The organism is Paraburkholderia phosphatilytica (genome assembly GCF_003443895.1).
Taxonomy (GTDB): domain Bacteria; phylum Pseudomonadota; class Gammaproteobacteria; order Burkholderiales; family Burkholderiaceae; genus Paraburkholderia; species Paraburkholderia phosphatilytica.
Window position 1 is genome coordinate 56,033 of the sequence record NZ_QQOA01000003.1, and the last position, 115,343, is coordinate 171,375.

Sequence of the window (115,343 nt, forward strand, 5' to 3'; positions counted from 1 at the left end):
ATTGTCGAACGGCGGTCAACCGCGGTCGAACCGCGCGCCGCCTTGCGCGATACGCGGGCACGCGGGTCGGGGAAGAGGCGGTTTCGTCGCAAGCGAAAGTCGCAGATCCTTTTAAAATTAATGGGTTAGAAGGTATATGGCTATTACGCTCAGAAACGAGGACGAGATTGCGCAGATGCGCGTCGCCTGCCGGCTCGGCAGCGAAGTGCTCGACTTCATCACGCCGCACGTCGTCGCCGGCATCACGACGGGCGAGCTGGACCGCCTGTGCCACGAGTACATGCTGAACGTGCAGGGCACGGTCCCGGCGCCGCTGAACTACCAGCCGCCCGGCTACCCGCCGTACCCGAAGGCCACCTGCATTTCGGTCAACGACGTGATCTGCCACGGCATCCCCGGCGACAAGACGCTCAAGAACGGCGATGCGCTCAACATCGACATCACCGTCATCAAGAACGGCTTTTTCGGCGACACGAGCCGCATGTTCATCGTCGGCGAAGGCTCGATTCTCGCGAAGCGCCTCGTGCAGACCACCTACGAATGCATGTGGCTCGGCATCGACCAGGTGCGCCCCGGCGCGCATCTCGGCGACATCGGCCATGCGATCCAGCGGCATGCCGAAGCGCAGGGCTACAGCGTCGTGCGCGAGTACTGCGGCCACGGCATCGGCACGGTGTTCCACGACGAGCCGCAGATCCTGCACTATGGCCGTCCGGGCACCGGCATCGAACTGCAGACCGGCATGATCTTCACGGTCGAACCGATGATCAACGCCGGCCGCCGCGACATCCGCACGATGCCCGACCAGTGGACCGTGAAAACGCGCGACCGCAGCCTGTCGGCGCAGTGGGAACACACCGTGCTCGTCTCGGAAACCGGCTACGAAGTGCTGACCGTGTCCGCGGGCACGCCGGCCAAACCAGCGATCGTCGCCGCGGTCGCGTAAGCGGCCCTGCGAGCGTCAACCGCCGGGAAGACTCGCTGCCGCGTCGCGGACGCGAGTCGCGTCGACGCCCGACGGAGGTGCGCGGCAGCAGCAAAGCAGGCAAAGAGAACACGCGCGATCACGCGAGAGCGTCCCGCGCCTGGTTCGGCCCGCACCGCGCCGCCGCACCGGATCGAACCCGAAATCAGCACACCGTGATCGACCAGCACGCTTCGACCAACACGCTTCACCGCTCGCCGTTCGTAGCCCGAACCTTCACCGTCACCCTTTAGCCGCGTGCCCATGAGCGCTCCCGCCGTTGCCCCGACCGAACCGCTGTCCCTGAAGGCGGACTACAAGCAGGCCAAAGCGCAGCTGCTCGAGCGCTTCCGCACCGCGACCAACGTCGATACCTTGATGCGCGCGCTCGCGCGTCTGACCGACCGCACGCTCGCGCAGGCCTGGGCCAGCTGCGAGCTGTCGGGCTCGCTCGCGCTGGTCGCCGTCGGCGGCTTCGGGCGCGGCGAGCTCGCGCCGCATTCGGACGTCGACATCCTCGTGCTGATGCCCGCGGAGCCCGACGCGGAGCTCGAAGCGCGCATCGAGCGCTTCATCGGCCTCGCGTGGGACCTCGGCCTCGACATCGGCAGCAGCGTGCGGACCGTGACCCAGTGTCTCGAAGAAGCCGCCAACGACGTGACCGTGCGCACGTCGCTGCTCGAAGCGCGCCGCATCACCGGCAGCGCGCCCCTGTTCGCCGGCTTCGCGGAGCGCTATCGCGCCGCACTCGATCCGCGCGCGTTCTTCACCGCGAAGGTGCTCGAGATGCGCCAGCGGCACGCGCGCTTCCAGGACACGCCGTACAGCCTCGAGCCGAACGTGAAGGAAAGCCCCGGCGGGCTGCGCGATCTGCAGCTGATCCTGTGGATCACGCAGGCGGCTGAACTGGGCGGCAGCTGGCGCGAGCTCGAGGCAGGCGGCCTGATCACGAACCGCGAGGCGCGCGAACTGCGCCGCAACGAGGCGTTCCTGAAGACGCTGCGTGCGCGGCTGCACGTGATCTCCGGCCGCCGCCAGGACATCCTCGTGTTCGACCTGCAGAATCCGGTCGCGGAAAGCTTCGGCTACACCGCCACCACGGCGAAGCGCGCGAGCGAGCAGCTGATGCGCCGCTACTACTGGGCGGCCAAAGCCGTCACGCAGCTCGCGACGATCCTGATCCAGAACATCGAAGCGCAGCTCTTCCCGAACACGAGCGGCATCACGCGCGTGCTGTCCGATCGCTTCGTCGAGAAGCAGGGCATGCTCGAAATCGCGAGCGACGACGTGTTCGAACGCGAGCCGAACGCGATCCTCGAAGCGTTCCTGCTGTACGAAGAGACGCCCGGCATCAAGGGGCTGTCGGCGCGCACGCTGCGCGCGCTCTACAACGCGCGCGAACGGATGGACACCAGCTGGCGGCGCGACCCTGAAAACCGCCGGCTTTTCATGGCGATCCTGAAGCAGCCCGCGGGCATCACGCATGCGATGCGCCTGATGAACCAGACGAGCGTGCTGGGCCGCTATCTGCTCAACTTCCGCCGTATCGTCGGGCAGATGCAGCACGACCTGTATCACGTGTACACGGTCGACCAGCACATCCTGATGGTGCTGCGCAACCTGCGGCGTTTCGCGCTCGCCGAACACGCGCACGAATACCCGTTCTGCAGCCAGCTGATGGCGAACTTCGAGCGGCCGTGGGTGCTGTACGTGGCGGCGCTCTTCCACGACATCGCGAAGGGCCGCGGCGGCGATCACTCGCAGCTCGGCATGGCCGACGCACGCCGCTTCTGCCGCGAACACGGCATTGCGGCGGACGACAGCGCGCTCGTCGTGTGGCTGGTGCAGCAGCATCTGACGATGAGTCAGGTCGCGCAGAAGCAGGACACGAGCGACCCTGAAGTGATCAAGCGCTTCGCGGAGCTGGTCGGCAACGAGCGGCGGCTGACGGCGCTCTATCTGCTGACCGTCGCCGATATCCGCGGCACCAGCCCGAAGGTGTGGAACAACTGGAAGGGCAAGCTGCTCGAGGACCTCTACCGCGCGACGCTCGCCGTGCTCGGCGGCGCGCGGCCGGACGCGCATTCGGAACTCAAGACGCGGCGCGAGGAAGCACTCGCGCTGCTGCGGCTCGAAACGGTACCCGACGACGCGCATCGCGCGCTGTGGGACCAGCTCGACGTCGGCTACTTCCTGCGCCACGACGCCGCCGATATCGCGTGGCAGACACGCGTGCTGCATCGTTTCGTGCACACCGAAACGCCGATCGTGCGCGCGCGGCCGTCGCCGATTGGCGAGGCGCTGCAGGTGCTCGTCTACGTGAAGGACCGCCCCGACCTGTTCGCGGCGATCTGCGCGTACTTCGACCGCAGCGGGCTGTCGGTGCTCGATGCGCGGGTCAGCACGACGAAGCACGGCTACGCGCTCGACAACTTTCTCGTCGCGCATACCGAGGAAGACGTACATTATCGCGACATCGTGAATCTCGTCGAGCAGGACCTCGGGCAACGGCTGCGCGATCCGGGCAAGTATCTGCCGGAGCCGTCGAAGGGGCGTCTGTCGCGGCTGTCGCGCACGTTTCCGATCACGCCGCGCGTCGACCTGCGGGCCGACGAACGTGGTCAGTACTACATCCTGTCCGTGTCGGCGAACGACCGGCCGGGCCTTCTTTATTCGATCGCGCGCGTGCTGGCCGAGCACCGGGTCGGCGTCCATGCGGCGCGGATCAATACGCTCGGCGAACGTGTCGAAGACGTGTTCCTGCTGGACGGTTACGGCCTGTCCGACAACCGTCTGCAGATTCAGGTCGAGACCGAACTGCTGCGCGCGATCGCAGTGTGAGCATTCATGCGAGTCAAACTGACAGCCAAACATCCGCGGCCGGCCACGCCGACGCGCGACCCCGTCCGCACCGGCAGCGCTACCGGACGCAAGCCCGTACGGGCGCCGAAACCGCCGGCGGCGGCTGACGCACCGCGCGGATCCGGATCCGGATCGTCGGACGCCCGCAAGGGTGGATTCCGGTCAGGCGGCGAAGGGAGCGCGAGGCCCGCGCCGCGCGGTGAACGCACCGGCGCGAGCGGCGGCTTTACGCGCGAATCGCGCGGCGGCGAAGGCGGCAAGCGCTTCACGCCGCGCGACCCGGGCAGCCGTGGTGCGGACGAACGAGGCCCACGGCGCGGCGACAGCGATGCGCCGCGTTCCCGCGGTCCGCGTACCGAAGGGGATGCACCGCGCTTCCGTGGCCCGCGTACCGAAGGCGATGCACCGCGCTTCCGTAGCCCGCGTACCGAAGGCGATGCGCCGCGTTCCCGTGGCCCGCGAACCGAAGGCGATGCGCGGCGTTCCCGCGGTCCGCGAACCGAAGGCGACGCGTCGCGTTTCCGCGGAGCGGGAGCCGAAGGGGATGCGCCGCGCGGTCGTCCGGCACGATCCGACGACGGCGCGCCACGTGAGCGCTTTGCGCGCGCGGGCGCTGGCGACGATGCACGCCGCAGCCGCCCGGCGCGATCCGATGATGGCGCGCCGCGCGGCCGCTTCACACGTTCCGACGACTCCGCCCCGCGTGGCCGCTTCTCACGCTCCGACGACAGCGCGCCGCGAGGCCGTTTCTCACGCTCCGATGATTCCGCACCGCGCAGCCGCCCTCCGCGCTCATCTGACGACGCACCGCGCGGCACCTTCGCCCGCTCGCCGGATCGTGCGCCGCGCGGTCGTGCCGAAAGCGCCGCGCCACGCGATCGCAGAAGCGTCGCCGTCGCCGGCGAACGTCCGGCGCGAACCGGCAACGCCCGTTTCCACCGCGAAGACTTCACGCTCGACCCACGCGGCGACGGCAGCGAGCGCCGACGCGCCGAGCGCCCGCCGATGGGCCGCGACGCCGACAGCCGCCCGCCCCGCTATGGCCGTTCGCAGGACGGCGACAGCACCGCGCCGCGCCGCTTCAGCCGCGACGGCGGCGCGGGTGATTCGCGTGGTGCACGCGGATCGTACCGAGGCGATGACAAGCCCGCGTACGCACGCCGCGGCGACGATCGCGAACGCACGCCACGCGGCGGCTCTGAAACGCGCAGCGACCGGGGCGATCGCAGCTTTGCCCGCCCCGACCAAGGCGGCGCAGGTGAATCGCGCGGTGCACGCGGCACGTACGAATCCCGAGGCACACGTGACGACCGTCCGCCCCGCACCGCCTCCGGCGACGCGCCGCTGAAGCGCGCGACGCCGGTCAAGCGGCAAGCCGCAGCAGAACCGTCACGCCCGCCGAAGCGCGAGCAGGATCGCGAACCTCGCGCGCCGCGTGCACACGATCACGACCACGAAGACCGCCCCGGCATGCTGCGTCTGTCGAAGCGGATGTCCGAGCTCGGCCTGTGCTCGCGCCGCGAAGCGGACGAATGGATCGAGAAAGGCTGGGTGATCGTCGACGGCGTGCGGATCGACACACTCGGCTTCAAGGTGCATCCGGACCAGCACATCGAGATCGATCCGGCCGCGCAGGCCGCGCAGGCGAAACAGGTGACGATCCTGCTGCACAAGCCGGTGGGCTACGTGTCGGGACAAGCCGAGGACGGTTACGAGCCGGCCGTGACCCTCGTCACGCCGGCCAACCAGTGGAGCGGCGACCGCTCCGGGCTGCGCTTCGCGCCTGTGCATCTGCGCGCGCTCGCGCCCGCCGGCCGGCTCGACATCGACTCGACCGGGATGCTGGTGCTGACCCAGGACGGCCGCGTCGCGAAGCAGCTGATCGGCGAATCGTCGGACGTCGACAAGGAGTACCTGGTGCGCGTCGCGTTCGGCGACATCACGACGGACATCGACCAGCACTTCCCGCCCGAGCGTCTTGCGCAGCTGCGCCACGGCCTCGCGCTCGACGACGTGCCGCTGAAGCCCGCGCAGGTCAGCTGGCAAAACGGCGAGCAGTTGCGTTTCGTGCTGCGCGAAGGCCGCAAGCGCCAGATCCGCCGCATGTGCGAGCTGGTCGGGCTGGAAGTGATCGGCCTGAAGCGCGTGCGGATGGGCCGCGTGATGCTGGGCGCGCTGCCGCAGGGCGAGTGGCGCTACCTGACACCCGACGAAGCGTTCTAGGCACGCAGCGGCAATTCGACAAAAAATGGGGCGCCGAAGAAAATCGGCGCCCCATTTTTCATCTCGCGGCATTTCAATCGCAACACGCCCTCTACGCGGAGGGCACCGCAAACCTCAATCGTCACTCGTCGGATCGAGATCCGGAAACAGCACTTCGGTGAAGCCGAATTTCGAGAAATCGGTGATCCGCATCGGGTACAGCTTGCCGATCAGGTGATCGCATTCGTGCTGCACGACGCGCGCGTGAAAGCCCTCCGCGACGCGATCGATCGGATGCCCGTACTGGTCGAAGCCGTGGTAGCGGATCATCGAGAAGCGATTCACGACGCCGCGTAGCCCCGGCACTGACAGACACCCTTCCCAGCCCTCTTCCATATCCTGCGACACCGGCGTGATGGTCGGGTTGATCAGCACGGTTTCGGGCACCGGCGGCGCGTCCGGATAACGTTCGTTGTGGCCGAAACCGAAAATCACCAGTTGCAGGTCGACGCCGATCTGCGGCGCGGCAAGCCCCGCGCCGTTCACCGCGTGCATCGTCTCGAACATGTCCTTGATCAGCTCGTGCAGATCGGGCGTGTCGAAATGATCGACCGGGGCGGCGATCTGCAGCAGGCGCGGATCGCCCATCTTCAGAATTTCTCGGATCATGTTGTGTGCCCCTCCAGGAGCGTGCGCATACCGTCTTCGTCGAGTACGGGAATGCCGAGTTCCTCGGCTTTCGCAAGTTTGCTGCCGGCGTCGGCGCCCGCCACCACGTAATCGGTCTTCTTCGAGACCGACCCCGCTACTTTCGCCCCCGCTGCCTCCAGCATTTCCTTCGCTTCCTCGCGCGCGAGGTTCGGCAGCGTGCCGGTCAGCACGATCGTCTTGCCGGCCAGCACGCCCACCGGCGCCCTCGGCGCGGGCGGTCCTTCCGGCCAGCTGACGTTCACACGCAGCTGCTCGATCACCGTGCGGTTGTGTTCCTCGGCGAAGAACTGGTGGATCGCCTCCGCCACTATCGGACCGACGTCGTTCACTTCCAGCAGTTCCTCGACCGACGCATCCATGATCGGATTCAGCGAACCGAAATGCTTCGCGAGGTCTTTCGCCGTCGACTCACCAACGTGGCGGATCCCGAGCGCATAGATGAAGCGCGGCAACGTGGTGGTCTTCGCCTTCTGCAATGCGTCGAGCAGGTTCTGCGCCGACTTGTCGGCAAAGCGGTCGAGCGCGGCAAGCGTCGAGAATCCGACGTTGAAGAGATCCGCCGGCGTGCGGACCAGATTCTGCTCGACCAGCTGATCGATGATCTTTTCGCCAAGCCCGTCGATGTCGAGCGCGCGGCGCTGCGCGAAGTGCCACAGCGCCTGCTTGCGCTGCGCGGGGCACACGAGACCGCCGCTGCAACGCGCGATCGTTTCGTCCGGGAGCCGCTCGATCGCCGAGCCGCAGACCGGGCACTGGGTCGGCATCACGAATTCGCGCGCGTCGTCCGGACGCCGGTCGAGCACCGCGCCCACCACCTCCGGAATCACGTCGCCCGCGCGGCGCACGATCACCGTGTCGCCGATGCGGATGTCCTTGCGGCGCACTTCGTCCTCGTTGTGCAGCGTCGCATTCGTGACCGTCGCGCCGCCGACGAACACCGGCTCGAGGCGCGCGACCGGCGTGATCGCGCCGGTGCGGCCCACCTGCACGTCGATCGCGACGAGCTTCGTTAGCGCTTCCTGCGCGGGGAATTTGTGCGCGAGTGCAAACCGCGGCGCGCGCGACACGAAACCGAGCTTGTCCTGCTCGTCGCGCTGGTCGACCTTGTAGACCACGCCGTCGATGTCATACGGCAGCGCGTCGCGCTTTTCGCCGACCTTGCGGAAAAAGCCCAGCAGCCCGTCGACGCCCTGCACCACCGCGCGCTCGCCGTTCACCGGCAGGCCGAGTTCCGCGTACCAGTCGAGCAGCCCGCTATGCGTGGCCGGCATCTCGAAGCCGTCGAGCACGCCGATCCCGTACGCGAAGAACGACAACGGCCGCTTCGCCGTGATCTTCGGGTCGAGCTGACGCAGGCTGCCGGCCGCCGCGTTGCGCGGATTCGCGAACTCGCGCTGCTCGGCCTCGCGTTGACGCTGATTCAGGCGCTCGAAATCGCGCTTGAACATCAGTACTTCGCCGCGCACGTCGAGCACCTTCGGGATGCGCTTGCCTTTCAGCTTCAGCGGAATCGAGCGGATCGTGCGGACGTTTTCGGTGACGTCTTCGCCCGTCGTGCCGTCGCCGCGTGTGGAGGCCTGCACGAACTGGCCGTCCACATAGCGCAGCGAAATCGCGAGGCCGTCGAATTTCAGTTCGCACGCGTAGTCGACGGGCGTGCGGCCCAGCGCATCGGACACGCGCTTGTCGAACGCGGCGATGTCTTCGTCGGCGAAACCGTTGTTGAGCGACAGCATCGGCGCGTCGTGCACGACCGGCTGAAAACCGCTCGCCACTTCACCGCCGACGCGCTGTGTGGGCGAATCCGGCGTGATCAGATCGGGGTGTTCGGCCTCGATGCTTTCCAGCTCCTTGAAGAGCCGGTCGTACTCGGCGTCCGGCAGGTCCGGCTGGTCGAGCACGTAGTACGCGTGGTTCGCGCGTTCGAGCTCCGCGCGCAATGAGGCGGCGCGCTCGGCCGGCGACTGCGCGGCGGATGTCTTGGCGGTGGATCGGGCCATGCTGTCTCGGTTTGGCGGGTTCGGTCAGTCACCCAATTATCGCAGGAAGCCGGCGCGGATGGGTCCGTAGCACAGCAGCGGGTGTGCGTACGCGGACGCTCAACGGCGGCGAGAAAAACACAAGGGCCGGGCTGTGTCGAACACAGAACCCAGCCCTTTGTCAGCGCGCCTTACGGCGTCGCGCGTCGATGCTTCCCGGAAGCCTTACTGGCTGAACAAGCGCCGCGTGGCCGGCGAGCCCGCCGGAATGCCGGCCTGCTCGAGCTTCGCGTACAGCGTCATGAGCTGCTTCTCGATGGAGAGCAGCGCCGCTTCCGGCAACTGGCGGCGCTGATCGTCGACCACCCGGCCGCCGATGCGCTCCGCGAGCGACTTCGCGTAGTCGCACATCAGGCGGAACGGCAGGATGTCTTCGTCCGCGACCGGCACGTCGAGCACCAGCGTGATCATCTGGCCGCCCTTGTACGTCAGGTCGTCGCGCAGGAAGTTGGTGTCGCCGAACTGCAGCATGAAGACCGGGCTCTGCTTGCCGTCGAGCTTCACGAAGCGCGTGCCGTCGCGCGACAGCAGCAGGCCGTCCTGCGACGCGACCGCCTGCACGTAGTTCGCGGACCACGGCGCGCCGTCGGACAGCACGTTGATCGACAGCTGCGCGTCGCACTGCGCGGCGAAGCCGTCGAGTTCGCGCGCCATCGACACCGTCTCCATCATGTCGGGGAATTCGGGCAGCGCGTCGAGCGCATCAGCGAACTGCTGCACGCCCGTCACGAACTCCGAGAATTCGAGCTCGTTGAGCGGCCCGTTGCGGTTGGCAAGCTGCGCCGCCGCGCGCAGCTCTTCATAGCGCTCGCCGCCTTGCAGCAGCTCCCACGCACCGCCGCCTTCGGGCCGGCCTTCGATATACACCGGCTTGCTGCCGGCGCGGCGCAGCTTCTGCGCAAGCGGAATCGCCTTCTCGGCCGGTACGACCGACGCCGGCCGGATCGGCACGATGCAGTCGATGCGGCGATCCACCACCGTGGGCGGCGCCGCGGAGATCGTGGTCGCGGCGGGCAGGATCGGCTCCGCGCGGTCGTCCGCCGCACCGTCCTCACCGCGGCTTTCCGCGTCGGCGCCGGCGGGCAGCTCGTCGCTCATGCCCGGCGCGCCGTTCGGAATCGTGGTTTCGGCCTGGATGTCGGCCGGCGTATCGAGCGGGGCGACGCCGCCGAAGGTCGGCTCGACCCGCGCGCCCGCATCGCCGCCACCCGCTTCGCCGATCGACGGCTCGCGGCGCGTCACCGGACGGGCCGGTTCGATGAACGGGCTCTGTTCCTCATGGTCGTGCGCGAAAGTCTCAGCGGCGTCGGCGGGCATCGGCCGCGGCATCCTGCGGCGCACCTTCGCGCCCTGCCACGCGTTGTACACCACCACTCCCCCGACCACCACGGCACCCGCGCCGATCAAACCGAGCGTCAACTCGTCCATGCATGCTCCATCAGCAATTCTTCTTTCTGGGCCACGGCGCAGCAGCCCGTTCCGGCGGCACGCATGGCCGCCTCACGGACGCGCAGATTCACGTGGCGCGAATCAAACGATATTCTGCGCGAATCCCGCGGCCGTTTCCATGTCGACCGCGACGATGCGCGACACGCCCTGCTCCTGCATCGTCACGCCGATCAGCTGCTGGGCCATCTCCATCGCGATCTTGTTGTGCGAGATGAAGAGGAACTGCGTCTTCGACGACATCGCGCGCACGAGGTTCGCGAAGCGCTCCGTGTTCGCGTCGTCGAGCGGCGCGTCCACTTCGTCGAGCAGACAGAACGGCGCCGGATTCAGCTGGAACATCGCGAACACCAGTGCCGTCGCGGTGAGCGCCTTCTCGCCGCCCGACAGCAGGTGAATCGTCGAGTTCTTCTTGCCCGGCGGCTGCGCCATCACCTGCACGCCGGCATCGAGAATCTCGTCGCCCGTCATGATGAGCTTCGCCTGGCCACCGCCGAAGAGGCGCGGGAACAGCTCGCCGAAGTGACGGTTGACCTCGTCGAACGTGCCTTGCAGCAGCGTGCGGGTTTCCTGGTCGATCTTGCGGATCGCGTCTTCGAGCGTTTCGATCGCGCTCGTCAGGTCGGCCGACTGCGCGTCGAGGAAGGTCTTGCGCTCCGTCGCCGCCTTCAGCTCGTCGAGCGCGGCCATGTTGACCGGCCCGAGCGCGGTGACTGCGTTGTTGATGCGCGTCACTTCGCCCTGCAGGTACGACGGCTTCATGTCCGACGTCAGCTTCGCCTGCAGTTCGGCTTCGTCGACGCCCGCGGCCGTCAGCTGCTCGATGAACTGCTCGGCGTTCAGGCGCGCGGCCTGCTCTTTCAGCTGCAGCTCGGTGATGCGGTCGCGCAGCGGCTGCAGCGAGCGTTCGGCCGTGAGCCGCGTTTCGTCGGCGGCGCGCAGCTTCGCGGTCAGATCGTCGAGTTCGAGGCGCGCGGCGTGCAGCGCCTCTTCCTTCACCGCACGGATTTCGAGCGCATCGTGCAGGCCGGTGTGCGCGGTCTGCTGGTTGATGGTCTCGAGTTCCGCGCGGGCGTCTTCCAGCGAGCCGTCCACCCGCTCGCTCTGCTCGTGCGCGACCTGGATGCTGCGCTTCAGTTCGTCGATGCGGTTCGCCATGTTGCGCGCGGCGAAGCGCGCGTCGGTGGCGGCGCGGTCGAGATCGCGCGCCTGGCCACGCGCGGCGGTCAGTTCTTCGTCCAGCGCTTCGAACGCGAGCTGGTGATCTTCGAAACGCGCCTGCAACTCCGCGAGCTCGCCGTCGTGGCGCTCGAAATTCGCTTCCGACTCCGCCCGCAAAGCGCGCTGCTCGTCGATCTGCGCGGTGATCTCTTCGAGTTCCTCACGAATCTGCGTATTGCGCGCGGTGTAGCGCTCGTGCGCCTGGGTCAGCTTCAGCACGTCCATCTGCAGCGCGTGCACGCGCTGCGTCGCGCGCTCGGCCTGCGCACGCACGTCGGCGAGCGTCTGGGACGCCTGCGTATGCGCAGCTTCCGCACGCACCGCGGCGGCCTTCGCCTCTTCGGCGAGCAGCGCCTGCGCGCGCACCTGGCGCGTCAAATTCTCGATTTCCTGCTGGCGGGCGAGCATGCCGGCCTGTTCCGAATCGGCCGCGTACAGCTGCACGCCGACCCGCGTTACCACATGCCCCGCCTTCACGACGAACACGCCGCCGGCTGGCAGCTGCGAACGCATCGACAGCGCCTGCGCGAGGTCGTCGGCGACGAACGCGTTGCCGAGCCAGTCGTTCAGCACCGCGCGCAAGCCGGCATCGTCGATCCGCACCAGCGACAGCAACGGGCGCAGCGCGCCCGGCGCTTCAGCCGGCTGGGCCGCCGCGGGCGGCGCGTAGAAAGCGAGCTTCGCGGGCGGCGCGTCGGTCGCGAACGCCTTCACCCAGTCGAGGTTCGATACTTCGAGCGCGGCGAGGCGTTCACGCAGCACCGATTCCAGCGCCGTTTCCCAGCCGGCCTCGACATGCAGCTTCTTCCACAGACGCGGCAATGCACCCAGTTCGTGACGGTCGAGCCACGGCTGGATCTTGCCTTCCGTCTGCACGTTTTCCTGCAGCTGCTTCAGCGCGGCGAGGCGCGCCTCGAGCTGATGGATCTGCGCGCTTTCGGCCTGCACGCGCTCCTGCGCGCTGCGCCGTTCGCCATCCAGGCGCGGCACGGTTTCCTGCGCATCCGCGAGGCGATCCTGCGCTTCGCGCAGCACTTCCTCGTGCTCGGCGAGCTGCACGCGCAGTTCTTCGAGCTGCGCCTCGTCCGGCGCATCGAGCCCGCCCGCTTCGGTCTTCAGACGTTCGTGACGCTGCTGCAATTGCTGCAGCTGCTGGTCCGCGTTGCGCTGATGCGCGGCTTCGAGCTTCAGCGCCTGCTCGGTCTGCGCGATGCCGCCGCGCTCGTCGTTGAGCTGCGTCTGCGCGTCGCGCCAGCGCGCTTCGAGCGCGGGCATCGCGTCGTGCTTCGCGGCGGCTGCGTCTTCGGCCTGCGCGGCCTTTTCATCGGCCATCGCGAGCTGCTCTTCCGCGTCTTCGATATCGCTCTGCGCCTTCTGCGCCTGCGCCTGCCACTGCTCGCGCTGCGCGACGAGCGCCGCGATCTGCGCCTGCACGCGGTTGCGCGATTCGACGATGAACTTGATCTCGGCTTCGAGCCGGCTCACTTCGGCGTTCGCTTCGTAGAGCGCGCCCTGCGCGCCCTGCATCGCGTCGCTTGCCGAGTAGTGCGCGACGCGCAGCGTTTCGAGTTGCGCTTCCACTTCGCGCAGCTTCGCGGTCTGCGCTTCGAGGTCGATCTGCGCCTGTTCGATCGCGCGTTGCTGACGCTGCTGCTCGGTGCCCGCCTCGTTCTTGCGCAGCAGCCACAGCAGGCGCTGCTTCTCTTCGCCCTCGGCCTGCAGTTCGCGGAATTTCGTCGCGACGACCGCCTGCCCTTCGAGCTTCTCGAGATTCGTGCCGAGCTCGCGGACGATGTCTTCCACGCGCGTCAGGTTCTCGCGCGTGTCGTGCAGCCGGTTCTCGGTCTCGCGGCGGCGTTCCTTGTACTTCGACACGCCCGCGGCTTCTTCGAGGAACACGCGCAGCTCTTCCGGCTTCGCCTCGATGATCCGCGCGATCATGCCCTGCCCGATGATCGCGTACGCGCGCGGCCCGAGGCCGGTGCCGAGGAAGATGTCCTGGATGTCGCGGCGGCGCGCCGGCAGGTTGTTGATGTAGTAGCTCGACGTGCCGTCGCGCGTCAGCACGCGCTTGACGGCGATCTCCGCATACTGGCCCCACTGGCCGGCGGCGCGGCCGTCCGCGTTATCGAACACGAGTTCGACGCTCGCGCGGCTGCCGGGCTTGCGCGCGGTCGAGCCGTTGAAGATCACGTCCTGCATCGATTCGCCGCGCAGTTCGGACGCGCGCGATTCGCCGAGCACCCAGCGCACGGCATCGATGATGTTGGATTTGCCACAGCCGTTCGGACCGACCACGCCGACGAGCTGGCCCGGAACCTGGAAGTGTGTGGGATCGACGAAAGACTTGAAGCCAGCGAGTTTGATCGAGGTCAGACGCACGGCGATATCGCTGATTGAAAAGGGAAAATCGGATCGGACCGTGCCGCCTTGTCACGCCACCCTGACGATGCGCAGGATGGCGGGACAGCGACGCGGCCCGCTGGAATCACGGACGCCACATACAGCAATGCCGCAAACGAACGACCGGCTGATGCGTGTTGCGCGAGCACGATGCGGACACTCGCTACCACGGACAGCCGGCGCGCCTGCGGCGGGCAGTGGCAATCATACCATCGCGGGCGGCGGGTCCCGCCGCGCCGGCGCTTCGTTTCGCGCGCGATGCACCCACCTCGACAGCAGCGACGCCGCGACGATGCACGCGCCGCCCGCCCACTCGCGCGGCCCCGGCGTTTCGCCCGCGAGCAGCCACGCGGACAGCGCCGTGATCACGATCTCGAACAGCATCACGATCGACGCCCGGTTGGCCGGCACCCGCGCGAGCCCGTACTGCACCAGCATGTTGTTCGACGCGAGCACGAAGCCGAGCCCGAGCACCAGCAGCAAGGCCATCGCGAGCGGCTCGCCCACCGGATGCCGCGGCATCGCTTCGAACAGCGACGCGCACGAACTGAACAGCGCCGCGCCGCCGAAGATCGTCGCGGTGCGCATTTCCGGCTTCATGTCCGGCAGCACGCGGCTCATCTTCACGATCAGCACGTTGCTCATCGAAAAGCCGATGCCGGCCGCGAGGCCGCCCCATTCGGCGAGGCTCGCCGGCATCGGCAAGCCCAGCTGCGGCGACCACAGCATCAGCATCGCGCCCGCCAGCGACAGCGCCGCGAGCGCCGAGCCCGCCCACGTCAGGCGTTCGCGCAGGATAAAGTGCGCAAAAAGCGCGGTCCAGGCCGGCGTCAGATAGAAGAGCAGTAGCACGCGCATCACCTCGCCGTGGATGCAGCCCCACACGAAGCCGAGATTCGTCACGCCGGACGCGAGCGCGAGCAGCGGCAGCAGCCAGTGCCAGCGCACCGTCGCGATCGTGCTGCGGCGGACCACCAGCACGAAGATGCACGCGGCCGCGCTCGTCAGCGCGCTGGCTGCGGTGCCGGTCACGCCGAGCGCCGCGAGATAGCGCAGCGGATACCAGACGAGGCCCCATACGGACGCGCCCAGCATGATCGCAAGCGTCGGCCAGCTGTTGCGAAGCCACGGGTTCATCGCGTCGCGCTCCTGACTGCTGCTACTGCCGCGGTGCCGCCGTTGCGCAACCCATGCATGCGGGCTGGATCGACGTGGCGAACGCCCCTCGGTGACTGCATGAATGCTCCCAAGCTTGTTTGAACTGTCTTTTCCACTTCCGCTTCGCTATCTGAACAAAACCCGCGAAGCCCTCGAACGCGCTGCCCACGCGGGCTGGCGGCCTGTAGCCGCGTTATAATCGAACGCTTTACGCGGGCGGCCGCTGGCCTTTAAGCGGCGCGGTGCCTGCACCGCGATCCCGCGCCCGTCCTGCCTTTTCGTTCCGCCCGAGCCAAAGTGAATCCGTTACTCGACTCTCTCCAGACCTACCCGTTCGAAAAGCTGCGCGAGCTGTTCCGGGGCGTCACGCCGAACGCGGACCTGCGTCACATCAGCTTCGGCATCGGCGAACCGAAACACCCTACGCCGCCGTTCATCCGCCAGGCGGTGATCGATGCGCTGGGCGGCCTGGCCTCGTACCCCGCGACGCTCGGCTCCGAGCCGCTGCGCGAAGCGATCGCGCGCTGGGCCACGCAGCGCTACCATCTGCCGCCGCTCGACCCGAAAACCCAGGTGCTGCCGGTGGCGGGCTCGCGCGAGGCGCTCTTCGCGCTCGCGCAGACGGTGCTGGATCCGACCCTCGGCGGCACGAACGCGACGCGCGATCCGGCGCAACGCGCCATCGTAATCTGCCCGAACCCGTTCTACCAGATCTACGAAGGCGCGGCGCTGCTCGGCGACGCGGAGCCGTACTTCGTGAACAGCGATCCGGCGCGCAACTTCGCGTGCGACTACTCGGTCGTGCCCGACGACGTCTGGGCCCGCACGCAGCTCGTCTACGTGTGTTCGCCGGGCAATCCGACCGGCGCGGTGATGACGCTCGACGACTGGCGCGAACTTTTCGCGCTGTCGGACCGCCACGGCTTCGTGATCGCATCGGACGAATGCTATTCGGAGATCTACTTCGACGAAGCGACGCCGCCGCTCGGCGGGCTGCAGGCTGCGCATCAGCTCGGCCGCGGCTACGAGCGTCTCGTGATGCTGTCGAGCCTGTCGAAGCGCTCGAACGTGCCGGGCATGCGCTCGGGTTTCGTCGCGGGCGACGCGGCGATCCTCAAGCAGTTCCTGCTGTACCGCACCTATCACGGCGCCGCGCTGTCCACCGTCTACCAGACCGCGAGCATCGCCGCGTGGAACGACGAAGCGCACGTGCGCGAAAACCGCGCGAAATACGTGCAGAAGTTTTCCGCGGTGACGCCGATGCTCGCCGACGTGCTCGACGTGCGCCTGCCCGATGCCGCGTTCTACCTGTGGGCGAACGTCGCGCGCACCGGTCTCACGGATACCGCGTTCGCCCAGCGCCTGTACGCCGACTATAATGTGACGGTTCTGCCCGGCTCGTATCTCGCGCGCACCGCGCACGGCACGAATCCGGGCCGCGACTTCGTGCGGATCGCGCTCGTCGCCGAGCCCGCCGAATGCATCGAAGGCGCGCGGCGCATCGTCGAGTTCTGCCGCGCGCTGGGCCGTTAGGTTTTTTCGCACGGCTCTTCGCATCGCGCTGCCCTCTTCCTCAGACATCAACTTCCAGAAGCCACCAACATGTCGCAACAACTTCAGCAGATCATCGATACCGCCTGGGACAACCGCGCCGAGCTGTCGCCGAAGTCGGCGCCCGCCGACGTCCGCGACGCGGTCGCGCACGCGCTCGAGCAGCTCGACAAAGGCGCGCTGCGCGTCGCCGAGAAGAAGGACGGCGAATGGGTCGTGAACCAGTGGCTGAAGAAGGCGGTGCTGCTGTCGTTCCGTCTCGAAGACAACGCGCCGATGCCGGCCGGCGGATACTCCCAGTTCTACGACAAGGTGCCGTCGAAGTTCGCGAACTACACCGCTGAAGACTTCGCGGCCGGCGGCTTCCGCGTGGTGCCGCCCGCGATCGCGCGCCGCGGTTCGTTCATCGCGAAGAACGTCGTGCTGATGCCGTCGTACACGAACATCGGCGCGTATGTGGACGAAGGCACGATGGTCGATACGTGGGCCACCGTCGGCTCGTGCGCGCAGATCGGCAAGAACGTGCACCTGTCGGGCGGCGTGGGCATCGGCGGCGTGCTGGAACCGCTGCAGGCGAACCCCGTCATCATCGAAGATAACTGCTTCATCGGCGCGCGCTCGGAAGTGGTGGAAGGCGTGATCGTCGAGGAAAACTCGGTGATCTCGATGGGCGTGTACCTCGGCCAGAGCACGAAGATCTACGATCGCGAAACCGGCGAAGTGAGCTACGGCCGCATTCCGGCCGGCTCGGTCGTCGTCGCGGGCAACCTGCCGGCGAAGGACGGCACGCACAGCCTCTACTGCGCGGTGATCGTGAAGAAGGTCGACGCGAAGACGCGCGCGAAGGTCGGCCTCAACGAACTGCTGCGAGGCGACTGATGGCGCGCGGAGGCAAGCGCACCGTCGTCGTGTACGGCATTCCGAACTGCGACACCGTGAAGAAAGCGCGCGTGTGGCTCGAGGAACACGGCGTCGAGTTCGAGTTTCACGACTTCAAGAAAGCCGGCGTGTCCGAACCGCTCGTGCGCGACTGGCTGAAGGACGTGTCGCTCGAATCGCTCGTCAACCGCCGCGGCACGACATGGCGCGCGCTGTCGGACGACATGAAGGCCGAGGCCGATAGCGAAACCGGCGCGATCGCGCTGATGATCCACAAGCCGTCCGTGATCAAGCGGCCGGTGGTCGTGGTCGACGGCCGCGTGAAGACGCTCGGCTTCGCGGCGGAGCAGTACGAGACGCTGTTCGGCTCGTAGTTCGAGCTGATCGCGGGCTCGCTGTTCGGCTGCTTGCGTCCGCGCTTCGAATACACGCTGTTGCCGGCCCGGCCCACCGCCAGGCCGGCATTTTTTCATCTGAAAGTGGTACTGAATCCATGTCCGGCACGCTTGCCCTTACCGAACAGCTGATCGCCCGCGCGTCCGTCACGCCAGACGACCAGCACTGCCAGCAACTGCTGATCGAACGCCTGTCGGCGCTCGGCTTTCACTGCGAGACGATCGAATCGCACGGCGTCACCAACCTGTGGGCGGTCAGGCGCGGCACCGACGGCGCGGCCGGCAAGCTGCTCGCGTTCGCGGGCCACACCGACGTCGTGCCGACCGGCCCGCTCGAACAGTGGAGTTCGCCGCCGTTCGAACCGACCCATCGCGACGGCAAGCTGTACGGCCGCGGCGCGGCGGACATGAAGGCGTCGATCGCCGGCTTCGTGGTGGCGAGCGAGGAGTTCGTCGCGAAGCATCCGCAGCATCGCGGCTCGTTCGCGTTCCTGATCACGAGCGACGAGGAAGGCCCCGCCACCGACGGCACCGTCAAGGTTATCGAAGCGCTGCAGGCGCGCGGCGAGCGGCTCGACTACTGCATCGTCGGCGAACCGACGTCGTCCGCCACCCTGGGCGACATGGTCAAGAACGGCCGGCGCGGCTCGATGTCCGGCACGCTGATCGTGAAGGGCGTGCAGGGTCACATCGCCTATCCGCATCTCGCGAAAAATCCGGTGCATCTGCTTGCGCCCGCGCTCGCCGAACTCGTCGCCGAGCGCTGGGACGAAGGCAACGAATACTTCCCGCCCACCACCTGGCAGGTGTCGAACCTGCACAGCGGCACCGGCGCGACCAACGTGATCCCGGGTCACGCGGACGTGATGTTCAATTTCCGCTTCTCGACCGCGAGCACGGTGGAAGGCTTGCAGCAACGCGTGCACGCGATCCTCGACCGCCATGGCCTCGACTACGAACTGACGTGGACCGTGAGCGGCCTGCCGTTCCTCACACCGCGCGGCGAGCTGTCGGGCGCGCTCGAACAGGCGATCCGCGCGGAAACCGGCGTGACGACCGAACTGTCGACGACCGGCGGCACGTCCGACGGCCGTTTCATCGCGCGCATCTGCGATCAGGTGATCGAGTTCGGGCCGCCGAACGGCAGCATCCACAAGATCGACGAGCACGTCGAAGTCGCGTTCATCGAGCCGCTGAAGAACGTATACCGGCGCGTGCTCGAACTGCTGATCGCGTAATGGCCGCACCGCTGGCCGCACCGCTATCGAACATCATCCGGGAGACCTTGCGATGACGACCACCCCCTTCGTGACCATCCGCGACCTGCTGCGCTTCGCGGTGACCCGCTTCGGCTCCGCCGGCCTCGCGTTCGGCCACGGCTCGACCAATGCGTACGACGAAGCCGTGTACCTGATCCTGCACACGCTGCATCTGCCGCTCGACATGCTCGATCCGTTTCTCGACGCGCGCCTGACCGAGGCCGAGATCCAGACCGTGCTGGCCGTGATCGAACGACGCGCGGCCGAACGCGTGCCGGCCGCGTACATCACGCGCGAAGCGTGGATGCACGGCGTGCGTTTCTATGTCGACGAACGCGTGATCGTGCCGCGCTCGTTCATCGGCGAACTGCTGCAGGACGGACTGCAGCCATACGTCGAAGACCCTGAACAGGTGGAAGCGGTGCTCGAGCTGTGCACCGGTTCGGGCAGCCTCGCGGTGCTCGCCGCCGACGCGTTTCCGTACGCCGACGTCGATGCCGTCGACCTGTCCGCGCCCGCGCTCGAAGTGGCGCAGCGCAACGTGCACGAGCACGGGCTCGACGAGCGGATCGCGCTGTTCGAAGGCGATCTGTTCACGCCGCTGCCCGAGCGCCGCTACGACGTGATCATCACGAATCCGCCGTACGTGAACGCGGAATCGATGAAGGCGCTGCCGCCCGAATACCGTCACGAGCCGGAAATGGCCCTTGCGGGCGGCGCCGACGGCATGGACATCGTGCGCCGGATCATCCGGCAGGCGCGCAACTGGCTGACCGAAGACGGCATTCTCGTCGTCGAGATCGGCAACGAACGCGAGCATGTCGAAGCGGCGTTCGGCGGCCTCGAGATCGTGTGGCTGTCCACCAGCGCCGGCGACGACAACGTGTTCCTGATTCAGGCGGTCGATCTGCCGGTGTAAAGCACCGGATGGGGGCGGACGCGTCAGTTTGCTGCGGCGCGGCGCTGCCCACCGCGCAGGCGGGCCTGGTAAGATGAGCGCATCGGCGATCCGCTTCACGCCAGCCGCCCGCTTCGGCCGCGCGCCTTCGTCCGGCGTGCTCCGAACGACACGGCATAACGCGAAGATCGCACCGCAGTATTTCGGACACTTATGCATCTCGACTGGCTACATCTCGGCAGTGTCGTCGTCGTCGCGCACATCCTCGGTCTGATCGCGGCGTGCCACGCGGTCATGAACACGCGCACGTCGCAGGGTGCCGTCGCGTGGGCCGTGTCGCTCGTCGCGATGCCGTACTTCACGCTCGTGCCGTATCTGTTCCTTGGCCGCAGCAAGTTCGCGGGCTACGCGGACGCGCGGCGCATCGAGAACGAGCTGATGCGCCGCCGCGCGCACCCGCCGGAGTGGGACCGGCAGTCGTCGTCGGGCCTGCCGACCGATGCGCTCGGCCAGCAGCTCGTGCGCTCGCTGACACAGCTGGGCGGCATGCCGTTTCTCGCCGGCAACACGGTCCGCACGCTCGTGAACGGCGAAGCGACGTTCGCCGCGATCCTCGACGCAATCGAGCACGCGCGCCGCTACATCATCGTGCAGTTCTTCATCGTGCGCGCCGATCCGCTCGGCGAGATGCTGAAGGACGCGCTGATCGCGAAAGCCGCCAGGGGCGTGCGCGTGTACTTCCTGTACGACAGCATCGGCAGCTTCGACCTGCCGCACCGCTATATCGCGGCGCTGCGCGCGGGCGGCGTCGAAACGCATCCGTTCGCGACCAACCGGCGCTTCGTGAACCGCTTCCAGCTCAACTTCCGCAACCATCGCAAGATCGTGTCCGTGGACGGCGAGCGCGCGTTCGTCGGCGGGCACAACGTCGGCGTCGAGTACCTGGGCGCCAGGCCGCCGCTGTCGCCGTGGCGCGACACGCACATCGAGGTGCACGGGCCCGCGGTGGCGAGCATCCAGTTCGTGTTCACCGAAGACTGGCACTGGGCAACCCAGCAGTTGCCGGCGTTTCCGATGCAGGGCGCTGAGGATGCCGATGGTGCCGAGAGTGCCGAGGCCGCGGAAACTGACGATGGCAGCGCCGCTCGCGGCCCAGCAGCAAAGTCAGCACAGGCGACCGCAGCGCAGGCGATCCGCGCGCACGAAGCGACGACCTCCGCGGCATCTGCCCGCATCGAAGCGGACCTCGCGCACGAGCGCGCCGCGATGCAGGAAACCGTCACCGCTTCACCGACCCAGCAACAGACGCAGCGGCAGACGCAAACCATCGCCGTGACGATGGCGAACGCCGGCATCGTGCTGCCGCCCTCCCCGGCCGCGATCACGACCGGCGCGGCGGCCATCATGCATCAGACGCTCGCGACAGCCGCCGCAACACCAGCCGCCACACCGACCGCACCGAACGGCGGCGACGAACGTTCCGCGACCGGCTCCGCGAAAGGTCCGCAAACGGACATGCACTGCCTCGTCGTGCCGACGGGCCCCGCGGACCGCTTCGAGACCTGCTCGCTCTTTTTCGTCGAATCGATCAACGCGGCACGCGAGCGGGTCTGGATCACGACGCCCTACCTCGTTCCCGACGAAGCCGTGCTCGGCGCGCTGCGCCTCGCGGTGCTGCGTGGCGTGGACGTGCGGATCCTGATTCCGTCGCGGCGCGATCACTACGTGGTGTTCGAGGCGTCCAAGCTGTACGCATTCGACGCGGTGCGCTCCGGCATCCGCATCTTCCGCTACCGCCCGGGCTTCCTGCATCAGAAGGTCGTGCTGATCGACGACGTTGCCGCGGCAATCGGCAGCGCCAATCTCGACAACCGCTCGTTCCGCCTGAACTTCGAGGTGATGGTGCTGACCGTCGACCGCGGCTTTGCCGCCGAAGTCGAGGCGATGCTGCTGCGCGACTTCGCGGACGCATACGAGATCGATCGCACCGAGTACCGTCGCGCGCCAGCGTGGCGCCGCGTGACGATGCACCTCGCGCGGCTCTTCTCGCCGATCCTCTAGCGCCTCCGTTCCAGCGCATGCCGCACAGCGGCTTTTACAGCAGCTTCTCGATATCGGCCGTGAGCGCGTCGGGCTTCGTGGTGGGCGCGTAGCGTTCCACGACGTTGCCGTCCCGGTCCACCAGAAACTTCGTGAAGTTCCACTTGATGCCCTCGAGCCCGAGGATGCCCGGCGCCTCGCTCGTCAGATGGCGGTACAGCGGATGCGCGCTGGCGCCGTTCACTTCGATCTTGTCGAACATCTGGAACGTGACGCCGTAGTTCTGCTCGCAGAAGCTGCCGATCTGCCCGGCGTCGCCCGGTTCCTGCTTGCCGAACTGGTTGCACGGAAAGCCGAGCACCTCGAGACCGCGCGCCGCATACTCCTCGTGCAGTTTCTGCAGGCCCGCGTACTGCGGCGTGAAGCCGCATTCGCTCGCCGTGTTGACGATCAGCAGAACCTTGCCCCGATAGCGGTCCAGCGAGATCGTCTCGCCGTTGAGCGCCTGCGCGGTGAACGTGTAAATCGTGCTCATGGGTGGTGTCCTCGGAAACTGGGAACCCGCAGTCTAGGCGAATTGCGCGCATCAGTGCACCTGGCCGGATGGCTAGCCGGACGGACGATGCCGCGCATGGCCATCCGGTCGATCCCGTGGCCGGCGGCAGCAGTCTAGAATACGGGTTTTCTCCTTCGTGGCACGCTGTGATCCGCTTCAACCAGTTCAGTCTCGCGCGCGGCACCAAGCCGCTCTTCGACAGCACCTCGTTCACGCTCAATCCCGGCGAAAAGGCCGGGCTGGTCGGCGCGAACGGCGCCGGCAAATCCACGCTCTTCTCCGTGCTGCGCGGCGAACTGCACGCGGATGGCGGCGATGTGGCGCTGCCGCCGTCGTGGCAGATCGCGCACGTCGCGCAGGAAACCCCGGCGGTCGATAGAACCGCGCTCGCGTACACCCTCGACGGCGACGCCGCACTGCGCGCGATCGAAACGCGTATCGCCGCCGCTTCCGCCGCGCACGACGGCGCCGCGGAAGCCGAAGCGCACACCGCGTTCGCCGACGCCGACGGCTACACCGCACCGGCACGCGCCGAGGCGTTGCTGCTCGGTCTCGGCTTCACGCTGGAGCAGACGCGCGAGCCGGTCGCGAGCTTTTCGGGCGGCTGGCGCATGCGCCTGAACCTCGCGCAGGCGCTGATGTGCCGCTCCGATCTGCTGCTGCTCGACGAACCGACCAACCACCTCGACCTCGACGCGATCGTCTGGCTCGAAGACTGGCTGAAGCGCTACGCTGGAACGCTGGTGGTGATCTCGCACGACCGCGAGTTCCTCGATTCGATCTGCAACGTCACGCTGCATCTGGAGCAGCAGCAGGTGAAGCGCTACGGCGGCAACTATTCGCAATTCGAAGTGCTGCGCGCGCAGCAGCTCGCGTTGCAGCAGAGCACCTACGAGAAGCAGCAGAAAACGGTCGCGCACCTGCAGAGCTTCATCGACCGCTTCAAGGCGAAAGCCACCAAGGCGCGCCAGGCGCAGAGCCGCATGAAAGCGCTCGAAAAGATGGAGCTGATCGCGCCGGCACACGCGGCCTCGCCGTTCACGTTCGAATTCCGCACGCCGGACGCCGCGCCGAACCCGATGCTCGTGATGGAAGACGTGCGCTGCGGCTACCGCCCGCCCGACGATCCGGCGGGCGAGATCGTAATCGTGAATGGCGTCACGCTGTCGATCCAGAGCGGCCAGCGTATTGGACTGCTCGGCGCGAACGGTCAGGGCAAGTCGACGCTGATCAAGACGCTCGCGGGCACGCTCGAAGCGCTCAGCGGCCACGTGCGCGAAGGCCGCGGGCTGCGCGTCGGCTACTTCGCGCAGCACCAGCTCGAAACGCTGCGCACGGACGATACCCCGCTGCAGCACATCGCGCGCCTCGCGCCGGATACGCGCGAGCAGGAGCTGCGCGACTTCCTCGGCGGCTTCAATTTCCCCGGCGAGATGGCCACCTCGCCGATCGGTCCGTTCTCCGGCGGCGAGAAGGCGCGGCTCGCGCTCGCGCTGATCATCTGGCAGAAGCCAAACCTGCTGCTGCTCGACGAACCGACCAATCACCTCGACCTCGAAACGCGTCACGCGCTGACGATGGCGCTCGCGCAGTTCGAAGGCACGCTGATCCTCGTGTCGCACGACCGGCACCTGCTGCGCGCGACGACGGACCAGTTCATGCTGGTTGCGAAGCATCGCCTTCAGCCGTTCGACGGCGACCTCGACGACTACCGCGACTGGCTGCTGCAGCACGCCGCCGAACAGCGCGCGGCGCTGAAGGCGGCAGCGAACGGAGCGACGGGCGATGGCACCGGCTCTGGCTCTGGTGACGATCTGAACGCCGGTTCGAACCGCAAGGAGCAACGCCGGCTCGAAGCGGAAACGCGCCAGCGTCTCGCGCATCTGAAGAAGCCGCTGCAGACGCGGATCGCGAAGATCGAGAAGGAAATGGATACACTGAATGCGGAGAAGGCGACGCTCGATGCATTCGTCGCCGACCCGGCAAGCTACGAGCCGGAGAAGAAGGCAAAGCTGACCGAGGCGATCAGGCGGCAGGCGGATGTTGCCGGACGTCTCGAAACGCTCGAAGCCGAATGGCTCGAAGCGCACGAAGAACTGGAACAGATCGGCTGACGCGAACTGCATTCGCAGGCACTAACGCAGGCACATGCGCATGCGTGCGTGCAACGCGCCAGCAAGACTCGACGTGAGGTGAACGTGTCGTCGTCCGAAGTACCTGTCAACGCTCCACTGCAAGGCCTGCGCGTGCTGGATCTGACGCGCCTCCTGCCCGGTCCCGTCGCCACGCTGCGGCTCGCCGAGCTGGGCGCCGACGTGCTAAAGATCGAGGCCCCCGCGGGCGCCGGCGACGAATCCCGCAAGATGATGCAGAGCAGCGCCGACCGCATCGCCGGCAAGCCGGGCGCGTTCTATCGCATCGTCAACCGCGGCAAACGCGAGACGCGGCTCGACCTGAAATCCGAAAACGGCCGCAAGGTGCTGGAAGCGCTCGCGCGCGAGGCGGACGTGCTGATCGAGAGCTTCCGGCCAGGCGTGATGGCGCGTCTCGGCGTCGGCTACGACACGCTGCACGCAATCAACCCGAAGCTCGTGTACTGCTCGATCAGCGGGTACGGTTCGCAGGGGCCGTTGTCCGCGCGGCCCGGTCACGATCTGAACTACATCGCGTATGCAGGCGTGCTCGACCAGCTGTCGTCGCGCGACGGCGTGCCGGTGCTGCCGAACTTCCAGATCGCGGATCTGCTGGGCGGCGCGCTGACAGCAGTCACGCAGATTCTCGCTGCGCTATGGCAGGTCGCGCGCGGCGGCAAAGGACGCTTCATCGACGTATCGATGACGCACTCCAGCTACTCGAACAACATCGTCGCGCACATCGCACTCGCCAACGCGCGGGCGCAGCAGGAAGCCGCGCCCGGCAGCAGGCCCGCGCCGGAACCGCACGACGCCACCCGCGCCGGCAAAGGCCTGCTGAACGGCGGCGTGCCCTGCTACAACCTGTACCGCACGCAGGACGACCGCTGGCTCGCAGTCGGCGCGCTCGAGTTCAAATTCTGGGAGACGTTCTGCAATGCGATCGGGCAGCCCGCGTGGGCAAGCCGCCACTGGAGCCAGGGTCAGGCGATCGGCGGCGCCGATGCGGCCGCGCTCGTCCATGACGTCGAAACGCTGATTGCAAAGCGGCCGCTCGATGAATGGGTTGCGTTGCTGGAGCCGCTCGACTGCTGCGTGTCGCCGGTGCTGACGCCGGACGAGGCGAGCCGCCACCGGCTGTTCGATCCGAATGCACCCGATGACGACGACGAGTTCGCGGATCTCGATCTGGAAGAGGATGATGACGCGGCAGTGCAGGAAGCGCGGCGACCTGCGCAACAGGACGACACGTCAGCTACGCCTCACACGCCATCCGACAAGGACACCGAAGCGAAGCCGCAACCCCAACCGCACAACCCGTGGCATACGACGCTGCAGCGGTTCAAGTAGCCCGGATGACAAGCGGCGCAAACACTCAGCGCCGCGGCAAGGTCTGACGCGGCGAGCCCTCGTCGTCGAGCAGCGTGTGCTTGCGGCCTTGAACGTGTTGCTGGATCGTCGCACGCACCTGCGCGACGGTCACGTCTTCGGCCACGACGCGACGCGAAATCTGCCCCGTCGCGTCGATCCATTCGACGATGCGGCACGAGCCGCCCCACGGCCGGTTGATCGGCTCGGACACACGGCACCCGCGCAGCCTCATCAGACGTTCGCTGGCGCTGGCTTGAGAAGACGGTTTCAAGAGTCGATCCTTTCCCGCTGGCACGGACTGATTCATGCGTCCAGCTTAGGGGAAATCACGAAGCCCAGGGGTTACAACGGCTAACGGCAACTTTACCGTCTATTACGTCTGAAATACGGTCACGTTCCCGTGCGAAACCTCCGGAATATCAGGGTGCGACACGCTGCTACTCGAGCGTGCGGATACGATCGATCGCCTGTTCGATACGCTCCACCGCGATCACGTTCAGCCCTTCCACCGGCTGCTTCGGCGCGTTCGCCTTCGGAATCAGCGCGACTGAAAAGCCGAGCTTCGCGGCTTCCTTCAAACGCTCCTGACCGCGCGGCGACGGACGGATCTCGCCCGCCAGCCCCACTTCGCCGAATACGATCAGCCCCTTCGGCAGCGGCTTGTTGCGCATCGACGAATGGATCGCGAGTAGCACCGCGAGGTCGGCAGCCGGCTCGGTGATCTTCACGCCGCCCACCGCGTTCAGGAACACGTCCTGATCGAAGCACGCGATGCCCGCGTGCCGGTGCAGCACCGCGAGCAGCAGCGCGAGACGGTTCTGTTCGAGGCCCACCGCGAGCCGCCGCGGATTCGGCACGTTCGCCGTATCGACGAGCGCCTGGATTTCGACGAGCAACGGCCGCGTGCCTTCCTGCGTGACCAGCACGCACGAACCGGGCACCGTCTGCTCGTGCTGCGACAGAAACAGCGCGGAAGGATTCGCGACGCCGCGCAGACCACGCTCGGTCATCGCGAACACGCCAAGCTCGTTGACCGCGCCGAAGCGGTTCTTGAACGCACGCACCAGCCGGAACGACGAGTGCGTGTCGCCTTCGAAGTACAGCACGGTGTCGACGATGTGCTCGAGCACGCGCGGCCCCGCGAGATTGCCCTCTTTCGTCACGTGACCGACCATGATGATCGCGGTGCCCGACTGCTTCGCGACGCGCGTGAGCTGCGCCGCGCACTCGCGCACCTGCGCGACCGAGCCCGGCGCGGACGTCAGCGCTTCGGAATAGATGGTCTGGATCGAATCGATCACCGCGACGTCGGGCCGTTCGGCATCGATGGTTGCGAGGATCTTTTCGAGCTGGATCTCGGCGAGCAGCTGCAGCTCGCTCGCCTTCGACTGCGGATCGAGCAGCGCCAGCCGCTGCGCGCGCAGCGCGATCTGCGCGCCCGATTCTTCGCCGCTCACGTAAAGCGCGCGCCGCTCCGCCGCGATCTCCGCGAGCGACTGCAGCAGCAACGTGGATTTGCCGATGCCCGGATCGCCGCCGATCAGCACCACGCCGCCCGCGACGAGACCGCCGCCCAGCACGCGGTCGAATTCGCCGACGCCCGTCGTGAAGCGCGGCACATCGGATGCCTCGATGTCCGCGAGGCGCTGCACCACGGCGGTTTTTGCGAGCCCCTGGAAGCGATGCGCGGACGGCGACTCGGCCACGCCCTCGACGAGCGTGTTCCATGCGCCGCACGCGGGGCACTGGCCCTGCCACTTCGGCGCCTGGCCGCCGCATTCGGTGCAGGTGTAAAGCGTCTTCTGTTTTGCCACGCGAAAGGTCCTGTCAGAGGCCGTTATTCAGCCCGGACCGGGACGCGTTGCGCGATCGCGCACATGAGTTCGTAGCCGATCGTGCCGCACGCATGCGCGACGTCGTCGATCGGCAGCGTGGTGCCCCACAGCTCGACGCGCGTGCCGACGTTCGCGGTCGGACACGGGCTCAGGTCGACGGTCAGCATGTCCATCGACACGCGTCCGACGATCTGCGTGCGGATGCCGTCGACGATCACCGGCGTGCCTTCCGGCGCGATGCGCGGATAGCCGTCCGCGTAGCCGCACGCAACCACGCCGATGCGCATCGTGCCGCGCGCGCGGAACGTGGAGCCGTAGCCGACCGATTGCCCTTCCGCGAGCGTCTGCACGCCGATCAGTTCGGACGCGAAGGTCATGGCCGGCTGCAGGCCGGTGCCTTCGATCGCGCTCGAGATGCCCGACGGCGACGCGCCGTACAGGATGATGCCGGGCCGCACCCAGTCGAAGTGCGACGGCCGGTGCCACAGCGTGGCCGCCGAGTTCGCGAGCGAACGCGCGCCCGCGATGCCCTGCGCGCCGCGCTCGAACGCTGCCATCTGCTCGGCGATGCCGCGTTCGCTGTCGGCATCGGAGAAGTGCGTCATCAGCGTGATCTGCCCAACGCCCTGGCACGCGCGCGCGCGTTCCCACGCGGCGCGAAAACGCTCCGGCGTGTAGCCGAGGCGGTTCATGCCGCTGTTCATCTTCAGCTGGATGTTGACGGGCTTCGACAGACGCGCCATTTCGAGCATGCGCAACTGTTCGTCCGAATGCACGACGGTCGTCAGGCTGTAACGATCGATCACGTCGATGTCGGTTGGGCGGAAGAAGCCTTCCAGCAGCAGGATCGGACCGGCCCAGCCGAGCTCGCGCAGCTTCACCGCTTCTTCGAGATCCAGCAGTCCGAAACCGTCGGTTGCGCGCAGCCCGGGGAACGCTCGCGCGAGACCGTGGCCATACGCATTGGCCTTCACTACCGCCCAGATTCGTGAGTTCGGCGCGTATTTGCGCGCGACTGCGAGATTATTGGCAAGGGCGGAGGTATGAATCGTGGCGGAGAGGGGGCGCGGCATGGGATTTTTACGTAAAGACGCTTGCGAATCATGAGCTTACAGGGGGTTTTCAAGCCCCGGAGAGCCCGCTGGGCGGTGCGATCAAGGATTCTGCTAGTCCGAATCCAGCTATTTTCGTGATATAAAGCCCTGCGCACAACCCATTTCGAACGGAATAAGCCTGGTTGCCGACCATGCACCAGGGCGGACGGACCGCAGCGAGGAACGCATCGCATCAGATGAAAAAAGGTTTTTACACGATCATGGCCGCGCAGTTTTTTTCCTCGCTGGCCGACAATGCGCTCCTGATCGCTGCAATTGCGTTGCTGAAAGATCTCCACGCCCCGAACTGGATGACGCCGCTGCTCAAGCTGTTCTTCGTCCTCTCCTACGTCGTTCTTGCCGCCTTCGTCGGCGCATTCGCAGACTCCCGCCCGAAGGGCCGCGTGATGTTCGTGACGAACACCATCAAGGTGGTGGGCTGCGTCATCATGCTGGTCGGCGCGCATCCGCTGATCGCATACGGCATCGTCGGTTTCGGCGCCGCCGCGTACTCGCCCGCGAAGTACGGCATCCTTACCGAACTGCTGCCGCCTGAGCGCCTCGTCGCCGCGAACGGCTGGATCGAAGGCACCACGGTCGGCTCGATCATTCTCGGCACGGTGATGGGCGGCGCGCTGATCAGCCCGCATATCGCGACGCATGTGCTGAGGCACACGCCGCCCTACATCCACACGCCCGCCGAAGCCGCGATGCTCGTGATCATGGCGATCTACGTGGTCGCCGCGCTGTTCAACCTGCGCATTCCGGACACCGGCGCACGCTATCCGCGGCAGGAACGCGGCCCGATCAAGCTCATCACCGACTTCGCGGAATGCTTCACCGTGCTGTGGCACGACAAGCTCGGCCAGATCTCGCTCGCGGTGACGACGCTCTTCTGGGGCGCCGGCGCGACACTGCAGTTCATCGTGCTGAAATGGGCGGAAGTGTCGCTCGGCATGACGCTGTCCGAAGGCGCGCTGCTGCAGGCGGTGGTCGCGGTCGGCGTCGCGGCGGGCGCGGTGATCGCGGCCGCGCGCGTGCCGCTGAAGAAATCGTTGTCGGTGCTGCCGGTCGGTATCGTGATGGGCGTCGCGGTGATGCTGATGGCGTTCTACACGAGGCAGCTGTTCCCGTCGCACTGGGGCTTCTACTTCGGCCGCATGCACGTGCCGGGTTATCTCGTGATCGCGTATCTGTTCCTGATGTTCGTCGGCGCGCTGTCGGGCTTCTTCGTCGTGCCGATGAATGCGCTGCTGCAGCATCGCGGGCACGTGCTGCTGTCGGCGGGGCACTCCATTGCGGTGCAGAATTTCAACGAGAACCTGTCGGTGCTCGTGATGCTGTGCCTGTACGCGGCGCTCGTGTGGCTCGACGTGCCGGTGTCCACCGTGATCGTGCTGTTCGGCACCTTCGTCTGCCTGATGATGTTCGTCGTGATGCGCCGCCACCAGGCGAACCAGCGTGCGTTCGATTCGGTCGCGCTGATCGGCGAAGTGAAGCACTGATTCGCCGCGCGGCGCGACGCCTTCGTGGCGGTGCGCGGTGCGCGTTGCGCGCCCTTCCGCTTCATTTCGTTTCGTTGCGCGCCTGTCCGGCCCTTGGTCCGCTCTTTCCCGCCTTCTCCTATGACTCACGCGATTCCCAACGTCCTCACGATCGCCGGTTCCGATTCCGGCGGCGGCGCCGGCATCCAGGCGGACCTCAAGGCGTTCTCCGCGCTCGGCGCATACGGCGCGAGCGTGATCACCGCGCTGACCGCGCAGAACACGCGCGGCGTGACCGCGATCCATGCGCCCGACGCGGCGTTCGTCACCGCGCAGCTGGATGCGGTGTTCGACGACATCCGCATCGACGCCGTGAAGATCGGCATGCTCGCGAACGCGGCCATCGCGCATGCGGTGGCGGACGCATTGAAGCGCTACGGGCCGCGCTTCGTCGTGCTCGATACGGTGATGATCTCGAAGAGCAACCATGCGCTCCTCGCACCGGAAGCGGTGGACGCGGTGCGCGATGCGCTGGTGCCGCTCGCGGACGTGCTGACGCCGAATCTGCCCGAAGCGGCGGCGCTGCTGGGCGAAGCGGTGGCTGCCGACGAAGCCGCGATGATCCGCCAGGGCGAAGCGCTGCGCGCGCTCGGCGCGAAGGCGGTGATGATGAAGGGCGGTCACCTCGCGTCCACCGACAGCCCGGACTGGCTAATCGAGGCGAGCGGCACGCTGCGGCTAGGCGGTCCGCGCGTGCCGGTGAAGAACACGCATGGCACGGGCTGCACGCTGTCGTCGGCGATTGCGGCGCTGCTGCCGCAGCGTTCCGATGTCGCGAGCGCCGCTGCCGATGCGAAGGCGTATCTGACCGCCGCGCTCGAACATAGCGACCGGCTCGACGTCGGTTCCGGCGTCGGACCGGTGCATCATTTTCATCGCTGGTGGTGATCCGGCAGCGCTTTACTGATCGGCAAACGCCCGCGCCAGCGCGGGCCATCCGTCGGGCACGATGAAGCCGCGCGATCGTTCGCGCCAGCCGCCTTCTCCATCGGCGACGAAACCCGCGACCATCAGCGGCTCGTTGCGCTCCGCACTGCGCGCGGTGAGCGCGTCGACCTCCGCGAACGTTTGAGCGCTGCCGTCGCGCCGCGGCGCGAGCCATTCGAGACGCGGCAGCACCCGCCAGCGCTCCGCATGCGCCGCCGCGAACGCCGCCCAGCCCGCAAGCGTCACCCACCACCCTTGTCCGTGCGCCGGATCGATCTGCGCGGCTTCGACGGACACCGCGCCGGGCATCGCGTCCGGTCCGTAAAACAGCCAGCCGCGCACCAGCATCTGCGGCGTCCACGGTCCCGCATGACCGATCGACGCGAACTCCTCGCGCGCACTCAGCGGCAGCTGATGGTCGAGCAGATGCATGAGTTTCAGATCGAAGCGATCCTGCAAGTTCGGGCCGACATAGTCCGCGAGACGCGCGGACGGTCGATGAGGCTCGTGGCCCGCGTGCAGATAGCACTTCACCGCGAGTTCCCAGTGCAGACGCGCGCCCTGCCGCGTCTCGACCAGAAAATCGCATTCGCCGAGCGTGATGCCGGCACGACGCAGCGGCACGTTCGCCGCGACCAGACGTGGGCCGGGACCGGTCCGCAGATACCACGCGAGCAGCGTCTCCGCGAGGCGCCCCACGCGGGTGATGCGGCTCTGCGCGAGTTCGCGATGCAACGGTTCGGGATTGGCGTCCTGGGCGCGCAGCCAGTCGACGGTGGCGGAGAGGTCTGCGGGATCGGCTGGATCGCCGAAGAGCGCGGCGAGTTCGCCCGCCGGTTGCGCGCGCACCAGCGGTGGGCCGAACAGCAGCCACGCGAGATCGCGCACCGCGGGATCTCGCAGATCGTCGAGGAGCGATGCGGCGTCGTGCGCTGCGGGTTGACCTGCATGATGACCCGCCGCGGTGACCGACGCCGCGTCCATCACTCGCCCTGCCCGCGTTCCGCCCGCTGCCAGGTCGCGCGCGCGAGGCACAGGTCGGCCCACGCCTTTGCCTTGTCCTGCAGACTGCGCAGCAGATAGGCCGGGTGGTACGTGACGATCACGGGCACGCCTTCGTATTCGTGCACGCGGCCGCGCAGCGACGAAATGCTCGCGTCGGTGCGCAGCAGGCTTTGCGCAGCGAAGCGCCCGAGCGCGACGATCAGCTTCGGCTTCACGAGCGCGACCTGCCGCTGCAGATACGGCTCGCAGCGCATCACCTCGTCCGGCTCCGGATTGCGGTTGCCCGGCGGCCGGCACTTGATCACGTTCGCGATGTAGACGTTCTCGCCGCGCGCGAGCGCCAGCGACTTCAGCATGTTGTCGAGCAGCTTGCCCGCCTGGCCGACGAACGGCTCGCCCTGGCGGTCTTCGTTTTCGCCGGGCGCCTCGCCGATCAGCATCCATTCGGCTTCGCGATCGCCGACGCCGAACACCGTGTTCGTGCGCTTCTCGCACAGACGACACGCCTGGCAACCGGCGACGCGGTCCGCGAGCGCGTCCCAGTCGAGCGTCGCGATCGATGCGACACCCGACGACGTTGCGCGCGCATCGGCAAAGGGTTGCGCTGGTTCGTCGACGGCAGGGGCGGCCTGATCGTCGAACCAGCTCAGATCGTCGATCTGGGTGTCGGTGCGGGAGTCGGCGCGGGTGTCAGGTTCGGCAGCGTGCGTCGGCTCAGGTGGCGCGACGCGCGTTTCGGCATTGCCGCGGGCGGTCGCCGTCACAGGCGCGTCGACAGCCCCTGCGGCTTCGCGTCTCGCATCCGGTACGGCATGCGCCACAACCTCGACTGGCCGACCCGGCTCGTCCGCCACCGAAGCTTCGCCGCCAGCATCCGTAGTCGACGTCGACCCGCGGCGCACCCAGCGCGGCGCGAGACCCAGTTCCTCCAGAACGGTTTCATGCAGCGCCATTCGCGCCCTCCTTGGCACACGTGAAGCGCATCACGATCGCATCCTCGCGACCGCGATGCCGCGCGGGATAGTAGTTCTTGCGGCGCCCGATCGACGCGAAGCCGAAGCGCTCGTACAGCCGGATCGCGCGATGGTTCGACGGCCGCACTTCGAGCAGCAGGCCGTCGAGCTTCCCGGTTCGCGTGATCCGCACGGCCTCGCGCAACAGCGTCAGGCCCGCGCCGGCGCCCTGCGCCGCGGGCGCGACGCACAGGTTCAGCAGATGCATCTCGTCGACGACGGGCATCAGCACGCAATAGCCGATCAGCGTGCCCGTCACGTGCCGCAGGCACACGCCGAGATAGCCATTGCGCAGCGAATCTTCGAAATTGCCGCGGGTCCACGGAAATTCGTACGCGACGCGTTCGATCGCGGCGACTTCGTCCAGGTCGCTCTCCGTCATCTGCGACACATAGCGGTCCGCGAGCAGCACGCCACTCATCGGGCCTGTCCGGCGGCCGCTTTCGCGGCCTCCCGCTCCGCCACCGTCTGCGCGACCTTGTTGCGGATGTACTCAGGCGCGGCCTGGTCGGCGGGTACGGTGCGGCCCGCGCGCCATGCGCGCAGCGCGACGAACGCTACCGGCACCGCGTGCGGCAGCGCTTCGTGATCGATGCGCGCGGCCCGCGCCGTCGCTTCGAGCCGCGCGCCAAACGCGGCGGCGGCGTTGCCCGCGAGCGTGAACGGCGCATCCGGCAGCGCGAGACGATCCGGCGCATCGAGCGACGCTGGCTGCACCGTGCGCCATTCGCCAGTGGCGTCATCCCACGCGTAGTCGGCCCAGTAGACCTCGTCCATTCGCGCATCGAGCGCCGCGAGCACGCGGGTCGCCGACGGATCGCGCCGGCGCGCGCTCTCGGCGCATGCGAGCAGCGTGCCAACCGGTACGACCGGCAGGTTCAGGCCGAACGCCAGCCCTTGCGCGACGCCCGTCGCGGTGCGCAGCCCCGTGAACGAGCCCGGGCCCGCGCCGAACGCGATCGCCGCGCAGGCGTCGAGCGCGAGGCCGGCTTCGTCGAAGAGTTCGCGGATGGCGGGCAGAAGCCGCGTGCTGGAGACGGCGCCGGTCGCTTCGTGCCGCGACCAGACGCGCGGCGAGGCAGCAGCGGCGTCCGCAGCGGCCATGCGCGCGGATTCGGCAGTGGCCGCGGCCGAAGACAGCGAGGTGCCGGTTGCGCCTGCAGAGGCGGTGGACGCCCCGGCGTCCGGCGCCGCCGGCGCGTCGGACGCCGGGGCTGAAAGCAGCGCGACCGAGCAGAATTCGGTCGACGTATCGAGGGCAAGCAGCACAGTGTCAGTCATGCCGCTATTGTAATGCGGCACCCGATATCGCCGGAATGGTGACCGTTCGATGACCCCTTGTACCCCCTTTCGCAAAGGATTCCGGGCCACATGACGCGCGAATCGCCGCAGCGGCCGCCGCGGGCGTTTGGAGGCATCGCTCCAGCCCGCCCAGGAACGCGCTTGCTATGATCGCCCGACTATCTCAAAAAGCACGGAGAAGCTCATGAGCGATGTCGACGCGCTGTTCGCGCAAGCCCAGGAAGACGTGAAACAACTGCCGGAGCGTCCCGGCAATCTGACGCTGCTGCGCCTCTATGCGCTGTTCAAGCAGGCCACCGACGGCGACGTACACGGCGACAAGCCTGGTTTCACCGACATCGTCGGCAAGTACAAGTACGACGCGTGGGCCGCGCTGAAAGGCACCGGGCAGGACACCGCGAAGCAGCAGTACACGGAACTGGTCGAATCGCTGAAGGCCGGCGCGACGAGCTAGACCGCGCCGCAGCATCCGGGGCGGTGCGCGCCGCGCGTACCGCCCTCACCCCTCTCCCGCCTTTCAGTGTGTTTCGCGTCGATGGTTTCTGTGGCGCGGCGCAGCAATTTCCTGTATAGTCTTGGACTGCGCTCTGCTTCCCACGCAATTTCCGGTAATTCAGCAGGATTGATCTGAATCGTCGGCAGCCTCTAAAAGGGCACGTGCGGTACAGCGCAACGTAGCGTTAGGCTCCAATCCAGTTTAGAACCTGTCCCCTCCTGCCAAGGGCCCTTTCGGGCCGTCAATAAAGGCTGGCGGTGTAGCCATCCCGGCAAGCCGCATCCGATACAGCTTCTAACGAAAAAGCTCGCCGCATGGTGCGAGCTGCCCCTGTTTTTCGATTTGCTCGCTGCTTCATTGCTCGCTGAATCCGACAACCTGGGTCTGCCGATTGGCGTTGACGTTTTATTTCCCGTGTTTCAAGGATTCTCATGACTTCGAGCAATACCGCCAGCCCGCTGGACGCCATCGCCAATCAAGCCCTCGGTCTCGCGCCCGAAGCAATCGACCTCGCAGCCGACGCAGCGACTGATGTCGCCGTCGCGGCCAACGCCGAAACCGAAGAGCCCAGCGGTCCGTCGTTCGCGTCGCTCGGCCTGTCGCCGGAGATCGTCTCCGCGCTGACGGCCGCCGGCTACAAGGCGCCGACGCCGGTGCAGCAGCGCGCGATCCCCGCCGGCATCGCCGGCCGCGACCTGCTGGTGTCGAGCCCGACCGGTTCGGGCAAGACCGCCGCGTTCATGCTGCCCGCCATCGAGCGTTTCGCACAGCTGCAGAAGGCGCAGGCCGCGCAGCCGCGCGAGCCGCGTCCGGCCCAGGGCCAGGCACCGGCCGATCGCCGCCAGCGCCGTCCGCAGCCGGTCGCCCGTCCGGGCCTCCTCGTGCTGACGCCGACCCGCGAACTCGCGATGCAGGTCACCACGGCCGCGTCCACGTACGGCAAGCATCTGAAGCGTCTGCGCACGGTCAGCATTCTCGGCGGCGTGGCGTACGGCCAGCAACTGATGCTGCTCGCGAAGAACCCCGAAATTCTCGTCGCGACGCCGGGCCGTCTGCTCGACCACCTCGAGCGCGGCCGCATCGACCTGTCGGAACTGCAGATGCTCGTGCTCGACGAAGCCGACCGCATGCTCGACATGGGCTTCATCGACGACATCGAAACGATCGTCGCCGCAACGCCGGCCACGCGCCAGACGATGCTGTTCTCGGCCACGCTCGACGGCAAGATCGGCTCGCTCACCGGCCGCCTGCTGAAGGATCCGGAGCGTATCGAGATCTCGCAGCGTATCGAGTCAAGCGCGAACATCGCGCAGACCGTGCATTACGTCGACGACCGCGATCACAAGGATCGTCTGCTCGACCACCTGCTGCGCGACTCGGGCCTCGACCAGGCCATCGTGTTCACGGCCACCAAGATGGACGCGGACCAGCTGGCCGGCCGTCTGGCCGACGCGGGCTTCGAAACCGCCGCGCTGCACGGCGACCTGCCGCAAGGCGCGCGTAACCGCACGATCCGTGCGCTGCGCGAGCGCCGCGTGCGCGTGCTGGTCGCCACCGACGTGGCCGCGCGCGGTATCGACATCCCGGGCATCACGCACGTGTTCAACTACGATCTGCCGAAGTTCGCCGAAGACTACGTGCACCGCATCGGCCGTACGGGCCGTGCCGGCCGCTCGGGCATCGCGGTGAGCCTCGTGCATCACGCCGAGCAGGGCGCGCTGAAGCGCATCGAGCGCTTCGTGCGTTCGCCGCTGCCGGTCAACGTGATCGAAGGCTTCGAGCCGCGCAAGGCGCCGCCGGCGGGTAACCGCGGCTTCGGCGGCCGTGGCCGTCCGGGCAATGGCAACGGCGGCGGTCGTCGCTTCGGCGGCGGCAACGGTGGCGGTCGTCCGGGCAACGGCGGCAGCAGTAGCGGCGCACCGCGTCAAGGCGGCTGGGCCGGCAAGCCCGCCGACGGCAATCGCGGCAGCAGCTACGCCGGTTCGCGTGAAGGCGGCTATGGTTCCCGCGAAGGCGGCGCCGGTGGCAATTCGCGCGGCGACGGCTACGGCCGTTCGCGCGACAGCTACGGCTCGCGTGACGGCGGCTATGGCTCGCGTGAAGGTTACGCCGGCCGTCGTGACGGTTCGCGCACGCCGCGCCGCGGCAGCTGATCGACGCAGCTCCGAACGCTTTGCCTCCACGAGGGTCCCGCGCATTGACGCGGGACGCTTCGAACGAAAAAACCGACGCCTCGCGCGTCGGTTTTTTTTCGCCTGTACCCGCCTTTTCGCTCACCCGTCAAATTTCACGATACGAAAAAATTTTTTGCGTCGTAAAAAATCGTGCTGCGCGGCACAACATGCGGTGTTGCAGCATGGAAAATTTCGTTTCTTATCGTGAAATGAACTACATAAATAGCTGATTTAATTGCGTTTAAAATATTCGATAAAGCGCGCCTGACCTCTGTTGCCCTTCCCTCGACTTGCCTAGACTCTTCTATAAGACTTCGCGACCAGACAGCAGTCTCCACCGACCGCCGAACCCGCCGAAGTCATCGAACCAGTCGATCCACCCAACATTCGCAACTCAAGGAGCTCAACATGTCGCGCCAGGAACAAGTGCAGCAACTGAAGCAGCAATGGGAAACCAGCCCGCGCTGGAAGAACACGAAGCGCGGCTACACCGCCGAAGACGTGGTGCGTCTGCGCGGCTCGCAGCAGGTCGAATACACACTCGCGAAGCGCGGCGCCGAAAAGCTGTGGCAGTCGGTGAACACCGAGCCGTTCGTCAACTCGCTCGGCGCGCTGACCGGCAACCAGGCGATGCAGCAGGTGAAGGCCGGCCTCAAGGCCATCTACCTGTCGGGCTGGCAGGTGGCGGGCGACGCGAATCTCGCCGGCGAGATGTACCCTGACCAGTCGCTGTACCCGGCCAACTCGGTGCCGATGGTCGTGAAGCGCATCAACAACACGCTGACGCGCGCGGACCAGATCCAGTGGTCGGAAGGCAAGAACCCGGGCGACGAAGGCTACGTGGACTTCTTCCAGCCGATCGTGGCCGATGCCGAAGCGGGCTTCGGCGGCGTGCTGAACGCGTTCGAGCTGATGAAGTCGATGATCGAAGCCGGCGCCTCGGGCGTGCACTTCGAAGACCAGCTCGCGTCCGTTAAGAAGTGCGGCCACATGGGCGGCAAGGTGCTCGTGCCGACGCGCGAAAACATCGCGAAGCTGACGGCGGCGCGTCTCGCGTCGGACGTCTGCGGTGTGCCGACCGTGCTGCTCGCACGTACCGATGCGGAAGCCGCCGACCTGATCACGTCGGACGTCGATGAAAACGACCGGCCGTTCCTGACCGGCGAGCGTACCGTCGAAGGCTTCTACCGCACGAAGCCCGGCATCGAGCAGGCGATCTCGCGCGGCCTCGCGTACGCGCCGTACGCCGACATGATCTGGTGCGAGACGGGCAAGCCGGATCTCGAGTTCGCGAAGAAGTTCGCCGACGCGATCCACAAGGAGTACCCGGACCAGCTACTCTCGTACAACTGCTCGCCGTCGTTCAACTGGAAGAAGAACCTTGACGACGCGACGATCGCGAAGTTCCAGCGCGAGCTGGGTGCGATGGGCTACAAGTTCCAGTTCATCACGCTGGCAGGTTTCCACGCGCTGAACTACTCGATGTTCAACCTCGCGCACGGTTATGCGCGCCAGCAGATGAGCGCGTTCGTCGAACTGCAGCAGGCCGAGTTCGCCGCCGCCGAGAAGGGCTTCACCGCGGTGAAGCACCAGCGCGAAGTGGGCACGGGCTACTTCGACGCGGTCACGCAGACGGTGGAACGCGAAGCGTCGACGACCGCGCTGCACGGCTCGACCGAAGACGAGCAGTTCTTCGACAAGAAGGTGGCCTGAGCGGTCGCCTGAGCACAAAAAACGAAGCCTGACCGGACACGGCGGAGGGGCTGGGCAAGCCATCAGGGAGGCGGCGCGTGACGCGCGCCGACACGCAGATGCCGGCCATGAACCGGCATCGCGATCGAACCGGTATCGAGAGTCTGGGAGAAGCGCTGGCGGTCCGGCACGAGCGGACCGCCACGAAACAGGGAAACGCGCCGCGCGGATCGCCGGCGCGTTTTTCTTCGCACGCCGCCTTCTGCCTCGCACGCTCGAACCGTTCGGAATCCTGTTCGATGTCGCGGCGCGTTCGGGAACACGGCTATCGATACACGATCACCGGGATCTTCGTATGCGTGAGCACGCGCTGCGTTTCGCTGCCGATCAGGATGCTGCCGAGCCCGCGGCGCCCGTGCGACGCCATGAAGATCACGTCGCAGCCGCCCTGCTCCGCCGCTTCGATGATGCCGAGATACGGCGACGGATGCGTGCTCGTCTCGCTCGTGCACTCGACGCCCGAGCTGCGCGCGAGATCTTCGACCTCCTTCAGATGCTCGCGCGCTTCGCGTTCGCCGCGTTCCTGGAAATCGGCGGGCGGTTCGATCACCACCTCGGAAAACGGCGAATACGGATATTGCGGCAGACACGCATACGCGGTCACGCGTGCGCCGACCGCGCGCGCCAGATCGATCGCACCGAGGATCGCTTTCCTCGACAGGTCGGAGCCATCGGTCGGAACGAGGATGTGCCTGAACATCGCGACCTCCATCGTCGGCTGCGGATAAGCGGACGCTCATTGCACAGGAGACAACCCGAATGCAGGCCCGCGATTTCATTGTAGTGCGCGGATCAGGGCCCGAATGTGCGCTGCGGGAGAGTCCGCATATCGCAAACCCGCCCGCCGGTTCGGCTCGAGCCGCGCCCGCGCTAGCTCCAGTGACCTGGGTCTTCGTACGTATGCTTGAGGAAGTCGAGAAAGAGCCGCACCCGCAACGGCAGATGACGGCGCTGCGGAAACACCGCGTGAATGCCGATCGGCGGCGCGGCGAACTCGTCGAGCACGCTGACGAGTCTTCCCGCTGCGATGTCGCTGCCGACTTCCCACCACGAGCGCCACGCGAGCCCGTAGGCGTCGAGACACCAGTCGTGCAGCACCGCGCCGTCCGAACATTCCATCGTGCCCGACACCTTGATCGACACGACCTTGCCGTCCTGCTGGAACATCCAGCCGCGCTGCTGGTTCGCGCTCGCGCCGAGCGCGAGGCAGTTGTGATGGGCAAGATCCGCGAGCGTGTGCGGCGCGCCGCGTCGCGCGAGATAACCGGGCGCCGCGACGCACACGCGCCGGTTCTCGCCGAGCCGCAACGACACCAGCGACGAATCCGGCAGCTCGCCCAGCCGCACCGCGCAGTCGAAGCCTTCGTTGACGAGGTCGACCATCCGGTCCGACAGATCGAGCGTGATCGACACGTCCGGATGCGCGTCGACGAAGAGCGGCACGAGCGGCGCCACGTGACGCCGGCCGAAGCCCGCGGGCGCGGACACGCGCAGATGGCCGCTCGCCTTCACGCCGCCCGCCGACACGCTCGCCTCGGCGTTCTGCATGTCGTGAATCACGCGCTGGCAGTCTTCGAGAAACGCGGAGCCCTCGAAGGTCAGCGTGATACGGCGCGTGGTGCGGACCAGCAGCTTGACGCCGAGCCGCTCCTCGAGCGCATCGATGCGGCGGCCGATGATCGCCGGCGCGACGCCTTCCGCCTGCGCCGCCGCGGACAGACTGCCGCGCGCCGCGACGGTAACGAAGGTTTCGATCTGCTTGAAGCGGTCCATGGGAACGAGGCCTGCGGGCCTCACGGCAATCCGGGTTGCGCCACAGATTAGGTGGATGAAAGTAAAAGATCAAGTGATCTGACGGCACTTTTTAGTCATCCAACGCATGAATACAATGACAATCGACCTCTGATGGAGCGCACGGCAATGTCGGCCACAACGGCACCTACCAACGGCACTTTCCCCCGGGCAGTGATTTTCGACGCGTACGGCACGCTGTTCGACGTGCATTCCGTCGTCGCCGCGGCGGAACAGATGTTCCCGGGCCAGGGCGATGCGTTGTCCCAGCTGTGGCGCCAGAAGCAGATCGAATACACGCAGTTGCGCTCGCTCGCCGATCCGTCCGGCGCGCACTACCAGCCGTTCTGGTCCATCACGCTCGACGCGCTGCGCTTCGCCGCGCGCAAGCTCGGCCTGCGCATGACGTCCACCGCCGAAAAGCGCCTGATGGACGAATACGCGTGCCTGTCCGCGTTCCGCGACGCCGTGCCCACGCTGAAGGCGCTGCGCGCGCGGCGTAGCGACGACCCGATCGGCCTCGCGATCCTGTCCAACGGCAATCCGCAGATGCTCGACATCGCGGTGAAGAGCGCCGGCATGACGGGGCTCTTCGATCACGTGCTGTCGGTGGATGCGGTGCGCGCGTTCAAGCCCGCGCCCGCCGCGTACGCGCTCGGCACGACGGTGTTCGACGCACCCGCCCGCGACATCGTGTTCGTGTCGTCGAACGGCTGGGACGCGAGCGGCGCGAACTGGTTCGGCTACACCGTGTTCTGGGTGAACCGGCAACGCGCGCCCGCCGAAGAGCTCGGCGTGACGCCGCACGGCACCGGCAGCGGCCTCGCCGACCTGCCCGCTTTCCTCGATACCTTCACGCCGTCCGAACGGCAGGCCGGCCGTCCGCGCCACAGCCCTGGCGCATGACGACCGTTTGCCGATGACGGCGCAACTCACCGCGTCTACCTACACACTGACCGACCAAGGAGAAACCATGGCGAACCCGTTGCAGCTGCCGCAAGGCATGCAGATCACCGCCGAGATCCAGCCCGGCTTCGAGACGATCCTGACCGCCGACGCGCTCGCGCTCGTCGCGGCCCTGCATCGCACGTTCGAGCCGCGCCGCCAGCAACTGCTGAAAGCGCGCGTCGCGCGCACCGAGCGGCTCGACGCGGGCGAGAAGCCCGACTTCCTCCCGGAGACGGCGGCGATCCGCTCGGGCGACTGGACCATCGCACCGCTGCCGGCGGATCTGCAGTGCCGCCGCGTCGAGATCACCGGGCCGGTCGAGCGCAAGATGATCATCAACGCGTTGAATTCGGGCGCGGATTCGTACATGACGGACTTCGAGGATTCGAACGCGCCCAGCTGGGACAACCAGATCACCGGCCAGCTGAATCTGATCGACGCCGTGCGCCGCACGATCTCGCTCGAGCAGAACGGCAAGCGCTACCAGCTGAACAACAAGGTCGCGACGCTGATCGTGCGTCCGCGCGGCTGGCACCTCGACGAGAAGCACGTGACGGTGGACGGACAGCGCGTGTCGGGCGGCATCTTCGATTTCGCGCTGTTCCTGTTCCACAACGCGAAGGAGCTGATCGCGCGCGGCAGCGGCCCGTACTTCTATCTGCCGAAGATGGAAAGCCATCTCGAAGCGCGCCTGTGGAACGACATCTTCGTCGCGGCGCAGGAAGCCGTGGGCATTCCGCGCGGCACGATCCGCGCGACGGTGCTGGTCGAAACCATTCTCGCGACCTTCGAGATGGACGAGATCCTGTACGAACTGCGCGAGCACAGCTCGGGGCTGAATGCGGGCCGTTGGGACTACATCTTTTCGGCGATCAAGAAGTTCCGGAACGACAAGGACTTCTGCCTCGCCGATCGCTCGCAGATCACGATGAACGTGCCGTTCATGCGCGCGTATGCGCTCGAACTGCTGAAGACGTGCCATCGCCGCAACGCGCCGGCGATCGGCGGCATGAGCGCGCTGATTCCGATCAAGAGCGATCCGGTCGCGAACGAGAAGGCGATGGCCGGCGTGCGCGCCGACAAGGCCCGCGATGCCACCGACGGCTACGACGGCGGCTGGGTCGCGCACCCGGGTCTCGTGCCGGTCGCGATGGAAGAATTCGTGAAGGTGCTCGGCGACAACGCGAACCAGATCGGCAAGCAGCGCGACGATGTGATGGTCACCGCGCACGATCTGCTCGACTTCCGTCCGGAAGCACCGATCACCGAAACGGGCCTGCGCAACAACATCAACGTGGGCATCCACTACCTCGGTTCGTGGCTCGACGGCAATGGCTGCGTGCCGATCCACAACCTGATGGAAGATGCCGCCACCGCCGAGATTTCGCGCTCGCAGGTGTGGCAGTGGATCCGCTCGCCGAAGGGCAAGCTCGACGACGGCCGCAAGGTCGACACCGCGCTCGTGAAGACGCTCACGCAGGAAGAGCTCGCGAAGGTGAAGGCCGCGGTGGGCGGCAACACGAAACCGTACGAACGGGCCGCTGAACTCTTCGAGCAGATGTCGACGTCGGAGACGTTCACGGACTTCCTGACGCTGCCGCTTTACGAGGAAATCTGAGCGGGCTGTCTGAACTGCGCAATCTCTGAAAGGCCTGGCGCGAGTTTGGCGCCGGGCCTTTTTTGTCGTTGCGCGTGTGCGGTTCCGTCGAAGCGCTTCGCGCTGCGCTCAGCGCCGCTTCATCGCCCGCCGGTGCGCGACCCAGTCGCCGCCGCCGATCTCCGGCAGGCCTCTCACCGCGTCCTTGCCGACCGGATAGAAGCGGCACGTTACCGCGTCGCCGTCCACGTCGACCGTGACTTCGTGCGCGCGGAACAGTCCCTCGACGCCGGGGTAGATCTCCTCGATCTCGTCGAGCACTGCGACGAGCGCATCGTCGATTTCGTACACGTCGCCGCGCACTTCGATCCCCGTCTCGTCGTCGACGACGAGCCCCGGGTACGCGCCGAAATCGAACAGCCTGCCCCGCACCGCCGTGCTGCCGATCAGCGTCGGCTCCTCGATGTCATGCCGCGCCGCGGCCTCGCGGATATCGTTGATCTCGCCGGCGCGCAGCGTGCCGTACACAAACACGTTTTGCATCGTTGCTGGTTCCTCCTTTTGCTTGCGGGTGCTCGCGCACCTTCGCATACCGCGCCGCGGATCGCAGCGCGCATTGTCGCCCGTCAATATAAGCCATCTCGACTGCGGCGAAGCGGTTCTGCACATGCATCCGTCACGGTGTGACCCGGTGTGACCAGCGGCCGTTGCCAACGTCTGTGGCCCGCTACGGGAAGGCCCGCTCACGAAGCGTGAGCGACGCCTCTACAATGGGAGCTTCCGGCATTGCCGGGCCCGACACGACCACGCGCGGCCACGTCGACCGCGCACACCACGCCACCATGACCCAGCCTGCCGAAATGTTGCCGTCGACGCGCGTCATGTTCGCCGACATCCCGCCCGAGTTCGCGCCGACGCCCACCCATCCGATCCGCGTGCGCTCGCGGCCGATGCAGGCCGGCGCGCGCACCGTGCGGCACACGCACGCGTGGGCGCAGGTCGCGTATGCATCGCGCGGCGTGCTGCGCGTCGCGACGGCGAACACGACGTGGATGGTCCCGCCTTCGCGCGCGATCTGGCTGCCGCCGTGCATCCTGCACGAAGTCGCGATCGTCGAGGACGCGTTCATGCGCACGCTGTACGTCAACGAGATCGCGGTGCCGGCGGGACTCGACGCGCCGCGCGTCGTCGAGGTGTCGGCGCTGCTGCGCGAGCTGATCGCGGCGCTCGACCGGCCCGACCTGCCGCCCGAACGCGAGCGTCTGCTCGGTGCGCTCGCGCTCGACGAGATCGTGCGCTCGCAGCCGCTGCCGCTCTCGGTGCCGATGCCGTCCGAGAAGCGCCTGCGCGCGCTCTGCGAAGCGGTGATCGCGGACCCGGCCAATACGGCTTCGCTCGAACACTGGGCCGGGACCGTCGGTGCGAGCACGCGCACCATCGCGCGTCTGTTCCGCCAGGAGCTGGGCGTGAGCTTTTCGCAGTGGCGGCAGCAGGCGGTGCTCGCGCGCGCGATTCCGCTACTGAGCCAGGGCAAGCCGCTGTCGCACGTCGCGCAGGAACTCGGCTACCAGAGTCAGAGCGCGTTCTCCGCGATGTTTCGTCGCGCGTTCGGGCAGAGTCCGCGCGCGTTCATCGTGCGAGACAACGCTCATCAAACTGGCGAGCTCGACAGCATCGACATGGACGACGAGTTGAGCACGCTCAACTGGCGCCCGGAAACTCTGCCGCGCTAGTTGCGCGCTGAAGTGTGTGCGTGAAGTGCGGATGTGAAGTGCGGACGTGAAGCGCGGACAGACGAAGCATTCCGGATGCGCAACGGAACGCGCGAAGGGATGTAACGCGGGGATGCAACGAAGCGATGCTCGAGTCGATGCAGTGCGAACCGCCACGGCCTCAAACCGGCCGCGCCATGTGCCGGATCGAGCCGAACTGCGCGAGACGCGGGCCGGCGAGCCGGTAGCCCTTGCGGCGGTAAAGACGGGCCGCGGGGTTATCCGAGAACACGCGCAACTGCAGCTCGCGCAAGCCGCGTTCCTTCGCCCAGCGATGGCAGATGTCGAGCAGGTAGCTGCCCGCGCCGCGGCCCCGATAACCCGGCGCGATCTGCACGTCGCGGATATGCAGCGAGTCGTTTTCCTCGGTCACGCGCAGCACGCCGATCGGCCGGCCGTCTTCCTCGAGGATGAAATTCTCCGACTCGCGCCAGCTTGCCAGAAAGAGGTCGCCACGCCACACCAGATGATGCCGCTGGTAGTAGCCGCCCATATTGTTGCGGGTGAGCGATTCGGCGAAGTCGAAGTCGTCGATGGTCGCGCTGCGCAGCTGGAACGGCAAGGGAACTTCGGTCGGATCGAACATGGCGCGCCACGCACGGATGAAGTCCGGACAACGTTATGACACCACGCCCACGCTGGCAATGGCTGTTTGTCCTGGACGGACGGCCAGCGATGGTATGGAGAAACGCCGGAGCCTGCCTGCGGTATGCGGCAGTGCGTAAGAACGCAGCTTCAACAAGAAGACGCACGAAGGCGCAAAAGAAAAAACCCGCTGGGCATGACCCAGCGGGTTTCTTTGTCTGGCGGAGCGGACGGGACTCGAACCCGCGACCCCCGGCGTGACAGGCCGGTATTCTAACCGACTGAACTACCGCTCCTGATTCGGACATGCGCGCCTGCGGGCGTCGGTTGTTTCCTCGCAGACGGGCACCGCGATGTTGCGCGATGCCGATGTTCCTGGCGTCCCCTAGGGGATTCGAACCCCTGTACTCACCGTGAAAGGGTGATGTCCTAGGCCTCTAGACGAAGGGGACATGCAAACGGCTTGGTACTGCTTACACCTTTAATGAAAAAGCCCGTTCAAGCTCACCTGAACGGGCTTTGTCTGGCGGAGCGGACGGGACTCGAACCCGCGACCCCCGGCGTGACAGGCCGGTATTCTAACCGACTGAACTACCGCTCCAGTTTCAACATCAACTTGCGAGCGTCGGTTTATTCTCTGCAAGCCGCGCCGCCGATCTTCGATCAACGACGCCGATGTCTGGCGTCCCCTAGGGGATTCGAACCCCTGTACTCACCGTGAAAGGGTGATGTCCTAGGCCTCTAGACGAAGGGGACATAATCTTTTCAGATATGTCGTGCTGTTAATTTTCACCAACAGCAAAGAACGCTATCTTAACTGCTAAACACTACTTTGTGAAGTCTTTTTTCTGCGAACAGCGTGCAAAACAAAGGCTTCATTCTGCTCTGATGGTGGAGGTAAGCGGGATCGAACCGCTGACCTCTTGCATGCCATGCAAGCGCTCTCCCAGCTGAGCTATACCCCCTTGCAGAACAGAAGCGAGATTGTAGATAGCCGATCAGTTTTTGTAAATACCCTTTGAGTCAGTGCCCACGACTTTTTTGGTTTCTGTCGATGGGCACTCATCCCTCAAACGCGTTCATCCGCGCGTCCAACTACGCGTTCAACCGCGCGCCTGCTCGAGCCGGTTCACCACCGTCTCGCGGCCGAACAGCATCAGCACGCTGTCGATCGACGGCGTATGCGTGGTGCCCGCCACCAGCAGACGCACGGGCATCGCGAGTTGCGGCATCTTCAGCTTGTGCGCGGCGAGCGTCGCCTTCAGCGCGGCGGCGATGCCCTCCTTCGTCCACTCGACCGTCTTCATCGCGTCCGCAAATTCGACGAGCGCGGGACGCACGGCGTCGGTCACGTGCTGCGCGATCGAGGCCGCATCGGGTTGCGGCACCGTGTAGAACATCGTCGCGTTCTGCGCGATCTCCTTCACCGTCGACGCGCGATCCTTCAGCAGACCGACGACCGAAGCGAGATCCGCGCCCTTCGCGAGCGTATCGTCGCTCACGCCGAGTTCGGCGAAGAACGGCCGCGCGAGTTCAGCCAGACGCGCGTTGTCCGCTTCCTTGATGTAGTGGTTGTTGAGCCACTTCAGCTTGTCGTGGTCGTACTGCGCCGGCGACTTGCCGAGATGCTCGAGATCGAACCATTCGACGAACTGCTCGCGCGTGAAGATCTCCGCGTCGCCATGCGACCAGCCGAGCCGCGCGAGGTAGTTCAGCACGGCCTCGGGCAGGAAGCCTTCGTCGCGATAGCCGACCACGCTCATCGCGCCATGCCGCTTGCTCATCTTCTCGCCCTGCTCGTTCAGCACGGTGGGCAGATGCGCGTATACGGGCGGCTCGGCGCCGAGTGCGCGCAGGATGTTGATCTGCCGCGGCGTGTTGTTCACGTGATCGTCGCCGCGAATCACGTGCGTGATCTTCATGTCGAGATCGTCGACGACGACGCAAAAGTTGTAGGTCGGCGTGCCGTCCGGACGCGCGATCACGAGGTCGTCGAGTTCCTCGTTCGAAATCTCGATACGGCCTTTCACCGCGTCGTCCCACGCAACGACGCCCGAGAGCGGGTTCCTGAAGCGCGTCACCGGTTCGACGCCCGCGGGCGGCGTGGGCAGCACCTTGCCCGGCTCCGGACGCCACGTGCCGTCGTAGCGCGGCTTCTCGCCGGCTTCGCGCTGGCGCTCGCGCAACGCGTCGAGTTCTTCCGTCGACATGTAGCACGGGTACACGAGGCCCTTCGCCTGCATCTCCTTCAGCACTTCGCGATACCGGTCCATGCGCTGCATCTGGTAGAACGGGCCTTCGTCGTAGTCGAGCTCGAGCCACGCCATGCCTTCGAGGATCGCATCGACGGACTGCGTGGTGGAGCGCTCCACGTCCGTGTCTTCGATCCGCAGCACGAAGGCGCCCTTCATCCGGCGCGCGAACGCCCACGGATAGAGCGCGGAGCGGATGTTGCCGAGATGGATGAAACCGGTGGGGCTCGGAGCGAAGCGGGTACGAACGGAGGTGGTCATAAGCGGTTACTCGAAGGCAGGCGCGTCGTGGCAAGGTGCTGCGCGCGGCTTGAAACGGCATTGAAGCGGATGTGGAGCGAGCCGCGCCGGGTCGCACGTTGAACCGCATCCGCACACGACGAAAGAAGAAAAATGCGAGACGCGATTATACCTGCCGATGCCTGTTGAGCCGACCTGGCCGAACGGCCAGCGCGGGTTTTACAGGTGCCTGGTACGTGCCCACAGCCTTCGCGACAGAGGCTTCGAAGACATGTTCCAGCGTTGCGCGAACACTTTGTTTTATGATGTGCGCGCGCTGCCCTGTCGTCACCGCGCGTAACCCGCACATGGCCGCGCGCGACGCTCGCCGCCGGCATCAGCGTCCCATCCGCCCCGCATCGTACGCGGCGCCGTCATCCGCACCACGCGGGCGCGCCGTAGCTGGAGAAACTGTTGAATCCGTCCTCGCCGAAACTGAGCCGCCGCAGCTTTTCGCTGGCGGCCGCTTCCGCTGTCCTCACCGCCTGCACGACCACGGGCGGCAAACCCGATAACGTCACGCCGGCGCCGAATACCGCGTCCACCGCACCCGTCGTGCCGCCGCCCGTGCCGAAGGCGACGCGGCCGATCCGGGTCGGACTCGCGCTCGGCGGCGGCGCCGCGCGCGGCTTCGCGCACATCGGCGTGATCAAGGCGCTGGAGGCGCGCAACATCCAGGTCGACCTCGTCTGCGGTACGAGCGCGGGATCGGTCGTCGGTGCGCTGTACGCGTCGGGCATGAACGGCTTCGCGATCAACAAGCTCGCGCTGACGATGGACGAAGCATCGATCAGCGACTGGGCGATGCCGTTTCGCGCGCGCGGTTTCCTGCAGGGCGTCGCGCTGCAGAACTTCGTCGACTCGACGTTGAAGCACCGCCCGATCGAAAAGATGGCGAAGCCGCTCGGCATCGTGTCGACCGATCTGCGCACCGGCCAGCCGATCCTGTTCCAGCGCGGCGACACCGGCATCGCGGTGCGCGCGTCGTGCAGCGTGCCGTCGATCTTCGAGCCGGTGACGATCGGCGGCCACGAGTATGTGGACGGCGGCCTGGTGAGCCCGGTGCCGGCCGCGTTCGCGCGCAAGATGGGCGCCGATTTCGTGATCGCGGTGGACATCTCCGCGCGCCCCGAAAGCGCGCAGACGACGAGCTCGTTCGACATCCTGCTGCAGACCTTCACGATCATGGGTCAGACGATCAAGACCTACGAACTCGAAAAATATGCCGACATCGTGATCACGCCGAACCTGGCCGCGATGAGCGGCAGCGACTTCGGGCAGCGCAACGCGGCCATTCTGGCGGGCGAGGAGGCGGTCGCGAAGATTGCGCCCGAGTTGCAGCGGCGGCTGGCCGCGAGCCGCGTAGCGGCGTGATTTGACGTACTGACGGGCGCCCGCGGATTCGCGGGCACTCGTCAGGCAACTTCCTGCGCGCGGCAAGCCGGTCAATCGCCGCCGCACAAAGACAAACGCCCGTTCCATCCGGAACGGGCGTTTTGCATCGTGGAAACCGGTCAAGCCTAGTTGTTGCCGCCGATCGTCGCGCTCACGCGCTGCTTCAGATCCTGCACATCGGGAATTTCCGCGTCGATGCGGCGCGCGCCGGTGAAGCGCTTTTCCCAGTAGCCGTCGTCCAGATCGTCGACGCGGATCGTGCTGCCGGTGGACGGCGAATGCACGAACTTGTTGTCGCCGATATAGATGCCTACGTGCGACACCGCGCGGCGCATCGTGTTGAAGAACACGAGGTCGCCCGGTTTCAGGTCGGCGAGGCGAACCTTTTCGCCCACGTGGCTCATTTCCTCGGCGCGGCGCGGCAGCGACAGGCCCAGGGTGTCCTGGAACACGTAGCGCACGAAGCCGCTGCAATCGAGCCCGGAGTCCGGCGTGTTGCCGCCCCAACGGTAGCGCACGCCGATCATGTTCAGCGCGCCGACGACCACGTCGCCGGCCTTGCCCGCAACGCCCGACAGAAACGAACGGGCACCGCCTTCGGCGGATGCCGAATCGGTGCCTTGCGTGGAAGCCTGCTGGAGGGCTTGCGAAGTCGACGAACCGGAGCTCGTCGATGAGGCATTCTGGTTGAAACTGCTTACTTCGTCAGCGAAAACGCTGGGAGCTGCTGCAATCAGTACGCCAATGAACATCCCGGCGACGACGCGCGTACAAGCCTGGGTTAGGAATCGGTGCTGCATTGGTCGGTATTTTTTGCTTAAGAAACAAGGGTCTGCGGAAAAAAGTTTCGTCGATACTAGCCAGTAAGTATTTGCCTGTCAAAACAAATAGAAAAAATCAATCGGTAGACGCACCCAATTGGTGAATGTCAAGCAACCTTTGAAGCTTTCAGCAATCGTCGGGTGTAAGGGTGCGACGGCTCGGCAAAAATCTGCTCCACGTCTCCAGCTTCGACGATCGAACCGTTCTGCATCACCGCGACCCGGTGCGCCATCGCGCCGATCACGGCAAGGTCGTGGCTGATGAACACGAAGCCGAGGTTGTGACGGTGCTGCAACGACGACAGAAGTTTCAGCACCTGCTGCTGGATGGATACATCGAGCGCGCTCGTCGGTTCGTCGAGAATCAGGATGCGAGGCTCCAGTACAAGCGCCCTCGCGATCGCGATGCGCTGCCGCTGGCCGCCGGAAAATTCGTGCGGATAGCGTTGCAGCACCGTGCGGTCGAGGCCGACCTCGCGCAGCACCGAGATCACCTTGTCGCGGCGCGCGGCGGCGTCAAGCTGCGGCCGATGCACACCGAGCCCTTCGCCGACGATCCGCTCGATGGTCTGGCGCGGTGAAAGCGAACTGAACGGATCCTGAAAGACCACCTGCATGTCGGAGCGCAGCGCCGTGCGCTCGCGGCCCTGAAAGGTGTCCAGCGCACGGCCCTGGAACTCGATCGTCCCCTCGCTCGTGCGCTGCAGGCCGAGCAGCGCCATCGCGAGTGTCGATTTACCCGATCCCGACTCGCCGACGATGCCGAGCGTCTCGCCCTGGCGCACCGCCAGCGTCGCGCTGTCCACCGCGCGAAAGTGGCCCGCGCGGAACCAGCCCGCGAAACCGGGCAGCTTCGTGCGAAAGTCGACGGAGACGTCACGCGCTTCGAGCAGCACCGGCGAGATCGGCAGCACCGGCACCACCGTGCGCTCCGGCCGGCTGTTCAGAAGCCGCTGCGTGTACGGATGCTGCGGCGACGTGAAGATCGTCTCGACCGGCCCGCTCTCGACGAGCACGCCCCTCTCCATCACCGCGACGCGGTGCGCGAAATGGCGCACGAGGTTGAGGTCGTGCGTGATCAGCAGCACGGCCATGCCGCGCCGTTCGGCCTCGTCGCGTTGCAGCTCGAGCAGCAGCTCGACGATCTGCTCGCGGATCGTCACGTCGAGCGCGGTAGTGGGTTCGTCCGCGAGCAGCAGGCGCGGCCGGCACGCAAGCGCCATCGCGATCATCGCGCGCTGCCGCTGTCCGCCCGACAGCTGATGCGGGTAGCTGTTCACGCGCTTGCCCGGCTCGGCGATACCCGTGCGGTCGAGCAGCGCGACGGTTCGCCTGCGCGCTTCGGCGGCGCTCACGCCGTCGTGCAGCACGATGGTCTCCGAGATCTGCTCGCCGATCGTGTAGAGCGGGTTGAGCGCCGTCATCGGCTCCTGGAAGATCATCGCGATTTCGCTGCCGCGCAGGCCGCGCATGTCGCGCTCGCTCTTCGCGAGCAGGTCCTCGCCGTTGAAGCGGATCGCGCCGCTCACCTGCGCGTCGGCGAGCAGCCGCAGGATGGACAGCGCGGTGACGCTCTTGCCCGAACCGGATTCGCCGACGAGCGCGACGCGTTCGCCGCGGCCGATCGCGAGCGTGACGTCGTGCACCGCTTGCGACTCGCCGAACGCAACCGAGAGCCGCTCAAGCGACAGCAGCGGCCCCGCGGCGTCGCCTTGCGGCGCAGTGGATGTCGGAGCCGTGCTCACTGGTTGCCTCCGGCGCGCATCGCATCGCCAATCCGCGTATCGAGCGCATTGCGCAGCGCGTCGCCCATGAAGGTCAGCAGCAGCAGCATGAGCACCAGCACGCCGAACGTGGACAGCGAGATCCACCATGCGTCGAGATTCGCCTTGCCCTGCGCGAGCAGTTCGCCGAGGCTCGGCGTGGGCGGCGGCACACCGAGGCCAAGAAAATCGAGGCTCGTGAGCGCGAGAATCGCGCCGCTCATCCGGAACGGCAGGAACGTGATCACCGGCGTGAGGCTGTTCGGCAGCACGTGCCGCCAGATGATCTGCCAGTTCGGCAGGCCAAGCGCACGCGCGGCGCGCACGTAGTCCTGCGTGCGGTTGCGCAGGAACTCCGCGCGCACGTAGTCCGACAGGCCGATCCAGCCGAACAGCGACAGCAGCACGATCAGCAGGATGAAGCCGGGCTCGAAGATCGACGAGAAGATGATCAGCAGATAGAGCTCGGGCATTGCGCTCCAGATCTCGATCAGACGCTGGCCGATGATGTCGGTCTTGCCGCCGAAATAGCCCTGCACCGCGCCCGCGAGCACGCCGAGCACGGTGCCGATCAGCGTCAGCACGAGCGCGAACTCGACCGATACGCCGAAGCCGTACAGCAGCCGCGCGAACACGTCGCGGCCGCGGTCGTCGGTGCCGAGCCAGTTTTCGCGCGACGGCGGCGCCGGGTTCGGCGCCTTCGAGAAGTAGTTGAGCGTGTCGTAGTAGTAGTGATTCGGCGGATAGATCGCGAAGTTGCCCGGCGCGTCGAGCCGCTTCTTCACGTACGGGTCGAGATAGTCGGCGGGCGTCGGGAAGTCGCCGCCGAACGCCGTCTCCGGATACGTCTTCACGATCGGGAAGTACAGATGCCCGTCGTAGCGCGCGACGATCGGCTTGTCGTTGCACCACAGCGGCCCCGCCACGCTCGCAACGAACGCGACGATGAACACGACAAGGCTCCAGTAGCCGAGACGCTGCTGGCGAAACCGTTGCCACACGCGGCGCATCGGCGAAGGCGACACGAACGCCCGCACAGTGCGGTCGCGCGACGACGAATCGGGTTGAACGCGGGCCCGGCTCAAGTCAGCCCTCCAGTTGTTCGAATTGAATGCGCGGGTCGACCCACACATAGCAGAGGTCGGAAATCAGCTTGGTCGCGAGGCCGATCAGCGTGAATACGTAGAGCGTGCCGAGCACCACCGGATAGTCGCGCTGCTGCACCGACTGGTACGACAGCAGGCCGAGCCCGTCGAGCGAGAACAGCGTCTCGATCAGCAGGCTGCCGGTAAAGAACGCGCCGATGAACGCCGCCGGAAAGCCGACGATGAGCGGCAGCGACGCATTGCGGAAGATGTGCTTCCACAGCACGCGCCGCTCCGAGAGCCCCTTCGCGCGCGCGGTGAGCACGTACTGCTTGCGGACTTCGTCGAGGAACGCGTTCTTCGTCAGCATCGTGACGACCGCGAAACTGCCCACCACCGATGCGATCACGGGCAGCGTGATGTGCCACAGGTAGTCCGTGATCTTGCCGAGGATGCTGAGGTCGGCCCAGTTGTCGGACACGAGATTGCGCAGCGGAAAGATCTGCAGGAACGAGCCGCCGCCGAACAGCACGAGCAGCAGCACGCCCAGCACAAAACCGGGAATCGCGTAACCGGTCAGCACGATGACGCTCGTCACCAGATCGAAGCGCGAGCCGTTGCGGATCGCCTTCGCGATGCCGAGCGGCACCGATATCAGATAGGTGAGGAAGAACGTCCACAGGCCGATGCTGATCGACACCGGCAGCTTCGACACGATCAGCGACCACACGCTCTGATGCCGGAAGTAGCTCTGTCCGAGATCGAAGCGTGCGAAGCGCGACAGCATCAGCCAGTAGCGCGTGAGCGGCGGCTTGTCGAACCCGTAGAGCGCCTTCAGCTGCGCGATCTGCTGCGCGTCGACGCCGGTGTGCGCGCGCAGCCCGAACGGCGCGCCCTTCTCCGTGCTCTGCCGCAGCTGATGCACGTACTGTTCGACGGGACCGCCCGGCACGAACTGGATCACGGCGAAGGTCACGGTCAGCACGCCGAGCAGCGTCGGGATCATCAGCAGCAGGCGTTTGAGGATGTAGCTCCACATAGGCGGCGATCCGGTGACGGTTCAGGATGCGTGTTCAGCAAGGACAACCGGACGCCGCTCAATGCGGCGCCCACCACCACATCGATACGACCCAGTCTTCGGCGGAATAGTACAGCGGCAGGGTCGTCGGCCAGTGCAGATCGCGCCTGAAGGCAATGCGGTGCGTCGCGTTGTACCACTGCGGGACCACATAATAGCCATGCATCAGCACCCGGTCGAGCGCGTGGACCGCGTCGGTCAGTTGCTGCAGCGTCTGCGCGCGCACGAGCGCATTCAGGATCGCATCGACCGCGGGCGATTTCAGCCCGATGAAATTGCTCGACCCCGGCGTATCGGCCGCCTTGCTGCCGAAGCGGTCGATCTGGTCGGTGCCTGGCACCTGCACGCCCGGCATGTTGAGAATGGTCGCGTCGAAGTCGAATGCATCGAGCCGCTTCTGGTACACCGCGAAATCGGCCAGCCGATAGTTGGCCGTAATGCCAAGCTTCGCGAGATTGCGCTGATACGGCGCGATGACCTGCTGCATCACGTCGCTGCCGCCCGAGTCGTCGAGAATCTCGAACGTAAGCGGCTCGCCCTTCGCGTTGCGCAGCGCGCCGTCGCGATAGTGCCAGCCCGCCTCCTCCAGCAGCGCGCGCGCCGCTAGCAGATTCGCGCGAAGCGAGCCCGGCGGGTCCGTATCCGGCTGCGTGGGTGGCGGCCCGAACACGGCTGGATCGAGCTGCGCGCGCCAGGGGTTCAGCAGCGCGAGTTCCCCCGGCGAAGGCAAGCCCTTCGCCTGCAGATCGGTGCCGGCGAAATAGCTGTCGGTGCGCGTGTACTGGCTGTAGAACAGCTGCCGGTTGAGCCACTGGAAATCCAGCGCGAGATCGAGCGCCTTGCGCACCCGCTTGTCCTGGAAGAGCGGCCGGCGCAGGTTCAGATAGATGCCCTGCATGCCCGAGCCGTTGTGCTGCGGGAACTGGCACTTCAGCAGTTCGCCGTCGTCAAATTTCTTGCCGACGTCGCGACGCACCCAGTTGCGCGACACGTATTCGACGAGCGCGTCGTACTCGCCCGCCTTGAATGCCTCGAGCTTCGCGACCGTGTCCGAATAGAGCTTGTAGACGACGTGATCGAAGTTGTTCGTGCCGACGCGCACCGGCAGATTCACGCCCCAGTAGTGCGGATCGCGCCTGTAAGTGATCGTGCGGCCGTTCCGGTAGCTCTCGATCAGATACGGGCCGCTCGCGATCGGCGTTTCGAACGTCAGCTGGTCGAACGGCGTGCGGGTGCCGTCGGGCTTCACGCCCCACTTGTGCGAGAACACCGGCATGCCGCCCGCGAGGAACGGCAGCTCGCGGCTGCGGTCCCGAAACACGAAGCGCACCGTGTGCGGATCGATCACGTCCACGCGCGTGATCTCCGCGAAATACGCGGCGAATTGCGGCGCGGCCTGCGGGCTCTTCAGCGTGTCGAACGAATAGCGGACGTCTTCCGCGAGCACCGGGTCGCCATTGGAGAAGCGCGCGCGCGGATTGATGTGGAAGGTGGTGGACAGACCATCGGGGGCGATGCTCACGTCGTCCGCGAGCAGACCGTAGGCTGACGCAAGCTCGTCCGAGCTGCCGGTTAGCAGACTCTCGAACAGCATGCCGATACCCGGCGCGGGATTGCCGCGCAACGTGAACGGATTGAACTTGTCGAAGCTCGTCTGCCGGTCGGGATTCGCGAGCACGAGCGTGCCGCCCTTCGGCGCATCCGGGTTCACATAGTCGAAGTGCGTGAAATTCGCCGGATATTTCGGTTCGCCGTACTGCGCGATCGCATAGACCGCGTACGCCGGCGATGCGATAAAACCGGCCGCGAAGATGCATGCGGCGGCAACGAAAACCATCACGCCGCGTTCACGCGACGAGCGCGCCGCAGGTACACGCGTCGCACGCAGCAGCCCCGAAGGACCCTCCGCGCGTGAAGGTCCACAGACGACAGCACGCGATACCGCGCGTAACGCTTCGATCCATCGCGAGCCAGTGGTCATGGGTGAGGGTTGGGCCTGTGCGGGAAGGTGGACAGTTGCAATGTGAGACAATTCTATCCAAAATCCTGCGCGCTCCCGTACAACCGAACGGCTAACGTTCCGCTTTGCGCAGTGGAATTGGCCCGGGACGCGCGTTGACTTCACCAGGAGATTTCATGGGCTTTCTCGCTGACAAACGAATCCTGATCACGGGCCTGCTGTCGAGCCGTTCCATCGCGTACGGCATCGCTCAGGCCTGCAAGCGCGAAGGCGCGGAACTCGCGTTCACCTACGTCGGCGACCGGTTCAAGGACCGCATCACCGAATTCGCGACGGAATTCGGCAGCAACCTCGTGTTCCCGTGCGACGTCGGCGACGACGCGCAGATCGAAGCGCTCTTCGCTTCGCTGAAGGAGCACTGGCCGACGCTCGACGGCCTCGTGCATTCGATCGGCTTTGCGCCGCGCGAAGCGATCGCCGGCGACTTCCTCGAGGGCATGTCGCGTGAAAACTTCCGCATCGCGCACGACATCTCCGCGTACAGCTTCCCGGCGCTCGCGAAGGCCGCGCTGCCGATGCTGTCCGACGACGCGTCGCTGCTCACGCTCACCTATCTGGGCGCCGAACGCGCGATCCCGAACTACAACACGATGGGCCTCGCGAAGGCATCGCTCGAAGCGAGCGTGCGTTATCTCGCGGTATCGCTCGGCGGCAAGGGCATCCGCGTGAACGGCATTTCGGCCGGCCCGATCAAGACGCTCGCGGCGAGCGGCATCAAGGGCTTCGGCAAGATCCTCGATTTCGTGACGGACAACGCGCCGCTTAAGCGCAACGTGACGATCGAGCAGGTCGGCAACACGGCCGCGTTCCTGCTGTCCGATCTGTCGGCCGGCGTGACCGCGGAGATCGTACACGTCGACAGCGGATTCAGCTCGGTGGTCGGCGGGATGGCCGGACTCGAGTGACGATGCGCGTACGCTAACGCGCAGGCACAAAAAAACCGCCTTCTTCGGGCGGTTTTTTCATGGTGCTTCCATCAGTGCCAGCGGCCGTGATCGTCGTGGCCATAGTGACCGTAGCCGCCGTGATCGTAGCCATGATGGTGATACCACTCGTCGCGGCCCCAGTAACGACGGCCGTCCCAGTAACGATCGCCGTGCCAGCCGATCACGATGGCCGGCGCAGCGTACACGGGCGCCGGCTGATACACGACCGGCGGCGGGGGCGGTGCATACACAGGTGCCGGTGCAACGTACACGGGCGCCGGAATACCGATGTTGACCCCGATGTCCACGTGAGCCATGGCCGCGCTCGACGCGCCGATGGCCAGCGCGCCGATTACGAGCGAAACAAGACGAGTGGGCTTCATTTGTGTTCACCTTTTTGAGATGTGTTTTGCTGCGTGAAATATAGCGCAAGGTGCCCACCCGCGTATTTCAACTTTGTAATAACTGATGCATAAGATCGCGCGATCGTCGTGGGAGTTACGGTTGGTTACATCGATCGCAACCGATGTCGCGCCGACGCGACTCAGCGTGCGATCGCGGCCTCCAGCCGGAACGACGACACCGCATCTTCCAGTTGCCGTGCCTGCGCTTCGAGCGACCCCGCGGCGGCGGCGGCCTGCTCGACGAGCGCGGCGTTCTGCTGCGTCACCTGCTCCATCTGCGCAACCGCCTGGCCGACCTGCACGATACCGGTAGCCTGTTCGCTCGACTCCGCCGAGATCTCCTGCACGATGCCCGCGACACGCCGCACCGCTTCGACCGTTTCGTCGATCGCGGCGCCCGCCTGCGCGACCTGCGCATTGCCTGACTGCACGCGCGCGCGCGAGTCGTCGATCAGTGTCCGGATCTCGCGCGCGGCGCTCGCGCTACGCTGCGCGAGCGCGCGCACCTCGCCCGCGACCACGGCGAAACCACGTCCCTGTTCCCCCGCGCGCGCGGCTTCCACCGCTGCGTTCAGCGCAAGGATGTTGGTCTGGAACGCGATGCCGTCGATCGTGCCGATGATGTCCGCCATCCGCGTCGAGCCTTCTTTGATGTCGTTCATCGTCGTCACCACACTGCGCACGACGTCGCCGCTGCGCATCGCGAGTTGCGCCGCGTCGCTCGCCAGCGTGCTCGCCGCGCGCGCATTCTCCGCATTGCTGGCGACTGTCGAAGTCAGCTGCTTCATGCTCGCGGCCGTCTCTTCCAGTGCCGCGGACTGCTGCTCGGTGCGCGACGACAGATCCAGGTTCCCCGCGGCAATCTCCTGAGCGCCGACGTTCACCGAGTCCGAGCTGCTGAGCACCTGCCGCACGGTGCGCGCGAGCCCCTCTTTCATCCGCGTGATCGCAACGAGCAGACGTCCCACCTCGTTGTTGCCCGCCGCCGCGATCGCGATCGTCAGGTCGCCGTCGGCCACCTTGTCGAGCAGGCGGGCCGCCTCGGTCAACGGCCTGACGACGAGCGCGCGCAGCGCGAAATGCACGGCGACGATGAGGCCGAGCGCCACGATCACACCGCACACGACGAGCTTGACGATCAGTTGGTAGCGCGCATCGCCGAGATCGGTCTCCGTCTGGGCGAGTTCGTTCGCCTGCTTCTGGAATTTTTCGACGACCACCGAGTAAGCGGCGCCCGACGCCGTGATGTCCTTCGCGTTGATCGCCGCGTACTTCGCGGGGTCGTTCGCGCGCAATGCATCGAGGGCGCGCTGCACCGTGTCGGTGTGCGCACGCGCCAGCTGCACGATGCTTTGCTGAAGCGCGTCGTCCTGCCCATCGAAGCTCGGCGCACTGGCGAACGACCGCAGTTGCGCCATCGACTTGTCGATACTCGCCTGCGCGCTGTCGATCGCTTTCGTGTTCGGGCTCGCGCCCGGTTCTTCGCGCGCGGTGCTGTATGCGCGGACCAGCGCGCTGCGCGCGCGGGTCATGTCCTTGTACGCGTCGTTGAGCAGAATGCAGCGCGCCGAAATAGTGTGCACGCGGTCGGTCGACCGGTTCGCCGCGTGCAACGAAGCGATGCCCGCCATCCCGCCGCCCACGATCATCGCGCCGAAAATCGCGAGTATCGCGAGCAACCCCGTGCGTATGCTGATGTTCTTCATGTCGTGTTCCCCAGTGACTCCGCGTCCCTCGTTCGGGCGCGATGCCGGACCATGCGGCCGCGACGCGGCGACCGGTGCGATCGCGGCCGCCGGCCCGGTCCGCTGCCCGCTATTTGACGTCGACGATCTCGACCCACGAAGGATTCTTGCCCACGAGGAACGAGCCCTGCAGCTTGAGCTCGCCCGTCGCGGGATCGATGCGATGCACGCTGACCGCGTTCGACAGCTGCCCGGCCGACAGCAGCCAGTGTCCTGACGGATCGATCGCGAATGCGCGCGGCTGCTTTTCGGTCGGATACTCGCCGATCTTCGTCAGGTTGCCGTCCTGCGCGTCGATCCGGTATGCGATCAACGTGCTGGACGTGCGCTCCGATGCGTACAGGTAATGGCCATCGGGTGTCGTGTGAACGTCCGCGGCCCACGGCGTGCCAGTGAAGCCGGCGGGCACCGCGGAGACGGTCTGGCGGATCGCGAGCGTGCCCCGGTCAGGATCGAACGCGGCGCGCTCCAGCTTGCCGTCGAGTTCGTCGACGATGTAGACGACGCGGCCGTTCGGATGGAACGTGAAATGTCGCGGGCCCGCCTGATTCGCGAAATTCAGCGTGGGCGGATCGTTGGGCGTGATCGCGCCCGTTTTCGCGTCGAAGCGGCACTGCATGATGATGTCGCCGCCGAGATTCGTCGCGAAGAGCCAGCGGTTCGATGGGTCGGTCTTGATCGCATGCGCCTTCGGCTTCGTCGGAATCACGATGCTCGCGGGCGCCACCACACCTTCCTCGCCGATGCGGCTCTCGCTGATCAGATTGCCGCCGTACGATGCCGCAAAGAGAAAGCGTCCCGTCCGGTCGGTCGACAGATTGGCCATGCTCTCCGGTAACGGCGATGTCGCGACTGGCGTCAGCATGCCGTCGCCCGCGCCGACGCGAAAGCTCGCGACGGAGTACGGCTTCGAGCGCAGCGACGCGAACAGATAGCGGCGATCCGGGCTCACCGCGAGCGGCATCACCATGCCAGATACCGGCACGTCCTGAACCGACGACAGCTTGCCGGTCGCTTCATTCAGACGCAGCACCGAAATCGACTGGCTGTCCGCGTTCGATACGTAGACCGCGGTCGACGCGTACGCCGTACCAGTCAGCCCGCCCAGAGTCGCCGCAAGCGCGGCCGTCCATTTCGTCATCGCATGCACGAACGTTCTCCATTCCGTTCGGCGCGGAGGTCGCAGCCCCTCGCCGTTGTTTGTCTGATGCGTTGCAGACCCTCCTGCGAACGAGGGTGAAGATGCATCGGCAATTACGGCATGCGGCCAGACAACTTTAACGAGGGGTAAGGATTGTCTGACATGTACGAAGCCTCATGCGCTTCGTGGACCTCAATGACGCAGTTCGACCCGCCTGATATCCCGCACGATCACGAGATAGCTGAACACGGTGAGCAACGCGTTGGCGCCGACGAAGACGAGCGCTCCGCTGAAGGAACCGGTGCTGCCGACCAGATAGCCGATGACGATCGGCGTGACGATGCCCGCGGTATTGCCGAACAGGTTGAAGATCGCGCCGGACAGGCCGACCGCCTCCGGCGGCGCCGTATCGGCAACGACGGCCCAGCCGAGCGCGCCGAGACCCTTGCCGAAGAACGCGAGCGCCATCAGGCTGACGACGAGCCAGTTCTCGTGGACGTAGTTGCAGCCGATCATGGTCACCGACAGCAGCATCCCGCCGACGATCGGCACCTTGCGCGCCACCGTCAGCGAATGGCCGCGCCGCAGCAGCCCATCCGACAGCACGCCGCCCAGCATGCCGCCCGCAAAGCCGCAGATCGCGGGCGCCGACGCGGCGAAGCCTGCCTGCAGGATCGTCATCCCGCGCGCCTGCACGAGATAGAGCGGAAACCACGTCAGGAAGAAGTAGGTCAGCACGTTGATGCAGTACTGGCCGAGATAGACGCCGAGCAGCATGCGGTTGGTCAGGAGCTGACGCATCAGCGCGAAACTCGAGACGCCGCCGCCGGCGTCCGCCCGTTCGACGCGCGGTCCCGGTCGAACCACGCCGCCGCCCTGTTCGATGTAGTCGAGTTCGGCGCGGTTGACGCCGGGATGCTCGGACGGGCTGCGCATCAGCTTGAGCCACAACAGCACGATCGCGAAGCCCGCGACGCCCATCGCGAGGTACACGTGGCGCCAGCCGAACGCGTGCGTGAGCCACGCCATAAACGGCGTGAAGACCGCGGCCGCACAGTATTGGGCGGCATTGAAGATCGCCGATGCCGTGCCGCGCTCGGCGGTCGGAAACCAGCTCGCGACGATCTTGCCGTTGGCCGGAAAAGCCGGCGCTTCGGCGAAACCCATCGCGAAGCGCAGCGCGAACAACGTCGCGATCGCCGCGCCGCCGGCCACGAGGCCGACACTGCCCTGCAGCAGCGTGAACAGCGACCAGAAGAAGATGCTGGCCGCGTAGACCCGGCGCGCGCCGAAGCGGTCGAGCAGCCAGCCGCTCGGCAGCTGCGCGAGCACGTACGCCCAGCTGAACGCGGAGAACACGTAGCCCATCTGGACCGCGTCGATGCCGAATTCCTTGCGCATCGCCGTGCCGGTGACCGAGAGGGTCGCGCGGTCGGCGTAGTTGAACGTCGTGATGATGAAGATCATCAGCAGGATGCCGTAGCGGACGTTGCTGCGTTGGGCGACGCTCGCGGCGCGGCTGAGTTCCATCGTGTCTCCAGAACGTTGGGCAAAGGCGGCAGGCGGAATTCGATGCGCGACGGTCATCCGCTCACGGCACCGGTCGCGGGATCGTCCTGCCGGATCTCGCGCCTCTATTTGTAATACAACATAGAATCATTAAACAATGTTGTCTGTCAACAAATCTTTCGGCCACACGCGACCACTCAGGGTCCGCAAGCACTCCTCAAAGTGTTTTTCCAACGGCTACCTGGCTTGACAGGATTCGCGCCCAGTGGACGACCGCGCATAGCGTGCTGCGGAGGGTGAAATCGAGGCTGCCGGAGCGACGACCTCGGGCGGTATTCGATTTGCGCCTGGCGCTCCCTGAAGCGCTCAAGACCGGCGTGCTCTACGGACACATCTTTCGGTGAACTGAAGACCCGGCTGAACCGTTTGGCGACCCAAAAAACAAAAACCCCGTAAGTCCTAAAACTTACGGGGTTTCGCCGCCATATCACTGGCGGAGACGGAGGGATTCGAACCCTCGATCCAGGTTTTGGCCCAGATGCTCCCTTAGCAGGGGAGTGCCTTCGACCTCTCGGCCACGTCTCCCAAACTTTCGCTCGCGCCAGGGAGGCAGCGCGACGAAGCCAAGATAATAGCGGGTTCACGGCTCGTGGTCAAACGCCACGGCACGGTTTTTGTCGTGCCGTCATCGACCTGTCATGCCCCTCGCCCGCTATGATTTGCTACCGGCTATGCCGGTTCGCGAGCGGCGCGCGCCTCGACGCGCACCGCCCGCGCGAAGCTCACGCCTGATCAAGTTCGAACGCCTTGTGGAGCGCGCGCACCGCAAGCTCCATGTACTTCTCGTCGATCAGCACCGAGATCTTGATTTCGGAGGTGGAGATCATCTGGATGTTGATGCCCTCTTCCGACAGCGTGCGGAACATCGTGCTCGCGATGCCCACGTGCGAACGCATGCCGACGCCGACCACTGACACCTTCGACACCTTCGGATCGCCCAGCACCTGCTCCGCGTTCACATGGCCCTTCACCTGACCCGTGAGGATGTCCATCGCGCGCTGATAGTCGCCGCGGCCGACCGTGAACGTGAACGCCGTCTTGCCTTCGACGCTCTGGTTCTGGATGATCATGTCGACGTCGATGTTCGCGTCTGCCACGGGGCCGAGAATCTGGTACGCGATGCCCGGCTTGTCGGGCACACCCATCACGGCGATACGCGCCTCATCGCGCTGGAACGCGATACCCGAGATGACTGCTTTTTCCATGGTCTCGTCTTCTTCAAAAGTAATCAGGGTGCCCGACTTCATCTCGTCGTCGAGCGACATCAGCGGATCGGTCAAGCTCGACAGCACACGCGTCTTCACCTGATATTTGCCGGCAAATTCCACCGAGCGGATCTGCAGCACCTTCGAGCCGAGGCTCGCCATTTCCAGCATTTCCTCGAACGTGACGCGATCGAGCCGGCGCGCTTCTTCGACGACGCGCGGGTCGGTCGTGTAGACGCCGTCCACATCCGTGTAGATCAGGCACTCTTCGGCCTTCAGCGCAGCCGCGACCGCCACCGCCGACGTGTCCGAGCCACCGCGGCCGAGCGTCGTGATGTGGCCTTCGGGGTCGATGCCCTGGAAGCCGGTGATCACGACGACCTTGCCATCGTCGAGATCGCGCAGCACGCGCTCGCTTTCGATGTCGCTGATGCGTGCCTTCGTGAATGCGCTGTCGGTTTTGACCGCGACCTGCCAGCCGGCGTAGCTGACTGCATCGACGCCCATCTCGTGCAGCGCGATGGACAGGAGTCCGACGCTGACCTGTTCGCCGGTGGACGCGATCATGTCGAGTTCGCGCGGGCTCGGCTGCGCCGAGATCTCTTTGGCGAGGCCGATCAGGCGGTTCGTTTCGCCGGACATCGCCGACGGCACGACGACCATCTTGTGGCCGGCCTTGTGCCATTTCGCGACGCGTCTTGCGACGTTCTTGATGCGCTCGACCGAGCCCATCGAAGTGCCGCCGTATTTATGTACGATGAGTGCCATTGTCGTTCTGAACTGGAGGAGTAACCGCGCTGGCGCACTGGCAGTGCCCGCAGAAACAGCAGCGTTACGGAAAGCGGCGAACGATGGCGGAATGCGGGGACATGAATGCAGCGCGTGCAGCACACGCGGGGTTGTCCGGGCGGGCGCCGATACCGCCTCGTCGCTTTGACCACTTGGCGTAACGACTCGGCGCGCCGACAGGGTGCTATCGCGCGAACGACCCGTGGCTCGCGCGCGGCCCCGAGTGCACGATGTGCCTGTTCACCGCACGGACCGCTTGTGACGATTAAAGCGAGCCGGACAACCGAAAACCTTACCCGATTGATACCAAAAAGACAAGCTTTGCAATCGGATGCGGCACCGTAAATGCTTGTACGCAAACGATTTGTGCGAACGTGGGGCGCGATCGCGACGACTGTTGGGGCTTCGGGTTCCGGTGGCGCCCGGGTGGTACTCCGTTGCTGCTTGCACAGCGCTCACGCAAGCGTGAGATCCGGACGCCACTCGATGCGAACCCACGCCGCCGCTGCGCCACGCGCTTCGTCCGGCTGATCTTTCGAAACACCTTCCAGCGCATCGGCATTGAGGCCGAGCTCCGGCACGAACAGCAACCGCTCGCCTGCATACAGCAACGGCACGTCGCGCCGCCACGCTGGAATGCCGCGGCGCTGGAACAGATTCTTCAGCGTGCGGCTCAAGTCCCCGGGCGCGCGGCGCATCCGCTCGCCACCCTTGCGCGAGCACGCGACGAGCGGCGCGACTTCGAGCACGCGAACGTCGATCGCCTCGCGATCTTCTGCCGGCGCGGGCGCGAACACGAAGGACCCGCGCCATTGCGGCAGATGCCACACCATCTGGCCACGCCAGCGCAGTTCGCTCGGCGCGCGCGGCTGCAGCGCCGTCTCGTCGGCCGGCTCGGCACTGTCGCCCGCCTCCCAGTAGACGACGCCGCGATAGCACCGCAACGCCTGCCCCGCGTGATCGACCCGCATCGCGTGATCGTCGCCGAGTTCGCGCAACTGGCGCAGCGCATCGGCAAGACGCGCGGCCGATGCCGCCGGCATGCCTAGCGAACGCATCCAGTAACGCAGCAGATTCGATGCGCGCTCGTCGTCGAGCGCGAGGAGCGCGTCGCGGCGCAGTGCTTCAGCGGCGGCTTCCGACGCAGCTGGCGATGCTTTCGCGTCGGTTGATATGTCTGCGTGCTCACGCGCGAGCTCTGCCACGTTCGCGTCGACCGCCACCTCGCGCAGATCGAGCCGCGCCAGTTCATCGAGCAGACGCTGCGCCGATGCCGCGTGCGCGGCCGTGCGCGCGAACGCGTCGCGAAAGCCTGGAAAGCGCACGGCCAGCGTCGGCATCACGTCGTGACGCAACGCGTTGCGCGCGTAGCGTGTGTCGTCGTTCGACTCGTCGTCGATCCAGCGCAGCCCGCGTCCGGTCGCATACTGTTCGAGCTGCGCGCGCAGCACGCGCAGCAGCGGCCGCGAGCGCGGCACCGTCGCGCCCGGCGCGCGATAGTCGGAGCCCATCGCGGCGAGACCCGCCAGCCCAGCGCCGCGCAACAGTTGCAGCAACACCGTTTCCGCCTGATCGTCGGCATGCTGCGCGAGCCATAACGACGCGACGCCGTGCTCGTCACACCGACGATCGAGCGCACGATAACGCGCGTCGCGCGCCGCCGCCTCGACGCTCACCCCGCTCGTACGCGACATGTCGACCCGCTCCGCGGCAAACGCCGCGCCGCACGCACGCGCCGATGTTTCGCAATGGGCGAGCCATTCGTCCGCATGACTTGAGAGACCGTGATGCACATGCAGCGCCACGACTCGCGCCGCGCCGGCAACGCGCACTGCCGCATCGAGCAGCACGCTCGAATCGAGCCCGCCGCTGAAGCCGATCGCGACGCGCGCGTCGGGAGGCAGCGCGGAAAGCGCAACGCCGACCGCATCGAGAACGACACGGTCGGCGTTGGAAGAAGAAGTATCGGTCACGGCAGGACGGCGCTCTCGCGCCCCTCGGACGAAAAATCGCGCGACGCCCGGTCGCGCACCTTGCGCGTCATGCGCCCGGCGTCGTTTCCTTGTACTTGCCGTACGCCATCAGACGTTCGAAGCGGCGCTGACGCAGATCGGGAATGCTCATCCCCTGGAACTGGCGCAGCGTATCCGCGAGCGCGCGGCGCAGCAGCGCGGCCATGCCCTTCGGATCGCGGTGCGCGCCGCCAAGCGGCTCGTTGATGATCTTGTCGATCAGGCCGAGCGCCTTCAGGCGATGCGCGGTCAGACCCAGCGCTTCGGCAGCTTCCGGCGCCTTGGCCGCGCTCTTCCACAGAATCGACGCGCAGCCTTCGGGCGAAATCACCGAGTAGGTGGAGAACTGCAGCATCAGCACGCTATCCGACACGGCGACCGCGAGCGCGCCGCCCGAGCCGCCCTCGCCGATCACCGTCGCGATCAGCGGCGTCTTCAGTTCGGCCATCACATACAGGTTGCGGCCGATCGCTTCCGATTGGCCGCGCTCTTCCGCGCCGATGCCCGGATACGCACCCGGCGTATCGATGAACGTGAAGATCGGCAGCCCGAACTTTTCGGCGAGCCGCATCAGGCGCTCCGCCTTGCGATAGCCTTCCGGGCGCGGCATGCCGAAGTTGCGCGCCGCGCGTTCCTTCGTATCACGGCCCTTCTGGTGGCCGATGATCATGCATGCATGACCGTTGAAACGGGCGAGACCGCCGACGATCGACAGGTCGTCCGAGAACGAACGATCGCCGTGCAGTTCGTGGAAATCGGTGAACAGCTCGTTGACGTAGTCGAGCGTGTAGGGACGTTGCGGATGACGCGCAATCTGCGAAACCTGCCAGGGCGACAGGTTCGCATAGAGATCCTTCGTGAGCTGCTGACTTTTCTTCGACAGCCGATCGATCTCTTCCGAAATATCGACGGCCGAATCGTCCTGAACGAAGCGCAATTCTTCGATCTTCGCTTCGAGTTCAGCGATCGGCTGTTCGAAATCCAGAAAAGTGGTCTTCATTGGTTGTAATCCTTGGACTTACCGGCAGCGCGTATTCTAACCGCCCTGGCTGCCGTCAATATAGCCTTTCAACTATCGAACGCAAAATTCAATAGTCGAATAGAACGGTCATGCGACCGCATGTGCCGCACGGGCTCAAACCGCGACGGGCAGAGGATCGAGGCTGCGCCACATGTACCAGGTCGCGACGGTGCGCCACGGTTCCCAGTTCGCGGCCACTTCACGTGCTTCGCTGCGCGTAACCGGTTCGCCGCTGAAGTAATTGACGCTGATCGCACGAATCAGGCCAAGGTCGTCAAGCGGCAGCACATCGGGACGCGACAGGTTGAAGATCAGGAACATCTCCGCGGTCCAGCGGCCGATGCCGCGGATCTGCGTGAGTTCGGCGATCACGTCCTCGTCTTCCATCGACGTCCACTTGCCGACGTGCAGCGCGCCCGACACGAAGTGTTCGGCGAGATCGAGGATGTATTCGCTCTTGCGCTTCGACAGTCCGCACGCCACGAGCCGGTCGTGGCCGAGCTTGATGAACTGCTGCGGCACGAGCTTCGGGCAGGCGTCTTCGATGCGTTGCCATGCCGCCTGCGCGGAAGCGACCGACACCTGCTGGCCGACCACCGAACGCGCGAGCGTCACGAACGGATCGCCGCGGCTTTGCAGATGCACGGGACCGAACTTTGGAATCAGCTTCTTCAGGATCCGGTCACGCTTGACGAGGTCCGCGCATGCCTTGTCCCAGTACGCGGGCCGTGTAACCTCGGGCGCGAGGCCGCCGATCTGCACCGGCACCGCGGCTTCGGTTTCCGCGGAGACGGCGCGCGACTTGCGCACCACCTCGCCTTCGTTCGTATCGCTCGCGAGTTCCTGCACGTCTTTCGCAAGTTCGGCCGGCAGCGCGCCGTTCACGCTGTTCGCGCCTTTCGACTTGGCGCGCGCCTGGCGCGGTGCCGCGGGTGTGGCCTTCGCATGTTTCGAAAGACGCGCGCCGGAGCCGTTGAGCGTGCGCTTGCCCGCGGCGTGATTGGCCGCGGCCGCACTGGTCGCGTTCGCCGTCGCGCCCTTGGCCGCCCCTTTCGCGGCGGTCTTCGCGGCACCCGCCGCGCGTTTCATTGCCGCGCCGCTGCGCGCGCGAGCGCCCTTCGTCGCGGCTGTCGCGTTCGTCTGAGACGCGGCACGCTTTGCCGGCGTCTTCGTGACCGTTGCCATCCTGCCTCCTGCCTGGCGAGTCGATCAGAGGGAAGTTCGAGTGGCGCTCACACGCGCCGCCACTCGGTCAACCCGCCGGGTTTGTCTTCAAGCGCAATGCCGGCCTCGAGCAACTCTGCCCGGATCCGGTCTGCTTCGGCAAAATTGCGCGCCGCCTTTGCTGCCGCGCGCGCGGTGATCTTCGCTTCGATATCGGCGACTTCGGGTGCGCCTTCGCCCGCGCTGCCCGCGGCCTGCTGAAGGAATGCGCGCGGTTCGCGCACGAGCAGACCGAGCACGCGTGCAAGCTGCTGCAACTGACGTGCGAGCGCGGCGTCGCGCGTACGGTTCACTTCGCTCGCGAGTTCGAACAGCACCGCGACCGCGACCGGCGTATTGAAGTCGTCGTTCATCGCCGCCCCGAAACGCTCTGCGTGCGATTCGTGCCAGTCGAGCGGTGCATCGTCCGGTGTCACGTCCTTGAGCGCCGTATAAAGACGCGTCAGCGCATTGCGCGCGTCGTCGATATGGATATCACTGTAGTTGAGCGGCGAGCGGTATTGCGCGCGCGCGATAAAAAATCGCACGACCTCCGCATCGTAGCGCGCGAGCACTTCGCGGATCGTAAAAAAATTCCCGAGCGATTTCGACATCTTCTCGCTGTCGATCTGCACGAAACCGTTGTGCATCCAGTAGTTGACGAAGGTTTGCCCGCTCGCCCCTTCGCTCTGTGCAATTTCGTTTTCATGGTGCGGAAACTGCAGGTCCATGCCGCCGCCGTGAATATCGAAGTGTTCGCCGAGGAGCGTGCAGCCCATGGCCGAGCACTCGATATGCCAACCTGGACGGCCGCGTCCAAACGCCGAGTCCCAGCTCGTGTCCGCGGGCTCTTCGGGCTTCGCGCTTTTCCACAGCACGAAGTCGAGCGGGTCCTGCTTCGCGTCGTTGGCCGCCACGCGTTCGCCCGCGCGCAGGTCTTCCAGCGACTTGCCCGAGAGCTTGCCGTAGCCGGCGAATTTGCGCACTGCGTAATTGACGTCGCCATCGGCCGCGCGATACGCGTAGCCGTTCGCCTCGAGCCGGCCGATCAGGTTCAGCATCTGCGGGATGTACGCGGTAGCGCGCGGCTCGAGGTCCGGCCGCTCGACGCCGAGCGCATCCGCATCTTCGTGCAGCGCGGCGATGAAGCGGTCGGTCAGCGCCTTGATCGACTCGCCGTTCTCGACGGCGCGCCGGATGATCTTGTCGTCGATATCGGTAATGTTGCGCACATACGTGACACGGTAGCCGAGGGTGCGAAGCCAGCGCTGCACGACGTCGAACACGACCATCACGCGCGCATGACCGACGTGACAATAGTCATAGACCGTCATGCCGCAGACGTACATGCGAACGACGCCCTCTTCGAGCGGCACGAAGGTTTGCTTGTCGCGCGCAAGCGTGTTGTAGATGCGCAGTGATTCCATAGAGACGATACGTGGGCCGACAGAAGCCGCGTCGGAGAGTCATGCAAATGTGCAGCACCCGACGATACACGATCCATGCGGGGATGGCACTGAGCGCAGCGTCGCGCGCACCGGGCGCGGCGATCAGACTGCTGACAACGCGGAGACGACCACGAGTGGCGAAAAGACAGTCAGCGGTTCACGGAACGCGCGGACCTTTTGTTAGAATGGCTCGGAGTATAACATCCAGACCTTAGCCTATGAAATCTTCCCGCGGCCGCGCGCAGAGCGCCGCAACCTCCGCCGTGCACCTCGCGGCGGCAGCCGTTTGCGGTGTCGCGCTGGCGTTCCTGCCGGCCACCTCCGCACAGGCCCAGATCGCCGCGACGCACGGGCCGGCCGTGCGCGACGGCACCCCCGAGATCGACGCGGCGATCGCCCAGAAGAACTGGGAGTCGGCGTTGAAGCAGCTCGATGCGCGCATCGCGTCGAACCCGCACGACGCACAGGCGAAGTTCAAGCGCGGCACCGTGCTCGCGCATCTGAACCGCGACGACGACGCAATCGCGCAGTTCACCGAGCTCACGCAATCCTTTCCGGAACTGCCCGAGCCGTACAACAATCTCGCTGCGCTCTACGCGAAGCAGGGCCGCTACGACGAAGCGCGCGCCGCGCTCGAAACGGCCGTGAAGGCAAACCCGTCGTACGGCCTCGCTTACGAAAACCTGGGCGATCTGTATCTGCGTCTCGCGAGCGAATCGTACAAGCGCGCGCAAAGCCTCGGCCACGCGAGCGGCACCACGGCGCTGCGCATCGCGCAGATCCAGCGCATCGTGTCGCCGGCGCCGAAAGCGGCTGCGGCCACGTCTGCGTCGAACACGGGCGCGTACACCGCGCGCGCCACGTCGAACATCACGGACCAGCCGTCGTTTACGTTCGGCGGACCGAACGGCTCGCTCGCCATGCCGCCTTATATGGCGCCGTCGCAGTAATTACCACATACCCGTTTTTTTACCCCGAGGATCTCCATGAAATGGTTGATGTTGGCGCTCGGCAGCGCCGCCCTGATCGCGAACGCATCCGCATTTGCACAGGCTCCCGCCGCTCATCCGACCGTGCTGCTGAAAACGTCGGACGGTGACATCCGTGTCGAGCTGTACCCTGAGAAGGCGCCAAAGACGGTTGCGAACTTTCTCGATTACGTGAAGTCCGGTCAGTACAGCGGCACGATCTTTCACCGCGTGATTCCCGGCTTCATGATCCAGGGCGGCGGCTACACTACGAGCTACGCCGAGAAGCCGACCCGCGCGCCGATTCCGCTCGAAAGCCAGAACGGCCTGAAGAACTCGCTCGGCACGATCGCGATGGCGCGCACGAGCGATCCGAACTCCGCGACCGACCAGTTCTTCATCAACACGGTCGACAACGCCGGCCTCGACTATCCGAATCCGGACGGCAACGGCTACGCGGTGTTCGGCAAGGTCACGGCCGGCATGGACGTCGTGAAGAGGATCGAAGGCACACCCACCACCACGCGCGGGCCGATGTCCGACGTGCCGCAGAAGCCGATCGTGATCGAATCGGCAACCGTCGTGAGCAAATAAGAAGAAGGCCGCGCGACACCGCCTGCCATGCCGGCAGGCGCTACGCCCACGATGCGGCCGGCAGGCCGGGCCGCATCGATCGAGCGGTCAGCGGAAACGTCCGCACACCCGTGCGCCCGCAAGCAGCAGGCGTCGCGGGCGCTGGAAGCAGCACCATCTGCACCGCGCCCGCCAGCACACCGCCGCGGGCGCATTGTCCATCCATCCGTCACTCACAAGGATCCCATCATGGTCGAACTGCATACGAACCACGGCATCATCAAGATCGAACTGGACGCCGAGAAAGCGCCGAAGACGGTTGAGAACTTCCTCGCTTACGTGAAGAAAGGCCACTACGACGGCACGGTGTTTCACCGTGTGATCGACGGCTTCATGATCCAGGGCGGCGGTTTCGAAGCCGGCATGAAGCAGAAGCCGACCGATGCGCCGATCGAGAACGAAGCGAACAACGGTCTCAAGAACGTGCACGGCTCGCTCGCGATGGCCCGCACGAACGACCCGCATTCGGCCACCGCGCAGTTCTTCATCAACGTGAACGACAACGACTTCCTGAACCACTCGTCGCCGACACCGCAAGGCTGGGGCTATGCAGTATTCGGCAAGGTCGTCGAAGGCCTCGAGGTGCTCGACAGCATCCGCCGCGTGAAGACCGGCTCGAAGGGCTTCCACCAGGACGTGCCGGTCGACGACGTCGTGATCGAGAAGGCGGTCGTCGTCGAATAACGACGTTCCAGCACCAGCAGCACAACAAGCGGAAACGGAATCGGGGCGGCGATGTTGCAGGAAAAGTCGTTGAGAAACGCGGCTGCGGGCGTGCCTGGAGAAGGCAAGCGTCCGCACGCCGCGCGCCCATTTCTGTTTCTGTCGGATCTGCATCTGAGCGAGTCAATCCCGAAGACCGTCGCGGCGTTCGAGCACTTCGTGCGCGTCACCGCCGACCAGGCGGATTCGGTGTTCATCCTCGGCGATCTTTTCGAATACTGGGTTGGCGACGACATGCTCGCCGAGCCCTTCCCCGCGCAGATGGCCGCGCTGATGCACACGTTGAGCGAGCGCGGCATCGCGCTCTACGTGATGCACGGCAATCGCGACTTCCTGCTCGGCAAGCGCTTCATGCGCGCGGCGGGCGCCGTCTGGCTGCCCGATCCGTTCGTGATCACCGCGTTCGGCTCGAGGATCGCGCTCGCGCACGGTGACGCGCTGTGTACCGCGGACCGCGGCTATCAGATATTTCGCCGCTTCGCCCGCAACCGCCTCGCGCAACTGCTGTTTCTCGCGTGGCCATTCAGATGGCGGCGCGCGCTGGCCGAACGGATGCGCACGAAGAGCGAAGCCGGCCGCGAGCGGCCACCGCTGCCGCGTTACGACGTGACGACGCACGGCGTGAATGCGCTCTTCAAGGCAAGCGGGACGAAGACGATGATTCACGGACACACGCACCGCCCTGCCCGTCATAGCGACGCGGATCGAGTGCGCTACGTGCTGCCCGACTGGGACCTCGACCACGGCGCAAAGCGTGGCGGGTATCTGCGGATCGATTCAGAAGGCATTCGCGTGCTGCCGCTCGATTGAGCGACGCGGGCGGGCGACATGCGTGTCGCGCTCGCACTTACTCCTGCTCGACCTTCCCCTGAATCGCCGCCGACAGCCGGCGCAGATCGAGTAACGCCGCGTCCGTCCCTTGTAGCGCTTCAAGACCGGCGCCGAGCCGCTCGAGCGCGGCAACGATTTCATCGATGCGCTGTGTCTGGGTTGCCGCGTGATCGATCAGACCGTGAATGGCGAGCGAAACCGGGTCATCTGCGTTCGGCGTAATGCCGTATGCGCAGAACGCATCGCGCGGCGTCAGCGATTTGCCGTTCGACGCCGCAGTCGAGAGCTCCGCATCACACGCATCTTTCGCAGCCGCGGCGGCAACTGCCGATTTCGCCGGCATGATCACGCGCGCCGGATTCCCGACCGCCGTTGCGCCCGCTGGCACCGGCTTCACGACGACGGCGTTCGAGCCGATCTTCGCGTCCGCGCCGATCGTGAAGCCGCCGAGTACCTTCGCGCCCGCCCCGACGATCACGCCGCGCCCGAGCGTCGGATGCCGCTTCGCACCGCGCGTGAGCGACGTGCCGCCGAGCGTCACGCCCTGATAGATCGTGCAGTCGTCGCCAACTTCGGCGGTCTCGCCGATCACGATGCCCATCCCGTGATCGATGAACACCCGGCGTCCGAGCGTCGCGCCCGGATGGATCTCGATGCCGGTCAGGAAGCGCGCGAGCTGCGAAACGAAGCGCGCGAGCCAGCGGCGCTTCGCACGCCAGAATGCATGCGCGAGCCGGTGCAGCACGATCGCGTGCAGGCCCGGATAACACGTGAGCACTTCCCAGGCGCTGCGGGCGGCGGGATCGCGCTCGCGGATCGTGGCAATGTCTTCGCGAAGTCTCGTGAACATGGCAGGTGCGCAGTGATGGGGGAAATGGCCGCGGCGCGTCGAGGCGCCGCGTGCTGCCTGCTCGTGCAGCATCGGCGGCGCAGGTGGGCCTTGTGATCGCTCCGGCAACACAGCGCCGCCCGTTAGCAGAACCGCAGCTAAGCTCAGCAGGTTTTCGGGATTGTAGGGCGAAGCCGGAAACGCTGCCGGAAGTCCCCGCAGCGAGCAAGGTCGGCCTGGCGGGCCGTCCGCGCATGAGGCCCGTGGGCGCAAGCCGCCCTTGCCCCACGCTGCCGCTAGTGCTCGTCGTGCTTCGTCTTCAGCAGGATGTGTTTCGCGATGCCGCGCACGATGTTCACCTCTTCGCGCTCCAGCCCAGAGCGCGCGAACAGCCGCCGCAGCCGCGACATCAGCTTCTTCGGGTTGGCCGGGTCGAGGAAATCGAGCGCGATCAGCGCGTTTTCCAGATGCACGAACATCCGCTCGATCTCGTCGCTGGCGGCGCGCGTGCCCACCGTCGCCGCGGGCGCCGGTGCGGCCGGGGCAGCGTCGGCGCCCAGATAGGCCAGCCGCAGTTCGTAAGCCAGTACCTGCACCGCCTGCGCAAGATTCAGCGAGCTGTACGCGGGATTGGCCGGGATGTGCGCGAGCACGCTGCAACGCTCGACGTCGTCGTTCGAGAGGCCGGTGCGCTCATTGCCGAACACAAGCGCGATGTCGCCCTGCGTCGCGTGCCCGGACGCGTGCGGCGCCAGTACGCGCGGTGGCATCTGCGGCGGCCCGTACTCGCGGCTGCGCGCCGTCAACGCGACCGACCACTGCACGCCGCTCAACGCATCGGCGAGGGACGGCACCACGTGCGCGGACGCGAGCACGTCGTCGGCGCCGCTCGCCATCGCGACCGCATCCGGATGCGACTGCACGTTATCGACCCGCGGCGCGACCAGCACGAGCCGCGAGAAGCCCATCGTCTTCAGCGCGCGGGCCGCGGCGCCGACATTGCCTGGGTGGCTCGGCTCGACGAGTACGAAACGGGTGGACGTAAAGCCGCCGCGCACCGGGCCGGCGCTATCGGTGGCGCCTGCCGGATCGGGCGACGGGGAAGACGGTGGATGCGGTTGAGTCACGATACGAAGACGAAGCAAGCGGAAAACGGGGAATCCAAAGGGGCGCGAGGAAAAGCGGCCATCGAAACGCTATGGTAGCGCCCAACGGAAGATGCGCCCAATCGGCCGTTCGGCCAACATTCGCGCTCCGCCATTGCCGCATGCCCCGTCTGACGCACGATCGCGGCGATCGCAGCCAGACTCAGGTAAAATCACGAAATTCGCGCCGCGGCGCATTGCTCTTATCCAATTCGTACTCCGTCGACGGAACGTGTGCCCGACACCGTTCCGGTGCTTTCCAGTCATCGTCCGGTTCGCCCGCAGGCTTCCGGCACAAGGATTACAGCTCATGCATCCCATGCTCAACATCGCGGTCAAGGCCGCCCGCCGCGCCGGCCAGATCATCAACCGCGCCTCCCTCGATCTCGACCTCGTCCAGGTCAGCAAGAAGCAGCACAACGATTTCGTCACGGAGGTCGACAAGGCATCGGAAGCGGCGATCATCGATACGCTGAAGACCGCCTACCCCGATCACGCGATCCTCGCGGAAGAATCGGGCAAGTCGGACAACGACTCCGAGTACCAGTGGATCATCGATCCGCTCGACGGCACCACGAATTTCATCCACGGCTTCCAGTACTACTGCGTGTCGATTGCGCTCGTACACCGGGGCATCGTCACGCAGGGCGTCGTCTACGATCCCACCCGCAACGACCTGTACACCGCGTCGCGCGGCCGCGGCGCGTTCCTGAACGACCGCCGCATCCGCGTCGGCCGCCGCGATCGTCTCGCCGATGGCCTGATCGGCACGGGCTTCCCGTTCCGCGAGAAGGACGGCGTCGAAGCATACGGCGAGCTCTTCGCCGACATGACGCGCGTCTGCGCCGGCCTGCGCCGCGCGGGCGCCGCCGCGCTGGACCTCGCGAACGTCGCGGCCGGCCGCATGGACGGCTTCTTCGAGCAGGGCCTGCATGCATGGGACGTCGCGGCGGGCAGCCTGCTGATCACCGAAGCCGGCGGTCTCGTCGGCAACTACACGGGCGACTCGGACTTCCTGCACGTCGGCGAGATCGTCGCCGCGAATCCGAAGATCTATGCGCAGATGGTGCCGGTCCTCACGCGCCACAGCCGCACGCGGCAACCGTCGGCGTAAGCGCGCAGACGCGCACCGCCGTTCGACGGCTCCGCGCGAAACCGCGCGGCAGTCCATGTAGTCGAACAGCATCGAAAGCGGCCTGAGCCACGGCTCCGGCCGCTTTTTCATTGCCGCCCGCCGCTTTGACCACGAACTGCCCGCGAGCCCGCGCCCCCCGGGCGTCCGCGCCGGAATCTGCGCAACCCGCGCGGTTCGTGGTAAAAGCGGCAGAACGTCATCCGCGCCGGATGCCCCTTCACGCCATGCATGCGCATGACGCTCGACCGCCTCATGAAACCTGGCTTCTATACGATCATCGCCGCGCAGTTCGTGTCGTCGCTCGCCGACAACGCGCTGCTGATCGCCGCGATCGCGATCCTGTCGGTGATCCATTCGTCGCCGTGGGTGACGCCGCTGCTGCAGATCTTCTTCACGATCTCGTACGTGCTGCTCGCACCGTTCGTCGGCGCGTTCGCCGACGCGATGCAGAAGCGCCACGTGATGTTCGTCTCGAACGCGCTGAAGGCAGGCGGCTGCCTGATGATGATCATGGGCGTGCATCCGATGATCGCGTACGGCGTGGTCGGCTTCGGCGCGGCCGCATATTCTCCGGCGAAGTACGGCATTCTCACCGAGCTGCTGCCGCCCGCGCAGCTCGTCAAGGCGAACGCGTGGCTCGAGTCGGCCACGGTGCTGTCGACGATCGTCGGCACGATGCTCGGCGGCGCGCTGATCAGCACGGTCGCGAGCCATATCGTTGCGCGTCTGCATCTGCCCATCATCCACACCGCCGCGGACCTCGCGATGCTCGCGGTGATGATTACCTATGCGGCGGCCGCGGCGATCAACATCTGGATTCCCGATACGGGCGCGCGCTACGAGAACCGGCTGAAGGAGCCGGGCAAGCTGGTCGGCGAATTCGCGAACTGCTTCCACGTGCTGTGGATGGACAAGCTCGCACAGATCGCACTGTGGGTCACGACGCTGATGTGGGGCGGCGCGGTCACGATGCAGCTGCTCGTGCTCAAATGGGCTGACGCGAATCTCGGCCTGTCGCTCTCCAAGGCCGCGGTGATGCAGGGCGTGACGGGCATCGGCATCGCAGTGGGCGCGTCAGCAGCGGCCGCATGGGTGCCGTTGCGCAGCGGCCTCAAGGTGCTGCCGATCGGCATCCTCACCGGCGCAGTCGCCGTCGCGATGTCGTTCTACAGCAAGGGACTTTTTCCCGCTGGATCGGGTATCCGCGTCGGTCCGCTGTTCGCACCGTTCTACATCGTGTTCGCGTACCCGCTGATGATCATTCTCGGCTCGCTGTCGGGCTTTTTCATCGTGCCGATGAACGCGGTGCTGCAGCATCGCGGCGCGACGCTGCTCTCGGCCGGCCACTCGATCGCGGTGCAGAACTTCAACCAGAATCTCGCCGTGCTGCTGATGCTTGGCGCCTACGCGATCCTGCTCACGGCGAAGATACCCGTGCAGTGGATCATCGTCGTGTTCGGCAGCTTCATCACCGTGATGATGTGGCTCGCGAAGCGGCGCCGCGCCGCGAACGAACGCAGCGTCGATATGCACGCGATGGTGGAGTAGCGTTGCGTCGATGCGTTTTTGACCATCCGGCCGACTTCACGGCACCTATGGGCGGGTTAAACTCACGCCCTGAGCACAGGAAACCGCAGGACAACGAGGATGGCTACACACACCGCGCCGGCCGGCGACATCGCGCAACACACGCCCATGATGCAGCAGTACCTGCGCATCAAGGGAGAGCATCCGGGCACGCTCGTGTTCTACCGGATGGGCGACTTCTACGAGCTCTTCTTCGAAGACGCCGAGAAGGCCGCGCGCCTGCTCGACCTGACCCTCACGCAGCGCGGCGCGTCCGCGGGCACGCCGATCAAGATGGCGGGCGTGCCGCATCATGCAGTCGAGCAATATCTCGCGAAGCTCGTGAAGCTCGGCGAATCCGTCGCGATCTGCGAACAGATCGGCGACCCGGCCACGTCGAAAGGTCCGGTCGAACGCAAGGTCGTGCGCGTCGTCACGCCGGGCACGCTGACCGACGCGGCGCTGCTGTCGGACAAGAGCGACGTCTATCTGCTCGCGCTCTGCGCCGCGCACAACCGCCGCGGCGTCGCGACCCATGTCGGCCTCGCGTGGCTCAATCTTGCCAGCGGCGCATTGCGGCTTGCGGAGGTCGCGCCGGACCAGGTCGCGGCCGCGCTCGAACGCATCCATCCCGCTGAAATCCTGATCGCGGACGCACCCGCGGATGCGTCGAACTGGACCCCGCCCGCGAACAGCGGCGCGCTCACGCGCGTGCCGGTGTGGCACTTCGACATCGCATCCGGCGCGCAGCGTCTGTGCGACCAGCTGGAAGTGGCGAGCCTCGACGGCTTCGGCGCGCATTCGCTGACGGCCGCGTGCGGCGCCGCGGGCGCGCTGCTGCAATACGCGGCTTCCACACAAGGGCAACAGCTGCGGCACGTGCGCAGCCTGAAGGTCGAAACGGAATCGGAGTACATCGGGCTCGATCCGGCCACGCGCCGCAATCTGGAACTGACGGAAACGCTGCGCGGCACCGAGTCGCCTACGCTCTGTTCGCTGCTCGACACGTGCTGCACGACGATGGGCAGCCGTCTGCTGCGCCACTGGCTGCACCATCCGCCGCGCGATGCCGCGGTCGCGCAGGCTCGCCAGCAATCGATCGGCGCGCTGCTCGACGCCACCGGCGACGCAAGCCTCGACGCACTGCGTGGCGCGCTGCGGCAGATCTCCGACGTGGAGCGCATCACCGGCCGTCTCGCGCTGCTGTCGGCGCGCCCGCGCGACCTGTCGAGCCTGCGCGACACGTTCGCCGCGCTGCCGGCGCTGCGCGCGCGCGTGGCCGAAAGCGCGCAGGGTGCGCAAACGCTGTCGCGCATCGAAGCCGCGCTCGAACCACCCGCCGGCTGTGCGGATCTGCTCGCGCGCGCCGTAGCCGAAGAACCGGCGGCGATGGTCCGCGACGGCGGCGTGATCGCGCGCGGCTACGACGCCGACCTCGACGAATTGCGCGATATTTCGGAGAACTGCGGACAGTTCCTGCTCGACCTCGAAACGCGCGAGCGCACGCGCACCGGCATCAACAACCTGCGCGTCGAATACAACAAGGTGCACGGCTTCTATATCGAAGTGACGCGCGGCCAGACCGACAAGGTGCCCGACGACTATCGCCGCCGTCAGACGCTGAAGAACGCCGAGCGTTACATCACGCCCGAGCTGAAGACGTTCGAAGACAAGGCGCTGTCCGCGCAGGAACGCGCACTGGCCCGCGAACGCGCGCTGTACGACGCGCTGCTGCAGTCGCTGCTGCCGTTCATCGCCGACTGCCAGCGCATCGCGATGGCGCTCGCGGAGCTCGATCTGCTCGCCGCATTCGCGGAACGGGCCCGCGCGCTCGACTGGGTTTCGCCGTCGTTTTCCGATACGCCTGGCGTCGAAATCGAGCAAGGACGGCATCCTGTGGTCGAGGCGCAGGTCGAGCAGTTCATTGCGAACAACTGCACGCTCGGCAGCGAACGCAAGCTGTTGCTCATCACCGGCCCGAACATGGGCGGCAAGTCGACCTTCATGCGGCAGACCGCGCTGATCGCGCTGATGGCGTACGTCGGCAGCTATGTGCCAGCGAAGCATGCGCGCTTCGGTCCGATCGACCGCATCTTCACGCGCATCGGCGCCGCGGACGATCTCGCCGGCGGCCGCTCCACCTTCATGGTCGAGATGACCGAAGCGGCGTCGATCCTCAACGACGCGACCGCGCAGAGTCTGGTGCTGATGGACGAGATCGGTCGCGGCACGTCGACCTTCGACGGCCTCGCGCTCGCGTGGGCAATCGCGCGGCATCTGCTGTCGCACAACCAGTGTCACACGCTGTTCGCGACGCACTACTTCGAGCTCACGCAGCTGCCGCTCGAATTCGCGCAGGCGGCCAACGTGCACCTGTCCGCCGTCGAGCACGGACACGGCATCGTGTTCCTGCATGCCGTCGACGAAGGCCCCGCGAGCCAGAGTTACGGTCTGCAGGTCGCGCAGCTCGCGGGCGTGCCGTCGCCAGTGATCCGCGCGGCGCGCAAGCATCTGACGCTGCTCGAGCAGCAGTCGGCCGCGCAGCCGTCTTCGCAGCTCGATCTGTTTGCCGCAGCCGCTCACGCGATCGTCGAAGATGCCGACGATGATGACGCGGCAGCGGAGCTCGCCGCTGGCTCAGCTCACCACGATCCCGCGACACTCGCGGTGCTCGACAAACTCCGCGCGATCGACCCGAACGATCTGCGGCCGCGCGACGCGCTCGATCTGCTGTACGAACTGCATGAGCTGGCTGCGTCGCTGGACAGCGAGCGCTAGGCCGCGCGACGCGCAGCCGCGTGACGTCCGCGTCTGCCGGGCGCGCGGCGTTGCACGCTGGCACGCGTACTCACACGCGCACGCGCGTGCCAGCGTGCTGCTGGCCACGTTGGCGCTCGGTATCGCTTCGCTGGCTCCGGTCGCAGCGCACGCGCAATCGCCGCGCTTTTCGTTCGCGGTCGTCAGCGACACCATGCAAAGCCCCACCGACGAAGCGCCCACAGTCCGCCTGCTCGATGCGATCAGTCGTGAGCGTGCATTGTCGTTCGTCGTGTACGACGGCAACCTGAAGGGCGCGAAGGAAGCCTGCCGCGATTCGCTGTACGAGAACCGGCAGACGGTGCTGGAAACGTCGAAGGCGCCGCTGTTCTTCGTGCCCGGCGGACATGACTGGGCCGACTGCGGCACCGCACAGGCAGGCGGCTACGATCCGGTCGAACGGCTCGACCAGTTGCGCCAGACGCTATTGAGCGATCCGACGTCGCTCGGCCAGAATCCGCTGCCGCTCACGCGCGAGAGCGAGGTATCGCGCTTTCGCCCGTATCGCGAGAACGTGCGATGGCTGACAGGCGACACGGTATTCATCGGGCTCAACGTGCCGGGGCCGAACAACCACTATCTGTATGGCGGCGGCCGCAACGGCGAGTTCGAGGATCGCGTGATCGCGAACGCTTTCTGGCTTGACCATGCGGCCGAGTTCGCGCGCCGCCGCAGCGCGCATGCGGTCGTGATCTTCATGCAGGCCGACCCCGACCCGGAACGCTACGAACGGCCTGAACGTTTCGCATGGCTACGTTTCGCGCGCAACGAACATCGCGATGGTTTTCTCGAACTGAAGCGAAGTCTGGTGAAGCTCGCGGAGACGTTTCGCGGACCGGTGCTGCTGATTCACGCGGCAGACACACCGATTCCAGGCGGCTTCCGGATCGATCAGCCACTGCGCAACGACAAGGGGATTCGGGTCGACAACCTGACGCGCATCGAGATCGCGCCGCGTGACCGTTTGAACCAGTGGATACAGATCGATGCGGACATGGTGAAACGTCCGCCGTTTCGCGTGAGCGTGCGCGATGTGCCGAAGCGGCTGCCAATGCCGCCCTCGCCCACCACGCCGCCGAATATGGAACCGGCACCGTCGATGCCGGAGGTACCGACCTTGCCGCCAGCATCCGAGCTGGCGCCGGTACCGCATGAGACCGGACCGGGCGCGCCGCCGGCGTTTGATGGACAGCGCAACGGAATGCCGGGCACGCTGCCTTCGTCATCGCCTGTTGCGCCGGTGTCGCCATCTTCGTCAGGTCAACTGTCGGCACCGCCGCAGTCGCCTCAACTACCACCCGACTTGCCGCCCATCCTGCCGACAACCCCAACACCAACGCCAGCCTCGCCGGCGTCGGCCGCGGCGGGTTCAGTGCAGCGTGGGCCGTGACGAATCGTCGTCTTCGTCCTCGTCTTCATCGGCGATTTCGAGGCCTTCCGCGCCATGCGCGTGCTCGTGCTCGATTTCGTCGTCCGTCGCGGCACGCACTTCCTTCACAGTCAACGCAAAACGCAGCGCCATGCCGGCGAGCGGATGATTGCCATCCAGCACCACCTTGTCTTCCGCGACATCGGTGACCGTGTAGATGAGCGAATCGAGATCTTCGTCGCCTTCCTCAGGCGTGCCTTCGAACTGCATGCCGATCTCGAGCGGTTCGGGAAACCGGTTACGCGGTTCGATCTTCACAAGCTCCGGGTCGTACTCGCCGAACGCATCTTGCGGCTCGAGCTGAATCTGGGTCTGGAAGCCGGGCTCATGGCCGTCGAGCTCTTCCTCGATCTTGGGGAACGTGCCATCATAGCCGCCGTGCAGATAGACCATCGGCTCGTCGCTTTCCTCGATCAGATTGCCCTGGGCATCCGACAGCTTGTAAGCGACCGACACGACGGTGTTCTTTGCGATTTTCATTCGACTCTCCAGAATACAACGCTCATTATACGATGCCGACGCGGCCCAAAGCCCTTCCGTCCGGCCAAGGCTTGACCGGACCTTCCTCTGCCGTCGCGCCATCGCCGTCCTCTCCGCCCTCTCCTGTTTCGCCGGACAAGACGACTGCATTGCTCGGGCATCTCACACCGTCGCAATTCATGCGCCGATATTGGCAGAAAAAGCCCTTGCTTATCCGCCAGGCGATTCCCGATATCGAGGCACCGCTCGGTCGCGACGAACTGTTCGAGCTCGCTGCCGACGACGCGGTCGAATCGCGTCTCGTCACGCACTTCCGTCAGCGCTGGCAGATGGAGCATGGGCCATTCGCGGCGGATAAACTTCCATCGCCCGGCAAGCGCGCGTGGACGCTGCTCGTGCAGGGTGTCGATCTGCACGACGACCGCGCGCGTGCGCTGCTCGACCGCTTCCGTTTCGTGCCCGACGCGCGGCTCGACGATCTGATGATTTCGTACGCGACCGACGGCGGCGGCGTCGGTCCGCACTTCGACTCGTACGATGTGTTTTTGCTGCAGGTGCACGGCAAGCGCCGCTGGAGGATTGGCCGGCAGCGCGATCTGTCGTTGCGCGCTGACCTGCCGTTGAAAGTTTTACAGCACTTCGAGCCCGAAGAAGAGTGGGTGCTGGAGCCCGGCGACATGCTCTATCTGCCTCCGCATATCGCGCATGACGGCATCGCCGAGGGCGAATGCATGACCTGCTCGATTGGCTTTCGCGCGCCATCCGAAGCGGAATTGTCAGCGCAATTCCTCTACTATCTGGCCGAGCGCGGCGAAGCATCGAAGCCGCGCGATGCGCTCTACCGCGATCCGAAGCAGGAAGCCGTCAGTCTCCCCGCGCAGTTGCCCGGCGCGCTGATCGAACGGGTTGGCTCGATACTTGCGAGCGTCACGTGGGGTAGCCGCGACATCGCTGCGTTTCTCGGGGCATATCTGAGCGAGCCGAAGCCGAGCGTGTTCTTCGAGCCGCCCGCGAAACCGCTGAACGAAGCGCAGTTTATCCGCCGTGCATCGCAACATGGGGTACGCCTGGATCGCAGGACAAATCTGTTGTACGACACGCGCAACCTCTATATCAACGGTGAGGAAGAGCGCTGGTCGGAAGTGGGAAATGCAGCGAAGAAATGGCTGTCGGAACTAGCTGATCGACGGTTTCTCGATGCGAAACGCTTTGTAACACTATCTGACGAATGGTCGGTGACAGCCTTGCTACACGAGTGGTATCGTGCGGGCTGGATACAGGTCGGGCCTCCGGCCGGCAAGCCTGAGCACGCTTCCAAGGGGTCTCGGGAAGGCGTTGCAAAGGCTGGCTAGAGCCGCCGCGCCGCGTTAGGATAAGGGTTGCGGCAAGCCGTATCGTAAGGTGAAATTTTGTTTGGGAAACACAACGTATTGACCCGCATTTGTCGACGGTCAGTATGAAAGTGCATATAATTTCCGCCCAAGCCGTAGGGAAGATTCACGCTCATGAAGTGCATCTCCACCAGCGGCCCAGGTCGGTGTTGGAGCACATTACCGGTATTATTTTGCGCTGTTGCTTACCTTTAACCATAAAAGGACGTGATCATGAAGAAATCCCTCCTCGTAGCATCCCTGTTGGCAGCCGTGGCACTGGCCGCATGCAACAAGAGCAGCGACCAGTCGGCCGCTCCGGCGGCTAGCGATGCAACGGCTGCTTCGGCACCGGCTGCTGCTGCGTCGGATTCGGCAGCGGCTGCATCGGGCGCTGCTGCTGCTGCGAGCGACGCTGCTGCTTCGGCCTCGACCGCTGCTTCGGATGCTGGCGCTGCTGCTTCGGACGCTTCGGCGTCGGCAGCTACGGCTGCTCCGGCTTCGGGCGCAAGCCAGTAAGCTGCATCAGCCGCTGTACCGGAAAGCCGGCTGGCTTTCCGGACGGCACAAGGCAAAACGCCACGGATTCATTCCGTGGCGTTTTGCTTTTGGGTTTCGTATTTTCAGGCTTTCGCTTTTAGCAGGCTTTCGATTTCGTTAGCATCATACGATCCGCGTTTAGCGGTGAACCTCATCCTCAGGCGGCATAGCCGCTTCTTCGAAGAACGCGCGCACCACGTCGATCTCCCGCGTCCGCTTGAACGGCGGCAGGCTTTGCCAGATGCGACGCCCATACGGTTTATCCACGAGCCGCGTATCGCAGATCATCAGCACGCCGCGATCGGTCTCCGCGCGAATCAGACGCCCAGCGCCCTGCTTCAACGTGATGACAGCCTGTGGCAACTGATGCACGGCAAACGGACTAAGCCCTTTCTTCGTCAGCGCATCGAGACGCGCGGCGAGTACCGGGTCATCGGGCGGCGCGAACGGCAGCTTGTCGATCACGACGAGCGACAGTGCATCGCCGCGCACGTCAACGCCTTCCCAGAAGCTCTGGCTGCCAACCAGAATCGCATTGCCATACGCGCGGAAGCGTTCGAGCAGTTCGGTGCGGCTCGCATCGCCCTGCACGAGCAGCGGATAACCCCAGCCGCGCGACTCGATCGCATCGCGCAGTTTCGTCGCAATGCGATCCACCGCGCGCAGCGTCGTGCACAGCATGAACACGCCGCCGCCCGATGCTTCGATCGCGGGCAACGCCGCATCGAACACGGCGTCGGTGAACGTCGGCGACGACGGCTGCGGCAGATTGCGCGGCACGTATAGCAGACCTTGCGTGCCGTAGTCGAACGGACTGGGCAGCGTCATCGAGCGGCGCGCATTGAGACCCATCTGCGCGGCGTAGTGCGTGAAGTCGCCCCGCACCGACAGCGTCGCCGACGTAAAGATCCACGCGCGCGGCACGCCGGCGCGTTGCTTCGAGAAGATCGGCGCGACGGACAAAGGTGTCTCGTGCAACTGAACAGTATGCGAGAACACTTCGACCCAACGCACCTTCTCGTTCGGGTCGCCCTGCGCCGCGGCCGTGGCTGCCGCATCGCCGTCGGGCGTGGCCGCTTCGCGCTCGACAGCCGTCGGCGGCGTGGTCCAGCCGGCGAGGATGTCCTGCAGCTCGCGCGCGCGGCGCTGGCACGCGCCGATCGACTCCGCGCGTTCGGCCTGCCCCGCGAGCGTGGTCGAGATCGCAGCCAGTTCTTTCTCGAGCACGTCGAGCGCGTCGAACAGCGGATGATCGTCGGGCAACTGACCGACCGACACGCGCAGCACGTCTTCCTTGAACGCGAGGCGCACGTCGCGCGCGGCACGTTCGAGCGATGCGCCGAGCTTCACCCAGTCCGCGGCATCGCGCGCATGACCGAGACCTTCGGCAACCGAGTCACGCGCAAGCTCCAGGAACTGCGCGGTCGAAAGCGTCTCGCCGAAGAACAGCGTCGCAGTCTCCGGCAACTGATGCGCTTCGTCAAAGATCACGGTGTTCGCCGTGGGCAGCAGTTCGGCCATGCCTGTGTCGCGCAGCATGATGTCCGCGAAGAACAGATGGTGATTGACGACGACGATGTCGGCCTGCTGCGCCTCGCGACGCGCCTGCATCACGAAGCAGTCCTTGTAATGCGGACACTCCTGGCCCAGGCAGTTGTCGCGCGTGGACGTGACCATCGACCACACCGCCGCCGTCTCCGGTACGCTCGCGAGTTCGGCCTTGTCGCCGGTGCGGGTGATCTTCGCGAAGCGCACGATCTCCTGCAGATACGACGTTTCCTGTCGCGACGGCAGACGGCCGTTGTCGGCCGTGCGCTGCAGATAGTAGTGGCACAGGTAGTTCGCGCGGCCCTTCAGCATCGCGACCGTGACCGGCACCGCGAGCGCGTCGCGAACCGTCGGAATGTCGCGCTGAAACAGCTGATCCTGCAGGTGCTTGGTGCCGGTCGAGACGACCACCTTGCCGCCCCACAGCATCGCGGGCACGAGGTAAGCATAGGTCTTGCCGGTGCCGGTGCCGGCCTCCACGATCAGCGTGTTCTCGCCAGCATCCGCGGCTGAGGCCCCGTCCTGTGCTGCTTCCGCGCCCGCGCCGCCGCTCGCTTCGCCTGCGCCTTGCAGACGGCGTGCCGGGCGGCGCTGCGCTTCGAACATCGCGGGCTCGGGCAGCGCCTTGCCGGAGGCCTCCATTGCGGCTGCGACAGCACGCGCCATCTCGATCTGCGACGCACGCGACCGGTAGCCGTCGATCTGCCGCGCGAGCAGCCCGTTCGCGGCGAAGATGTCGTCGAGTTCGGCGATGCGTTTGGGGTTCAGCGTGGGCGCGTCTGCGCCCCGGCGCGCGCCTGCGGCAGCCGGGCCGGCTGACGAGGACGCGGACGAAGAAGCGCCGACGCTCGCGCCGTCGTCGCCGGACACGCGGGAAGAAGAAACATGCGGTGAATTCAAGGCAAGCGATTCCTGCAAAATCCGGACCGCGCGCAGCGTCGGCGCCTGCCACGCCGCGAGCTCAGTTCCGCGCGTCCGGTTCCAGCTGCAACTGCAGCAGGATGATGGTGTCCTTGACCTTGAGCTTGCGCTTTTTCAGGCGCTGCAGCTCGAGGTCGTCGAAGCCGGGCTCGTCCGACATTCTGTCGATCAACCGGTCGAGCCCACTGTGCTCCGACTCCAGTTGCAGGATCCGGTCGCGAAGTGTGTTCGCGTCGACGGCGTGACGGGGGTCGCGCATGCTCGCCTCCTCTTGAGAGCGGCAAGACCGCCAACGGGCAGGCCCGCCTGAGGTTGCTGTCCGGCAAAAAACCCGTTACTGATTCTGCTGTTGCTGTTGTTGCTGCTGCTTTTGCTGCTCGTCCTGCTGCTGTTTCTGGGCGGCCTTCTCGGCAGCCTGCTTCTGGCGCTCCTCGACGTCGGCCTTGTGCTGCGCGGCGTCCGCCTGCTTGCGCGCGTAGCTCTGCTGCTTCTCGACGCGCTCCTGCGCCTTCTGCTGCCCCTGCGCCTGCGCCTCTGCGAGCCGGCGCTGGTAGTCCGACTGCTTCTGATCGTACGCCTGCTGGTTCGCCGCCCGCTGCGGCGCACGGTCCCCGCGCTGCGTCTCGTCAATCGCATGTTGCTGCTGCTTCTGCTCGTACTGCTGCTCGTTGGCGGCACGCTGCGGCGCTTCGGCCGCGCGCTGCGCCTGATCGATCGCGTGTTGTTGCTGCTTCTGGTCGTACTGCTGCTGGTTGCGTGCTTCGTCCGCGGCGCGCTGCGGCGCCTGCGCCTCGTCCTGCGCGCGCTGCAACGCGAGCTGCTGGTCGCGCTGCAGCGCGTGCGCGGCGCGTTTTTCGTCGTCGAGCCCGAGCTGTTCCTTCCGAATGTCGGCCTGCACGGTGCGCATCGAGTCGCGCGCCTTGCCGAGGCAGTGATTCACGAAGAATTTGCTGTAGCAGTTGTGCTGCGCGACGCCATACTGGTAGTTGTTCTCCGCCGTGCGGCGATCGAGCGCCGCCTGCCGCGTATCGAACTGGTGATCGATATCCGTCGATGCGACGTCGCCATTCGCGGTCAGGCCCGAGGCCGCGATGACCGGCGTCGCCGACGATGCACCGGCAGGTGTCCGCGTGCTGCCCTGCGGTTGCGGTTGCGTTTGCGTTTGCGGCTGCGATTGAAGCTGAGAGGCGCCGCCCGATGCATCCTGCGCGAAGACCGCCGGCGACACGGCGAGCGACAGTGCGGCGGCAACGATCGCGAACGGGCCGCGCGCGAAAGGCCGCGCGAGACGGAAATCAGCTAAGAAACGGGAGGTCGACAACGTCGTGGATGAGCGGCTGGACATGCCCGAAATTCTAACATCCCGCGCTTGAACGTCCCGGCATTTATGGCAAAATGCCCCGCTTCGGCAACCCGGCCGCGAGCGGCGCGTCGCGCTTTGGACACGCCGCCGGGGCCTGATCCAGTCTGGCAGGAACCTGAACACGTTATGACGGAAACCGTAGCACTCAAGATCGTCCAGCGCATCGCCACCGAACTGGCCGTGCAACCGCGCCAGGTCGCCGCGGCCGTGCAGCTCCTCGACGAAGGCTCGACCGTGCCGTTCATCGCGCGCTACCGCAAGGAAGTCACGGGCAATCTCGACGACACGCAGCTGCGCACGCTCGAAGAGCGGCTTCTCTACCTGCGCGAGCTGGAAGACCGCCGCGCCGCGATCATCGCGAGCATCGACGAGCAGGGCAAGCTCACCGGTGAACTGCGCGCCGCGATCGAAGCCGCCGACAGCAAGCAGGTGCTCGAAGACCTGTATCTGCCTTACAAGCCGAAGCGCCGCACGCGCGCGCAGATCGCCCGCGAAGCCGGCCTGCAGCCGCTCGCCGATGCGCTGCTCGCCAATCCGCTGCTCGACCCGCAGACCGAAGCAGCGCGGTACGTCGATGCCGAGAAGGGCGTCGCGGACGTGAAGGCGGCGCTCGACGGCGCGCGCGACATCCTCTCCGAGCAGTTCGGCGAGACCGCGGAACTGCTCGGCAAGCTGCGCGATTACCTGCAGAACCAGGGCGTCGTGTCTTCGGCTGTCGTGGAAGGCAAGGAAGGCGAAGAAGGCGAGAAATTCCGCGACTATTACGACTACTCGGAAACCATCAAGACCGTGCCGTCGCACCGCGCGCTCGCGCTCTTCCGCGGCCGAAACGCGGGTGTGCTGACGGTGAAGCTGGGGCTCGGCGAAGAGCTCGACGCGCAGGCGCCGCATCCGGGCGAAGCGATGATCGCGCGCCACTTCGCCATCGCGAACCAGGGGCGGCCGGCGGACAAGTGGCTCTCCGACGTCTGCCGCTGGTGCTGGCGCGTGAAGGTGCAGCCGCACCTCGAAAACGAATTGCTGACGAACCTGCGCGACACCGCCGAAACCGAGGCGATCCGCGTGTTCGCGCGCAACCTGAAGGACCTGCTGCTCGCGGCGCCGGCCGGCCCGAAGGCGGTGATCGGTCTCGACCCGGGCCTCCGTACCGGGGTGAAGGTTGCAGTCGTCGATCGCACCGGCAAGCTGCTCGCGACCGATACGATCTACCCGCACGAGCCGCGCCGCGACTGGGACGGCTCGCTCGCGAAGCTCGCGCGCATCGCCGCGCAGACCCGGGCCGAGCTGATCAGCATCGGCAACGGCACGGCATCGCGCGAAACGGACAAGCTCGCGAGCGAACTGATCGCGAAGCATCCGGAGCTTAAGCTGCAGAAGATCGTCGTGTCCGAAGCCGGTGCGTCGGTTTATTCGGCGTCAGAACTGGCGGCGAAGGAATTTCCGGAACTGGACGTGTCGCTGCGCGGCGCGGTGTCGATCGCGCGGCGTCTGCAGGATCCGCTCGCTGAACTCGTCAAGATCGAACCGAAGGCGATCGGCGTCGGCCAGTACCAGCACGACGTGAACCAGCGCGAACTCGCGCGCTCGCTCGACGCAGTGGTCGAAGACTGCGTGAACGCGGTCGGCGTCGACGCGAACACCGCATCGGTCGCGCTGCTCGCGCGCGTGTCGGGTCTCAACGCGACGCTTGCGCGCAATATCGTCGATTTCCGCGACGCGAACGGTCCGTTCCCGTCGCGCGAGCATCTGCGCAAGGTGCCACGTCTCGGCGACAAGACCTTCGAGCAGGCGGCCGGCTTCCTGCGCATCAATGGCGGCGAGAATCCGCTCGACCGCTCGTCGGTGCACCCTGAGGCATATCCGGTCGTCGAACGGATTCTCGCGAAGGTCAAGCGCGCGATCGGCGATGTGCTCGGCAGCCGCGATGCGCTCGCGGGCCTGTCGCCCACCGAATTCGTCGACGAGCGCTTCGGTCTGCCGACCGTGCGCGACATTCTCGGCGAACTTGAGAAGCCGGGCCGCGATCCGCGTCCGGAGTTCAAGACGGCGACGTTCCGCGAAGGTGTCGAGAAGATTTCGGACCTCGCGCCAGGCATGGTGCTCGAAGGCGTGGTCACGAACGTCGCGGCGTTCGGCGCGTTCGTCGATATCGGCGTGCATCAGGATGGTCTCGTGCACGTGTCCGCAATGTCGACGAAGTTCATCAAGGACCCCCACGAAGTCGTGAAAGCCGGCCAGATCGTCAAGGTGAAGGTGCAGGAGGTCGACGTGAAGCGCCAGCGCATTTCGCTGACGATGCGCCTCGATGACGATTTCGCGGGCGGTGGGCCGCGGGCTGGTGGCGGCGCCGGCACGGGTTCGCAGCAGGACCGCGGCGGACGCTCGGGCGGCAGCGGCCGCGGCTACCAGCCGCAGCGTTCGCGCGATCCGGAACCGGCCGGCGCAATGGCCGCGGCGTTTGCAAAGCTCAAGCAGCGCTGATTCGTAGCGCGCCAAGGTTCGGGCGCGACACGCCCGAACCACGCCACAAAAGCAAAAAGCCCACGTAAAAAAGTGGGCTTTCTGCTTGCGTCGACCTATCGCGCGCGCTCGAAGGCGCGATTCGATCCCGCCATCAGATCTCGATCTTCGTGCCGAGTTCGACCACTCGGTTCGCCGGAATGCTGAAGAAATCGGTCGGCTTCGCGGCGTTCTGGTGCATCCACGCGAACACGCGCTCGCGCCACACCGACATGCCCGGCAACTGCGTCGGCACCACCGTTTCTCGCGCGAGGAAGAACGACGTGTCCATCATCTCGAAGGTCATATCGTGCGTGCGGCCGACGTCGAGCAGCACCGCCTTCACGTCGGGCGTTTCATTGAAGCCGTAGGCCGCCTTCACGAGATACAACCCGCCGCCGATCTCCTTCACCGTCACGCGGTCCGCGTCGTTCACATACGGAATGTCCAGTGTGCGGAAGGTCAGGAAAATCGTGCGCTCGTGCAGCACCTTGTTGTGCTTCAGGTTGTGCAGCAGGCTCACCGGCACGAGCGTGTCGCTGCCGGTCAGATAGATTGCCGTGCCCGACACGCGATGCGGCGGATGCGCGAGCAGCCCCTGCAGGAACGGCATCAGCGGAATACCGTCGGCGGCGGTGCGCTCCTTCACGATCATGCGCCCCTTGAACCACGTCATCAGCAGGAAGAACAGCAGCGCGCCGATGCACAGCGGCAGCCATCCGCCCTCCTCGACCTTCAGCAGGTTCGCGCCGAAGAAGCCGACGTCGACGATCATGAACGCGGTGATGATCAGCGCAACGCCGATCTTGTTCCACTTCCACACCTTCACCATCACGACGGCCGCGAGGATCGTGGTGATCACCATCGTCGCCGTCACCGCTATGCCGTAGGCCGCCGCGAGGTTGTCGGAGCTCTTGAACGCGATCGCGATGCACAGGATGATGAAGAGCAGCATCCAGTTCACGACCGGCACGTAGATCTGCCCGATCGACAGCTCCGACGTGTGCAGCACCTTCATGCGCGGCACGTAGCCGAGCTGGATCGCCTGGCTCGTCAGCGAATACGCGCCGGAGATCACCGCCTGTGACGCGATCACGGTGGCCACCGTCGACAGCACGACGAGCGGCAGCAGCGCCCAGTCCGGCGCGAGCAGGAAGAACGGGTTTGCGATCGCGCGATGGTCATGCATCAGAAGCGCGCCCTGGCCGAAGTAGTTGAGCACCAGCGACGGCATCACGAGCGTGTACCACGCGCAACGGATCGGCTTCGCGCCGAAGTGCCCCATGTCGGCGTAGAGCGCCTCCGCACCCGTCAGCACCAGCACGACCGAGCCGAGCACGACGTAGGCCTGCAGCAGATGCGCGCCCATGAAGCTGTATGCGTAGTACGGATTGAGCGCGGCGATCACACCGGGCTCGCGCACGATGTGCCCGGCACCGAGCACCGCGAGCACGATGAACCACAGGATCATGATCGGACCGAACAGCCGGCCCACCGTCGCGGTGCCGTGCCGCTGGATCCAGAACAGCACGACCAGGATGACAATGGTGAGCGGCAGCACGAGATGCGCGAGCTTCGGCGCCGCGATCTCGAGACCTTCGACCGCGGAGATAACCGAGATCGCGGGTGTGATGACCGCGTCGCCATAGAACATGCACGCGCCAAAGATGCCGAGCATGGTCAGCAGGCCCGCGGCCTTCGTCTTCGGATCGAACGAGCGCAGCGACAGCGCCATCAGCGCGAGCACGCCGCCCTCGCCGTTGTTGTCCGCTCGCATCACGAAGAGCACGTACTTGATGCCCACCACGATGACGATCGCCCAGAACAGCAGCGAGATCACGCCGAGAATGGATGCATTGGTCAACGGGATGCCGTGCGACGGACTGAAGGCTTCGTGCAGCGAATACAGCGGGCTCGTGCCGATGTCGCCGAATACGACGCCGATGGCGGCGATCGAGAGAGAGATGAGAGGCTGCTTGTGCTCGTGATGAGTGTCGGTCATAAAGCGTGAAATCCGTCCTCGCGGAAAACGAGCGCTATTCTAAACCCGGATTACAACCAGCCTTCCGCTGTTGTGGGGACACCACGCTGTAATGCCGCGATGCCTCTGCAAACAGAAACGGAGCCACGAAGGGCTCCGTTCATCATCGTGCAACGATATGACGCAACTACGGACGCCACCGCGCCCGAAGCGCTCAGGCGCCCGGCGTCGTCTGGTCCTGCGCGGTGCCGCGCTTGATCCATGCGCCCAGGTTGTGCGGGCGCACCGTGTCCCACTCCTCGAACGGCTGATGGATCCATGGATTCGTCGGCAGATGCTGCACGTAGTAGTCAGGCTTGACCTTTGAGCACGCCTTGTACCAGAGCACCGCGGAACGCACCGAGGTGACCGCCGGATAGCGGTCCTTCAGGTGCTGCTGCACGCGCGCGAGCGTCACGCCCGAGTCGACCAGATCGTCGACGAGCAGCACGTTGCCGGACAGTTCGCCGCGCGTCATCGTGATGTACTGCGCGATGTCGAGGTCGCCCTGCTCCGTGCCGGCCGCTTCCCGATACGAACTCGTCGCGAGGATCGCGAGCGGCAGGTCGTAGATGCGCGACAGTTGATCGCCCACGCGCAGACCGCCGCGCGCAAGGCACAGGATCTGGTCGAACTTCCAGCGCGACTCATGCACGGCGAGCGCCAGCAGCTCGATCAGACGGTGATACTCATCCCAGCCGACCCACAGGTTGCGGTCGTCGTTGCGCGGGTCTTTCATCGCGATCATGGGAACACCCTGTGTCATCGATCAAACCTTGAACGGGTGGCGCAGCAGAATGGTCTCGTCGCGGTCCGGACCGGTCGACACCATGTCGATCGGCACGCCGGCCACTTCCTGCACGCGCGACAGATACGCCTGCGCGTTGGCCGGCAGCCTGTCCCATTCCTTGATGCCGATGGTGCTTTCCTTCCAGCCGCCGAACGTCTCGTACACCGGTTCGCAGCGCGCGACTTCCGATGCGCCGCGCGGCAGGATGTCCACCGACTTGCCGTCGATCGTGTAGCCGGTGCACAGCTGCACTTCGTCGAGACCGTCGAGCACGTCGAGCTTCGTGATGCACAGGCCCGACACGCCGTTGATCTGGATCGAACGGCGCAGCGCGGCCGCGTCCAGCCAGCCGGTGCGGCGCGGACGGCCTGTGACCGAGCCGAATTCCTTGCCAACTGTGGCGAGCGTCAGACCGACGTCTTCCTGGCGTTGCGGGTTGTCCGCGTCGTACAGCTCGCTCGGGAACGGACCCGCGCCGACGCGGGTGCAGTACGCCTTCGTGATGCCGAGGATGTAGTCGAGCTTCTGCGGACCGACGCCCGCGCCCGCCGTGGCGGCACCCGCGACGCAGTTGCTCGACGTGACGAACGGATAGGTGCCGTGGTCGATGTCGAGCAGCGTGCCCTGCGCGCCTTCGAACAGCAGGTTGCGGCCTTCGTGGTTCTCGTCGTAGAGGCGGCGCGACACGTCCGTCACCATCGGTGCGAGACGGTCGGCATAACTCAGCATCGTGTCGAGCGTCTGCTGGAAGTCGACCGCGGCCGCGCCCAGGTACTGCGTCAGCACGAAGTTGTGGAAATCGAGGTTGTCGCGCAGGCGTTCGGCGAAAGCCTTCGGCTCGAACAGATCCTGCACGCGCAGACCGCGGCGGCCGACCTTGTCTTCGTACGCCGGACCGATGCCGCGGCCCGTCGTGCCGATCTTGCCGGCGCCGCGGCGCGCTTCGCGCGCAAGGTCGATCGCGACGTGGTACGGGAGGATCAGTGTGGCGGCTTCGGACACGAACAGACGCTTCTGCACGTCGATGCCCGCGCCTTCGAGTTCGCCGATTTCCTTGAAGAGCGCTTCGGGCGACAGCACGACACCGTTACCGATGTAGCACGCAACGCCAGGACGCATGATGCCCGACGGGATCAGCCGGAGGATGGTTTTCTTGCCGCCGATGATCAGCGTGTGGCCGGCGTTGTGACCGCCCTGGAAACGCACGACGCCATGGGCGTGGTCCGTCAGCCAGTCTACGATCTTGCCTTTGCCTTCATCGCCCCACTGGGTGCCCACGACGACGACGTTGCGCCCGGGATTCACATTCACTGCGCTGGCAGACATGGTGTTTCGTTAGCTGGTTAAAAACGCATTTTACCTGGGTTCGCGGCCGGATTCGAATTTTTCCGTTTCCGCTCAACGGTATGCGCGGTTTTCGGGATACGGGAAGACAGCTCGGACCGACTGTGCTAGCGGCCTGCGCGCGCTTCCCGCGCGTCGTCACGCGTCAGGGCCGTGCTTCGACGACCCACGCGCCGTTGCGCTCGACCAGCACGCGGTCGCACGCGAATTCGTCCAGATCGTGGTCATGGCCGGGCAGCGCCTGGATCACGATCTCGCCCGCGTCGCGCAGCGCGACGACCGCCGCGCGCAACGCGTCGTCGTGCTGCCACGGCGCGAGGATCGCGCTGCTGCGCGCTTCGACCGGCGAGATCCGCGCAACTTCTCGCAGATCGAGCGAGAAGCCGGTTGCGGCACGGGCCCGGCCGTATGCCTGGCCGACGTGATCGTAACGGCCGCCGCGCGCGACCGCATTCGGCACGCCGTCCACGTACGCAGAGAACATCACGCCGCTGTGATACGCATAGCCGCGCAGATCGGCGAGATCGATCATCACTTCGGCGCTGTCCACCTGGCTTGCGAGGAACGCGAGGTCGTCGAGCGCGCGGCCGATCGCGGGGGTGGCCGGCAGGCGCGCGCGCGCCTCCGTCAGGATCGATGCGTCGCCGTAGAGCGACGGCAGCGCACGCAGCGCGGCGCGAACCTGCGGCGCGAGCGGCTCGGTCAATTCGGCGAGGCGCGGCACGTCCTTGCCGGCCAACGCGTCATACAGCGCTTCACCAAGGGCCGACGCGGTGGCATCGCCGTCGATCAACGCGGCGAGCACGCCCGCGTGGCACAGATCGAGACGGACCTTGCCGAGGCCAGCAAGATGCAGCGTGTCGAGCAGCAGCTGCTGGATTTCCAGATCGGCCTCGAGTCCCGCATGGCCATAGATTTCAGCGCCGATCTGCACCTGTTCGCGCGTAGCGTGCAGGCCGCGCGGACGCGTGTGCAGCACGTTGCCCGCGTAGCACAGGCGCGTCACGCCCTGGCGGTTCAGCAGATGCGCGTCGATGCGCGCGACCTGCGGCGTGATGTCCGCGCGCAGGCCCAGCGTGCGGCCCGACAGCTGGTCGACGAGCTTGAAGGTGCGCAGGTTCAGATCGGTGCCGCCGCTCGTCAGCAGCGACTCGAGGTACTCGAGCAACGGCGGCATCACCATCTCATAGCCATACGAACGGAAGCGGTCGAGGAGCCGACGGCGCAGCTCTTCGATCTTGCGCGCCTCGGACGGCAGCACGTCGGCAATATTCTCGGGGAGTAACCAGGTCGACATCGATACAGTCCTACGACGTTGTACGCGGCGCGCGGCGGCGCCTGAGAAGATAACAGCATTCGTTCATGATGCCGGCCACACAGGCCGGCGGCCGTCGGTCCGGTCGGTCGCGCTGAACTGCCTGACGTGACGCGGCGTGGTTACCGCACACGGCGAAGCCCGTTCAGGTCGCGATCAGCAGCAGCACCAGCCCGAGTACCATCACGATCAGCCCGCCGATGCGGATATGGTGCACCGGCCGTTCGGCGATTCTACGAAACGTGTCGCGCCAGGCGCTGGGAAAGACGAAGGGAAACATCCCTTCGATGATCAGCATCAACGCGATCGCGAGCAGTAATGAACCAGCAATGTCCATGCGAGAAAGGCGCCGCGATGCATTGCCGCGGCGCGCCCTTGTCAGTGTTTCCGCGGTGTCTCGGGGGCGGCCGGCGGTGTGGTATCGCCAGCCGGATTGCGCATGAAGCGGAAGAAGTCGCTGCTCGAGTCGACGACGATCACGTCGCCCGGCTTGAAGCTGTCCCGGTATGCCTGCATGCTCTGATAGAACTGGTAGAACTGCGGATCGCGGCCGTACGCCTCTGCCGCGATCGCCGCCGCCTTCGCGTCGCCATCGCCCTTGATCGACTGCGCCTGGTCGTAGGCGTCCGCGAGTTGCGCCTGCTGCTGGCGGTCGGCGTCGGCCTTGATCTGCTCGGCCTCCGACGTGCCCTTCGCGCGCTCCTGCGCGGCGATCTGTTCGCGTGCCGCGATCATCCGCTTGTAGACCGTGTCGGCCATCGCCGGCGGAAAATCGACACGTGACAGCTGCACGCCCAGCACGTCCACGCCGAGCGACGCGGCGGCCTTCTGCATGCCGTCGCGCGCATCGTTGCCGATCTGATCCTGCTTCGCCAGCGCGTCCGTGAGCGAGTCTTTCGCGAACGCATCGCCGAGCGCGTTGCGCGACAGCAGCGCGAGCCGCTCGGGCAGGCTCTGCACGTCGCCCTTCGTTTCGCCGATCAGCTTCATCGGGTCCGTCACGCGGTAACGGATGACGGGATTGACGAGCAGCTCGATCTTGTCCGACGTCGTGTAGCGGTCTTCGTCCGGCGCATCGACGGTGAGCACGCGGGTGTCAATGTAGGTGACGGTCTGCAGCGGCGCCGGCAGCTTCACGTGGAGGCCAGGGCCCGCGAGCGTGGTTTCGTCGCCGCGTCCGGACACCACAGCGACGTGGCGCTGGTCGACGATGAACACCATCGACGTGACCGCGTACAGCACCACGACAATCGCGACGACGAGCGCAATGATCTTGTTCATGTCCGCGCTCCTTATTGCAGATCGTCTTCGCGCGAGCGGCTGCGGAACGCATCGCGCGAACGCAGCGGGTCGCTCGCAGCCGCATCGCTCGCGGCCGGCGTGGAAGGCGAATTCGGCGCCGCGGCGCTGGACCCCACGCTCGCGCCGTTCGTGTTCTGGCTCGGCGCAATGGCGCCCGGCTGTTCGTTTGAAGCTCCGTTCGCGGCGCCGCTGGTGGCTCCGTTCGCCGGAGCATTTCCGCCCGTGGCCGGAGACGATGGCGACGAAGGCGAGCTCGCGCCGCCCGCATTGGCACCTGCCGCAGCCGCCGCCGCAACGTGCGCGCGCGTTTCGCCGACGAGCTTGTCGAGCGGCAGATACAGCACGTTGTTGCCGAGCTTGCTGTCGACGAACACCTTCGTCGTGTTCGTGAAGATGTGCTGCATCGTGTCGAGGTAGATGCGTTCGCGCACGACGGCCGGCGCCTTCGAATACTGCGCGTAGACCTGATTGAAACGCTGCGCGTCGCCCTGCGCCTGTTCAACCACGCGCGCGCTGTAACTCTTCGCGTCGTCGATCATGTGCGCGGCATCCGCCTGCACGCGCGGCCGTAGCTGGTTCGCGTAGGCCTGCGCGTCGGCCTTCGCGCGCGCGATATCGTCGTGCGCCTTCGCGGCGTCGTCGAACGCGGACTGCACCTGCCCGGGCGGCTGCACCGCCTCGAGCGTGACGCCCGTCACCGACAGACCCGAACGGTACTGGTCGAGCGTGTGCTGGATCGTCTCGATGAGCCGCTGACGCAACACTTCGCGGTCCTGATAGAGCACTTCGTCCGTGCTGGACGTGCCGACGATCGAGCGCACCGCCGCCTGCGCGGCCTGCGTGACGCTCTGGTCCGGATCACTGTCGTTGAACAGATAATCCGTCGGCTTCGAGATCTGGTACTGCACGTTGAAACGGATATCGAGAATGTCGCCGTCGTGCGTGAGCATCGACGCGTCCATCACGTTGGCCATCCGCACGAGATTGTTGCGGCCGATCTCGACCGAACGCGGCGTGGTGAGACTGATGATTTCGTGGCTTTCGAACGGATACGGCAGACGCCAGTGAACGCCCTGCCCGACCGTGTCGCGATACTGGCCGAACTGCATGACGATGCCGGCCTGGCCTTCCTGCACGACGAACACGCCGCTGCCCGCGTAGATCGCGATCAGCACGCCGATGACGATGCCCACGCCGATCTGCGCGCCGCGGCCGTTGTCGGGACGCGGACCGCCACCACCACCCTTGCGGCCGAACAGCCGGCCGATGCGCCGGTTGAAGTCGCGCCACATTTCGTCGAGATCAGGAGGGCCTTCGTTGTTGTCCTTGCCGTTCTGAGGACGATTCGGGCCGTTCGAACGCGGACGGTCTCCATTGTTGCCATCGCCCCGGCCCCACCGGTCGTTCAGCAGGGCTCGCAGGCGCAGCTGGATACTCCGCTCGTTGTAGTCGTTCACCTGTGTTCGTTCACCAGAGTAGTGCCGGTTTGTGCGGTTAGCCGGAACGGCCTGTCTCAATGCCTGTGTTCCGGGACCTCGCGGTCGCCGAGCGGTTCGCTCGCAAGGACCTCGCCCGGCAGGGGCGGTTGCGCTCCGGCAAGATGCTCAGCCGTAGCAATTTCAGCGATGGCTGCACGCAGCGAATCGAGCCCTTGCCCCGTGCGTGCGCTCAGAAAGACGCGCGAAATATTACCATATTCGTCCCGCTCGACCGCGTCGCCACGGGCCGCCAGCTCGGGCACCGCGTCGATCTTGTTGAACACGAGCACCTGCCGGATCGTGTCCGCGCCGATCTCGTGCAACACGTCGTTCACCTGATCGATCTGGTCGAGCCGCACCGCGCTCGAAGCGTCCACCACGTGCAGCAGCAGATCGGCGTGAACCGTCTCTTCGAGCGTTGCGCGAAAGGCCGCGACGAGCTGGTGAGGCAGCTCGCGGATGAACCCGACGGTATCGGACACCACCACCTGGCCGACTTCGTCGCCGAGATAGACGCGCCGCGAAGTGGTATCGAGCGTCGCGAACAGCTGGTCGGCCGCGTAGGCCTGCGCTTTCGTCAGCGCATTGAAGAGCGTGGATTTGCCCGCGTTCGTATAGCCGACGAGTGAGATCGACATCGTGCGCGTGCGCTCGCGCTGACGCCGCTGCGTGCCGTGCTGGCGACGCAGCTTTTCGAGTCGTCCCTTGAGCATCTTGATGCGATCGCCGATCAGCCGGCGGTCGGTTTCGAGCTGCGTTTCGCCCGGGCCGCGCAGGCCGATACCGCCCTTTTGCCGCTCGAGGTGGGTCCATGCGCGCACGAGACGGGTGGACAGGTACTGCAGTTGCGCGAGCTCGACCTGCAGCTTGCCTTCATGGCTGCGTGCGCGCTGCGCGAAGATGTCGAGGATCAGGCTCGTGCGGTCGATCACGCGTCTGTTAAGCGTACGCTCCAGATTGCGCTGTTGCGCGGGCGTCAGCGCGTGATTGAAGATGACGATTTCCACGTCGTCAGCCTCGCACGCCAGGCGCAGCTCTTCGGCCTTGCCGCTGCCGATGAACATCGCGGCATCGGGACTCGCGCGGCGGCCGGTCAGGGTGACGGCGGGATGGGCGCCCGCGCTTTGCGCGAGCAGGCTGAGTTCTTCGAGGCTGGCAGCGAAATCGATCTTGCCGAAGTCGATGCCGACGAGCGCTGCGTTGGTCAAATCGGAAGGGTCCAAAATAGATCGGCCGGCAAGGTTCGCCTGCGGGCGACACCTTGCCGGCCATGACGAGAGGTTAGGACGATTCGGAATCCGGGTGGAAATTCACCGGACGGGCAGGCACCACCGTAGATATGGCGTGCTTGTAGACCATCTGGGTCACCGTATTCCGGAGCAACACGACGTACTGGTCGAACGATTCAATGTTCCCTTGAAGCTTGATGCCGTTGACCAGATAGATCGAAACCGGCACGTGCTCTTTACGCAGTGCGTTCAAAAACGGGTCTTGTAACAATTGCCCTTTGTTGCTCATAGCAAACTCCGTATTTTTTTGCAGGTTGACTAGATTGGCGACGAAGAAAAAGAAATCCGTCGTCAACCGCTACACTATAGCCGATTTTCGTTTACGGGCGCGCTCCCTGGCCATTCGGCCTATCCCGCTCAAACCCAGCTACGGCGCGGGTTTGCGCCGTTCGACCCGGCCCGCACGGGCCGCTTACTCCTTGTTGGCGTAAGGGTTGGTCGTGGAGCGGAACTCTATGCGCAATGGAGTGCCGGTAAGCGAGAAAGTTTCACGGAAACGGTTCTCCAGATAGCGCTTGTAAGTCTCCGTCACGGCGTCGAGCGCATTGCCGTGAATCACGATGATCGGCGGATTCTGGCCGCCCTGGTGCGCGTAGCGCAGCTTCGGGCGCACCGGACCGCGCCGGCGCGGCTGCTGGAATTCGACGGCCTCGATCAGCGCGCGCGTCAGCTTCGGCGTCGGCAGCTTCGACATCGCAGCGGCATACGCTGCATCGACCGAGCGCATCAACGCGCCGATGCCGGTGTTTTCGAGCGCGGAAACGAAGTGGAATTTCGCGAAGTCGAGAAATTTTAGCTTGCGCTGCAAATCGCCTTTTGTGCGCTCACGCACATGAGGGTCGAGCCCATCCCACTTGTTCACGCCCACCACGAGCGCGCGTCCCTGCTCGACGACGAAGCCCGCGATGTGCGCGTCCTGGTCGGAGATGTCCTGGCGCGCGTCGAGCAGCAGGATCACGACGTTCGCATCGGAGATCGACTGCAGCGTCTTCACGACCGAGAATTTTTCGATCGCCTCGAACACCTTGCCGCGGCGGCGCAGGCCGGCCGTGTCGATCAGCGTGTACTTCTTGCCTTGACGCTCGAAGTCGATGTAGATCGAGTCGCGCGTGGTACCCGGCATGTCGAACGCGATCACGCGCTCTTCGCCGATCAGCGTGTTCACGAGCGTCGACTTGCCGACGTTCGGCCGGCCGACGATCGCGATCTTGATGCCGTGCTGCTTCTTTTCTTCCTCGCTCTCTTCCGGCTGGCCGGCGTACGCGACGCCGAGCGCTTCGTCGATCATCTCCGCAACGCCGTCGCCGTGCGCCGCAGAGATCGCGCGCGGGTCGCCGAGACCCAGCTCGTAGAAGTCCGCCGCAACCATGCTGTACTTCATCCCCTCCGCCTTGTTGACGACGAGGAAGATCGGCCGGCCGGTCTTGCGCAGATAGTCGGCGATCGACTTGTCCTGCGGCGCGAGCCCGTTGCGGCCGTCGACGATGAACACGACGATGTCCGATTCCTCGACCGCCTGGCGCGTCTGCCGCGCCATCTCGTGCAGGATGCCGTCCTTCGCGACCGGCTCGAAGCCGCCCGTGTCGACGACGAGATACGGACGGTCGCCGACGCGCCCCTCGCCGTAGTGGCGGTCGCGCGTGAGGCCCGGCAGATCGGCGACGAGCGCGTCGCGCGAGCGGGTGAGCCGGTTGAACAGCGTGGATTTCCCCACATTGGGGCGCCCGACGAGGGCAATAACGGGTTTCATCTGATCTTGTTCACGGTGAAACGCAGGATCGGCAGGCAGTGCGACGATGACGCGTGACCCGATACCGCATGGCGTTCCGGCGCGCTGCCGGAACCAGTTTGATAAAAATTATCACGATCCGGTGCTGCCCGGATGCCTGAAAAGAATAGCCGCGACCGGTCCGCGGGACGCGAATCGCGGGATGGCGGCGCCTGGCGCTCGCCTTCGACGGCGGCTGGCCGTCGGGTGGTGCTACGTGTGCTGCATGATGTACTGCCTGAGCCGCAAAAACAGCGACGGCCGGCTAGGCCGGCCACCGCGCATCCAGCCACCGCCTTCCGCTTACTTCGGGCGGAAGCCGTAGATATCGCCGTCGTGCGTCTGCACGACCAGGGTGTTGCCTGCCATGACCGGCGCCGCGGTGATCGGGCTCTTGTCGGTCGGCATGCGCGCGACGACCGAACCGTCGTCGAGCGACAGGAAGTGCACGAAGCCCTGGTAGTCGCCCATCACGACCGCGTGACCCAGCACGAGCGGCACGCTCAGCGCGCGGTTCTTCAGCTTGTCGTTCTTCCACAGCGGATTGCCCGTCGTCACGTCGAACGCGTTGACGATCGACCAGTCGTCGGCACCCACCACGGCGTGCTCGTCCTGCGCGATGCCACTCGTGCTCGAGAACGGCTTCTCCCACACCAGGTGGCCGCTGTTCGCGTCGAAGCAGCCGAGCTGGCCCTGGAACGTGACCGCGCAGGTTTCCGCGCCGACCAGCGTGGGCGGACCGCTCACGTCGTTGATGCGCTCCACTTCGGTCACGCCCTTCGGATACGACACCGGCGCCTGCCAGTAGTTGTCGCCCGTCTGCAGGTTGATCGCCGACAGCGAGCCGCCCGGGAAGCCCGCGAGCACCGCCTGGTCGCCCGCGAAGGTCATGCCGGCCGACACGCGCAGGTTGAGCGGCTCGGCGCGGTTGCGGTACGCCCATTTCTGCTCGCCCGTCTGCGCGTTGAACGCGATCACCTGGCCGTCGATCGTGCGCACGATCACGTAGCCGTTGCCGACGAGCGGCGGCGAGATGATCTCGCCCGCCACCGTGCCCTTCCACAGTTGCTTGCCATCCGGGCCCAGCACGAACACGCCGCCCTTCAGCGCGCCGACCGCGGTCAGGTTGCCGTCGCTGCCGACACCGGCCGACAGGTCGTCGTGCAGCTTCGTGCGCCAGATGTCCTTGCCGGTCTTCGCGTCGATCTTCGCGACGGACCCATTCGCGCCCGCCACGAACACCGCGTCGCCCACCGCGACCGGCGAGAACAGATAACGCCCTGCCTTGCCGACGCTCGTCTTCCACGTCTGCTGCACCTCCAGCACGGACTTGAACTCGGTGAGCGGCACCGGTTCGCGGCGCTCGTCCTTGCTCGACGAGCAGGCCACCAGGGTCAGGGCAGCCATCGCGCAGGCGACAGGCACAGCGTAACGTTTCAGCAGATTCATCGGTGAACGAAGCATCAAAAAGTAATGGGACAAAACCGTTCGATCAGGCACGCGTGGTGTTTAGCCACCCAGCGCATCGAGCTTGAACTGGATCAGTTGACGGGCCGATGTGTCGTTCTTCGGCAGCGAGTCGAGCGCGAGCTTGTACGCTGCTCGCGCATCGTTGCGTTTGCCTTGCGCCGCGAGCAGATCGCCGCGGCCATCGGCCACGACACCCTTGAATGCATCCGACTGCGGCTCGGCGAGCAGCGCGAGGCCCTGGTCGTACGCCTTCTCGTCGAGCAGCAGCGCGGCAAGACGCAGCTTCGCGATCTGGCGGAATTCGTCGTCTTTCGCGTGATCGACGGCCCACTGCAGCTGCGCCTTCGCGGCCGCTTCGTCGCCCGCCATATAGAGCGCCTTCGCGGCGGCAAGCGCCGTCATCTGCCCGTACGCGCTACCGCCGAACTTGTCTTCCATGTCCGAGGCGATACGCGTGATCTTCGCCTTGTCGTTCGCATCGATTGCCTGCTGCACCTGATCGTAGAGCACCGAGGCTTCCGCGGCCTGATGACGCTGCCAGTAGTTCCAGCCGTTCCAGCCGGCGGCCGCCACCAGCGCGACCAGCACGATCCATGTCGTCGCATTGCCCCACTGTGTCCACCAGGCCTTCAGGCTTTCGATCGATTCTTGTTCGTCGTGGTAACTCATCGCGAAGCGATTCCTTCGTGTTGCTGCTTGTTCAGGGTGTTCGAGCCGGCGCGGTCAGTACTCCCGAGATATTCCCGATACTGTGCCGCTGCGCCAGACAGGCCATGCAAATGCGCGCGATCAGTCGTCGCCGTCTTCGGCGGTTGCAACCATCGCATTGATTAGATATTCGGTCAAGTCTTCGACGGCTACGCTTTGTTGCGCGCTCTTTTCGCCGGATTGTGCCGAATCGCGCAACGGCTTCACGCCTGCCGTGCCGTTCGCGACCTCGTCTTCGCCGAGGATCACCGCGAACGCGGCGCCGCTCGCATCGGCGCGTTTCATCTGCGACTTGAAGCTCGCCTGCTGGCCATCCGCGCTGCAGTGCAGGATCACGTCGAGGCCCGTATCGCGCAGGCGTTCGGCGATGATGAAAGCCTGGTCGCGCGCCGCGTCGCCCTGATGCACGACGTAGACATCGCAACCTTCGCTGTCCGGCACGAGCCCGTCTTCCTTCAGCAGTTCGAGAATGCGCTCGACACCCATCGCCCAGCCGCACGCGGCCGTCGGCTTGCCGCCCAGTTGCTCGATCAGCGGATCGTAGCGACCGCCCGCCGCGACGGTGCCCTGCGCACCGAGCTTGTCCGTCACCCACTCGAATACCGTGAGGTTGTAGTAATCGAGACCGCGCACGAGACGCGGGTTGATCCTGAACGGGATGTTGTTCGCCTTCAGGATGCGCTGCAGCCCTTCGAAGTGCGCGCGCGATTCGTCGCCGAGGAAATCGATCAGCCTCGGCGCGTTCTGCGCGATTTCCTGCAGCGCGGGGTTCTTCGTGTCGAGCACGCGCAGCGGATTCGTATAGAGGCGGCGTTTCGCGTCTTCGTCGAGCGCATCGATGTGCTGCTCGAGATACGCGATCAGTTCGACGCGATGCGCGGCGCGCTCTTCCGCGAGACCCAGCGAATTGATTTCGAGCTTGATGCCGGTCAGGCCGAGATCGTCCCACAGGCGCTGGCACATCAGGATGATTTCGGCGTCCGCATCCGGACCCGCGAAACCGAGCGCCTCGACGCCGACCTGGTGAAACTGGCGATAGCGGCCGCGCTGCGGACGCTCGTGACGGAACATCGGGCCGACATACCACAGGCGCTTCGGGCCGTCGTACAGCAGGTTGTGCTCGATCGATGCGCGCACCACCGCCGCGGTGTTCTCCGGACGCAGCGTCAGGTTTTCGCCGTTCAGCTGGTCCGTGAAGCTGTACATCTCTTTCTCGACGATGTCCGTCACTTCGCCGATGCCACGCGTGAACAGCTGCGTGTGCTCGAGAATCGGCGTGCGAATGTTCTGGTATCCGTACGAACGGAGCATCGACCTGACGGTCGACTCGAAGAAATCCCACAGGCCGGCATCCTGCGGGAGGATGTCGTTCATGCCTTTCACGCCCGCGAGTTTGTCGAGCTTCTTTTTCGGTTCTGTCATCTGCAGTGTCAGGTCAATCTTGGGTTCGGCAAACCGGCCGGCGCCGCATGGCCGGCCGGGCCGCATCGGATGCGCGAAACGCGCGCGCCGTGCCGGCCGCGCGCCTCGGGTTCAGCTCACGGTCGCGGCGCTGTCGGCCGACGCGCGGCCGTACGTGCGCTCGACGTAATCGCTCACGATCTGCTGGAATTCTTCGGCGATGCGCTCGCCGCGCAGCGTCTTCACCTTCTCGCCGTCGATAAAGACGGGCGCCGCCGGGTTCTCGCCCGAGCCCGGCAGGCTGATGCCGATGTTCGCGTGCTTCGATTCGCCCGGGCCGTTGACGATGCAGCCCATCACCGCGACGTGCATCTTCTCGACGCCCGGATAGACATCGCGCCACGCCGGCATCTGCGTGCGCAGATACGTCTGGATCTGCGACGCGAGCTCCTGGAACAGCGTGCTCGTGGTGCGGCCGCAACCCGGGCACGCGATCACCATCGGCGTGAACGAGCGCAGGCCCATCGTCTGCAGGATTTCCTGGCCGACCACCACTTCGCCCGTACGCGGCGCGCCGGGTTCCGGCGTCAGTGAAATCCGGATCGTGTCGCCGATGCCCTGCTGCAGCAGCACGCCGATTGCCGCCGTGGACGCGACGATGCCCTTCGACCCCATGCCCGCTTCCGTCAGGCCGAGGTGCAGCGCGAATTCGCAGCGCCGCGCGAGTTCGCGATACACCGCGATCAGGTCCTGCACGCCGCTCACCTTGCACGACAGGATGATCTTGTCGCGGCCGAGGCCGAGCTCCACCGCGCGCTCGCCCGAGCCGATCGCCGACTGGATCAGCGCTTCGTACATCACGCTCTGCGCTTCCCACGGCGTGCTGCGCGCGCCGTTCTCGTCCATCATCCGCGCGAGCAGGTCCTGGTCGAGGCTGCCCCAGTTCACGCCGATCCGGACCGGCTTGTCGTACTTGATCGCCGCTTCGATCATCTGCGCGAACTGCGTGTCGCGCTTCGCGCCCTGGCCGACGTTGCCCGGGTTGATCCGGTACTTCGACAGGGTTTCCGCGCAGCCCGGATAGTCGCGCAGCAGCAGGTGGCCGTTGTAATGGAAGTCGCCGACGAGCGGAACCGTCACGCCCATGCGGTCGAGCTGCTCGCGGATGTGCGGCACGGCCGCGGCCGCTTCCGGCGTGTTCACCGTGATGCGGACCAGCTCCGAGCCGGCCTGCGCGAGTTCCTTGATCTGGATCGCGGTGCCGATCGCGTCGGCGGTATCGGTGTTCGTCATCGACTGCACGCGCACCGGCGCGTCGCCGCCAATCGTCACGAGCTGGCCGCCCCAGCGCACGTCGACCGCGTTCGAGCGGCGGCGCGGCGCCGAGCCGCCGAACACGGGCTCGGTGGAAACGATCTGGCTGCTGGAGCAGGATGGAGCTTCGGATTGCATCGAAAAACCCATTTACGCCGTGCGCGTCGCGCGAGCGCCGCGCTGAATTGACCAGGCGGGCGGACCAAAGAAAGGCCCGCGCCGCCCACCGTACCGCCGCATTTACGGCAGCGTGAAACGCGCGACGTTGCCGCGCGCACTCGAATACTTCGACTGATCGACCGCCACGCCGTCGAGCGTCATCGACTCCAGGCCCGCCTTGTTGCCCACCGTCACCTTGAGCGGCGGCTGGCCCTGGACTTCCTTCGATTCACCGGCGCTCACGAGGCCGGAGAACACTTCCTTGCCGTCCTTCTGGCGCACGCTGAACCAGCTGTCTTCGCTGACCCGCAGCGTGACGATCGATTCGCCGGCCTCGGCCTGCGCGCCCGAAGCTGCCGCAGCGGCGGACGCGTTCGCGACAGCCGCAGCTGAAGCACCAGCCGCCGGTTTCTGCGCGGCCTGAGCTGCCTGCGCGGGTTGCGACGCGCCCGTGGCCGCCTGTGCCATCGGTGCCGGCGTTTGCGCCGTCGGCGCCGGTGCCTGCGCGTTGCCCGACGTCAGCGGCGTCGGCATGGCCACCTGCGACGCCGCGCCATTATCCGCGCTCTCGGCCGGCGCGGCCTGCGCATCGGCCTGTGAAGCGGGCTGTGACCCAGCTTGCGCGCCCGTATCCGCCGCGCTGCCCGATGCCGCCGTCTCGCCCTGCGCAACCGTTGCCGATGCACTGTTCGCACCGCCCGCCGCGCCATTGGCCGTCGCCTTCAGGCGCGCGAGCCACGCGGACGAATCGCCGCCGTTCGTGTGCCACATGCCGATCGCGATCACCGCGACGATCACCGCGGCGACGCCCCACAGCCACGAGCGGCGCTTCGGCGAACTGTTGCCGAGCGACAACGACACGCGCCCGCGCGGCAGATCGCGCCCCGACGATGCCGGCATAGACAGCTTCGGCGCCGCGACGCCTTTTTCACGCCGCAAAGCCTGCGTAAACGGCTCGGGATCGGCGCCAAGCATCTTCGCGTAGCTGCGGATCACGCCGGCCGCGAACGTCGCGTCCGGCAGATGGCTGATGTCGCCGGCTTCGAGCGCCCGTAGCTTCGCCGCCGACACCTTCAGGCGGGAGGAGACGTCGTCGATCGACCAGCCCTTCGATTCGCGCAGCTGCGCGAGGCGCGCGCCGACTGCCGGCAACGAATCCAGCACCGGCTGCACTGCCGGATGCGGCACGGCCGTGGGTCCCGGACGGCTCGCGTTCGTGTCTGTTTCGTGCGGCTGCGGGTGCTGCGGCTCACTCATCCCAAATCCTCGCGTGGATTCTTTTTTCACTCGTGCGCCCGGGAGGCGGTGCCTGCAAACCGGAACGCAAACCGTTTATAACAAAATGCGCGGCACCTGTGCCGCTTCGATCGATCGTGCCATCCTCGCCCGCGCGATTCGCGCGCGAGCGTCAAACGGGACGGACTTCGATCACCTTTGCCGCCTTCCCGGTGCGCTCGGCGAGACGGGTACGGTCCTTGACCGCGCCCGCCAGCTGACCGCAGGCGGCATCGATATCGTCCCCACGCGTCTTGCGCACCGTCGTCACGACGCCCGCGTCGATCAGCACCTGCGCAAACCGCTTGATCTGTTCCGGCTTCGAGCGCAACAGCCCCGATTCAGGGAACGGATTGAACGGAATCAGGTTGAACTTGCACGGCACGTCACGCGTGACGGCGAGCAACTCGCGTGCATGCGCTTCGGTGTCGTTGATGCCGTCGAGCATGCAGTACTCGAACGTGATGAAATCGCGCGGCGCCACCGTGAGATAGCGCTGGCACGCCGCCATCAGCTCGCGCAGCGGGTACTTGCGGTTGAGCGGCACGAGATCGTCGCGCAGCGCGTCGTTCGGCGCGTGCAGCGACACCGCGAGCGCGACCGGCAGTTCGGCGCCGAGGCGGTCCATCATCGGCACGACGCCCGACGTGGACAGCGTCACGCGCCGGCGCGACAGGCCGTACGCGTTGTCGTCGAGCATCAGCCGCATCGCCGGTACAACAGCATCGTAGTTCAGGAGCGGCTCGCCCATGCCCATCATCACGACGTTCGTGACGACGCGCTCGCCCTTGCCGTCACCGCCCGTTGCCCGGCCGCCGGCCATGCCGAGCGACGCGCGCAGCGCGAATTCGGCCATGCGCAGCTGGCCGATGATTTCGGCAGTGGTGAGGTTGCGGGAAAAACCCTGCTTGCCGGTCGAGCAGAAGCGGCAGTTCACCGCGCAGCCCGCCTGCGACGACACGCACAGCGTGCCGCGTGATTCTTCGGGAATGAACACCGTTTCGACGGCATTGCCGTTGCCGACGTCGACCAGCCATTTGCGGGTGCCGTCGGAAGAAACGTGGTCGCTCGCGATCGGCGGCATGCCGATCGTGGCGCGACCTTTCAGCTTTTCGCGCAGCGATTTCGCCAGGTCCGTCATGCCGTCGAAATCGGCGGCGTTGTACTGGTGGATCCAGCGCTGGAGCTGTTTGGCGCGAAACGGCTTCTCGCCCAGGCTGTCGCAATAGGCGACGAGCCCCTGGGCGTCGAGATCGAGAAGATTGACGGTGGAACTGCTCGTCATGTCGAATCCTGCCTTTTCAGTGCGAAGTGTAGCGCTCATGCAAACCGCAGCATGCGCGCGATTCCGTTCGCGCCCTGTCCTGCCGTGCGTCTGTGTGCGTCTTTGAGCGACTGCCGCGGCGTTACGCCCCGCCGGTTGCGGGACGCCGCCACGCGCGGTCGATCAGCGCGAGTAAACGTTGACTTCCGGGAAGAAGAACGCGATTTCGACGCGTGCCGTTTCCGCCGCATCCGAGCCGTGCACCGCGTTGGCGTCGATGCTGTCGGCGAAGTCGGCGCGGATCGTGCCCTTCTCGGCCTTCTTCGGGTCCGTGGCGCCCATCAGCTCACGATTCTTCAGGATAGCGTTGTCGCCTTCGAGCGCCTGAACCATCACCGGGCCCGAGATCATGAATTCGACCAGATCCTTGAAGAACGGACGTGCTGCGTGCACCGCGTAGAACTTCTCCGCGTCAGCGCGCGACAGATGGACCATACGGGCAGCGACGACCTTCAGGCCCGCGTTTTCGAAGCGGCTGTAGATCTGGCCGATCACGTTCTTTGCCACCGCGTCCGGCTTGATAATCGACAGGGTGCGTTCGATCGCCATAAAAACTCCAGAAAATGAAGAGGTTACGAAAATAAATGAATCCGCTATTGTAGCATGTTCGCCTGTATCATAGCGATGGAACCCTTACGATACTGAAAGGTCCTAAAAGCAGGCCGACATATCAGCCGCATTTTTCGCGCGGGCCGTTGCGCCGGGCGGGAGCAGCAGGCATATTTCGGTTGAAATATTGACAGGAACTGCGGCTCTACCCCGCTTGCAACTCCTTAAGACAAGGTTAATCTTAGGGATGTAGCCTGCTCTGCAACGCTGCGGAACGCGTATGCGGCCGGATCGTCCGGCCAGACGCGTTCCGGCACAATACGGCGGCTGCACGGCGCGGCGGGCGGTAACCGGCCGCAGAGGCGCACGGCATTTGACGCAAGGAGAAACCATGAACGACTATCAGTACAACTTTGGCCGCGGCGGCACCGTCACCTCGGTCGAAGTCCGCAACCGCGTGCTGCGCAACACCTACTGGCTGCTCGCGCTGTCGATGATCCCGACGGTGCTCGGCGCGTGGGTCGGCGTCGCCACCGGCTTTTCGCTGTTCGCCGCCACCAGCCCGGCAATGAGCCTGCTCGCGTTCTTCGCGATCGCGTTCGGCTTCATGTTCGCGATCGAACGCACGAAGAACAGCAGCGTCGGCGTGTTCGTGCTGCTCGGTTTCACGTTCTTCATGGGCCTGATGCTGTCGCGGCTGCTCGCGTTCATCCTCGGCTTCTCGAACGGACCGCAGCTGATCATGCTCGCGTTCGGTGGCACTGGTGTGATCTTTGCCGCGATGGCCACGATCGCCACGGTCAGCAAGCGCGACTTCTCGGGCCTCGGCAAGTGGCTGTTCATGGGCGTGGTCGTGATCCTGCTGGCAGGCATCGCGAACATGTTCCTGCAGCTGCCGGCGCTGATGCTGACGGTCTCGGTGCTCGCCATCGCGATCTTCTCGGCCTACATGCTGTTCGACGTGCAGCGCGTGGTGAATGGCGGCGAGACGAACTACATCAGCGCGACGCTCGCGATCTACCTCGACCTGTACAACGTGTTCACGAACCTGCTCGCGATCCTGGGCATCTTCGGCGGCAACCGTAACTGACGGGACGCATGCGAAGCCGCGCCTGACGGTGCGGCCCGCCCGAAAGTAAAACGCCCGTGGCAATGCGCCACGGGCGTTTTTTCATTCCTGTCCGGCCTGTGAGCAGCAGATCCAGGCTCAGCAATCGAGCCAGTCGAACCCTTCTTCCTGCGACGCGACCATCACCTCGGTGGGCGCCGCGCAAAGCACGCCCGCCAGCGCGGCGCGCGCGAGTTCCGGCAGGTTGTTCTGCTGGCTCAGATGCGCGGCCACGATGTGCCGCAGCCGCGAGCGGTCGAGCGATTCGAGGATCTGCGCAGACATATCGTTGTTCAGATGCCCATGCGTGCCGCCGATGCGCGCCTTCAGCGAAGCCGGATAGCGGCTCGCCGCGAGCATCGCGAGATCGTGATTGCACTCGAGCACGAGCGCGTCGCAGCCGCTCAGCACAGCGCTGATGTGAGGCGTGGAGGTGCCGACGTCGGTCAGCACGCCCAGCCGGCGCGCGCCGTTGGAAAAGACGAATTGCAGCGGCTCGCGGGCGTCGTGCGGCACCGTGTAGGGCAACGCTTCGATCGCGCCGATCGCGGTCGGCTCGTCGCTCCACAGCACGCGCAGATCGACGTCGGCCTCGTCGGCGCCCGCCGCGCGCGCGGTGCCCCAGCTCATGTACAGCGGAATGGAGTACTTGCGCGCGAGCGTCAGCGCGCTGCCGATGTGGTCGCCGTGCTCGTGCGTGATGACGATCGCATCGAGCACGTCGAGGCTCGCGCCGGCGCGCGCGAGGCGCCGCTCCACTTCCTTCGCCGAGAAACCGCAGTCGAGCAGGAGGCGCGTGGTGGTCGCGCCCTCCCGCGCCTCGACGAGCAGCGCATTCCCTTCGCTTCCGCTGCCAAGGCTCGAAAAACGCACGGCCGACGCGCCGCTCAGTTCAGCTGCGCGTGCAGCAGTGACACGATGTGCTGCGCATCCGTCGACGTATCGACCTGGCCGTTCGCGTCGACCACGGCAACCTGGGTCACCGAATCGGTTTTCGGACGCACGTTCACCATGTACTCCTGGCCCGGCTTCGCGTTCTTCTTGTCGCCCGAGAACAGCTTGCCGAACAGACCCTCGCGCTTCAGCTCCTGCATCGAATCCGCGTAGCGGACGTAGTAGATGCCCTTCTGGCGGTCGCGGTTGTCGACGGTGAAGTTGGTGCGGTCGAGCGCGAGGCCCACGCGCAGCCACGCGCTGTCGAACGACTCGGCCAGATCGAGCGTGGAGCCGCCATCCGACGCCAGCGCGACGCTGACCGGCGCTGTGGACGGACGCGCGTCCGTCAGCAGCTGCTTCGACTGGGCGTCGGTCAGACCGAACTTCTCCATCAGCTTCGCGAGGAACTCGGCTTCGAGCGCCGGATCGCGCGGGCGCTCGACCCAGCGCGACGACGTCTTGTCCTGGCCGGTCAACACCTCCTCGAGCGCGCTGTGCGTGATCGAGATGTCGGTCTGGCCCCCGGTGCCGCGCGTGACGAGCGTGCGGAAGCTGTCGCGCGTGCCCGACGAGTACGCGAAGTCGATGACCTTGCCGATCGTGCGGCGGAACCAGTCATCCGGAATGTTGGCGCGGTTTTCCGCCCAGTTGGTCTGCATGATGCCGGTGTCCGGCGCGTCGGTCTTCAGCGTGAAGCCGTTTTCGCTCCAGAACTCCTGCAGCTGCGGCCAGACCTGGTCGGGCGAGCGGCCATCGAGCACCAGCCAGCGGCGGTCGCCGTCACGCTCGATGTGCATGCCGAGCGGATCCTGCTGGTTCGGCATGCCGAACGTCTTGTTGCCCGCCGTCGTGGTGGCGCGTTGCGGCGCGCCGCCAAGCGCCGCGTCGGTCGGCGGCGCGACGTAGTGCTGGTCGCCCGGGCTCGCGGTCAGGTCGCTCGGAACCGTGAGCGGCGGCGCGGTCGACGTGGCCTTGTAGTTGACCTTGTCGGACGCGAACCAGTCGCTCAGCGTGTCACAGCCGGCGAGCGTACCTAGCACAAGCGCCAGCACCGCCAGGCGGGTTGCGTGGAGGGAAATTGCGGAACGTTTCATGGGGTCCTTCGTGAAGCGGATACGCTGCCTGGTACAAAGCGTGGTACGCGGCGGGACGACGTCGGTTAATAGGTGCCCGGGGACCATGCGCTGTCGGTTGGGTCCGCCGGAGATCCGGCGGGTTCGTGGCAGCGTGGCGTTCCGTGGCGGTTCAGCGCGATCGGTGCGGGCAAACGCATCGCTTGCCTGCTTCCTTTCGGTCAACAGCGAGTCACAGCGCCCGGCGCATCAGCCGAGCAGTCCCGCCTCGCGCAGCGCGGCACGCACCGCCTCATGGCAGCGTGCGTCGAGCGGCGTGAGCGGCAGGCGGATGCCGCCCTGGATGCGGCCCATCTCCTGCAGCGCCCACTTCGCCGGAATCGGATTCGATTCGATGAAGAGGTTCTTGTGCAGCGACAGGAGCTTCAGGTGAATTTCGCGGGCGGTTTTCGCGTCGGCCGCAAGTGCTGCCCGGCACAGTTCGCTCATCGCGCGCGGCGCGACGTTGGCGGTGACCGAGATATTGCCGTGGCCGCCCAGCAGCATCAGCGCGATCGCAGTCGGGTCGTCGCCGCTGTAGATGCCGAAGTGGGCCGGCGCGGCCTTGATCAGGTGCGCGGCGCGATCGATGCTGCCGGTCGCTTCCTTCACGCCGACGATGCCCGGCACCTGCGCGAGGCGCAGGATCGTTTCGTTGGACATATCCGCGACGGTGCGGCCCGGCACGTTGTACAGGATCACGGGCAGGTCCACCGCTTCCGCGATCTTCGCGAAATGGCGGTAGATGCCTTCCTGGGTCGGCTTGTTGTAGTACGGCACGACCTGCAGCGACGCGTTCGCGCCCACTTTGCGGGCCTGCTCGGTGAGTTCGATGGCTTCGGTGGTGGAATTGCCGCCCGCGCCCGCGATCACCGGAATCCGGCCCGCGGCGTGATCCACGGCCGTCTTGATCATCAGGATGTGCTCTTCGACCGACAGCGTGGCCGATTCGCCGCTCGTGCCCACCACGACGAGCGCGTTCGTGCCCTCTTCGATATGCCAGTCGATCAGTTTGCGGAACGCCGGCAGATCGAGGCTGCCGTCTTCCAGCATCGGAGTCACGATCGCGGGAATGCTGCCGCGGAACTGAATGCCACCTTGGGTGCCGTTAGCCATGAAACGTCAATGAGTGTGATCGGTAAACCGCGATTGTAGCGGATTAGCCTGGCAGACCGTAACGCGGGGGGACCCGAAATCCCGCCGGATCGCCCGGTTGATCCGGCACCGAATCCGCTTCGCGGACCGCGCAGATGCGCTGGACGAAGGCGGGACGCGGCGCCGCGACGAATCCGTCTTCGTACGCGACGACCCGCAAACGGCCGCGCACGGCCTCGAGCAGCTCGCCCGGCGCGAGCAGGAACGCGGGCCGCGACGGCTTGCCGACAGTCTCGTTGCCCTGCGCGAAGGTTTCGTAGATCAGCACGCCGCCAGGGACGAGCGCAGCCGCAAGATGGTGAAAGAGAGGCCGGTGCAGATAGTTCGTGACGACCACCGCGGCGAAGCGCGCATCGGCCGGCAGCGGCCACGGCGCGGCGGCGTCCGGCGCGTGATCTTCGAGATCGGCCGCATGCGTCGTCACATTAGGGACGCCCGCGAGGCTCGCGAGCGCTTCGGTATCGCGATCGATCGCGGTGACCGGATGACCGCGCGCCGCAAACCAGCGCGCGTGCCGCCCGGCACCCGACGCGACGTCGAGCACCGCACCGCCTTCAGTCACCAGATGCGCCCAGCGGCACACCCACGGCGACGGCTCGCCGAGCCCCGCGTGCATCACGAGTACGACAGCCCCATCGCTTCGCGCACGTC

The 115,343-nt window shown here is 66.0% G+C and carries 92 protein-coding genes, 6 tRNA genes and 1 pseudogene (1 of these 99 cut by a window edge); 33 read left to right on the forward strand and 66 right to left on the reverse strand.

The genetic code is table 11. The features are described from left to right. Positions 1-136 precede the first annotated feature (136 nt). The 3 genes and pseudogenes from map to DVS29_RS38415 form a co-directional block, all read left to right on the forward strand. On the forward strand, positions 137-946 hold the full coding sequence (map, locus tag DVS29_RS03840; protein ID WP_118179127.1) for a type I methionyl aminopeptidase: 810 nt from the start codon (positions 137-139) through the stop codon (positions 944-946). A gap of 282 nt (positions 947-1,228) precedes the next feature. After that, complete coding sequence (locus DVS29_RS03845; RefSeq protein WP_118179128.1) at positions 1,229-3,805, forward strand: [protein-PII] uridylyltransferase; 2,577 nt, start codon at positions 1,229-1,231, stop codon at positions 3,803-3,805. 999 nt (positions 3,806-4,804) lie between these two features. Next, positions 4,805-6,049, forward strand: a pseudogene (locus DVS29_RS38415) (pseudouridine synthase); the annotation flags it as partial. 114 nt (positions 6,050-6,163) lie between these two features. Here the strand turns inward: DVS29_RS38415 and def are convergent. The 5 genes from def to DVS29_RS03875 form a co-directional block, all read right to left on the reverse strand. Then, positions 6,164-6,697: a peptide deformylase gene (gene def, locus DVS29_RS03855; protein WP_118179130.1), complete on the reverse strand. Its 534-nt coding sequence runs from the start codon at positions 6,695-6,697 to the stop codon at positions 6,164-6,166. Beyond that, a complete protein-coding gene (gene ligA / locus DVS29_RS03860) occupies positions 6,694-8,739 on the reverse strand; it encodes an NAD-dependent DNA ligase LigA (protein ID WP_118179131.1) in 2,046 nt (681 codons plus the stop codon). Before ligA ends, def begins: the two co-directional genes overlap by 4 nt. A gap of 204 nt (positions 8,740-8,943) precedes the next feature. Continuing rightward, positions 8,944-10,206 (reverse strand): cell division protein ZipA C-terminal FtsZ-binding domain-containing protein, encoded by a 1,263-nt coding sequence (locus DVS29_RS03865; RefSeq protein WP_118179132.1) that lies wholly within the window; start codon positions 10,204-10,206, stop codon positions 8,944-8,946. Between the two features lie 102 nt (positions 10,207-10,308). Next, positions 10,309-13,827, reverse strand: a complete 3,519-nt coding sequence (gene smc / locus DVS29_RS03870; RefSeq protein ID WP_118179133.1) for a chromosome segregation protein SMC — start codon at positions 13,825-13,827, stop codon at positions 10,309-10,311. Positions 13,828-14,052: 225 nt separating this feature from the next. Then, the gene (locus tag DVS29_RS03875) at positions 14,053-14,985 is read right to left on the reverse strand and encodes a DMT family transporter (protein WP_118179134.1); all 933 of its coding nucleotides are present in this window, start codon (positions 14,983-14,985) and stop codon (positions 14,053-14,055) included. A 318-nt stretch (positions 14,986-15,303) separates the two neighbouring features. On the opposite strand from DVS29_RS03875, the gene dapC reads away from it, so the two are divergent. From dapC to DVS29_RS38305, 6 genes are all read left to right on the forward strand, one after another. Further along, a complete protein-coding gene (gene dapC / locus DVS29_RS03880; RefSeq protein WP_118179135.1) occupies positions 15,304-16,539 on the forward strand; it encodes a succinyldiaminopimelate transaminase in 1,236 nt (411 codons plus the stop codon). A gap of 69 nt (positions 16,540-16,608) precedes the next feature. Beyond that, positions 16,609-17,436 carry a 2,3,4,5-tetrahydropyridine-2,6-dicarboxylate N-succinyltransferase gene (gene dapD / locus DVS29_RS03885; protein ID WP_118179136.1) on the forward strand — a complete coding sequence of 276 codons (828 nt, stop codon included), beginning with the start codon at positions 16,609-16,611 and terminating at the stop codon, positions 17,434-17,436. After that, positions 17,436-17,810, forward strand: coding sequence for an ArsC family reductase (locus DVS29_RS03890; RefSeq protein WP_118179137.1), 375 nt, complete (start codon positions 17,436-17,438; stop codon positions 17,808-17,810). Before dapD ends, DVS29_RS03890 begins: the two co-directional genes overlap by 1 nt. A 119-nt stretch (positions 17,811-17,929) precedes the next feature. Beyond that, positions 17,930-19,069 carry a succinyl-diaminopimelate desuccinylase gene (dapE, locus tag DVS29_RS03895; RefSeq protein ID WP_118179138.1) on the forward strand — a complete coding sequence of 380 codons (1,140 nt, stop codon included), beginning with the start codon at positions 17,930-17,932 and terminating at the stop codon, positions 19,067-19,069. A 52-nt stretch (positions 19,070-19,121) separates the two neighbouring features. Continuing rightward, positions 19,122-20,009: a 50S ribosomal protein L3 N(5)-glutamine methyltransferase gene (gene prmB / locus DVS29_RS03900; protein ID WP_118179139.1), complete on the forward strand. Its 888-nt coding sequence runs from the start codon at positions 19,122-19,124 to the stop codon at positions 20,007-20,009. Positions 20,010-20,201: 192 nt separating this feature from the next. After that, positions 20,202-22,049, forward strand: a complete 1,848-nt coding sequence (locus DVS29_RS38305) for a cardiolipin synthase (RefSeq protein WP_240655450.1) — start codon at positions 20,202-20,204, stop codon at positions 22,047-22,049. Positions 22,050-22,083: 34 nt separating this feature from the next. Here the strand turns inward: DVS29_RS38305 and DVS29_RS03915 are convergent, their stop codons facing one another. Beyond that, the gene (locus DVS29_RS03915) at positions 22,084-22,563 is read right to left on the reverse strand and encodes a glutathione peroxidase (protein ID WP_118179140.1); all 480 of its coding nucleotides are present in this window, start codon (positions 22,561-22,563) and stop codon (positions 22,084-22,086) included. Positions 22,564-22,730: 167 nt separating this feature from the next. Between DVS29_RS03915 and DVS29_RS03920 the strand changes: the two genes are divergently transcribed. Both DVS29_RS03920 and DVS29_RS03925 read left to right on the forward strand, forming a co-directional pair. After that, a complete protein-coding gene (locus DVS29_RS03920; protein WP_118179141.1) occupies positions 22,731-24,698 on the forward strand; it encodes an ATP-binding cassette domain-containing protein in 1,968 nt (655 codons plus the stop codon). Positions 24,699-24,815: 117 nt separating this feature from the next. Next, positions 24,816-26,066 carry a CaiB/BaiF CoA transferase family protein gene (locus DVS29_RS03925; RefSeq protein WP_118179364.1) on the forward strand — a complete coding sequence of 417 codons (1,251 nt, stop codon included), beginning with the start codon at positions 24,816-24,818 and terminating at the stop codon, positions 26,064-26,066. Between the two features lie 25 nt (positions 26,067-26,091). On the opposite strand, the gene DVS29_RS03930 is transcribed toward DVS29_RS03925, so the two are convergent. The 3 genes from DVS29_RS03930 to alr all read right to left on the reverse strand — a co-directional run bounded on the left by DVS29_RS03930 (position 26,092) and on the right by alr (position 28,995). Beyond that, on the reverse strand, positions 26,092-26,319 hold the full coding sequence (locus DVS29_RS03930; protein ID WP_420816071.1) for a DUF2866 domain-containing protein: 228 nt from the start codon (positions 26,317-26,319) through the stop codon (positions 26,092-26,094). 205 nt (positions 26,320-26,524) lie between these two features. Next, the gene (gene radA, locus DVS29_RS03935) at positions 26,525-27,901 is read right to left on the reverse strand and encodes a DNA repair protein RadA (protein ID WP_118179143.1); all 1,377 of its coding nucleotides are present in this window, start codon (positions 27,899-27,901) and stop codon (positions 26,525-26,527) included. Positions 27,902-27,924: 23 nt separating this feature from the next. Next, positions 27,925-28,995: an alanine racemase gene (alr, locus tag DVS29_RS03940; RefSeq protein WP_118179144.1), complete on the reverse strand. Its 1,071-nt coding sequence runs from the start codon at positions 28,993-28,995 to the stop codon at positions 27,925-27,927. Positions 28,996-29,213: 218 nt separating this feature from the next. Between alr and lplT (DVS29_RS03945) the strand changes: the two genes are divergently transcribed. Then, the gene (lplT, locus tag DVS29_RS03945) at positions 29,214-30,521 is read left to right on the forward strand and encodes a lysophospholipid transporter LplT (protein ID WP_118179145.1); all 1,308 of its coding nucleotides are present in this window, start codon (positions 29,214-29,216) and stop codon (positions 30,519-30,521) included. Between the two features lie 120 nt (positions 30,522-30,641). Then, positions 30,642-31,448 (forward strand): bifunctional hydroxymethylpyrimidine kinase/phosphomethylpyrimidine kinase, encoded by an 807-nt coding sequence (thiD, locus tag DVS29_RS03950; protein ID WP_118179146.1) that lies wholly within the window; start codon positions 30,642-30,644, stop codon positions 31,446-31,448. 12 nt (positions 31,449-31,460) lie between these two features. On the opposite strand, the gene DVS29_RS03955 is transcribed toward thiD, so the two are convergent. The 4 genes from DVS29_RS03955 to tsaB are packed head-to-tail and all read right to left on the reverse strand — an operon-like array spanning position 31,461 to position 34,786. Next, complete coding sequence (locus DVS29_RS03955) at positions 31,461-32,471, reverse strand: DUF1853 family protein (RefSeq protein WP_118179147.1); 1,011 nt, start codon at positions 32,469-32,471, stop codon at positions 31,461-31,463. Then, positions 32,471-33,445, reverse strand: coding sequence for a uracil-DNA glycosylase (locus DVS29_RS03960; protein ID WP_118179148.1), 975 nt, complete (start codon positions 33,443-33,445; stop codon positions 32,471-32,473). Before DVS29_RS03960 ends, DVS29_RS03955 begins: the two co-directional genes overlap by 1 nt. Further along, positions 33,432-33,926, reverse strand: coding sequence for a ribosomal protein S18-alanine N-acetyltransferase (gene rimI, locus DVS29_RS03965; protein ID WP_118179149.1), 495 nt, complete (start codon positions 33,924-33,926; stop codon positions 33,432-33,434). Before rimI ends, DVS29_RS03960 begins: the two co-directional genes overlap by 14 nt. Beyond that, positions 33,923-34,786, reverse strand: coding sequence for a tRNA (adenosine(37)-N6)-threonylcarbamoyltransferase complex dimerization subunit type 1 TsaB (gene tsaB / locus DVS29_RS03970; protein WP_118179365.1), 864 nt, complete (start codon positions 34,784-34,786; stop codon positions 33,923-33,925). The genes rimI and tsaB overlap by 4 nt, the downstream gene beginning before the upstream one ends. Positions 34,787-34,991: 205 nt before the next feature. Between tsaB and DVS29_RS03975 the strand changes: the two genes are divergently transcribed. The 3 genes from DVS29_RS03975 (at position 34,992) to aceA (ending at position 39,190) form a co-directional block, all read left to right on the forward strand. Continuing rightward, on the forward strand, positions 34,992-35,261 hold the full coding sequence (locus DVS29_RS03975; protein ID WP_118179150.1) for an acyl-CoA-binding protein: 270 nt from the start codon (positions 34,992-34,994) through the stop codon (positions 35,259-35,261). Between the two features lie 473 nt (positions 35,262-35,734). After that, the gene (locus DVS29_RS03980) at positions 35,735-37,456 is read left to right on the forward strand and encodes a DEAD/DEAH box helicase (protein ID WP_118179151.1); all 1,722 of its coding nucleotides are present in this window, start codon (positions 35,735-35,737) and stop codon (positions 37,454-37,456) included. A gap of 429 nt (positions 37,457-37,885) precedes the next feature. Further along, the gene (gene aceA, locus DVS29_RS03990) at positions 37,886-39,190 is read left to right on the forward strand and encodes an isocitrate lyase (protein ID WP_118179153.1); all 1,305 of its coding nucleotides are present in this window, start codon (positions 37,886-37,888) and stop codon (positions 39,188-39,190) included. A 304-nt stretch (positions 39,191-39,494) separates the two neighbouring features. Here the strand turns inward: aceA and DVS29_RS03995 are convergent, their stop codons facing one another. Together DVS29_RS03995 and DVS29_RS04000 are read right to left on the reverse strand one after the other, a co-directional pair. Beyond that, positions 39,495-39,929, reverse strand: a complete 435-nt coding sequence (locus tag DVS29_RS03995) for a universal stress protein (RefSeq protein ID WP_118179366.1) — start codon at positions 39,927-39,929, stop codon at positions 39,495-39,497. Between the two features lie 170 nt (positions 39,930-40,099). Continuing rightward, positions 40,100-41,002 (reverse strand): LysR family transcriptional regulator, encoded by a 903-nt coding sequence (locus tag DVS29_RS04000; RefSeq protein WP_118179154.1) that lies wholly within the window; start codon positions 41,000-41,002, stop codon positions 40,100-40,102. A gap of 147 nt (positions 41,003-41,149) precedes the next feature. Between DVS29_RS04000 and DVS29_RS04005 the strand changes: the two genes are divergently transcribed. Continuing rightward, on the forward strand, positions 41,150-41,926 hold the full coding sequence (locus DVS29_RS04005; protein ID WP_118179367.1) for a haloacid dehalogenase type II: 777 nt from the start codon (positions 41,150-41,152) through the stop codon (positions 41,924-41,926). Between the two features lie 67 nt (positions 41,927-41,993). Further along, the gene (aceB, locus tag DVS29_RS04010) at positions 41,994-43,586 is read left to right on the forward strand and encodes a malate synthase A (protein ID WP_118179155.1); all 1,593 of its coding nucleotides are present in this window, start codon (positions 41,994-41,996) and stop codon (positions 43,584-43,586) included. Positions 43,587-43,694: 108 nt separating this feature from the next. Here the strand turns inward: aceB and DVS29_RS04015 are convergent, their stop codons facing one another. Then, positions 43,695-44,108 (reverse strand): gamma-glutamylcyclotransferase family protein, encoded by a 414-nt coding sequence (locus DVS29_RS04015; RefSeq protein WP_118179156.1) that lies wholly within the window; start codon positions 44,106-44,108, stop codon positions 43,695-43,697. Between the two features lie 299 nt (positions 44,109-44,407). Here DVS29_RS04015 and DVS29_RS04020 point away from each other — a divergent pair, with 299 nt between their 5' ends. Next, positions 44,408-45,298, forward strand: a complete 891-nt coding sequence (locus tag DVS29_RS04020) for an AraC family transcriptional regulator (protein ID WP_118179368.1) — start codon at positions 44,408-44,410, stop codon at positions 45,296-45,298. Positions 45,299-45,458: 160 nt separating this feature from the next. Here DVS29_RS04020 and DVS29_RS04025 read toward each other — a convergent pair whose 3' ends face one another. The 7 genes from DVS29_RS04025 to gltX all read right to left on the reverse strand — a co-directional run bounded on the left by DVS29_RS04025 (position 45,459) and on the right by gltX (position 48,435). Next, positions 45,459-45,923 (reverse strand): GNAT family N-acetyltransferase, encoded by a 465-nt coding sequence (locus DVS29_RS04025; protein ID WP_118179157.1) that lies wholly within the window; start codon positions 45,921-45,923, stop codon positions 45,459-45,461. 218 nt (positions 45,924-46,141) lie between these two features. After that, positions 46,142-46,218 (reverse strand) — tRNA-Asp (locus DVS29_RS04030). Between the two features lie 80 nt (positions 46,219-46,298). Then, a tRNA-Glu gene (locus DVS29_RS04035) sits at positions 46,299-46,374 on the reverse strand. Between the two features lie 72 nt (positions 46,375-46,446). After that, positions 46,447-46,523 (reverse strand) — tRNA-Asp (locus DVS29_RS04040). Between the two features lie 79 nt (positions 46,524-46,602). After that, a tRNA-Glu gene (locus DVS29_RS04045) sits at positions 46,603-46,678 on the reverse strand. 133 nt (positions 46,679-46,811) lie between these two features. After that, positions 46,812-46,887, reverse strand: a tRNA-Ala gene (locus tag DVS29_RS04050). Positions 46,888-47,025: 138 nt separating this feature from the next. After that, positions 47,026-48,435 carry a glutamate--tRNA ligase gene (gltX, locus tag DVS29_RS04055; protein WP_118179158.1) on the reverse strand — a complete coding sequence of 470 codons (1,410 nt, stop codon included), beginning with the start codon at positions 48,433-48,435 and terminating at the stop codon, positions 47,026-47,028. Between the two features lie 432 nt (positions 48,436-48,867). On the opposite strand from gltX, the gene DVS29_RS04060 reads away from it, so the two are divergent. Beyond that, positions 48,868-49,827, forward strand: coding sequence for a patatin-like phospholipase family protein (locus DVS29_RS04060; protein ID WP_118179159.1), 960 nt, complete (start codon positions 48,868-48,870; stop codon positions 49,825-49,827). A 146-nt stretch (positions 49,828-49,973) separates the two neighbouring features. On the opposite strand, the gene DVS29_RS04065 is transcribed toward DVS29_RS04060, so the two are convergent. From DVS29_RS04065 to DVS29_RS04085, 5 genes are all read right to left on the reverse strand, one after another. Continuing rightward, positions 49,974-50,648 (reverse strand): C40 family peptidase, encoded by a 675-nt coding sequence (locus tag DVS29_RS04065; RefSeq protein WP_118179160.1) that lies wholly within the window; start codon positions 50,646-50,648, stop codon positions 49,974-49,976. Positions 50,649-50,776: 128 nt separating this feature from the next. After that, positions 50,777-52,414 carry an ABC transporter ATP-binding protein gene (locus DVS29_RS04070; RefSeq protein ID WP_240655451.1) on the reverse strand — a complete coding sequence of 546 codons (1,638 nt, stop codon included), beginning with the start codon at positions 52,412-52,414 and terminating at the stop codon, positions 50,777-50,779. Continuing rightward, positions 52,411-53,517, reverse strand: a complete 1,107-nt coding sequence (locus DVS29_RS04075) for an ABC transporter permease (RefSeq protein ID WP_240655452.1) — start codon at positions 53,515-53,517, stop codon at positions 52,411-52,413. The genes DVS29_RS04070 and DVS29_RS04075 overlap by 4 nt, the downstream gene beginning before the upstream one ends. Before the next feature lies 1 nt (position 53,518). Then, positions 53,519-54,556 carry a microcin C ABC transporter permease YejB gene (locus tag DVS29_RS04080; protein ID WP_118179162.1) on the reverse strand — a complete coding sequence of 346 codons (1,038 nt, stop codon included), beginning with the start codon at positions 54,554-54,556 and terminating at the stop codon, positions 53,519-53,521. Between the two features lie 58 nt (positions 54,557-54,614). Continuing rightward, entirely contained in the window at positions 54,615-56,432 is a 1,818-nt protein-coding gene (locus DVS29_RS04085) for an extracellular solute-binding protein (RefSeq protein ID WP_240655453.1), read from the reverse strand. Between the two features lie 299 nt (positions 56,433-56,731). Here DVS29_RS04085 and fabI point away from each other — a divergent pair, with 299 nt between their 5' ends. Continuing rightward, the gene (gene fabI / locus DVS29_RS04090; protein ID WP_118179164.1) at positions 56,732-57,520 is read left to right on the forward strand and encodes an enoyl-ACP reductase FabI; all 789 of its coding nucleotides are present in this window, start codon (positions 56,732-56,734) and stop codon (positions 57,518-57,520) included. 71 nt (positions 57,521-57,591) lie between these two features. Here fabI and DVS29_RS04095 read toward each other — a convergent pair whose 3' ends face one another. The 10 genes from DVS29_RS04095 to cysS all read right to left on the reverse strand — a co-directional run bounded on the left by DVS29_RS04095 (position 57,592) and on the right by cysS (position 70,057). After that, on the reverse strand, positions 57,592-57,924 hold the full coding sequence (locus DVS29_RS04095; RefSeq protein WP_118179165.1) for a hypothetical protein: 333 nt from the start codon (positions 57,922-57,924) through the stop codon (positions 57,592-57,594). A gap of 161 nt (positions 57,925-58,085) precedes the next feature. Next, positions 58,086-59,651: a methyl-accepting chemotaxis protein gene (locus DVS29_RS04100; protein WP_118179166.1), complete on the reverse strand. Its 1,566-nt coding sequence runs from the start codon at positions 59,649-59,651 to the stop codon at positions 58,086-58,088. Positions 59,652-59,760: 109 nt separating this feature from the next. Further along, complete coding sequence (locus tag DVS29_RS04105; protein WP_118179369.1) at positions 59,761-60,831, reverse strand: lactonase family protein; 1,071 nt, start codon at positions 60,829-60,831, stop codon at positions 59,761-59,763. 192 nt (positions 60,832-61,023) lie between these two features. Then, a complete protein-coding gene (locus tag DVS29_RS04110; RefSeq protein WP_118179167.1) occupies positions 61,024-62,361 on the reverse strand; it encodes an MFS transporter in 1,338 nt (445 codons plus the stop codon). A 470-nt stretch (positions 62,362-62,831) separates the two neighbouring features. Then, positions 62,832-62,925 (reverse strand) — tRNA-Ser (locus DVS29_RS04115). A gap of 197 nt (positions 62,926-63,122) precedes the next feature. Continuing rightward, positions 63,123-64,373: an aspartate kinase gene (locus tag DVS29_RS04120; RefSeq protein WP_118179168.1), complete on the reverse strand. Its 1,251-nt coding sequence runs from the start codon at positions 64,371-64,373 to the stop codon at positions 63,123-63,125. Between the two features lie 476 nt (positions 64,374-64,849). After that, positions 64,850-66,367 carry a tRNA lysidine(34) synthetase TilS gene (gene tilS / locus DVS29_RS04125; RefSeq protein WP_118179169.1) on the reverse strand — a complete coding sequence of 506 codons (1,518 nt, stop codon included), beginning with the start codon at positions 66,365-66,367 and terminating at the stop codon, positions 64,850-64,852. A gap of 67 nt (positions 66,368-66,434) precedes the next feature. Beyond that, entirely contained in the window at positions 66,435-67,406 is a 972-nt protein-coding gene (locus DVS29_RS04130) for an acetyl-CoA carboxylase carboxyltransferase subunit alpha (RefSeq protein WP_118179170.1), read from the reverse strand. A gap of 135 nt (positions 67,407-67,541) precedes the next feature. Further along, positions 67,542-68,612 carry a DNA-3-methyladenine glycosylase family protein gene (locus DVS29_RS04135; RefSeq protein WP_118179171.1) on the reverse strand — a complete coding sequence of 357 codons (1,071 nt, stop codon included), beginning with the start codon at positions 68,610-68,612 and terminating at the stop codon, positions 67,542-67,544. 47 nt (positions 68,613-68,659) lie between these two features. Continuing rightward, positions 68,660-70,057: a cysteine--tRNA ligase gene (gene cysS, locus DVS29_RS04140; RefSeq protein ID WP_118179172.1), complete on the reverse strand. Its 1,398-nt coding sequence runs from the start codon at positions 70,055-70,057 to the stop codon at positions 68,660-68,662. A 239-nt stretch (positions 70,058-70,296) separates the two neighbouring features. Between cysS and DVS29_RS04145 the strand changes: the two genes are divergently transcribed. The 4 genes from DVS29_RS04145 to DVS29_RS04160 all read left to right on the forward strand — a co-directional run bounded on the left by DVS29_RS04145 (position 70,297) and on the right by DVS29_RS04160 (position 73,212). Further along, positions 70,297-71,028, forward strand: coding sequence for a tetratricopeptide repeat protein (locus DVS29_RS04145; RefSeq protein ID WP_118179173.1), 732 nt, complete (start codon positions 70,297-70,299; stop codon positions 71,026-71,028). Positions 71,029-71,064: 36 nt separating this feature from the next. After that, positions 71,065-71,640, forward strand: coding sequence for a peptidylprolyl isomerase (locus tag DVS29_RS04150; protein ID WP_118179174.1), 576 nt, complete (start codon positions 71,065-71,067; stop codon positions 71,638-71,640). Positions 71,641-71,868: 228 nt separating this feature from the next. Next, entirely contained in the window at positions 71,869-72,363 is a 495-nt protein-coding gene (locus tag DVS29_RS04155; RefSeq protein ID WP_118179175.1) for a peptidylprolyl isomerase, read from the forward strand. 51 nt (positions 72,364-72,414) lie between these two features. Next, positions 72,415-73,212, forward strand: coding sequence for a UDP-2,3-diacylglucosamine diphosphatase (locus DVS29_RS04160; protein WP_118179176.1), 798 nt, complete (start codon positions 72,415-72,417; stop codon positions 73,210-73,212). Positions 73,213-73,249: 37 nt separating this feature from the next. Here the strand turns inward: DVS29_RS04160 and cysE are convergent, their stop codons facing one another. Then, entirely contained in the window at positions 73,250-74,083 is an 834-nt protein-coding gene (gene cysE / locus DVS29_RS04165; protein WP_118179177.1) for a serine O-acetyltransferase, read from the reverse strand. Positions 74,084-74,358: 275 nt separating this feature from the next. Next, positions 74,359-75,189, reverse strand: a complete 831-nt coding sequence (locus DVS29_RS04170; protein ID WP_164707841.1) for an RNA methyltransferase — start codon at positions 75,187-75,189, stop codon at positions 74,359-74,361. A 328-nt stretch (positions 75,190-75,517) separates the two neighbouring features. Here DVS29_RS04170 and DVS29_RS04175 point away from each other — a divergent pair, with 328 nt between their 5' ends. From DVS29_RS04175 to DVS29_RS04190, 4 genes are all read left to right on the forward strand, one after another. Next, positions 75,518-76,321, forward strand: a complete 804-nt coding sequence (locus DVS29_RS04175; RefSeq protein WP_118179178.1) for an inositol monophosphatase family protein — start codon at positions 75,518-75,520, stop codon at positions 76,319-76,321. 273 nt (positions 76,322-76,594) lie between these two features. Continuing rightward, positions 76,595-77,890 carry a lysophospholipid transporter LplT gene (gene lplT, locus DVS29_RS04180; RefSeq protein ID WP_118179371.1) on the forward strand — a complete coding sequence of 432 codons (1,296 nt, stop codon included), beginning with the start codon at positions 76,595-76,597 and terminating at the stop codon, positions 77,888-77,890. A 99-nt stretch (positions 77,891-77,989) separates the two neighbouring features. Beyond that, on the forward strand, positions 77,990-80,686 hold the full coding sequence (gene mutS, locus DVS29_RS04185; RefSeq protein WP_118179179.1) for a DNA mismatch repair protein MutS: 2,697 nt from the start codon (positions 77,990-77,992) through the stop codon (positions 80,684-80,686). Continuing rightward, positions 80,652-82,115: a hypothetical protein gene (locus DVS29_RS04190; protein WP_240655454.1), complete on the forward strand. Its 1,464-nt coding sequence runs from the start codon at positions 80,652-80,654 to the stop codon at positions 82,113-82,115. Before mutS ends, DVS29_RS04190 begins: the two co-directional genes overlap by 35 nt. Here the strand turns inward: DVS29_RS04190 and DVS29_RS04195 are convergent. Then, a complete protein-coding gene (locus DVS29_RS04195) occupies positions 82,095-82,634 on the reverse strand; it encodes an FKBP-type peptidyl-prolyl cis-trans isomerase (protein ID WP_118179180.1) in 540 nt (179 codons plus the stop codon). The two genes, DVS29_RS04190 and DVS29_RS04195, sit on opposite strands and share 21 nt — an antisense overlap. Positions 82,635-82,666: 32 nt before the next feature. On the opposite strand from DVS29_RS04195, the gene DVS29_RS04200 reads away from it, so the two are divergent. Together DVS29_RS04200 and DVS29_RS37750 are read left to right on the forward strand one after the other, a co-directional pair. After that, positions 82,667-83,986: a JmjC domain-containing protein gene (locus DVS29_RS04200; protein ID WP_118179181.1), complete on the forward strand. Its 1,320-nt coding sequence runs from the start codon at positions 82,667-82,669 to the stop codon at positions 83,984-83,986. A gap of 252 nt (positions 83,987-84,238) precedes the next feature. Beyond that, entirely contained in the window at positions 84,239-84,523 is a 285-nt protein-coding gene (locus DVS29_RS37750) for a hypothetical protein (protein WP_118179183.1), read from the forward strand. A gap of 159 nt (positions 84,524-84,682) precedes the next feature. Here DVS29_RS37750 and DVS29_RS04215 read toward each other — a convergent pair whose 3' ends face one another. From DVS29_RS04215 to DVS29_RS04225, 3 genes are all read right to left on the reverse strand, one after another. Then, positions 84,683-86,992, reverse strand: coding sequence for a DNA repair helicase YoaA (locus tag DVS29_RS04215; protein WP_118179184.1), 2,310 nt, complete (start codon positions 86,990-86,992; stop codon positions 84,683-84,685). Positions 86,993-87,053: 61 nt separating this feature from the next. Further along, a complete protein-coding gene (locus DVS29_RS04220; RefSeq protein ID WP_118179185.1) occupies positions 87,054-87,272 on the reverse strand; it encodes a DUF465 domain-containing protein in 219 nt (72 codons plus the stop codon). A gap of 75 nt (positions 87,273-87,347) precedes the next feature. Further along, complete coding sequence (locus tag DVS29_RS04225; RefSeq protein ID WP_240655456.1) at positions 87,348-88,358, reverse strand: hypothetical protein; 1,011 nt, start codon at positions 88,356-88,358, stop codon at positions 87,348-87,350. Positions 88,359-88,502: 144 nt separating this feature from the next. On the opposite strand from DVS29_RS04225, the gene DVS29_RS04230 reads away from it, so the two are divergent. Next, entirely contained in the window at positions 88,503-90,857 is a 2,355-nt protein-coding gene (locus DVS29_RS04230) for a Tex family protein (RefSeq protein WP_118179186.1), read from the forward strand. A 133-nt stretch (positions 90,858-90,990) separates the two neighbouring features. Here the strand turns inward: DVS29_RS04230 and DVS29_RS04235 are convergent, their stop codons facing one another. The 17 genes from DVS29_RS04235 to ndk all read right to left on the reverse strand — a co-directional run bounded on the left by DVS29_RS04235 (position 90,991) and on the right by ndk (position 110,381). Further along, positions 90,991-92,877: a potassium transporter Kup gene (locus tag DVS29_RS04235; protein WP_118179187.1), complete on the reverse strand. Its 1,887-nt coding sequence runs from the start codon at positions 92,875-92,877 to the stop codon at positions 90,991-90,993. A gap of 193 nt (positions 92,878-93,070) precedes the next feature. Continuing rightward, positions 93,071-93,661, reverse strand: a complete 591-nt coding sequence (locus tag DVS29_RS04240; protein WP_118179188.1) for a phosphoribosyltransferase — start codon at positions 93,659-93,661, stop codon at positions 93,071-93,073. A 3-nt stretch (positions 93,662-93,664) separates the two neighbouring features. Then, positions 93,665-95,011: an adenylosuccinate synthase gene (locus tag DVS29_RS04245; protein WP_118179189.1), complete on the reverse strand. Its 1,347-nt coding sequence runs from the start codon at positions 95,009-95,011 to the stop codon at positions 93,665-93,667. Positions 95,012-95,174: 163 nt separating this feature from the next. Beyond that, the gene (locus tag DVS29_RS04250) at positions 95,175-96,326 is read right to left on the reverse strand and encodes an ATP phosphoribosyltransferase regulatory subunit (protein WP_118179190.1); all 1,152 of its coding nucleotides are present in this window, start codon (positions 96,324-96,326) and stop codon (positions 95,175-95,177) included. A gap of 163 nt (positions 96,327-96,489) precedes the next feature. After that, entirely contained in the window at positions 96,490-96,681 is a 192-nt protein-coding gene (locus DVS29_RS04255; protein ID WP_118179191.1) for a DUF2065 domain-containing protein, read from the reverse strand. Between the two features lie 41 nt (positions 96,682-96,722). After that, positions 96,723-97,625 (reverse strand): protease modulator HflC, encoded by a 903-nt coding sequence (hflC, locus tag DVS29_RS04260; protein WP_118179192.1) that lies wholly within the window; start codon positions 97,623-97,625, stop codon positions 96,723-96,725. Positions 97,626-97,636: 11 nt separating this feature from the next. Next, positions 97,637-99,103: an FtsH protease activity modulator HflK gene (gene hflK / locus DVS29_RS04265; protein ID WP_118179193.1), complete on the reverse strand. Its 1,467-nt coding sequence runs from the start codon at positions 99,101-99,103 to the stop codon at positions 97,637-97,639. Between the two features lie 56 nt (positions 99,104-99,159). Further along, complete coding sequence (hflX, locus tag DVS29_RS04270) at positions 99,160-100,332, reverse strand: GTPase HflX (protein ID WP_420816068.1); 1,173 nt, start codon at positions 100,330-100,332, stop codon at positions 99,160-99,162. Between the two features lie 73 nt (positions 100,333-100,405). Next, complete coding sequence (gene hfq, locus DVS29_RS04275; RefSeq protein ID WP_007580427.1) at positions 100,406-100,642, reverse strand: RNA chaperone Hfq; 237 nt, start codon at positions 100,640-100,642, stop codon at positions 100,406-100,408. Positions 100,643-100,825: 183 nt separating this feature from the next. Next, positions 100,826-102,163 carry a ribosome biogenesis GTPase Der gene (gene der, locus DVS29_RS04280; RefSeq protein ID WP_118179194.1) on the reverse strand — a complete coding sequence of 446 codons (1,338 nt, stop codon included), beginning with the start codon at positions 102,161-102,163 and terminating at the stop codon, positions 100,826-100,828. Positions 102,164-102,484: 321 nt separating this feature from the next. After that, positions 102,485-103,630 carry an outer membrane protein assembly factor BamB gene (gene bamB, locus DVS29_RS04285; protein WP_118179373.1) on the reverse strand — a complete coding sequence of 382 codons (1,146 nt, stop codon included), beginning with the start codon at positions 103,628-103,630 and terminating at the stop codon, positions 102,485-102,487. Between the two features lie 60 nt (positions 103,631-103,690). After that, positions 103,691-104,320, reverse strand: coding sequence for a tetratricopeptide repeat protein (locus DVS29_RS04290; RefSeq protein WP_118179195.1), 630 nt, complete (start codon positions 104,318-104,320; stop codon positions 103,691-103,693). Between the two features lie 120 nt (positions 104,321-104,440). Further along, positions 104,441-105,781: a histidine--tRNA ligase gene (hisS, locus tag DVS29_RS04295; RefSeq protein WP_118179374.1), complete on the reverse strand. Its 1,341-nt coding sequence runs from the start codon at positions 105,779-105,781 to the stop codon at positions 104,441-104,443. A gap of 111 nt (positions 105,782-105,892) precedes the next feature. Beyond that, on the reverse strand, positions 105,893-107,224 hold the full coding sequence (gene ispG / locus DVS29_RS04300; RefSeq protein ID WP_118179196.1) for a flavodoxin-dependent (E)-4-hydroxy-3-methylbut-2-enyl-diphosphate synthase: 1,332 nt from the start codon (positions 107,222-107,224) through the stop codon (positions 105,893-105,895). A 90-nt stretch (positions 107,225-107,314) separates the two neighbouring features. Beyond that, on the reverse strand, positions 107,315-108,490 hold the full coding sequence (locus tag DVS29_RS04305; protein WP_118179197.1) for a helix-turn-helix domain-containing protein: 1,176 nt from the start codon (positions 108,488-108,490) through the stop codon (positions 107,315-107,317). 151 nt (positions 108,491-108,641) lie between these two features. Continuing rightward, positions 108,642-109,793: a dual-specificity RNA methyltransferase RlmN gene (gene rlmN, locus DVS29_RS04310; RefSeq protein WP_118179198.1), complete on the reverse strand. Its 1,152-nt coding sequence runs from the start codon at positions 109,791-109,793 to the stop codon at positions 108,642-108,644. Positions 109,794-109,955: 162 nt separating this feature from the next. Continuing rightward, a complete protein-coding gene (gene ndk / locus DVS29_RS04315) occupies positions 109,956-110,381 on the reverse strand; it encodes a nucleoside-diphosphate kinase (protein WP_118179199.1) in 426 nt (141 codons plus the stop codon). Positions 110,382-110,772: 391 nt separating this feature from the next. Here ndk and DVS29_RS04320 point away from each other — a divergent pair, with 391 nt between their 5' ends. After that, positions 110,773-111,471, forward strand: coding sequence for a Bax inhibitor-1/YccA family protein (locus DVS29_RS04320; protein ID WP_118179200.1), 699 nt, complete (start codon positions 110,773-110,775; stop codon positions 111,469-111,471). A 117-nt stretch (positions 111,472-111,588) separates the two neighbouring features. On the opposite strand, the gene DVS29_RS04325 is transcribed toward DVS29_RS04320, so the two are convergent. From DVS29_RS04325 to DVS29_RS04345, 5 genes are all read right to left on the reverse strand, one after another. Then, positions 111,589-112,362 carry an MBL fold metallo-hydrolase gene (locus DVS29_RS04325; RefSeq protein ID WP_118179201.1) on the reverse strand — a complete coding sequence of 258 codons (774 nt, stop codon included), beginning with the start codon at positions 112,360-112,362 and terminating at the stop codon, positions 111,589-111,591. A gap of 14 nt (positions 112,363-112,376) precedes the next feature. Next, positions 112,377-113,519: an outer membrane protein assembly factor BamC gene (gene bamC, locus DVS29_RS04330; protein ID WP_118179202.1), complete on the reverse strand. Its 1,143-nt coding sequence runs from the start codon at positions 113,517-113,519 to the stop codon at positions 112,377-112,379. Positions 113,520-113,747: 228 nt separating this feature from the next. After that, positions 113,748-114,653, reverse strand: coding sequence for a 4-hydroxy-tetrahydrodipicolinate synthase (gene dapA, locus DVS29_RS04335; protein ID WP_118179203.1), 906 nt, complete (start codon positions 114,651-114,653; stop codon positions 113,748-113,750). Between the two features lie 43 nt (positions 114,654-114,696). Further along, positions 114,697-115,308 carry a class I SAM-dependent methyltransferase gene (locus DVS29_RS04340; RefSeq protein WP_118179204.1) on the reverse strand — a complete coding sequence of 204 codons (612 nt, stop codon included), beginning with the start codon at positions 115,306-115,308 and terminating at the stop codon, positions 114,697-114,699. Continuing rightward, positions 115,308-115,343, reverse strand: partial view of a tryptophan--tRNA ligase gene (locus tag DVS29_RS04345; protein ID WP_118179205.1) — the 3' portion only. It continues 1,167 nt past the right edge of the window; 36 of the gene's 1,203 nt are visible here — the last part of the coding sequence; its start codon lies beyond the right edge, outside the window — the gene reads right to left on this strand; it ends in the stop codon at positions 115,308-115,310. Before DVS29_RS04345 ends, DVS29_RS04340 begins: the two co-directional genes overlap by 1 nt.

Coding starts and splice junctions, on each gene's coding strand:
- map (WP_118179127.1), top strand. CDS start 137: ATGGCTATTACGCTCAGAAACGAGGACGAGATTGCGCAGATGCGCGTC.
- DVS29_RS03845 (WP_118179128.1), top strand. CDS start 1,229: ATGAGCGCTCCCGCCGTTGCCCCGACCGAACCGCTGTCCCTGAAGGCG.
- def (WP_118179130.1), bottom strand. CDS start 6,697: ATGATCCGAGAAATTCTGAAGATGGGCGATCCGCGCCTGCTGCAGATC.
- ligA (WP_118179131.1), bottom strand. CDS start 8,739: ATGGCCCGATCCACCGCCAAGACATCCGCCGCGCAGTCGCCGGCCGAG.
- DVS29_RS03865 (WP_118179132.1), bottom strand. CDS start 10,206: ATGGACGAGTTGACGCTCGGTTTGATCGGCGCGGGTGCCGTGGTGGTC.
- DVS29_RS03875 (WP_118179134.1), bottom strand. CDS start 14,985: ATGAACCCGTGGCTTCGCAACAGCTGGCCGACGCTTGCGATCATGCTG.
- dapD (WP_118179136.1), top strand. CDS start 16,609: ATGTCGCAACAACTTCAGCAGATCATCGATACCGCCTGGGACAACCGC.
- DVS29_RS03890 (WP_118179137.1), top strand. CDS start 17,436: ATGGCGCGCGGAGGCAAGCGCACCGTCGTCGTGTACGGCATTCCGAAC.
- dapE (WP_118179138.1), top strand. CDS start 17,930: ATGTCCGGCACGCTTGCCCTTACCGAACAGCTGATCGCCCGCGCGTCC.
- prmB (WP_118179139.1), top strand. CDS start 19,122: ATGACGACCACCCCCTTCGTGACCATCCGCGACCTGCTGCGCTTCGCG.
- DVS29_RS38305 (WP_240655450.1), top strand. CDS start 20,202: ATGCATCTCGACTGGCTACATCTCGGCAGTGTCGTCGTCGTCGCGCAC.
- DVS29_RS03915 (WP_118179140.1), bottom strand. CDS start 22,563: ATGAGCACGATTTACACGTTCACCGCGCAGGCGCTCAACGGCGAGACG.
- DVS29_RS03930 (WP_420816071.1), bottom strand. CDS start 26,319: ATGAGGCTGCGCGGGTGCCGTGTGTCCGAGCCGATCAACCGGCCGTGG.
- alr (WP_118179144.1), bottom strand. CDS start 28,995: ATGCCGCGCCCCCTCTCCGCCACGATTCATACCTCCGCCCTTGCCAAT.
- lplT (WP_118179145.1), top strand. CDS start 29,214: ATGAAAAAAGGTTTTTACACGATCATGGCCGCGCAGTTTTTTTCCTCG.
- thiD (WP_118179146.1), top strand. CDS start 30,642: ATGACTCACGCGATTCCCAACGTCCTCACGATCGCCGGTTCCGATTCC.
- DVS29_RS03955 (WP_118179147.1), bottom strand. CDS start 32,471: ATGGACGCGGCGTCGGTCACCGCGGCGGGTCATCATGCAGGTCAACCC.
- DVS29_RS03960 (WP_118179148.1), bottom strand. CDS start 33,445: ATGGCGCTGCATGAAACCGTTCTGGAGGAACTGGGTCTCGCGCCGCGC.
- rimI (WP_118179149.1), bottom strand. CDS start 33,926: ATGAGTGGCGTGCTGCTCGCGGACCGCTATGTGTCGCAGATGACGGAG.
- tsaB (WP_118179365.1), bottom strand. CDS start 34,786: ATGACTGACACTGTGCTGCTTGCCCTCGATACGTCGACCGAATTCTGC.
- DVS29_RS03975 (WP_118179150.1), top strand. CDS start 34,992: ATGAGCGATGTCGACGCGCTGTTCGCGCAAGCCCAGGAAGACGTGAAA.
- DVS29_RS03980 (WP_118179151.1), top strand. CDS start 35,735: ATGACTTCGAGCAATACCGCCAGCCCGCTGGACGCCATCGCCAATCAA.
- aceA (WP_118179153.1), top strand. CDS start 37,886: ATGTCGCGCCAGGAACAAGTGCAGCAACTGAAGCAGCAATGGGAAACC.
- DVS29_RS03995 (WP_118179366.1), bottom strand. CDS start 39,929: ATGTTCAGGCACATCCTCGTTCCGACCGATGGCTCCGACCTGTCGAGG.
- DVS29_RS04000 (WP_118179154.1), bottom strand. CDS start 41,002: ATGGACCGCTTCAAGCAGATCGAAACCTTCGTTACCGTCGCGGCGCGC.
- DVS29_RS04005 (WP_118179367.1), top strand. CDS start 41,150: ATGTCGGCCACAACGGCACCTACCAACGGCACTTTCCCCCGGGCAGTG.
- aceB (WP_118179155.1), top strand. CDS start 41,994: ATGGCGAACCCGTTGCAGCTGCCGCAAGGCATGCAGATCACCGCCGAG.
- DVS29_RS04015 (WP_118179156.1), bottom strand. CDS start 44,108: ATGCAAAACGTGTTTGTGTACGGCACGCTGCGCGCCGGCGAGATCAAC.
- DVS29_RS04020 (WP_118179368.1), top strand. CDS start 44,408: ATGACCCAGCCTGCCGAAATGTTGCCGTCGACGCGCGTCATGTTCGCC.
- DVS29_RS04025 (WP_118179157.1), bottom strand. CDS start 45,923: ATGTTCGATCCGACCGAAGTTCCCTTGCCGTTCCAGCTGCGCAGCGCG.
- gltX (WP_118179158.1), bottom strand. CDS start 48,435: ATGACCACCTCCGTTCGTACCCGCTTCGCTCCGAGCCCCACCGGTTTC.
- DVS29_RS04065 (WP_118179160.1), bottom strand. CDS start 50,648: ATGCAGCACCGATTCCTAACCCAGGCTTGTACGCGCGTCGTCGCCGGG.
- DVS29_RS04080 (WP_118179162.1), bottom strand. CDS start 54,556: ATGTGGAGCTACATCCTCAAACGCCTGCTGCTGATGATCCCGACGCTG.
- DVS29_RS04085 (WP_240655453.1), bottom strand. CDS start 56,432: ATGGTTTTCGTTGCCGCCGCATGCATCTTCGCGGCCGGTTTTATCGCA.
- fabI (WP_118179164.1), top strand. CDS start 56,732: ATGGGCTTTCTCGCTGACAAACGAATCCTGATCACGGGCCTGCTGTCG.
- DVS29_RS04095 (WP_118179165.1), bottom strand. CDS start 57,924: ATGAAGCCCACTCGTCTTGTTTCGCTCGTAATCGGCGCGCTGGCCATC.
- DVS29_RS04100 (WP_118179166.1), bottom strand. CDS start 59,651: ATGAAGAACATCAGCATACGCACGGGGTTGCTCGCGATACTCGCGATT.
- DVS29_RS04105 (WP_118179369.1), bottom strand. CDS start 60,831: ATGACGAAATGGACGGCCGCGCTTGCGGCGACTCTGGGCGGGCTGACT.
- DVS29_RS04110 (WP_118179167.1), bottom strand. CDS start 62,361: ATGGAACTCAGCCGCGCCGCGAGCGTCGCCCAACGCAGCAACGTCCGC.
- DVS29_RS04120 (WP_118179168.1), bottom strand. CDS start 64,373: ATGGCACTCATCGTACATAAATACGGCGGCACTTCGATGGGCTCGGTC.
- DVS29_RS04130 (WP_118179170.1), bottom strand. CDS start 67,406: ATGAAGACCACTTTTCTGGATTTCGAACAGCCGATCGCTGAACTCGAA.
- DVS29_RS04135 (WP_118179171.1), bottom strand. CDS start 68,612: ATGGCAACGGTCACGAAGACGCCGGCAAAGCGTGCCGCGTCTCAGACG.
- cysS (WP_118179172.1), bottom strand. CDS start 70,057: ATGGAATCACTGCGCATCTACAACACGCTTGCGCGCGACAAGCAAACC.
- DVS29_RS04145 (WP_118179173.1), top strand. CDS start 70,297: ATGAAATCTTCCCGCGGCCGCGCGCAGAGCGCCGCAACCTCCGCCGTG.
- DVS29_RS04150 (WP_118179174.1), top strand. CDS start 71,065: ATGAAATGGTTGATGTTGGCGCTCGGCAGCGCCGCCCTGATCGCGAAC.
- DVS29_RS04155 (WP_118179175.1), top strand. CDS start 71,869: ATGGTCGAACTGCATACGAACCACGGCATCATCAAGATCGAACTGGAC.
- DVS29_RS04160 (WP_118179176.1), top strand. CDS start 72,415: ATGTTGCAGGAAAAGTCGTTGAGAAACGCGGCTGCGGGCGTGCCTGGA.
- cysE (WP_118179177.1), bottom strand. CDS start 74,083: ATGTTCACGAGACTTCGCGAAGACATTGCCACGATCCGCGAGCGCGAT.
- DVS29_RS04175 (WP_118179178.1), top strand. CDS start 75,518: ATGCATCCCATGCTCAACATCGCGGTCAAGGCCGCCCGCCGCGCCGGC.
- lplT (WP_118179371.1), top strand. CDS start 76,595: ATGAAACCTGGCTTCTATACGATCATCGCCGCGCAGTTCGTGTCGTCG.
- mutS (WP_118179179.1), top strand. CDS start 77,990: ATGGCTACACACACCGCGCCGGCCGGCGACATCGCGCAACACACGCCC.
- DVS29_RS04190 (WP_240655454.1), top strand. CDS start 80,652: ATGAGCTGGCTGCGTCGCTGGACAGCGAGCGCTAGGCCGCGCGACGCG.
- DVS29_RS04195 (WP_118179180.1), bottom strand. CDS start 82,634: ATGAAAATCGCAAAGAACACCGTCGTGTCGGTCGCTTACAAGCTGTCG.
- DVS29_RS04200 (WP_118179181.1), top strand. CDS start 82,667: ATGCCGACGCGGCCCAAAGCCCTTCCGTCCGGCCAAGGCTTGACCGGA.
- DVS29_RS37750 (WP_118179183.1), top strand. CDS start 84,239: ATGAAGAAATCCCTCCTCGTAGCATCCCTGTTGGCAGCCGTGGCACTG.
- DVS29_RS04220 (WP_118179185.1), bottom strand. CDS start 87,272: ATGCGCGACCCCCGTCACGCCGTCGACGCGAACACACTTCGCGACCGG.
- DVS29_RS04225 (WP_240655456.1), bottom strand. CDS start 88,358: ATGTCCAGCCGCTCATCCACGACGTTGTCGACCTCCCGTTTCTTAGCT.
- DVS29_RS04230 (WP_118179186.1), top strand. CDS start 88,503: ATGACGGAAACCGTAGCACTCAAGATCGTCCAGCGCATCGCCACCGAA.
- DVS29_RS04235 (WP_118179187.1), bottom strand. CDS start 92,877: ATGACCGACACTCATCACGAGCACAAGCAGCCTCTCATCTCTCTCTCG.
- DVS29_RS04240 (WP_118179188.1), bottom strand. CDS start 93,661: ATGACACAGGGTGTTCCCATGATCGCGATGAAAGACCCGCGCAACGAC.
- DVS29_RS04245 (WP_118179189.1), bottom strand. CDS start 95,011: ATGTCTGCCAGCGCAGTGAATGTGAATCCCGGGCGCAACGTCGTCGTC.
- DVS29_RS04250 (WP_118179190.1), bottom strand. CDS start 96,326: ATGTCGACCTGGTTACTCCCCGAGAATATTGCCGACGTGCTGCCGTCC.
- DVS29_RS04255 (WP_118179191.1), bottom strand. CDS start 96,681: ATGGACATTGCTGGTTCATTACTGCTCGCGATCGCGTTGATGCTGATC.
- hflC (WP_118179192.1), bottom strand. CDS start 97,625: ATGAACAAGATCATTGCGCTCGTCGTCGCGATTGTCGTGGTGCTGTAC.
- hfq (WP_007580427.1), bottom strand. CDS start 100,642: ATGAGCAACAAAGGGCAATTGTTACAAGACCCGTTTTTGAACGCACTG.
- der (WP_118179194.1), bottom strand. CDS start 102,163: ATGAAACCCGTTATTGCCCTCGTCGGGCGCCCCAATGTGGGGAAATCC.
- bamB (WP_118179373.1), bottom strand. CDS start 103,630: ATGAATCTGCTGAAACGTTACGCTGTGCCTGTCGCCTGCGCGATGGCT.
- DVS29_RS04290 (WP_118179195.1), bottom strand. CDS start 104,320: ATGAGTTACCACGACGAACAAGAATCGATCGAAAGCCTGAAGGCCTGG.
- hisS (WP_118179374.1), bottom strand. CDS start 105,781: ATGACAGAACCGAAAAAGAAGCTCGACAAACTCGCGGGCGTGAAAGGC.
- ispG (WP_118179196.1), bottom strand. CDS start 107,224: ATGGGTTTTTCGATGCAATCCGAAGCTCCATCCTGCTCCAGCAGCCAG.
- DVS29_RS04305 (WP_118179197.1), bottom strand. CDS start 108,490: ATGAGTGAGCCGCAGCACCCGCAGCCGCACGAAACAGACACGAACGCG.
- rlmN (WP_118179198.1), bottom strand. CDS start 109,793: ATGACGAGCAGTTCCACCGTCAATCTTCTCGATCTCGACGCCCAGGGG.
- ndk (WP_118179199.1), bottom strand. CDS start 110,381: ATGGCGATCGAACGCACCCTGTCGATTATCAAGCCGGACGCGGTGGCA.
- DVS29_RS04320 (WP_118179200.1), top strand. CDS start 110,773: ATGAACGACTATCAGTACAACTTTGGCCGCGGCGGCACCGTCACCTCG.
- bamC (WP_118179202.1), bottom strand. CDS start 113,519: ATGAAACGTTCCGCAATTTCCCTCCACGCAACCCGCCTGGCGGTGCTG.
- dapA (WP_118179203.1), bottom strand. CDS start 114,653: ATGGCTAACGGCACCCAAGGTGGCATTCAGTTCCGCGGCAGCATTCCC.
- DVS29_RS04340 (WP_118179204.1), bottom strand. CDS start 115,308: ATGCACGCGGGGCTCGGCGAGCCGTCGCCGTGGGTGTGCCGCTGGGCG.